This window comes from Nitratireductor sp. CH_MIT9313-5 (assembly GCF_037029545.1).
Lineage (GTDB): Bacteria > Pseudomonadota > Alphaproteobacteria > Rhizobiales > Rhizobiaceae > Chelativorans.
Genome location: NZ_JAYMER010000017.1, coordinates 190030 through 280304 on the forward strand (window position 1 = coordinate 190030; position 90275 = coordinate 280304).

At 59.9% G+C, this 90275-nt stretch carries 88 protein-coding genes and 1 pseudogene (1 of these 89 running past the window's edge); 37 read left to right on the top strand and 52 right to left on the bottom strand.

Annotated elements, in window-relative coordinates:
- Positions 1 to 314, bottom strand: the 5' portion of a protein-coding gene (locus WA367_RS14925; RefSeq protein WP_336057568.1) for an indolepyruvate ferredoxin oxidoreductase family protein. 3163 nt of this gene lie to the left of the window's left edge; the window shows 314 of its 3477 coding nt (coding positions 1-314); it begins with the start codon at positions 312 to 314; the stop codon falls past the left edge of the window.
- 446 nt (positions 315 to 760) lie between these two features.
- Between WA367_RS14925 and WA367_RS14930 the strand changes: the two genes are divergently transcribed.
- A complete protein-coding gene (locus WA367_RS14930; protein ID WP_336057569.1) occupies positions 761 to 1336 on the top strand; it encodes a TRAP transporter small permease subunit in 576 nt (191 codons plus the stop codon).
- A complete protein-coding gene (locus tag WA367_RS14935) occupies positions 1336 to 2727 on the top strand; it encodes a TRAP transporter large permease (protein ID WP_336057570.1) in 1392 nt (463 codons plus the stop codon). The genes WA367_RS14930 and WA367_RS14935 overlap by 1 nt, the downstream gene beginning before the upstream one ends.
- Before the next feature lie 74 nt (positions 2728 to 2801).
- On the opposite strand, the gene xylA is transcribed toward WA367_RS14935, so the two are convergent.
- Positions 2802 to 4112, bottom strand: a complete 1311-nt coding sequence (xylA, locus tag WA367_RS14940) for a xylose isomerase (RefSeq protein WP_336057571.1) — start codon at positions 4110 to 4112, stop codon at positions 2802 to 2804.
- Positions 4109 to 5563: a xylulokinase gene (xylB, locus tag WA367_RS14945; RefSeq protein ID WP_336057572.1), complete on the bottom strand. Its 1455-nt coding sequence runs from the start codon at positions 5561 to 5563 to the stop codon at positions 4109 to 4111. Before xylB ends, xylA begins: the two co-directional genes overlap by 4 nt.
- Positions 5564 to 5633: 70 nt before the next feature.
- On the opposite strand from xylB, the gene WA367_RS14950 reads away from it, so the two are divergent.
- The 3 genes from WA367_RS14950 to WA367_RS14960 all read left to right on the top strand — a co-directional run bounded on the left by WA367_RS14950 (position 5634) and on the right by WA367_RS14960 (position 7238).
- Positions 5634 to 5768: a hypothetical protein gene (locus tag WA367_RS14950; protein WP_336057573.1), complete on the top strand. Its 135-nt coding sequence runs from the start codon at positions 5634 to 5636 to the stop codon at positions 5766 to 5768.
- A gap of 11 nt (positions 5769 to 5779) precedes the next feature.
- Entirely contained in the window at positions 5780 to 6754 is a 975-nt protein-coding gene (locus tag WA367_RS14955) for a 2-hydroxyacid dehydrogenase (RefSeq protein ID WP_336057574.1), read from the top strand.
- Between the two features lie 100 nt (positions 6755 to 6854).
- Positions 6855 to 7238 carry a hypothetical protein gene (locus tag WA367_RS14960; protein WP_336057575.1) on the top strand — a complete coding sequence of 128 codons (384 nt, stop codon included), beginning with the start codon at positions 6855 to 6857 and terminating at the stop codon, positions 7236 to 7238.
- 3 nt (positions 7239 to 7241) lie between these two features.
- On the opposite strand, the gene WA367_RS14965 is transcribed toward WA367_RS14960, so the two are convergent.
- Positions 7242 to 8012: a gamma-glutamyl-gamma-aminobutyrate hydrolase family protein gene (locus tag WA367_RS14965; protein ID WP_336057576.1), complete on the bottom strand. Its 771-nt coding sequence runs from the start codon at positions 8010 to 8012 to the stop codon at positions 7242 to 7244.
- A gap of 252 nt (positions 8013 to 8264) precedes the next feature.
- On the opposite strand from WA367_RS14965, the gene WA367_RS14970 reads away from it, so the two are divergent.
- The 3 genes from WA367_RS14970 (at position 8265) to pcaF (ending at position 11371) form a co-directional block, all read left to right on the top strand.
- Positions 8265 to 9362 (top strand): TRAP transporter substrate-binding protein, encoded by a 1098-nt coding sequence (locus tag WA367_RS14970; protein WP_336057577.1) that lies wholly within the window; start codon positions 8265 to 8267, stop codon positions 9360 to 9362.
- Between the two features lie 181 nt (positions 9363 to 9543).
- Entirely contained in the window at positions 9544 to 9777 is a 234-nt protein-coding gene (locus WA367_RS14975) for a hypothetical protein (protein ID WP_336057578.1), read from the top strand.
- A gap of 388 nt (positions 9778 to 10165) precedes the next feature.
- Entirely contained in the window at positions 10166 to 11371 is a 1206-nt protein-coding gene (gene pcaF / locus WA367_RS14980) for a 3-oxoadipyl-CoA thiolase (RefSeq protein ID WP_336057579.1), read from the top strand.
- A gap of 15 nt (positions 11372 to 11386) precedes the next feature.
- Here the strand turns inward: pcaF and WA367_RS14985 are convergent, their stop codons facing one another.
- The 3 genes from WA367_RS14985 to puuE are packed head-to-tail and all read right to left on the bottom strand — an operon-like array spanning position 11387 to position 14135.
- On the bottom strand, positions 11387 to 11881 hold the full coding sequence (locus WA367_RS14985; RefSeq protein WP_336057580.1) for an ureidoglycolate lyase: 495 nt from the start codon (positions 11879 to 11881) through the stop codon (positions 11387 to 11389).
- Positions 11878 to 12711: a bifunctional allantoicase/(S)-ureidoglycine aminohydrolase gene (locus WA367_RS14990; RefSeq protein ID WP_336057581.1), complete on the bottom strand. Its 834-nt coding sequence runs from the start codon at positions 12709 to 12711 to the stop codon at positions 11878 to 11880. The genes WA367_RS14985 and WA367_RS14990 overlap by 4 nt, the downstream gene beginning before the upstream one ends.
- Before the next feature lie 11 nt (positions 12712 to 12722).
- A complete protein-coding gene (gene puuE / locus WA367_RS14995; protein WP_442935596.1) occupies positions 12723 to 14135 on the bottom strand; it encodes an allantoinase PuuE in 1413 nt (470 codons plus the stop codon).
- Between the two features lie 196 nt (positions 14136 to 14331).
- Between puuE and uraH the strand changes: the two genes are divergently transcribed.
- The 4 genes from uraH to xdhC are packed head-to-tail and all read left to right on the top strand — an operon-like array spanning position 14332 to position 19351.
- On the top strand, positions 14332 to 14700 hold the full coding sequence (gene uraH / locus WA367_RS15000; RefSeq protein WP_336057583.1) for a hydroxyisourate hydrolase: 369 nt from the start codon (positions 14332 to 14334) through the stop codon (positions 14698 to 14700).
- Positions 14701 to 16170, top strand: a complete 1470-nt coding sequence (gene xdhA / locus WA367_RS15005) for a xanthine dehydrogenase small subunit (RefSeq protein WP_336057584.1) — start codon at positions 14701 to 14703, stop codon at positions 16168 to 16170.
- Positions 16171 to 16172: 2 nt separating this feature from the next.
- Positions 16173 to 18515 carry a xanthine dehydrogenase molybdopterin binding subunit gene (gene xdhB, locus WA367_RS15010; RefSeq protein WP_336057585.1) on the top strand — a complete coding sequence of 781 codons (2343 nt, stop codon included), beginning with the start codon at positions 16173 to 16175 and terminating at the stop codon, positions 18513 to 18515.
- A gap of 32 nt (positions 18516 to 18547) precedes the next feature.
- Entirely contained in the window at positions 18548 to 19351 is an 804-nt protein-coding gene (gene xdhC, locus WA367_RS15015; protein WP_336057586.1) for a xanthine dehydrogenase accessory protein XdhC, read from the top strand.
- Here xdhC and WA367_RS15020 read toward each other — a convergent pair.
- Positions 19348 to 20268 carry a LysR family transcriptional regulator gene (locus WA367_RS15020; RefSeq protein WP_336057587.1) on the bottom strand — a complete coding sequence of 307 codons (921 nt, stop codon included), beginning with the start codon at positions 20266 to 20268 and terminating at the stop codon, positions 19348 to 19350. The genes xdhC and WA367_RS15020 overlap by 4 nt on opposite strands.
- 155 nt (positions 20269 to 20423) lie before the next feature.
- On the opposite strand from WA367_RS15020, the gene guaD reads away from it, so the two are divergent.
- Entirely contained in the window at positions 20424 to 21752 is a 1329-nt protein-coding gene (gene guaD, locus WA367_RS15025; RefSeq protein ID WP_336057588.1) for a guanine deaminase, read from the top strand.
- Complete coding sequence (locus WA367_RS15030) at positions 21727 to 23007, top strand: glycerate kinase type-2 family protein (protein ID WP_336057589.1); 1281 nt, start codon at positions 21727 to 21729, stop codon at positions 23005 to 23007. Before guaD ends, WA367_RS15030 begins: the two co-directional genes overlap by 26 nt.
- Positions 23008 to 23017: 10 nt before the next feature.
- On the opposite strand, the gene WA367_RS15035 is transcribed toward WA367_RS15030, so the two are convergent.
- From WA367_RS15035 to WA367_RS15045, 3 genes are all read right to left on the bottom strand, one after another.
- The gene (locus tag WA367_RS15035) at positions 23018 to 23992 is read right to left on the bottom strand and encodes a WD40 repeat domain-containing protein (protein ID WP_336057590.1); all 975 of its coding nucleotides are present in this window, start codon (positions 23990 to 23992) and stop codon (positions 23018 to 23020) included.
- A gap of 48 nt (positions 23993 to 24040) precedes the next feature.
- Positions 24041 to 25090, bottom strand: coding sequence for a CobW family GTP-binding protein (locus WA367_RS15040; RefSeq protein ID WP_336057591.1), 1050 nt, complete (start codon positions 25088 to 25090; stop codon positions 24041 to 24043).
- Positions 25091 to 25161: 71 nt separating this feature from the next.
- Positions 25162 to 25905, bottom strand: a complete 744-nt coding sequence (locus WA367_RS15045) for a creatininase family protein (protein WP_336057592.1) — start codon at positions 25903 to 25905, stop codon at positions 25162 to 25164.
- A gap of 190 nt (positions 25906 to 26095) precedes the next feature.
- On the opposite strand from WA367_RS15045, the gene WA367_RS15050 reads away from it, so the two are divergent.
- The 3 genes from WA367_RS15050 to WA367_RS15060 all read left to right on the top strand — a co-directional run bounded on the left by WA367_RS15050 (position 26096) and on the right by WA367_RS15060 (position 28777).
- Positions 26096 to 26563: a MarR family winged helix-turn-helix transcriptional regulator gene (locus tag WA367_RS15050; RefSeq protein WP_336057656.1), complete on the top strand. Its 468-nt coding sequence runs from the start codon at positions 26096 to 26098 to the stop codon at positions 26561 to 26563.
- 159 nt (positions 26564 to 26722) lie between these two features.
- Entirely contained in the window at positions 26723 to 27685 is a 963-nt protein-coding gene (locus WA367_RS15055) for a DMT family transporter (protein ID WP_336057593.1), read from the top strand.
- A 72-nt stretch (positions 27686 to 27757) separates the two neighbouring features.
- Positions 27758 to 28777 carry a LacI family DNA-binding transcriptional regulator gene (locus WA367_RS15060; RefSeq protein ID WP_336057657.1) on the top strand — a complete coding sequence of 340 codons (1020 nt, stop codon included), beginning with the start codon at positions 27758 to 27760 and terminating at the stop codon, positions 28775 to 28777.
- Between the two features lie 30 nt (positions 28778 to 28807).
- On the opposite strand, the gene WA367_RS15065 is transcribed toward WA367_RS15060, so the two are convergent.
- Both WA367_RS15065 and WA367_RS15070 read right to left on the bottom strand, forming a co-directional pair.
- On the bottom strand, positions 28808 to 29713 hold the full coding sequence (locus WA367_RS15065; RefSeq protein WP_336057594.1) for a LysR family transcriptional regulator: 906 nt from the start codon (positions 29711 to 29713) through the stop codon (positions 28808 to 28810).
- A gap of 517 nt (positions 29714 to 30230) precedes the next feature.
- Positions 30231 to 30650: a MerR family transcriptional regulator gene (locus tag WA367_RS15070; protein WP_442935597.1), complete on the bottom strand. Its 420-nt coding sequence runs from the start codon at positions 30648 to 30650 to the stop codon at positions 30231 to 30233.
- Between the two features lie 79 nt (positions 30651 to 30729).
- Between WA367_RS15070 and WA367_RS15075 the strand changes: the two genes are divergently transcribed.
- Positions 30730 to 32856, top strand: a complete 2127-nt coding sequence (locus WA367_RS15075; protein WP_336057596.1) for a heavy metal translocating P-type ATPase — start codon at positions 30730 to 30732, stop codon at positions 32854 to 32856.
- A 12-nt stretch (positions 32857 to 32868) separates the two neighbouring features.
- On the opposite strand, the gene WA367_RS15080 is transcribed toward WA367_RS15075, so the two are convergent.
- The 8 genes from WA367_RS15080 to WA367_RS15115 form a co-directional block, all read right to left on the bottom strand.
- Complete coding sequence (locus WA367_RS15080) at positions 32869 to 33795, bottom strand: metal ABC transporter permease (RefSeq protein ID WP_336057597.1); 927 nt, start codon at positions 33793 to 33795, stop codon at positions 32869 to 32871.
- The gene (locus WA367_RS15085; protein WP_336057598.1) at positions 33785 to 35011 is read right to left on the bottom strand and encodes a metal ABC transporter permease; all 1227 of its coding nucleotides are present in this window, start codon (positions 35009 to 35011) and stop codon (positions 33785 to 33787) included. The genes WA367_RS15080 and WA367_RS15085 overlap by 11 nt, the downstream gene beginning before the upstream one ends.
- A gap of 6 nt (positions 35012 to 35017) precedes the next feature.
- Complete coding sequence (locus WA367_RS15090; protein ID WP_336057599.1) at positions 35018 to 35824, bottom strand: metal ABC transporter ATP-binding protein; 807 nt, start codon at positions 35822 to 35824, stop codon at positions 35018 to 35020.
- Positions 35821 to 36807: a metal ABC transporter solute-binding protein, Zn/Mn family gene (locus WA367_RS15095; RefSeq protein ID WP_336057600.1), complete on the bottom strand. Its 987-nt coding sequence runs from the start codon at positions 36805 to 36807 to the stop codon at positions 35821 to 35823. Before WA367_RS15095 ends, WA367_RS15090 begins: the two co-directional genes overlap by 4 nt.
- A gap of 527 nt (positions 36808 to 37334) precedes the next feature.
- Entirely contained in the window at positions 37335 to 38753 is a 1419-nt protein-coding gene (locus WA367_RS15100) for a mannose-1-phosphate guanylyltransferase/mannose-6-phosphate isomerase (RefSeq protein ID WP_336057601.1), read from the bottom strand.
- 95 nt (positions 38754 to 38848) lie between these two features.
- Entirely contained in the window at positions 38849 to 39526 is a 678-nt protein-coding gene (locus WA367_RS15105) for a DUF599 domain-containing protein (protein ID WP_036478595.1), read from the bottom strand.
- A 37-nt stretch (positions 39527 to 39563) separates the two neighbouring features.
- Entirely contained in the window at positions 39564 to 40919 is a 1356-nt protein-coding gene (locus WA367_RS15110) for a GH1 family beta-glucosidase (protein ID WP_336057602.1), read from the bottom strand.
- Positions 40920 to 40958: 39 nt separating this feature from the next.
- Positions 40959 to 42008 (bottom strand): LacI family DNA-binding transcriptional regulator, encoded by a 1050-nt coding sequence (locus tag WA367_RS15115; RefSeq protein WP_336057603.1) that lies wholly within the window; start codon positions 42006 to 42008, stop codon positions 40959 to 40961.
- Positions 42009 to 42291: 283 nt separating this feature from the next.
- Here WA367_RS15115 and WA367_RS15120 point away from each other — a divergent pair, with 283 nt between their 5' ends.
- From WA367_RS15120 to rlmN, 6 genes are all read left to right on the top strand, one after another.
- Positions 42292 to 43653, top strand: a complete 1362-nt coding sequence (locus tag WA367_RS15120) for an ABC transporter substrate-binding protein (protein ID WP_336057604.1) — start codon at positions 42292 to 42294, stop codon at positions 43651 to 43653.
- 327 nt (positions 43654 to 43980) lie between these two features.
- Entirely contained in the window at positions 43981 to 44943 is a 963-nt protein-coding gene (locus WA367_RS15125) for a carbohydrate ABC transporter permease (protein ID WP_336057658.1), read from the top strand.
- Positions 44940 to 46076, top strand: a complete 1137-nt coding sequence (locus WA367_RS15130) for a carbohydrate ABC transporter permease (protein WP_336057605.1) — start codon at positions 44940 to 44942, stop codon at positions 46074 to 46076. The genes WA367_RS15125 and WA367_RS15130 overlap by 4 nt, the downstream gene beginning before the upstream one ends.
- 6 nt (positions 46077 to 46082) lie before the next feature.
- Entirely contained in the window at positions 46083 to 47765 is a 1683-nt protein-coding gene (bglA, locus tag WA367_RS15135; protein WP_336057606.1) for a beta-galactosidase BglA, read from the top strand.
- Complete coding sequence (locus WA367_RS15140) at positions 47766 to 48854, top strand: ABC transporter ATP-binding protein (protein ID WP_336057607.1); 1089 nt, start codon at positions 47766 to 47768, stop codon at positions 48852 to 48854.
- Between the two features lie 133 nt (positions 48855 to 48987).
- The gene (gene rlmN / locus WA367_RS15145; protein ID WP_336057608.1) at positions 48988 to 50211 is read left to right on the top strand and encodes a 23S rRNA (adenine(2503)-C(2))-methyltransferase RlmN; all 1224 of its coding nucleotides are present in this window, start codon (positions 48988 to 48990) and stop codon (positions 50209 to 50211) included.
- Positions 50212 to 50246: 35 nt separating this feature from the next.
- Here the strand turns inward: rlmN and WA367_RS15150 are convergent, their stop codons facing one another.
- Positions 50247 to 50888, bottom strand: coding sequence for a LysE family translocator (locus WA367_RS15150; protein WP_336057609.1), 642 nt, complete (start codon positions 50886 to 50888; stop codon positions 50247 to 50249).
- Between the two features lie 214 nt (positions 50889 to 51102).
- On the opposite strand from WA367_RS15150, the gene WA367_RS15155 reads away from it, so the two are divergent.
- From WA367_RS15155 to WA367_RS15170, 4 genes are all read left to right on the top strand, one after another.
- A complete protein-coding gene (locus WA367_RS15155) occupies positions 51103 to 52230 on the top strand; it encodes a TRAP transporter substrate-binding protein (protein WP_336057610.1) in 1128 nt (375 codons plus the stop codon).
- Between the two features lie 133 nt (positions 52231 to 52363).
- Positions 52364 to 52984, top strand: coding sequence for a TRAP transporter small permease subunit (locus tag WA367_RS15160; RefSeq protein WP_336057611.1), 621 nt, complete (start codon positions 52364 to 52366; stop codon positions 52982 to 52984).
- The gene (locus WA367_RS15165; protein WP_336057612.1) at positions 52981 to 54399 is read left to right on the top strand and encodes a TRAP transporter large permease; all 1419 of its coding nucleotides are present in this window, start codon (positions 52981 to 52983) and stop codon (positions 54397 to 54399) included. The genes WA367_RS15160 and WA367_RS15165 overlap by 4 nt, the downstream gene beginning before the upstream one ends.
- Positions 54400 to 54414: 15 nt before the next feature.
- Complete coding sequence (locus WA367_RS15170) at positions 54415 to 54585, top strand: hypothetical protein (RefSeq protein ID WP_336057613.1); 171 nt, start codon at positions 54415 to 54417, stop codon at positions 54583 to 54585.
- Here the strand turns inward: WA367_RS15170 and nagA are convergent, their stop codons facing one another.
- Positions 54586 to 55743 carry an N-acetylglucosamine-6-phosphate deacetylase gene (gene nagA, locus WA367_RS15175; protein WP_336057614.1) on the bottom strand — a complete coding sequence of 386 codons (1158 nt, stop codon included), beginning with the start codon at positions 55741 to 55743 and terminating at the stop codon, positions 54586 to 54588. It lies immediately after the preceding gene.
- Between the two features lie 109 nt (positions 55744 to 55852).
- Between nagA and WA367_RS15180 the strand changes: the two genes are divergently transcribed.
- Positions 55853 to 56803 carry a LysR family transcriptional regulator gene (locus WA367_RS15180; RefSeq protein WP_336057615.1) on the top strand — a complete coding sequence of 317 codons (951 nt, stop codon included), beginning with the start codon at positions 55853 to 55855 and terminating at the stop codon, positions 56801 to 56803.
- A gap of 1 nt (position 56804) precedes the next feature.
- On the opposite strand, the gene WA367_RS15185 is transcribed toward WA367_RS15180, so the two are convergent.
- The 15 genes from WA367_RS15185 to WA367_RS15255 all read right to left on the bottom strand — a co-directional run bounded on the left by WA367_RS15185 (position 56805) and on the right by WA367_RS15255 (position 71887).
- Positions 56805 to 57755, bottom strand: coding sequence for an ornithine cyclodeaminase family protein (locus WA367_RS15185; protein WP_336057616.1), 951 nt, complete (start codon positions 57753 to 57755; stop codon positions 56805 to 56807).
- Positions 57756 to 57758: 3 nt separating this feature from the next.
- A complete protein-coding gene (locus WA367_RS15190; RefSeq protein ID WP_336057617.1) occupies positions 57759 to 59003 on the bottom strand; it encodes a Zn-dependent hydrolase in 1245 nt (414 codons plus the stop codon).
- Positions 59004 to 59026: 23 nt separating this feature from the next.
- Positions 59027 to 60298 (bottom strand): TRAP transporter large permease, encoded by a 1272-nt coding sequence (locus WA367_RS15195; RefSeq protein WP_336057618.1) that lies wholly within the window; start codon positions 60296 to 60298, stop codon positions 59027 to 59029.
- On the bottom strand, positions 60295 to 60777 hold the full coding sequence (locus WA367_RS15200) for a TRAP transporter small permease (RefSeq protein WP_336057619.1): 483 nt from the start codon (positions 60775 to 60777) through the stop codon (positions 60295 to 60297). The genes WA367_RS15195 and WA367_RS15200 overlap by 4 nt, the downstream gene beginning before the upstream one ends.
- Entirely contained in the window at positions 60774 to 61169 is a 396-nt protein-coding gene (locus WA367_RS15205) for a cupin domain-containing protein (RefSeq protein ID WP_336057620.1), read from the bottom strand. Before WA367_RS15205 ends, WA367_RS15200 begins: the two co-directional genes overlap by 4 nt.
- Complete coding sequence (locus tag WA367_RS15210; RefSeq protein WP_336057621.1) at positions 61169 to 62143, bottom strand: TRAP transporter substrate-binding protein; 975 nt, start codon at positions 62141 to 62143, stop codon at positions 61169 to 61171. Before WA367_RS15210 ends, WA367_RS15205 begins: the two co-directional genes overlap by 1 nt.
- Positions 62144 to 62275: 132 nt before the next feature.
- The gene (locus tag WA367_RS15215) at positions 62276 to 63304 is read right to left on the bottom strand and encodes a trans-3-hydroxy-L-proline dehydratase (RefSeq protein ID WP_336057622.1); all 1029 of its coding nucleotides are present in this window, start codon (positions 63302 to 63304) and stop codon (positions 62276 to 62278) included.
- A 29-nt stretch (positions 63305 to 63333) separates the two neighbouring features.
- The gene (gene lhpI, locus WA367_RS15220) at positions 63334 to 65025 is read right to left on the bottom strand and encodes a cis-3-hydroxy-L-proline dehydratase (RefSeq protein ID WP_336057623.1); all 1692 of its coding nucleotides are present in this window, start codon (positions 65023 to 65025) and stop codon (positions 63334 to 63336) included.
- Positions 65022 to 66023, bottom strand: coding sequence for a 4-hydroxyproline epimerase (locus WA367_RS15225; RefSeq protein ID WP_336057624.1), 1002 nt, complete (start codon positions 66021 to 66023; stop codon positions 65022 to 65024). The genes lhpI and WA367_RS15225 overlap by 4 nt, the downstream gene beginning before the upstream one ends.
- Positions 66024 to 67256 (bottom strand): NAD(P)/FAD-dependent oxidoreductase, encoded by a 1233-nt coding sequence (locus WA367_RS15230; RefSeq protein ID WP_336057625.1) that lies wholly within the window; start codon positions 67254 to 67256, stop codon positions 66024 to 66026.
- Entirely contained in the window at positions 67257 to 67979 is a 723-nt protein-coding gene (locus WA367_RS15235; protein WP_336057626.1) for an amino acid ABC transporter ATP-binding protein, read from the bottom strand.
- Positions 67972 to 68625, bottom strand: a complete 654-nt coding sequence (locus WA367_RS15240) for an amino acid ABC transporter permease (protein ID WP_336057627.1) — start codon at positions 68623 to 68625, stop codon at positions 67972 to 67974. Before WA367_RS15240 ends, WA367_RS15235 begins: the two co-directional genes overlap by 8 nt.
- A gap of 13 nt (positions 68626 to 68638) precedes the next feature.
- On the bottom strand, positions 68639 to 69304 hold the full coding sequence (locus WA367_RS15245) for an amino acid ABC transporter permease (RefSeq protein ID WP_336057628.1): 666 nt from the start codon (positions 69302 to 69304) through the stop codon (positions 68639 to 68641).
- Positions 69305 to 69366: 62 nt separating this feature from the next.
- The gene (locus WA367_RS15250) at positions 69367 to 70176 is read right to left on the bottom strand and encodes an ABC transporter substrate-binding protein (protein ID WP_336057629.1); all 810 of its coding nucleotides are present in this window, start codon (positions 70174 to 70176) and stop codon (positions 69367 to 69369) included.
- Between the two features lie 193 nt (positions 70177 to 70369).
- Positions 70370 to 71887 (bottom strand): aldehyde dehydrogenase (NADP(+)), encoded by a 1518-nt coding sequence (locus tag WA367_RS15255; RefSeq protein WP_336057630.1) that lies wholly within the window; start codon positions 71885 to 71887, stop codon positions 70370 to 70372.
- Between the two features lie 142 nt (positions 71888 to 72029).
- Between WA367_RS15255 and WA367_RS15260 the strand changes: the two genes are divergently transcribed.
- Positions 72030 to 73058, top strand: a complete 1029-nt coding sequence (locus WA367_RS15260) for an Ldh family oxidoreductase (protein WP_336057631.1) — start codon at positions 72030 to 72032, stop codon at positions 73056 to 73058.
- A 47-nt stretch (positions 73059 to 73105) separates the two neighbouring features.
- On the opposite strand, the gene WA367_RS15265 is transcribed toward WA367_RS15260, so the two are convergent.
- From WA367_RS15265 to WA367_RS15315, 11 genes are all read right to left on the bottom strand, one after another.
- A complete protein-coding gene (locus tag WA367_RS15265) occupies positions 73106 to 74068 on the bottom strand; it encodes a dihydrodipicolinate synthase family protein (RefSeq protein ID WP_336057632.1) in 963 nt (320 codons plus the stop codon).
- Between the two features lie 154 nt (positions 74069 to 74222).
- Positions 74223 to 74933, bottom strand: a complete 711-nt coding sequence (locus WA367_RS15270) for a GntR family transcriptional regulator (RefSeq protein ID WP_336057633.1) — start codon at positions 74931 to 74933, stop codon at positions 74223 to 74225.
- 152 nt (positions 74934 to 75085) lie between these two features.
- Complete coding sequence (locus WA367_RS15275; protein WP_336057659.1) at positions 75086 to 75277, bottom strand: ABC transporter ATP-binding protein; 192 nt, start codon at positions 75275 to 75277, stop codon at positions 75086 to 75088.
- Between the two features lie 70 nt (positions 75278 to 75347).
- Positions 75348 to 76838, bottom strand: a complete 1491-nt coding sequence (locus WA367_RS15280; RefSeq protein ID WP_336057634.1) for a tripartite tricarboxylate transporter permease — start codon at positions 76836 to 76838, stop codon at positions 75348 to 75350.
- A gap of 24 nt (positions 76839 to 76862) precedes the next feature.
- On the bottom strand, positions 76863 to 77345 hold the full coding sequence (locus tag WA367_RS15285) for a tripartite tricarboxylate transporter TctB family protein (RefSeq protein ID WP_336057635.1): 483 nt from the start codon (positions 77343 to 77345) through the stop codon (positions 76863 to 76865).
- 59 nt (positions 77346 to 77404) lie between these two features.
- Positions 77405 to 78376: a tripartite tricarboxylate transporter substrate binding protein gene (locus WA367_RS15290; RefSeq protein ID WP_336057636.1), complete on the bottom strand. Its 972-nt coding sequence runs from the start codon at positions 78374 to 78376 to the stop codon at positions 77405 to 77407.
- Between the two features lie 69 nt (positions 78377 to 78445).
- Positions 78446 to 79198 (bottom strand): SDR family NAD(P)-dependent oxidoreductase, encoded by a 753-nt coding sequence (locus WA367_RS15295; RefSeq protein WP_336057637.1) that lies wholly within the window; start codon positions 79196 to 79198, stop codon positions 78446 to 78448.
- Positions 79199 to 79249: 51 nt separating this feature from the next.
- Positions 79250 to 79987 (bottom strand): SDR family oxidoreductase, encoded by a 738-nt coding sequence (locus tag WA367_RS15300; RefSeq protein ID WP_336057638.1) that lies wholly within the window; start codon positions 79985 to 79987, stop codon positions 79250 to 79252.
- 19 nt (positions 79988 to 80006) lie between these two features.
- The gene (locus tag WA367_RS15305; RefSeq protein ID WP_336057639.1) at positions 80007 to 80846 is read right to left on the bottom strand and encodes a fumarylacetoacetate hydrolase family protein; all 840 of its coding nucleotides are present in this window, start codon (positions 80844 to 80846) and stop codon (positions 80007 to 80009) included.
- Positions 80843 to 82159 (bottom strand): phosphopyruvate hydratase, encoded by a 1317-nt coding sequence (eno, locus tag WA367_RS15310; RefSeq protein ID WP_336057640.1) that lies wholly within the window; start codon positions 82157 to 82159, stop codon positions 80843 to 80845. The genes WA367_RS15305 and eno overlap by 4 nt, the downstream gene beginning before the upstream one ends.
- A complete protein-coding gene (locus WA367_RS15315; protein ID WP_336057641.1) occupies positions 82156 to 83169 on the bottom strand; it encodes a phosphotransferase family protein in 1014 nt (337 codons plus the stop codon). Before WA367_RS15315 ends, eno begins: the two co-directional genes overlap by 4 nt.
- A gap of 103 nt (positions 83170 to 83272) precedes the next feature.
- On the opposite strand from WA367_RS15315, the gene WA367_RS15320 reads away from it, so the two are divergent.
- Positions 83273 to 84271: a LacI family DNA-binding transcriptional regulator gene (locus tag WA367_RS15320; protein ID WP_336057642.1), complete on the top strand. Its 999-nt coding sequence runs from the start codon at positions 83273 to 83275 to the stop codon at positions 84269 to 84271.
- A gap of 62 nt (positions 84272 to 84333) precedes the next feature.
- On the opposite strand, the gene WA367_RS15325 is transcribed toward WA367_RS15320, so the two are convergent.
- Both WA367_RS15325 and WA367_RS15330 read right to left on the bottom strand, forming a co-directional pair.
- Positions 84334 to 84810: an SDR family NAD(P)-dependent oxidoreductase gene (locus tag WA367_RS15325; RefSeq protein WP_336057643.1), complete on the bottom strand. Its 477-nt coding sequence runs from the start codon at positions 84808 to 84810 to the stop codon at positions 84334 to 84336.
- Positions 84779 to 84961, bottom strand: coding sequence for a hypothetical protein (locus tag WA367_RS15330; RefSeq protein WP_336057644.1), 183 nt, complete (start codon positions 84959 to 84961; stop codon positions 84779 to 84781). The genes WA367_RS15325 and WA367_RS15330 overlap by 32 nt, the downstream gene beginning before the upstream one ends.
- Before the next feature lie 81 nt (positions 84962 to 85042).
- Here WA367_RS15330 and WA367_RS15335 point away from each other — a divergent pair, with 81 nt between their 5' ends.
- Entirely contained in the window at positions 85043 to 85936 is an 894-nt protein-coding gene (locus WA367_RS15335; protein ID WP_336057645.1) for an FAD-binding oxidoreductase, read from the top strand.
- Positions 85921 to 85983 (top strand): annotated as a pseudogene (locus WA367_RS18210) (hypothetical protein); the annotation flags it as partial. The gene WA367_RS15335 and the pseudogene WA367_RS18210, both read left to right, overlap by 16 nt.
- Positions 85984 to 86274: 291 nt before the next feature.
- Here WA367_RS18210 and WA367_RS15340 read toward each other — a convergent pair.
- On the bottom strand, positions 86275 to 86814 hold the full coding sequence (locus WA367_RS15340) for a TetR/AcrR family transcriptional regulator (protein ID WP_336057646.1): 540 nt from the start codon (positions 86812 to 86814) through the stop codon (positions 86275 to 86277).
- Positions 86815 to 86963: 149 nt separating this feature from the next.
- On the opposite strand from WA367_RS15340, the gene WA367_RS15345 reads away from it, so the two are divergent.
- From WA367_RS15345 to WA367_RS15360, 4 genes are all read left to right on the top strand, one after another.
- Entirely contained in the window at positions 86964 to 88148 is a 1185-nt protein-coding gene (locus WA367_RS15345) for an MFS transporter (RefSeq protein ID WP_336057647.1), read from the top strand.
- Between the two features lie 25 nt (positions 88149 to 88173).
- The gene (locus WA367_RS15350; RefSeq protein ID WP_336057648.1) at positions 88174 to 88362 is read left to right on the top strand and encodes a hypothetical protein; all 189 of its coding nucleotides are present in this window, start codon (positions 88174 to 88176) and stop codon (positions 88360 to 88362) included.
- Entirely contained in the window at positions 88349 to 89767 is a 1419-nt protein-coding gene (locus WA367_RS15355) for an amidase (protein WP_336057649.1), read from the top strand. Before WA367_RS15350 ends, WA367_RS15355 begins: the two co-directional genes overlap by 14 nt.
- A 124-nt stretch (positions 89768 to 89891) precedes the next feature.
- Positions 89892 to 90209, top strand: coding sequence for a hypothetical protein (locus WA367_RS15360; protein ID WP_336057650.1), 318 nt, complete (start codon positions 89892 to 89894; stop codon positions 90207 to 90209).
- The last annotated feature ends 66 nt before the right edge of the window (positions 90210 to 90275 follow it).

Genomic DNA, 90275 nt, shown 5'->3' on the forward strand with positions numbered 1-90275 from the left:
TATTTGCCCTCGCCCAGAAGCTCGGTCTGCTGTGAGCCCCAACACGCCGTTGCAGCGAGCTCTTCATTAAGACCCGGCTGAAAGACGACATCACGCTCGCCAAGTTCCTTGCGTGCTTTCCAAAGCTGCTGATCGAAGCCGCCGAGAGGAGAACCGCGATAGCCTGAGACGAAGCCGGCCGTATTCAGCCCTGCCTGGCGATCACGCTCGCGCTGCATGAGCAACATTCGGATGACCGCCTGCGACCCTGAAACGTAGATGCGTTCCTTGGTTAGATCATATTTGTCATCAAGCGACACGTCGTGCAGCGTCATGAATTCTATCCTCCTCTGCAGCCTCCCATGCTCCTCTTTAGAAGGCTGCAGGGTAAAGTTTTCTCCTGCATTCGTTGCAGGTCAAACCTTTTCGAACGCTTTGAAAAAACAGCAAGAGCATGCCTCGCACAGGCTATGTTACGGCAATATTATTAGCTTTAACCCAGCCAAGCGGAACGAATGTAACAGCAGGATCGAACGGGGTTTTCAGCCCTAGCCGACAGGTCACCCACTCTTTTTGGAACGCAATTGTGCCAACTCTCCCGGATTTTGTGATTCAGACAACTTTTGCCATCCTCTCAAAGCTGGTAAGTACGCCCGCCCGCTATCCGTTCAGAGGTGGATGGTGATGTGGCAAAAACCACCTGCTTTCCGGGAATCGGGGAGAATGATGATGATCGCAGACATGCCGCATAAAAGACGGCTGTGCGACGGGGGGAGTTGAAATGCGAATACTCGCATTGCTCGTCCGCTTGATAAGCGGATTGAATGCCTTGATCGGCAATATTTTCTCATGGCTGGCACTGGCCATCGTGCTCGTCTGCTTCACGGTCGTCGTGCAGCGATATGTCTTCTCCACCAGCTTCGTGTGGATGCAGGACCTCTATATCTGGCTGAACGGTGCCATGTTCACGGCGGTGGCAGGCTTCGCCCTGCTGCGCAATGACCATGTACGCGTCGACATCTTCTATCGGCCGGCCAGCAACCGGAACAAGGCGATTGTCGACCTGATCGGCGTTGTCTTCTTTCTCCTGCCATTCTGCTGGATTGTTGCCTATTATGGCTGGTCCTTCGTTTCCCGCTCCTGGCGCTTGAGCGAAGCGTCCGCCAATGTCGGTGGCATGCCAGGGCTGTTCATCCTGAAGAGCTTCATCATCGCCTTTGCCGTTCTTGTCGCCCTGCAGGGCATCGCCATGGCAATGCGCTCCATCCTGGTGCTTGCGGGGCAGGAAGAGCTTCTGCCCGAAAAGCTGCGCTATGAGCGTCAGGAAACTTTTGAAGAACACACGGCAGGTACGTGATGGATCCGATCATTCTGGGTGAATTCCTGTCGGGGATCATGTTCTTCGGCATTATTGGCATGCTGCTTCTGGGCTTTCCCGTGGCCTTCACGCTTGCTGGCGTATCGCTGATGTTCGGCGCGGTCGGCATGTGGTTCGGCGTCTTCGACCCGTCCAATTTCGGCAGCCTCGCCAACCGCTATATCGGCTTCATGACCAATGAAGTCCTGGTTGCGGTACCGCTCTTCATTTTCATGGGCGTGGTGCTGGAGCGCTCCAAGATCGCCGAGCAGCTCCTCCTGACCATGGGCAAGCTGTTTGGAAATCTGCGCGGTGGCCTCGGCATGTCCGTCATCATCGTGGGTGCGCTTTTGGCAGCATCCACGGGCGTTGTCGGCGCAACCGTGGTGACCATGGGCCTCATCTCCCTGCCTGCGATGCTGCGCGCCAATTACGATCCGCGGTTAGCATCCGGCGTTATCTGTGCATCCGGCACGCTTGGCCAGATCATCCCGCCCTCCACCGTCCTCATCTTCATGGGAGACATGCTGTCGGGCATCAATTCGCAGGTGCAGATGGCCAAGGGCAATTTCGCGCCCGTACCCGTTTCGGTAGGGGATCTCTTCGCCGGAGCCCTGTTGCCCGGCGTGCTCCTGGTCGGCCTCTATCTCGCCTGGACCATCTTCAAGGCCTTCACAGATCCCGAATCCTGCCCGGCAACACCGGTGCCGCCAGAAGAGGAAAAGGCACTGCTGGGAGAGGTCTTCACCGCTCTCCTGCCTCCGCTGCTTCTGATAATGGCGGTTCTCGGCTCGATCCTCGGCGGCATCGCAACGCCGACCGAAGCAGCCTCTGTCGGTGCCGTGGGCGCAATGGTGCTGGCCGCGCTGCGCTGGCGCCTCTCCTTCACCATGATGCGTGAGGCGGTGATCTCGACCGCCACCATCACCTGCATGGTCTTCATCATCCTGTTTGGCGCGTCGGTCTTCTCGATCGTCTTCCGCCTGATGGGTGGCGACAATCTCGTTCACGAGTTCCTGTCGAACCTGCCGGGTGGAACCCTGATGGCAGTGGCCGTGGTCATGGCAATCATGTTCCTGCTGGGCTTTATCCTGGACACCTTCGAGATCATCTTCATCGTGATCCCGATCACAGCTCCCATCCTGCTCGCACTCGATGTCGACCCCGTGTGGCTCGGCGTGTTGGTGGGCGTGAACCTGCAGACGAGCTTCCTCACCCCGCCGTTCGGATTTGCGCTCTTCTATCTGCGCGGCGTGGCGCCGAACTCGGTGTCAACGTCGATGATCTACAAGGGCGTCATCCCCTTCGTGTTCCTGCAGCTTACGGCCATAGCCATCATGTTCGCTTTCCCCGAAATCGCGACATGGCTACCGCGGGCGATCTACAACTAGGCAAACCGCCTGACGACCAAAGAAAAGCCCGGGATGGCCGCACCATCCCGGGCTTTTTTTTCAAGTTCAACCACTCACACGTAGCGATTGACGATGTTCTCCAGGCGCTCCTGGCGTCCGGAGCGGGGCTGCGGGTTGAGGTTCTCGCGTTCGACGCGCTCCGCGATCTCTTCCAAGCTGCGTTCGCCTTTAAGCATGGCCTTGCTTTCTGGCTCGTTCCAGCCGGCATAGCGCTCGTCGAGCGGGTTGGAGAGTGCGCCGTCCTCGATCATCTTGGCTGCCGCCTTCAACCCGCGCGCGCAGACATCCATACCGCCCACATGGGCCGCAATGAGGTCCACCGGATCAAGTGACTGGCGGCGCAGCTTGGCGTCGAAATTCGTGCCGCCCGTAGTGAAGCCGCCATGGGCAAGGATCTGGTAATAGGCGAGCGCAACTTCGGGCACATTGTTGGGGAACTGATCGGTGTCCCAACCGGATTGATAGTCGTTTCGGTTCACGTCGATGGAGCCGAGAATGCCGAGCGCGCCGGCAAGAGCCAGCTCATGCTCGAAGGAATGCCCGGCAAGAATGGCGTGCCCCTGCTCGATATTCACCTTCACCTCGTTCTCGAGGCCATAGCGCTTGAGGAAGCCATAAACCGTGGCGACGTCGAAGTCATACTGGTGCTTGGTCGGTTCCTGCGGCTTGGGCTCGACAAGGATCGCGCCTTCAAAGCCGATCTTGTGCTTGTAGTCGACAACCATGGAGAGGAAGCGGCCAAGCTGGTCGAGTTCGCGGCCCATATCGGTGTTGAGCAGCGTCTCGTAGCCTTCGCGACCGCCCCAGAGAACATAGTTCTCGCCGCCCAGCCGCTTGGTAACATCCATGCAGGCCTTCACCGTGGCCGCCGCATAGGCGAAAACATCCGGGTCTGGATTGGTGGCGGCACCCGCCATGTAGCGGCGGTTGGAGAAGAGGTTGGCGGTACCCCAGAGAAGCTTCGGCCCACCGGCTTCCATCTTGCCTTGGAAATGATCCGCGATCTCGTTGAGGCGCTTCACGCTTTCCGAATAGGTCTCGCCTTCCGGACGCACGTCGTGATCGTGGAAGGTGTAGAAGGGCGCACCCAGAATATCGAACATCTCGAAGGCCACATCGGCCTTGAGGCGCGCCAGATCCATCGTCTCGCCAAACCACGGGCGCTCGAAGGTCTGCCCACCGAAGGGATCGTTACCCGGCCACACGAAATTGTGCCAGTAGCAAACGGCAAAGCGCAGATGCTCTTCCATGCGCTTTCCCAGGACGATTTCGTCTGGATTGTAGTGGCGGAAGGCCAGCTCATTGTCGCTGTCGGGGCCTTCATATTTGATGGGCCCGATATCGCCGAAAAATCCGGTGCTCATTGTTCTACTCCTCGAAGGGCTGGATAAAGCGCGCGATAGCGCAGATAGGCATTTTCGAATGCATCGGTCAGAGCCTCATCAGGCTCGATGGTCTCCGTGATGACGGGCGGCTGGCAGACCGAAAGAGCATCACCACCATTCGCGGCAATCAGGCCCAATCTGGCCGCTCCGAATGCTGCACCGAAATCTCCTTCGGCCGGGATATCGAGCTCTATCTGCAGAGCGGTGGCGATTGCCTTCAGCCAGTAGCGTGAACGGGAGCCACCCCCGATGGCCGTAGCCCGCGTGAGCGTCGTGCCTGCCGCTTTGAGTGCTTCCAGATTGTCTCGGAATGCGAAGGCCACGCCTTCGAGCACCGCCTGCGTCAGTGCAGCGGCATCATCCTGATGGGAAAGGCCGCAGAAGCCGCCGCGGATGGCCGCATCGTTGTGGGGTGTGCGTTCGCCGGAGAGATAAGGAACGAATGTGGCCCTGCCCGGCGCCTTAAGGTTCTCGCCTAGCGCTGCCGTCAGTTCTCCAGCGGAGCGACCGGTGATGCCCGAGAGCCAGTTGAGCGAATCCGTCGCCGAGAGGATGACGCCCATCTGGTGCCAGGTACCAGGTAGTGCATGGCAGAATGTATGCACTGCACTTTCAGGATTGGGAAGATAGGCTTCATTGGCTGCAAATAGCACGCCCGACGTTCCAAGCGAAAGGAAGGCCGAGCCCGGCGCCACCGTTCCAGCACCGCAAGCAGATGCTGCATTATCGCCGGCTCCACCGGCGACAACCGGGGCATTGTCAAAACCGAAGCGTTCGCACAATTCGCGACGGAGGCTGCCCGACACTTCCGTCCCTTCGACCAGGCGTGGCATGTGGCTTTCGTCAAGAGCAGTCGCGGCAAGAAGAGAGGCGTCCCACCGACGCTTCTCAACATCAAGCCAGGCCGTTCCGGCTGCATCGGACATCTCCGAGACATGTTCGCCCGTGAGCCAAAGCCGCAGATAATCCTTCGGCAGAAGCACCTTTCGCGTGGCTGCGAAGATGTCTGGCTCATTGGATTTTACCCAGGCAAGCTTGGGAGCTGTGAAGCCGGGAAACACGATATTGCCGGTGAGCTTGCGGAACTTGGGGTCAGCGTCCAGCGCCGCTGCTTCGACGTGAGAACGCGTGTCGTTCCAAAGAATGCAGGGGCGCAACGGCTTGTCAGACGCATCAAGCAGAGTTGCACCGTGCATCTGACCGGAAAGGCCGATCCCGCTCACCTTGCCCATTTCGGCAGGATGAGACTTCTTCAGTTCGCTTAGTGCCTCCGCTGTCGCATCCAGCCAATCCTGCGGGTTCTGCTCCGACCAGCCGGAATGGGGACGCGAAACTTCAAGCGGGGCATTGGCCGAACCGACAATCTTCTGCGCGTCGTCGATCAGCAGCGCCTTTACCCCGGATGTGCCGAGGTCCAGCCCGATATACATATATTCCTCCCAGGCTCGCGACGATTGCGAGTTGAGGCCCGATTATTTTTTTCGAGTCTCGAAACAAATAATGCACAAGCTGAATGTATACGCAATGGCCAGGCGTGATTTCGTGATCTGGCAGCGTACCAATCGCCAGCTTGCAGCCCTTTCCATCCTCGGTGCGCCCGCCTATCGTAAGCGCCAGCTTTGCAATCACGGATGAGGGAGGGGCAGATGGCCGATATTCAGGATGTGCATGTTCTGGTAGTGGGCAATCTCCATGAGCACGCGGTGAAGCGGCTGGAGGAGAACTTCCAGGTCACTCGCCTTTCCAAGGCCGATGCTTCAGCGCTGCCCCCGGATGACGCACAGAATTTCCGGGCCATCGCCGCATCTGGCGCCGTTGACGCGGCCTTCATCGATGCCTTGCCTAATCTGGAAATCATCGCGAATTTCGGCGTGGGTTACGATGCAGTGGATGCGGGCCACGCGGGCAAGAAGGGCGTCATGGTCACCAACACCCCCGATGTGCTGACCGAGGAGGTCGCCGACACGGCCATCGGCCTGCTCATCAACGCGACGCGCGAATTGCCGAAGGCGGAGAACTACCTGCGCGCCGGAAAATGGAAGAGCGATGGCGCATATCCGCTCACGCGCGGCAGCCTGAGAGGGCGCAAGGTCGGCATATTCGGCATGGGGCGGATCGGCCTTGCCATTGCCCGCCGTATTGAGGCATTCGGTCTGCCGGTCAGCTATTTCAACCGTAGCAGGGTCGATGGCGTATCCTATGAATACCATGGCTCGCTGCTCGAGCTCGCCGGGGCAGTGGATACATTGATTTCAGTCGCACCGGGAACACCTCAGACGGCCAAGGCTGTCAACGCCGATGTGCTGAAGGCGCTCGGACCGGATGGCATTTTCGTCAATATCGGGCGCGGAAGCACGGTGGATGAGGAAGCTCTGGCTCAAGCCTTGAAGAGCGGGACCATCATGGCTGCCGGTCTGGACGTTTTCGCTGACGAACCAAATGTGCCGCAAGCACTTCTTGAATGCGAGAATGCTTCCCTGCTGCCCCATGTTGGCTCGGCTTCGCAGCACACCCGCCGCGCGATGGCGGACCTTGTGGCGCAGAATGTGATCAGCTGGTTTGGCGAAGGAAAGGCGGTTACACCCGTGTCCGAGACACGACATGTGACATCAGGCCGCTGAACTTGATTAAGAATTGGTTGCGGCTGCCAAGATTTCGTTAACTTTTCCTGCACCATAGTTGGAACTGATTTGGAAGCGAGGCCCAACTATGAAGATCTTGATGACCGGAATCCTCCTTGCCGGCCTTGTTGGTGCAGCGCCGCTTGTGCTTTCGGCCGCCGAGGACGACAGTGCTGCTGATATCGTAGCCGCAAAGGGCGAGGTCACGCAGTATCGGCTGAGCGTTGCCGGACATGACGAAACCTGCACCATCTCTGCCGGGAACCCTACACAGGATAGCCATGCCGTGAGCATGAACGGCAATTGCTCGTCCGCGGTTCCAGCCCTGAAGAAAGTGCGTTACTGGCGCAAGGACGGCGCCGGCGATCTGGTGCTTGCTGCCGACAGCGGCGAAGTGGTTGCCAAGTTTTTTGCGGCGGACGGTGTAGCCTATGAATCGCTCAAGCCGATGTCGCCCATGATGGCCCTGACTGCGGAGCAATAATCCTCAGGCAGCATTGCCACGGGCGTGCCGTGCCGCATGATGCGTCCGGACAGCATCGCCGAAACTTTCGAATATCTGTCGTGAAGCCGGATCCGTCTCGGCCCAGTATTCCGGGTGCCACTGCACGCCGACAGCGTAGGCATTGGTGCCACGAACCGAAACCGCCTCTACCGTGCCATCGGGCGCTTCGGCCTCGATGTCCAGCCCCTCGCCCAAGCGGTCAATTCCCTGGCGATGGATCGTATTCACCCGTACGGATTCACTCTTGAATATCCCGGCAAGGCAAGAGCCCGGCCTGATCCGCACATCCTGACGAATGGCAAACCGCTCGTCCTGGCTGACATTTTCCGGTGCTCGATGATCCATCCGCCCCGGCAGATTCTGGATTTCAGTTGCCAACGTGCCGCCAAGCGCGACATTCAGCTCCTGAATGCCGCGGCAGATGGCCAGAAGCGGCACCCCCCTTCTGATCGCCGCGCGGATAAGCGGGATTGTGGTGCCATCGCGACGGCGGTCATAGGGACCGTTTTCCTCGACAGCCACCTCGCCATAAAGCTCCGGCCAGACATTCGATTTCGAGCCGGTGAGCATCACGCCATCCACTCCCGCGAGCAGAGTCTCCAGGTCAAGCTCGTCCTCGAAAGAGGGAACGAGCAGCGGTGTCACACCGGCGGTGCGGATTGCAGCGCGCAGATACTGCTCAGGGGCAGCATGCCACTCATAGTTCTCGAAGGATTTCACATCGGTCGAAACGGCGATCAGCGGCTTGGACATGCTCGGCATCCACACAATTGGCATCTGCCACGCAATCTAGCCGAACATGTGCCCGCCACAAGGGCTACGATACAATTGCTTCACCTGTTAACCGTTGAAAAACAGAATGTTTCTGCGTCCCCGCCAAAGGCGCAACAAAACTGGACTTGGAAGCGCTCGCATGTATTTATACGCGCCGATATCGGCGCGGGCGTCCCTGCCTTGCGGTCCCGATCTCGTTCTTTTCGATCCACACTTTTGGGGAGGTAATCCATGGATCGCCGTTCGTTTATCAAGAAAGCCGGTCTTGCTGGCGCTGCAGGTGTTGGCGCTGCCACGCTCGCCGCTCCGGCCATCGCACAGGGCAACCAGACCTGGCGCATGGTCACGACCTGGCCGAAGAATTTCCCAGGCCTGGGCGTCGGTGCGCAGCGTCTTGCCGACCGCATCACCGCCGCTTCCGGCGGTCGCCTGACCATTCAGGTTTATTCCGCAGGCGAACTCGTGCCGCCGCTGCAGTCGCTTGACGCAGTCATCGACGGTTCGGCCGAGATGAGCCATGGCGCAGCCTACTACTGGCAGAACAAGAGCCCGGCGCTCGCATTCTTCACCGGCGTTCCCTATGGCATGACCTCCCGCGAGCTGACCGCCTGGGTTCGCTACATGGGCGGCCAGGAACTGTGGGACGAAATCTACGACCAGTTTGGCCTTCAGGGCTTCCTGTCGGGCGACACGGGCACCCAGGCCGGTGGCTGGTTCCGTGAAGAGCTGACCGGCGTTGATTCCGTCAAGGGCCTTCGCTTCCGTACACCCGGCCTTGGCGGCCGCGTCTGGGAGAAGCTTGGCGCCACGGTAACCAACATGGCAGCTGGCGAGATTTTCCAGGCTCTGCAGTCCGGCACGCTTGATGCTGCAGAATTCGTTGGCCCGTACAACGATCTGGCGCTCGGCTTCTATCAGGTTGCCAAGAACTACTACTTCCCGAGCTTCGTGGAGCCGGGTCTGGCAACCGAACTCGTGGTCGACAAGAAGAAGTATCAGGAACTGCCGGAAGACCTGCAGGCCATCATCAAGGATGTCTGCCAGGCCGAATACGACCAGGTTGCTTCCGACTTCTACGCAAACGATCCGCGTGCGCTTCAGACGCTCATCAATGAGCATGGCGTGACGGTTCGCCAGTTCCCCGACGAGATCATGGAAGCAGGCGGCAAGGCTGCAGCCGAGATCCTCGGCGAGCTGCGCGATTCCGATGACGCGCTGGTCAAGAAGACGACCGAGAGCTTCATCGAAGCCCTCAACGTGCTTCGCACCCGCTCGGAGGGCACCGACGGCGCCTTCATTCAGGCCCGCGAGAAGTTCTTCAAGATCTGATCGCCGCTGTGATGTTTTTCTAGAAAAAACATCAATTTAATCAGGAACTTTATGGACCGGGCTGCGTTCGCAGCCCGGTCTTATTTTTTCATAAGACCGTCGCCAAATATTCATCCAACCGCCTTCATCCAGTCAGGATTGCAGGCGCAATATCCGCGCAGTGAATCGAATGAGGCGTACCATGTCTGTTCACAGAACCGTAGAAGCTCAGATCGATGCCCTGCTCACCAAGGATGATTCCTCATCCATAATCGAAACCCTCTACTCGCTCGGCCAGGCTGCAGGTGATGCTGCCTCGATCGGGGACGAGTGGGACCGCGCTGTTCAGGCGCGGCTACAGGCCCGATTGGCCCGCAAGATGCGGGAGGCAATCGAGCCGTCAGGCCTGAGCAAGCCTGCCTCCTCGGCGGCCTGAGGCTGAAGCTTCTTCTTTAGAAACACTTTTTCATGAATGGATTTCCCTATGGCATTCGGCGATCAACCGAACAGGCGCAGGCTTTTCGCGCTCATACCGGTCGGTGCAAACCGAGAGACTGGCCCCCTGCACCGCCAGCGTTCCACAGGGCGGCGCATCAGCGAGTTTCTGTGTGATGACGGAATGGCTTGCCCACCGGGCCGCGGGCCCGGTCCGAGCCGACGCGTGGCACTTCGGCAAAAAATGAGTGCTGAGGACGGACGGCTTTACCGGCACACGGGCGAACTGGGATCAGTGCAAAGCTGATTTTCCCAACACCTTCTGCTGATTGACACCACTTCCTCCGGCGCCTACCGATCTGGCACTTGCCGGAGGAGGAAACCGCATCATGGCCGAGGCCTTTATCTGCGACTATATCCGCACCCCGATTGGCCGTTTCGGGGGTAGCCTGTCCCAGGTACGCTCGGACGACTTGGCGGCCATACCGCTGAAAGCGCTTATCGAGCGAAACCAGGGAGTTGACTGGGCGGCCATTGATGACGTCTATCTGGGCTGCGCAAATCAGGCAGGCGAAGACAATCGAAATGTCGCACGCATGGCCGTCCTGTTGGCCGGATTGCCAGTTGATGTGCCCGGCTCCACCATCAACAGGCTTTGCGGATCGGGGATGGATGCGGTCACGATTGCAGCCCGCGCGATCAAATCTGGCGAAGCCGACATCATGATCGCCGGCGGGGTGGAATCCATGAGCCGCGCCCCATTCGTCATGCCCAAGGCGGAAACCGCTTTTTCCCGAAACGCGGAAATCTACGACACCACCATCGGCTGGCGTTTCGTGAACCCGGTGCTGAAGAAGCAATATGGCGTCGATTCCATGCCTGAGACCGGGGAGAACGTCGCGGCGGAATTCGCGATCGGTCGTGCCGATCAGGACGCCTTCGCCGCACGCAGCCAGCACAAGGCTGTCGCCGCCCAGGAGAATGGGCGGCTGGCAAAGGAAATCACCCCTGTCCGCATACCGCAGCGCAAAGGCGAGGCGCTTGTTGTTGAACGGGATGAACATCCGCGCCCAGGCACCACTGCGGAGAAACTCTCCAAGCTGCCAACGCCCTTCCGGGAAGGCGGAACGGTGACGGCCGGCAATGCGTCCGGCGTGAATGACGGCGCCGCCGCTTTGATCATTGCCTCCGAAGAGGCCGCAAAGCGTCACGGCCTGACCCCGATCGCGCGCATTCTCGGCGGTGCAACTGCAGGTCTGAGCCCACATATCATGGGTTTTGGTCCGGCACCGGCCACGACGAAGCTCTGCGCGCGCCTTGGACTTAAAATTACAGACTTCGATGTGATTGAACTGAATGAAGCCTTCGCCTCGCAGGCACTGGCCGTCTTGCGCGATCTTGGCCTGCCCGATGATGCAGAGCATGTAAATCCGAACGGTGGCGCAATCGCGCTCGGTCACCCGCTCGGAATGTCGGGTGCTCGCATAACCGGAACGGCAGCCGTCGAATTGCATGAACGAGAAGCTAAACTGGCACTTGCCACCATGTGTATCGGCGTTGGTCAGGGCATAGCCATTGCGCTGGAGCGCGTTTGAACGTCAAAGGCGCTTTCAGACGGCGATGATCCAGGGTTCATCGAAGAAAAACTCTTCGAGATTGTTTCCCTCACCTCCGCGGTCGACCACCAGGAAATCCTGATCCTCGTCGATTGCGGTCAGAACGCCATGCCAGGTATTGGCGTGGTAGTTCACCCCCTGAGACCCCGCTGCGATGAAGGCATGAGGAGCACCGGGCATGCCATCTTCATCGTGGCAGACGATGGTCAGAAAGCGTCGCGCGCCCAAAGGGAAGAATGCCTGGCTTCCCAGCGGATGACGCTCAACCATCTTGAGCGTGAGCGGCAGCTCATAGGCTTCCCCCCGGAAGATGTTGATGAGCACGCGCGCATTCTCCCCGCGCGTATCCACCTTCGCCAGATCGTGGAAGCGCCGTGTCTTTCCGGAGTTGATAAGAAAGTTCTCCGCGCCGTCGGTCTCGATGACATCCCCGAAAGGCCTGAAGGCCTCCTTCGTCAGTGGCTGCGCCTTGATGATGCGCTCGCTCACCGAAATGGTCCCTTGAGCTTGGGGTGGCGGTTAACATCCTTGTAGAGCAGATAGCGGAACTTGCCTGGCCCGCCCGCATAACACGCCTGGGGACAGAAGGCGCGCAGCCACATGAAGTCGCCCGCTTCCACCTCCACCCAATCCTGGTTCAGCCGATAAACCGCCTTGCCCTCCAGAACATAAAGCCCGTGCTCCATGACATGGGTCTCGGCAAAGGGAATGATCGCACCCGGCTCGAAGGTGACGATGGTGACATGCATGTCATGGCGCAGGTCATCGGGATCTACGAAGCGCGTTGTGGCCCATTTGCCATCTGTATGCGCCATCGGTGTCGGCTCAATTTCGCGCTCGTTGAGGAACAGCGGCTCCGGCGCGTCCAGTCCATCTACCGCTTCATAGGCCTTGCGGATCCAGTGGAAGACGGCTTTTTTCTGGCTGTTGTTTTTCAAATTCCAGCCGCTTGCTGGCGGCAGGTAGGCGTAGCCGCCCTCGCCCATCTGATGGACCTCGCCGCCCACCGTAACCTCGACCTGCCCTTCAACCACGAAGAGCACACCTTCAGCCTGGCTTTCCGGCTCCGGCCGTTCGCTCCCGCCGCCCGGTTCCACTTCCATGATGTATTGCGAGAAGGTCTCGGCAAATCCCGAAAGCGGACGTGCGATGATCCAGGCGCGCGTTTTCTCCCAGAAAGGCAGTTTGCTTGTGACGATATCCGTCATCACGCCCTTGGGGATAACCGCATAGGCCTCGGTGAAAACCGCCCGGCCGGTCAGAAGCTGGTTCTGGTCCGGCAGACCGCCCGCGGGCGCGAAATAGTTTGCATTCTTCATGTTTGGCACCGTCACGGCAGCAGGTCTTTAAGGCGATGATACGCGATGCGCTCGACCTGGCGGCAGGCAGTCGCAAACTCTTCCTCACGGGTATTTGTCAGCCGCTTCACGAACGCATCCAGAATGGAAGCCTTGTCATGGTCGCGCACGGCAATGATGAAGGGGAAGCCGAAACGCTCCACATAGGCCTGATTGAGCACGGTGAAACGCGAACGCTCTTCATCGGTCAGCGCATCAAGGCCAGCTGACGCCTGTTCCTGCGTTGAATGTTCGGTCAATCTTCTCGCCGCCGCAAGCTTTCCCGCAAGATCCGGATGGGCAGTCAGAACACCAAGCCGCTCCTCCTCGCTTGCCGTCCGGAAACTGCGGCACAAGGCATTGTGCAACCCCGCCGCGCTATCATGAGCTGGCCCCAGTTCCAGCCCGTGCGCACGTTCCGCTATCCAGGGCGAATGCTCGAAGATTCCACCAAACGCCTCGACAAATTCGCCAAGCTTCATCCGGCTTGGGCGCAGCTTCGGAGCCACATAGGGGTGATGATCCTTCCAGTGACGCGCGATCTCGCCACGGGTGGCAAGCCATACCCGCTCATGCGATTGCACATGGTCGATGAAGCGCTGCAGCGCTGCAGCCCGTCCCGGCCTGCCCACCAGGCGGCAATGCAGGCCGATGCTCATCATGGCAGGCCGTCCGGCCAGCCCCTCGGCATAAAGCGTGTCGAACGTATCGCGCAGATAGGCGAAAAACTGATCGCCCGAATTGAACCCCTGCGGCGTCGCGAAGCGCATGTCGTTTACATCGAGCGTATAGGGAATGACGAGTTGCGGATCGGCAGGATTGCCTTGCCCGTCATGGTCGATCCAATAGGGCAGGTCATCGTCATAGGTATCGGAAATCCATTCGAAGCAGCCAGCCTTCAGCGCCAGCTTAATCGTGTTGACCGAGGTGCGGCCGAGATATAGGCCACTTGGCTTCTCGCCCACGACCTCTTCGTGAAGCGCAATTGCCGTCTCAAGCTCGCGCCGCTCATCCGCCTCCGAATGATCGCGATAGTCGATCCAGCGCAGGCCGTGAGTGGCAATTTCCCAACCGGCCTCCTTCATGGCGGCGACCTGTTCGGGACCGCGCGCCAGCGCGCTCGCGACGCCAAAAACCGTGGCGGGAACATTCGCCTCGGTAAGCATGCGATGAAGCCGCCAGAAACCGGCCCGCGCGCCATATTCGTAGATGGATTCCATGTTCCAATGGCGCTTGTCCGGCCACGGCTGGGCACCAACGATCTCGGAGAGGAATGCCTCGGAGGCTGCATCCCCGTGCAGCACGCAGTTCTCGCCACCTTCCTCATAATTGACGACGAACTGCACGGCTATTGCCGCATCACCCGGCCAGTGGGCATAAGGTGGATTGGGCCCGTAGCCGCGCATGTTTCTGGCGTATCGGTTCACGTGTTTCCTCGTTCTCCAGTCGGCTGCAGCATAGGGGAGCCGATATTCATGCGTCTCATCGAAAAATTTGAAAGAGTTTTTGGCGCTGTTAGCGATGCGCCCCCTTATGCTGCCACATCATTTGCCGCACAATCAGGCCAGATAACATGAAAACCCATTTTTGGGAGAAGGCTGCATGAGCAGCAATGCAGGCGGAAAGCTGACCACCCATGTGCTGGATACGGCAACAGGCAAACCCGCCTCGGGAATGACAATCTCGCTGTATCGGCTTGAAGGCGCCCTTGAGCGCCGCCTCATCAAGACTGTCCGCACCAATGACGATGGCCGCTGTGACGCGCCGGTGCTTCAGGGCGATGATTTTCGCACAGGCACCTACGAACTGGTATTCGAGGCTGGTGCCTATCTGCGCGCGCAGGGACAGACCCTGCCCGAACCGGCTTTCCTCGACACGATTCCCATTCGCTTCGGCATGTCCGAAGAGCGCCATTACCATGTCCCGCTCCTCATCTCGCCCTATGGCTATTCCACCTACAGGGGCAGCTGAATGACCTTGCGCCGCGAAATACGCTTTCTGCTGAATGAACAGGAAATCCGACTGGACCGCCTGCGTCCAGGCGAAACCCTTCTCGACTTCCTGCGCCTCAACCGCCGTCTCACCGGCACCAAGGAAGGCTGCGCGGAAGGCGATTGCGGTGCTTGCACCGTTCTGGTGGGGCGTTTGACTGCTGACGGCCTCGTCTATGAAGGCGTCAACGCGTGCATCCGCTTTCTGGCATCGCTCGATGGCTGCCATGTCGTCACGGTGGAGCATGTCCGCGGCAGCGAGGGAAAACTGCACCCGGTGCAGCAGGCACTGGTGGACCATCACGGCTCGCAATGCGGCTTCTGCACGCCGGGCATTGTCATGTCGCTCTATGCGCTTTGGATGGCCAATTCTTCTCCGTCCGAAGCCGACATTGAGAAGGCGCTGCAGGGCAATCTCTGCCGCTGCACCGGCTATGCACCGATCATCCGCGCAGCCCTTGCGGCCTCGCAGTCCGATCGCAATGGCGATCCGCTCTTGAGTGAACGCTCAAAGGTCATGGCTGCACTCCAGGCGATGCACGACGGTCAGACCGTCGACATGGGCGAAGGCGAAAACCGCATCATCGTGCCCGCGAATGTGGATGATTTTGCCAGCGCACTCGAAGCAAATCCCGATGCAACCATCGTTGCCGGATCCACGGATGTGGGGCTTTGGGTGACAAAGCAGTTCCGCGCAATACACCCGGCTATATTCCTCAACCGCCTTGATGAACTTCGCGACGCCTTGCTGGACGGTCAGGTCCTGAAGATCGGTGCCGGTGTCAGCTATACCGATGCCCGCCACATCTTCGCCGAACACATCCACGAGCTCGCGGAACTTCTGGACCGTATCGGCGGCGACCAGGTGCGCAATATGGGAACCATCGGCGGCAATATAGCAAATGGCTCGCCCATCGGTGACATGCCACCGTCGCTGATCGCGCTGGGCGCAACACTCGTCCTTCGCAAGGGTAGCGAACGACGCGAGATGCCACTGGAAGACTACTTCATCGACTACGGCAAGCAGGACCGCAAACCGGGCGAGTTCGTCGAGCGGGTCGATGTTCCGCTGCCTGCGGCACAAACACGTTTCCACGCCTGGAAGATCTCCAAGCGCCGCGAGGAGGACATTACCGCCGTGCTCGGTGCCTTCGCTGTCACGCTCAATGATGAGAATGTCGTGACCCAAGCGCGCATCGCCTATGGCGGCATGGCAGCCACGCCGAAGCGTGCGCGCGCCATGGAAGAAGCCCTGATCGGGCGCAAACTCGACGATGCGACGGTCGAACGGGCCATGGAGGTCTGTACCCGGGACTTCACCCCGATCAGCGACATGCGAGCGAGTGCTGACTACCGGATGATGGTGGCTCGAAATCTCATCAAGCGCTTCCAGCTCGCGGTCACAACCTCAGACCAGCCGGTCATGACCCGCAGACATCAGGCGGCCTGAAGATGAACAAGATCGACAAGGAACAGAGTTTCGCAAACGCCATCAAGGGCGGTGTGGCGACCAACCAGCCACATGATTCCGCGCACAAGCACGTTACCGGCGAAGCGGTTTATATCGACGACATGGCCGAACCGGCAGGCACGCTGCATGCCTATCTCGGCCTCTCCACCGTCGCGCACGGCGCCATCAAGCAGATGAACCTTGATGCGGTACGTGCCGCACCCGGCGTCGTGGCCGTCCTCACTTCCGAAGACGTGCCGGGCGTCAACGACATCAGCCCGACCGGCCTTCACGACGAGCCGATCTTTGCCGATGGATTGGTGCATTTCCTGGGGCAACCGGTATTCGCCGTCGTTGCCGAGACCCGGGAAGCCGCGCGCAAGGCCTGCCTGAAGGCTGAGATAATTTACGATGAAAAGCCGGCCCTGATCGACGTCGCTGATGCGGCACCGGATGCGAAACTCGTTGCCAAACCCCTGACCCTGCAACGCGAGGATGCCGCTGCCGCCATTGCTGCCGCACCACGCCAGGCGAAGGGGCAGATGCGCGTGGGTGGACAGGATCATTTCTATCTGGAAGGCCAGATCGCTTTCGCCCTTCCCGGTGAAGATCATGATGTGACCGTGTTTTCCTCCACCCAGCACCCGAGCGAAGTGCAGCACATGGTTGCGCATGCGCTGGGCGTTCCCTCACATGCGGTAACGGTGGAGATCCGGCGTATGGGCGGCGGCTTTGGCGGCAAGGAAACCCAAGCGAACATATTTGCGGCCGTAGCCGCCATCGCAGCGAAGAAAACCCGTCGCCCGGTCAAGATCAGGCCCGACCGCGATGACGACATGATCGCCACCGGCAAGCGCCACGATTTCCTGATCGACTACGAGGTAGGCTTTGATGATGAAGGCCGGATCCTGGGCGTGGCCTTTACCTACGCCGCGCGCTGCGGTTTCTCCGCAGACCTGTCGGGACCTGTGACAGATCGCGCGCTGTTCCATTGCGACAACGCCTACTTCTATCCGGCGGTGCATGCCGTCTCGCGTCCGCTCTACACCAACACCGTTTCCAACACCGCTTTCCGTGGGTTTGGCGGCCCACAGGGCATGGTGGGCGCCGAACGCATCATGGACGAGATCGCCTTTGCCCTCGGCAAGGATCCACTGGAGATCCGCAAGATCAATCTCTATGGCGATGATGACCGTAACCTCACACCCTATCATCAGAGGGTGGAGGACAATCTCGCTCACCGCGTGATCGCGGAGCTGGAAGAAGCCTGCGACTATACTGACCGACGAGCCGAGATCGCAGCCTTCAACGACAAGAGCCCTGTCATCAAGCGCGGCATCGCGCTGACGCCAGTGAAGTTCGGCATCTCCTTCACCGCCACCCATTTCAACCAGGCCGGCGCCTTGGTGCATGTCTATACGGATGGTTCGGTTCACCTGAACCATGGTGGCACCGAGATGGGCCAGGGTCTCTACGTGAAGGTCGCGCAGATCGTCGCGGAAGAATTCCAGATCGACATCGACCAGGTAAAGATCACGGCAACCACCACCGGCAAGGTGCCCAACACTTCCGCCACCGCGGCATCATCCGGCACCGACCTCAACGGCATGGCTGCACAGAATGCCGCGCGGCAGATCAAGCAGCGGCTGATCGATTTCGCCATCGACAACTACGAGGTACCGGAATCGCAGGTCGAGTTCCTGCCCGGTCGCGTGCGCGTGGGCAATCAGGAGATCCCCTTCGCCGACCTTGTGCGCCAAGCCTATATGGCACGTGTGCAGCTCTCGGCCGCTGGTTTCTACAAGACGCCAAAGATCCATTGGGACCGTGACAAAGGCCAGGGCCGACCCTTCTACTATTTCGCCTATGGTGCGGCGTGCACGGAGGTCTCCATCGACACCCTCACCGGCGAATATGTGATCGAGCGTACCGACATTCTTCACGAGACGGGCCGCTCGCTCAACCGCGCCATCGATATCGGTCAGATCGAAGGCGGCTTCGTGCAAGGCATGGGTTGGCTGACTACGGAAGAGCTTGTCTGGGACGAGAAGGGGCGGCTTCGCACCCACGCGCCCTCCACCTACAAGATCCCGCTTGCCTCCGACCGCCCGAAAATCTTCAACGTGACGCTTGCGGACTGGGCGGAGAACCGCGAGGCGACCGTTCATCGCTCCAAGGCTGTCGGCGAGCCGCCATTCATGCTTGCCATCTCGGTTCTGCACGCCCTGTCGGACGCTGTGGCCAGTGTTGCCGACCACCGCATATGCCCAAGGCTTGATGCTCCGGCCACGCCTGAGCGCGTGCTGATGGCGGTGGAACGCCTGCGCGCAGAGGCTGCCGGCTAGATCGTGGTTCACGCTCCGGCTAGTCTCAGGCCATGACCAAGCTCACCGCCAGACTTCGCACTTGGCTGGACGCCAATCCACGCGCGGCAGTCATCCGCGTCACAAGCGCGAAAGGCTCCACGCCGCGCGAGGAAGGCGCATGGATGCTGGTTTCGCCGGCCGCGATCTTCAATACTATCGGCGGCGGGCAGCTGGAGTTTCTGGCTATCGCAAAGGCGCGCGAGCTGATTGAGCAGAACCTTGCCAATGGCACGATGGACGTACCGCTTGGTCCGGAAATCGGCCAGTGCTGCGGCGGTCGCGTCGGTCTGGAGATCAAACTAGCCGCACCCTCCATCCGAAACCAACTTCTTGAAGATGCGGCCATTCGAGATCGCGCCCGTCCGCACGTCTATCTCTTCGGCGGCGGCCATGTCGGCCAGGCTTTGAGTGAGGCGCTGAGCCTCCTGCCCCTCCACACGGTCCTTGTCGAAACGCGGCCCGAGGCTTTGGAAGAGATCACGGCTGATGTCGAAAAACGCCTGACCCCGGTTCCCGAAGACGCGGTTCGCTCAGCACCGGAAGGCTCCGCCTTCGTGATCCTGACCCACGACCACGCGCTCGATTTCCTGATCGCTTCCGAAGCACTCGCCCGCAAGGACGCGCTCTATGTCGGCATGATCGGATCAAAAACCAAACGCGCCACCTTCAAGAGCTGGTACGGCAAGAACGACGGCAAGGAGAGTGACCTCGCCCGCCTCACCTGCCCCATAGGCGGCACCACCAGCGACAAACGCCCTGCCGTCATCGCCGCGCTCGCAGCCGCAGAGGTAATGCGGGCATTGATGTCGACCTAACGCCCCGCCAGTGCCTCGCTGATCATGCGTTGGCAGCGTTCGGCCATGAAGTCGACGAGCAGGCGCAGCTTGGGGTCCTGGTATTTTTTGTGCGGATAGAGAGCTGCGAGCTTGACCGGAACCGGCGGATTTTCCGGCAGCACGACCTTTAGCCTGCCATCGCGCAAAAAGCCTTCGATCTCGAAGCGCGGCTTGTTGATAATCCCTCGGCCTTCGATCGCCCAAGAGGTCAGCACATCACCGTCATCGGTGTCAAAAGGCCCGGCGACCTGATATTTCTGAGGGCCTTCCGGAGTCTGGAGCGTCCAGAAATACTCCCGTGCACCAGGAAACCTCAAAAGCAGGCAGTCATGCGGGGCTTCCACGAGGTCTTCCGGCTTTTCCGGCATGCCGCGGCGCTCAATATAGCCGGGTGCAGCTGCAAGAACACGTTCGCAATCGGCGATACCGCGCATGCGCAGACTGGAATCTTCCAGAACACCCAGCCGGAAGGCCACATCGATGCCTTCCTTCATCATGTCCACTTCGCGGTCGGACAGGCGAAGCCTGACCTCGATTTCGGGATACTGGTCGTGAAAAGAGGGAATGCCGCTGGCAATCATTCGGCGTCCCAACCCCAGAGGAGCCATGACGCGGATCACGCCGCGCGGCTGGCCTGACAATGCGGCTATGGCGGCCTCCGCCTCATCCACCGCGGCGAGGATCTTCTTCGCGCCCTCGTAGAACACCGTGCCCTGTTCGGTGGGAACAAGCTGCCGCGTGGTGCGGTTGAAAAGCCGCACGCCGAGATGCTTTTCGAGTTCCTTTATGCGGTTGGACGCAACAGCGGGAGACAGCCTCATGTCCCGACCCGCGGCCGAAAGGCCACCGAGTTCCACGACACGAACGAATACTGAGATATTATCCAGATAAGCCATTTCGGGATAGAACGATGATCCCGCCCTATTTTCAAGAAAATCTTGAAAGTTATCCGGAGGCGGAATCGTTTCCCGCTGTGAATTGATCTTTAGAGTCGCGTGGCTTACCGACCATTCGCATGGAGCGGTCGACATTATCGGGATAGACAGGGCGCATGACCAAGAAACTGATCCGCGGCAGGACGCTGACATTCCTCGCCCGCCCGCATGGCATCGATGACCATGCTTCCTTCCGCTATGAGGAAGATGGCGCCTTGCTTATCGACGAGGGCCGCATCCTGCGTGCCGCCAGCTTCGAGGATCTGAAGGAGGCCGCAGCCGACTGCGAGATCGTGGATCACCGCCCCCACCTGATCCTTCCGGGCTTCATCGACACGCATGCGCATTTCCCGCAGATGCAGGTGATCGCAAGCTACGGCGCCGAGCTGCTCGACTGGCTCAACAATTACACCTTCCCCGAAGAGATGCGCTTTGCCGATTCAGACCATGCGGCGCGCATCGCAAGCTTCTTCCTGGACGAACTTTTGCGCCAAGGCACGACCACCGTGGCCGCCTATTGCTCCGTGCATCCCGAGAGTGCCGACGCACTGTTCGCCGCAGCCTGCGAGCGGGACATGTGCGTCATCGCCGGCAAGGTGATGATGGATCGCAACGCGCCCGAAGCGCTGACAGACACGCCGCAAACATCCTATGACGACACGAAGGAACTGATCCGCCGCTGGCATGGCCAAAGCCGCTGCCTGTATGCCATCACCCCCCGCTTTGCGATCACCTCCACGCCTGAACAGCTCGAAGCGGCCGGCGCGCTGGTGCGTGAGCACCCGGACCTGCATGTGCAGACGCATCTGAGCGAAAACCATGCGGAAATCGACTTCACAATGTCGCTCTATCCGCAGGCGAAAGACTACACCGGTATCTATGAAGACTATGGGCTGCTGACGCCCAGGACGCTGCTTGGCCACTGCATCCATCTGTCCGAGCGCGAGGCAGACATTATTTCCGAAACCGGGTCGGTAGCGGTTTTCTGTCCCACATCCAACCTGTTTCTGGGTTCTGGTCTCTTCGACTATCAGCGCTATCGTCGTCGCGAAAAGCCACTGCGCATGGCGACCGCCACCGATGTGGGCGGTGGCACCAACTATTCCATGCTGCGGACCATGGACGAAGCCTACAAGGTGATTGCACTCAATGGCGAGAAACTCGATCCGCTCGGCTCCTTCTGGCAGATGACCCGCGGGAATGCGGAGGCACTCTCGCTTGCCGACGAGATCGGCACATTGGAAGAAGGAACAACAGCCGACCTAGTCGTGCTTGATTCCTCGGCAGTTCCGGCCATGAGCGTACGGATGGAGCGGGTTTCGACCCTTGCCGAAGAGCTTTTTGTGCTGCAAACCCTCGGTGACGATCGCGCAGTGGTGGAAACCTATGTCGCGGGAAAACCGGTCAAGGGGGAGTTGAATGGACAATCAGGTTTGGGCGCGTGATCCGAAACAGTTTTTCATATCGCTGTTCGAAGCCGCAGTAGCCGCTGCCGATCCTGAAAGGACCATTCGCGCTTTCCTTCCCCAAAAGCCGAAGGGCCGCACCATTGTCATCGGAGCGGGCAAGGGCGCGGCGCAGATGGCAGCAGCTTTCGAGAAGGCATGGGATGGCCCGCTCGAAGGCGCAGTGGTGACCCGCTACGGCTATGCCGCACCGACCGAGCGGATCGAGGTTCTGGAAGCCTCCCACCCGGTGCCCGACCAGCCGGGCCTCGAAGCAAGCGCCCGCATGATGAGCCTTGTGGAAAATCTGAGCGAAGATGACCTCGTCGTCGCCCTTGTCTGCGGGGGCGGCTCTGCCCTGCTCCCTGCTCCCGCAGGCAGTCTAACACTGGAAGATGAGATCGCGGTCAACGAAGCATTGTTGGCTTCCGGCGCGCCGATTTCTGCGATGAACACGGTTCGCAAGCACATCTCGCGCATCAAGGGTGGTCGTTTGGCCGCTGCAGCCCATCCCGCACGCGTGGTTTCTCTGGTCGTTTCGGACATTCCCGGAGACGATCCCGCACTCGTGTCGTCAGGGCCGACCGTTCCCAACAATGCGACGCGTCAGGATGCGCTGGCGATCATCGAAGCCTATGGTATGAAGCTTCCCGAGCGCGTGATGCAGCATCTACAGAGCGATGAGGCGAATGCCCCCCTGCCCGATGACAGCTGTTTCTCGCGCAACGAGGTGCACGTAATCGCCTCTGCCGCCCGCTCGCTGGAAGCTGCGGCAAAGCTTGCCGCTGAACAGGGGCTGAAGGCGCATATCCTTTCGGATTCCATCGAGGGAGAGGCCCGCGAGGTCGCGCGCGTTCACGGCGCCATTGCCCGCGAAGTGGCCGCGAATGACCGCCCGTTCCAGCGGCCCGCCCTCATTCTTTCAGGCGGTGAGACCACCGTCACCATCACGGGCAAGGGCGGACGCGGCGGTCGAAACAGCGAATTTCTGCTTGGGCTTTCGCTGGAGATCGAGGGGCATGACGGCGTCAACGCCTTTGCGGCAGATACCGACGGCATTGACGGTTCGGAAGACAATGCCGGTGCGTTTGCTGACGGCACGACGGTAGCGCGTCTGCGTGCCGCAGGCCACGACCCGAAGGTGCTTCTGGCCCGCCACGATTCCTGGGGCGCGTTCGACGCCGTCGGCGACATCTACGCTCCCGGCCCAACCGGTACCAATGTGAACGATTTGCGCGCGATCCTGATCACCTGATCGGGATCGTTCAGCCGGAAATGTCCACCACTCCGCACTGGCCGCTTTCGCTGCCAAAGGCGAGCCTGCGCCCGGCCTTGTCCCAGGCAAGTGCCGAGATTGCGCTGTCGCCAGGCCGGCGCAGCAGAACTTCCTTCGCATCGGCGAACCGGGCTGCCAGCACCATGCCGTCGGCATAGCCAATCGCCACCACCTCCTCTGCCGGATGGCAGGCAACCTGCGTGACCATGGCATCACCGCGCGTTCCAAGCTCCAACGGTGCCTTGCCCATCGGGCCATCCTTTGCCTGGAACGGCCAGACCACCGCGGCAGGCGCGCCTGAAGTCGCGAGCCAGCGGCCGCGCGCACTCCACGACCAGCTTTTCACCTTGGCGGGATAACCGGCCATGCGCATATGCTTGCCATCGGCCAGTTTCCACCCATGCAGCGCGTTCTCCTGCATGGTCGTGACGAGAAACTTGCCATCGGGCGAAAAGCTGATGCCGGTATGCGCACCTGCCCATTCCAGTTCGGTCGGCTTACCCTCGGTTGCGGGAAAATGCAGCGTCGCGCCATTGTACCGCGCCACACCGAGGCGCATGCCTTTCGGCGCGAAGGAAAGTCCCTCCACCGTGCGCGGATGCTCGAGACTGCGATGTTTGCCATCGGCAAAGACGACTTCGGCAACGCGACCCGCCGCGAACGCGACCGCCTTTTGCGGACCGGCCGCCACCACGGAAATCCATTTGCGTCCCATGCGGGCAAGCTCTTCCACGCGCCCGCCCGAACGCACCGCGACCACGCGGCCGTCTTCGCCACCCGTGATCAGACGCTGGTTCTCCGCGTCATAGGCAGCAGACAGAAGCCCGTCATGGGCCTCCGCCTTTTCATGACCGTTCTCCAGCCGGTGAACCATGCCATCGGCGAGCGCGAAATGGGGCACGTCGTCGAGCCACGCAACGGCAATGCAATGCGCATCAAGATCAAGCGGAGCAACGGTTGGCATGAAGCGGAAATTCCTGGTTGGAGGCAGATGAAGTCCCGACTTCGACAGTCAGGCCTGGCAGGCTTCGAATTCACGCTTCAGACGCTCGCCGTCAAGTTCCCGCCCGATAAAGACAAGGCGGCTCTCCCGCTTTTCGCCGTCTTTCCAGGCGCGCTGATGATCGCCTTCGACGATCATGTGCACGCCCTGCAAAACGTAACGTTCCGGATCATCGGCAAAGGCGATTATGCCCTTCATGCGCAGGATATTCGGCCCGTCCTGCTGCGTGGTCCGCTCCATCCAGGGGAAGAACTTCTTCGGGTCCATCTCGCCCGCACGAAACGAGAAAGACTTTACGCCCGCATCATGGATGGGTGAGACCTCGCCATGATGGTGATGGCCGTGATGCTCGTGATCATGGTCATGATCGCAATCCGGCCCGCAGACATGATCCTCATGCCCGTGCTCCAGAAAATGCGGATCATTGTCGAGCGCGCGCTTCAGGTCGAAGGCGCCGCGGTCCAGCACCTCATTCAATGCCACGCCGGCACGCTCTGCACGGTGAATGCGCGCTGAAGGGTTGATGACACGGATTGTGGCTTCAAGCGCTGCCAGATCGGCATCATCCACCAGGTCGGTCTTGTTGAGAATGACCACATCGGCGAAGGCGATCTGGTCTTCCGCTTCATTGGAATCCTTCAGGCGAAGCGGCAGATGCTTGGCATCCACAAGGGCGACGACGGCGTCCAGCCTGGTCTTCGACCGCACATCGTCGTCCATGAAGAAGGTCTGCGCGACGGGAGCCGGATCGGCAAGTCCCGTGGTCTCGACGATGATCGCATCGAAGCGGCCGGGACGACGTGTCAGCCCCTCGACCACGCGCACGAGATCGCCGCGCACCGTGCAGCATACGCAGCCATTGTTCATCTCGTAGATCTCTTCGTCGGATTCCACGATGAGGTCATTGTCGATGCCGATTTCGCCAAATTCGTTGACGATCACCGCGTAGCGCCTGCCGTGATCCTCGGTCAGGATGCGGTTGAGCAAAGTGGTCTTGCCCGAACCGAGATAGCCGGTGAGCACGGTGACGGGAATCTGGGCATTGGTGGTCTCGGACATGGATCAGCTCGCCTGTCGCTGGAAGGTTTTGCGCCGCATATAGGTGCGCGTCTGGCGTAATGCACGGGGGCTCAATCGTCAAAGATCGATAGATCGAAACGTGCAACGTCATCGATCAATTCTGCAAGGCCTTTGAGCGAATGCTCAATAATGGCCTCGCCGGCTTCCCGCGTTGCTGCAGCGGAGTTCCCGGCCACGCCCGCTTTGGATAGATCGCGCATCATCCAGCCGAACGCATGGGGCCCATAGGCCCGCAAATGGCGGAAGTTTTGAACAAACTCTGTCTGGCGCGAGGCGAAATCTTCTGCGGCTTCCATCCGCACGAGGTCCGGTCGAAGCGCGAGCATGACCGACGTCTCGATGAAGCCGCCATGGATGCCGATGGCTTTTTCCTCCGGTGAGACATGTTCGGCCGGATAGCCGAACCGCGTCCAGCTGGTGGCAGCAGCCAGCATCTTGCGGCGCACGCGCAACTCCGTGGTGACAACGGTCATCAACGGAGAGTTGCCGCCATGGGCATTGAGCAGAACAAGGCGGCGGCAGCCTTCATCGGCCAGTCGCTCGCCGATAGCGATCCAGCGCTTGACCGCCTCGTCATGGCGGAGCGTTTTCGTGCCCGGCGCATCCCCGTGTTCGATGGAATACCCGACTTTCTCCACCGGCAGCACTTGCAAATCGATGCCTGCCGAAACCTTCGACTGGAGCCTTTCAGCCATTGCCTCCGCGATGATCCAGTCCGTCTCCGGCGGCAGATGCGGCCCGTGCTGCTCCGTTGCGCCAAGCGGCAGCACGGCAATTCGCGAGGCCTGCGGCATGGAAGTTCCTCATTGTCATATGAATGATACGCCGGTTTGGCATTAGCCTGGAAAGCAATCGGCCTGCCGCCATGCTAACCGCGCCGGTCTGGCGCCGCAAGCTGGCCGCCGTTTGCCAATAGTCGTAACACGGCTATTGTTTCCATTGGGGCGTGCATTCGGCTTCCGCCGAAGCAGAAGGGAAATGGCTATGGCGAAATCTTCCAAGGGAATGGTTATCGGGCGCTTGCAGGCTGCAGCACGGCTCTCGCGGACTTCACTGGCGCAGAAGCTTCTGGATCAGGGGCTGTATGCTGGGCAGGACAAGATCATGCTCGCGCTCTATCAGGAGAACGGGCAGACACCGAGCCAGCTTGCCGAAAAGCTCGGCGTGCGCCCGCCAACCATCACCAAGACCATCAACCGGCTGGCTGCCCAGGGCTTCCTGGAAAAGCGGGCGTCTCAGGAAGATGCACGTCGCGCCCATGTCTTCCTCACCGAGAACGGCGAACAGGCAATCCGCGCGATCGAGAAATCGGTGCGAAAGACGGAAAAGCAGGCACTCAAGAGCCTCGACAAGAAAGAGCAGAAGCAGCTGATGAAGATGCTCGCCCGCATCGAGGCCAATCTTTTGGACCGCGAAGTGGCTCTGGACGAGGACGTTGAAGAAGATGCTTGAGTCTTCTGGACCAACAACGCCCTGAGGTTGCGTCACCCAAAGCGAACCTTAATCAAGATCCGTGGCCTTGCACGCCCGTGGGAAACAGGCCTAACAGAGATGAAGCATCTTTGACGCCGGGGCACTCATCTCCGGTTCATAAAAGGCTTGAACCCGCCCATGACCGAGACGACCGACGACCGTGCGAAAGCTTCTGCCGCTGATGACACGGCGACGCCACTCTCATCCATCGGGCTGATTTTCGCCTGCGGCTTCATCTTTTCCTGTCTCGATTCCAGCGGAAAATATCTCGTCACGCAGGGGCTGGCTGCCCCATTCGTCGCCTGGATGCGCTTTGCCGTGCACCTCGTTCTGGTGCTCATCCTGTTTCGCTCCTGGCGCAATCGCAGCATGTTCAAGGTGGACAATCTGCCATGGCAGATGATCCGCGGCCTGTTCCTGTTCGGCTCGACGCTGTTCAATTTCTTCGCGCTGCGCACGCTTCAGCTCGCCGAAAGCGTATCGATCTTCTTCTTTGCTCCGATGCTGATTACCGCACTTGCCGGTCCCTTTTTGGGGGAATGGGCCGGGTGGCGGCGCTGGGCGGCCGTTTGCGTGGGTTTCATCGGCGTTCTGGTCATCACGCGCCCGGGCCTTGGCACATTCTCCACCGGTCACGTCTTCGCCCTCGGCGCCATGACCTGTTACTCCTGCTACGTCATCCTGACGCGCAGGCTCAATGCGACGGAATCACCGGAAAGCCTGATCTTCTATTCGGCGCTCACGCCGGTAATCCTGATGTTCCCTGCGGTGCCGCTCTATGGCTCGATGCCCGCAGACAGCTTTCAGTGGCTCATTCTCCTGTCGATGGGCTTCTACGGCGCTTTCGGCCATTACATGCTGATCCTCGCCTACAAGAAGGCGACCACCTATGCACTTGCGCCCTATCCATATCTCCAGATGGTCTGGATGATCGGCTTCGGCTACTTCCTTTTTGACGATCTTCCAGATGTTTGGACACTTCTGGGCGCAGCGATCATCGTCTCCAGCGGCCTCTATATCGTTCACCGCGAGCACCGGCTGCGGCTTGCCAGTCGGTCGATCCCACATGCGGAATCTGCCGCACTTGGAAAAAAACTTTGATCTTCTAGACTTCAATGGGATAACCGCCGCTGAACGGTTCGGGCAGTCGCCCGGAATGGATGGGAGGGGCCGCTGGCGCAGAAGATCAAACTGTCGACGATCGCCGATGCTTTGGGCGTGTCGACCGCAACGGTTTCGCTTGCATTGCGCGACAGCCCGCTGGTGGCCGATGCGACGCGCACGCGCATCAAGGAACATGCACGCGCAATCGGCTATATCTACAATCGCCGCGCTGCGAGCCTGCGCACGTCCCGATCCGGCATTATCGGTGTCGTTGTCCACGACATCATGAACCCGTTCTTTGCCGAGATCCTGCGCTCGATCGAGACCGAGCTAGACCGCTCACGCCAGACCTTTCTGCTGTCCAACCACTATGACCAGCTGGAAAAGCAGCGAACCTTCATCGATACATTGCTGCAGCTTGGCGCGGATGGCGTGATCATGTCGCCGGCCATCGGCACACCTGCCGAAGACATTCGTATGGCCGAGGACAACGGCCTACCGACCGTCCTGATCGCACGTGATGTGGAAGGTGCCGGAGTGCCGGTTTTTCGCGGCCATGATTCTTATGGAATCGGCCTTGCGACCAACCACCTGATCAGCCTTGGCCATACCCGCATCGCGATGATTGGAGGCACCGACCAGACCTCCACCGGCCGCGATCGCTATCACGGCTATGTCGCCGCCATGGAAAAAGCAGGCCTTGAGGTGAAGCCCGAATGGCGCTTTCCCGGCCCGCGCACCAAACAGGGCGGCTTCGAGATGACCGGTGCGTTCCTGTCACTGAAGGACCGCCCAACCGCAGCGGTCTGCTGGAACGACCTCGTCGCAATCGGCCTGATGAACGGTATTGCGCGCGCAGGTCTGCAGCCTGGCATAGACATCTCGGTCACCGGCTATGATGACCTGGAAGAAGCAGCCATTGCCACCCCTGCCCTGACGACCGTCTGGAACGGCCAGCGAGAAGTCGGTCGCCGCGCAGCGCGTGTCCTGCTCGATCGCCTGAATGGCGCGGAGGTCGACCCCTCTCAGGAACTCATCAAACCCGAACTGCACGTGCGCCAGTCGACATCAAAGCCGGTGGAGCGATAAACCCCACCGGCTTTGCGCTAGTGGCTCCCGCTATTGATGGGCGAGATTGGCGCGCGGCATATCCATACCGACTGGCAGGGTTTCAAGCTCATCTTTCAGGATCTCGAAGATGTCCATGGCCGCGCGCAGATGGAAGCGACGCTCGTCGAAGAACATCCCGTAACGTGTTTCCAGCTGACCCGGCAGGATCTGACGGCAACCATTGAGGTTCACTGTCGGATTGTTGAGCACATAGGAGGGGATGGGTGAGAGCGCCACATTGCTGGAAACCAGCCTCAGCGCAGTCATGATGTCGTCCACGACACTGACCACATCATAGCGCACCTCATGCTGGCGCAGCCATTCCCGCGCGACCGCACCCAGCGGCGAATTGCGGGAGGGAAGCACCACAGGAATGCCGTGCCCGTCCGTTTTCATGAAATCGAGCAACTGTTTGTCGCCGACCCAGCGCATGGTGAATTCGGTCGAAAGGTCGGGTGCGATTTCGGACGGGTAGAGCGCGCGGAACAGCGCATCCAGCTCACCCTGCTCATACATCTCCTCCAGACGCCGTGAATCCGCGATGCGCCAGGTGAGATTATCCTTCATCTTGCCCATTGCCTTGGTCCGCTCCAGCAGCAACGGGGCGCAATAGGTGCACACCCCGACCTTGAGCTTCGAGAAATTTTTCTCGTAACCAACCGTCTTGAGCTTGCGCTCCAATTCGAGCATCTGGCGGATCAGCTTGGAAATTTCTTCCTTCACGATAATCTTGTTGCCGACCTTCTTGATAAGTGACGTGCCTATTGCGCGCTCCAGTCGACCGAGATGCATGCTGATGGCAGGTTGACTAATGCCGAGCTTGAGCGCAGCGCCGGTCAGGCTCTTGGTTTCGACAACCGCTTCCGCGGCTCTCAAAGTCGCAAATGACAGACCTTCTTGTCTTTGCGTGGACATGTTTCGCACCTCTTCCCGAGTAAAATGAAAGCAATTGCCTTCTGTGAAAATTGGGTTGCTGATCCCCAGAAACAGGGACGGTACGCTACTGACTTCCGGCATGGACGGGTCAGGCTTCAGGCAAGACTTCCCTGTCCTCCGCCCTTGGCAGAAGCGTGAATGCCTGCTGAAATTCTGAAAACGCGACCCGCGGCGCTAAGACCTATCAGTGATTGTAGTCACTCCCGCCCCTCTGCCTTTCCGCCATTCCGTTACCGATGTGAAGATTGATAACGCAAAGGTTGTATTTTCACAACCTGTAATGGAAAACCGACACCTTATAAAGAGTGCAGCGCCTGTTGATAATAGAAATTTGTTACTTATTTTCAATAACTTATGCTGCATCAAAACTGACACGACCAGACATAGAGCGACCAAAAGGCGGAATCGGCGCAAAGAATACAACCCTCTCGCGCACCTTATGCAATACAACCTGAAGTTAATTTTGGCGCCTTGTTACAAGGTGATTCGCCAGACCTCAATGCTGTTCGTGGGCGCACTCTTGATGGTCACCGAGCACCTGCAGGACCCGGCATTCACAAACGCGACCATGGCCGCATTCAAGGATCATGCGTTGAAGCTCCTCTCGCAGTGACTGCAAACGCTGGATGCGCTCCTCAACTCCCGCAAGGTGGCGACTGGCTATGCTGTCGACATGATGGCATGAGTCCTGCGGCTGTGCAGACATCGCCAGGAGTTCACGGATGTCTTCAAGCTCGAAGCCCAGCTCACGCGCATGCCGGATAAACCGCAGGCGACGGATGTCGCTTTCACCATAAAGACGCCGCCCTCCCTCGCTGCGCGGCGGAGCGTCGATCAGCCCGCTTTTCTCGTAGAACCGTATCGTCGGCACCTTCACTCCACTCGCTCGCGAGACCTCGCCAATGGTGAAATCCATGTCCTTCATTTTCCGCTTGCTCCTATAGTCGCTATAGGAATTAGAGAGGGAGCCGAACCCAAACAAGGAGCGGCACATCATGGCACAGCTACAAACCGAACGGTATCGTATCGAAGGAATGGATTGTGCCGGCTGCGCACGCAAGATTGACACAGCCATTCGTCGCCTGCCGGGCATTGCCGATGTCAGCGTATCATCCACCGCCGGCACCATGACGGTATCCTACAGCTCGGGTCGCAATCTCGATGCGCAGGTCATGGAGCGAACCCGCTGGCTTGGCTACGGCATCGAACATGCCGAGGACGCGCCTGCGCATAAACCGGCCCACACGGGCAAAGAGCAGCCCTGGTGGCGGCAAAAGCGCAACCGGCTGACCATCGCCAGCGGCCTGGCACTCGCACTGGCCTTCGTGACAGGCCAACTGGCGCCGCAGTTCGGAACGGCAATTTATGCACTGGCCATGTCCATCGGCCTTGTGCCGGTGGCAAAACGTGCACTGACCGGCGCACTTGCGGGCTCTCCCTTCACTATCGAAATGTTAATGAGCATTGCCGCAATCGGCGCGCTCATCATCGGTGCCGCCGAGGAAGCGGCTGTGGTCGTTTTCCTGTTTCTGGTCGGCGAACTTCTGGAAGGCGTTGCGGCCGGCCGCGCCCGCGCTTCCATCCGGGGTCTCGCAAAGCTCGTCCCCGACACGGCCCAGCGCGAGCAAAGCGATGGTCGAACCGGGATCGTAGCTGCCGAAGAGCTGGCACGGGGCGATACGATCCAGGTGCGCCCCGGCGATCGTATTGCAGCCGACGGCGAGATCATCTCCGGCAACAGCTCCATCAACGAAGCGCCGGTGACCGGTGAGAGCGTACCGAAAAACAGGAAGGCGGGAGACCATGTCTATGCGGGCACAGTCAATGGCGAAGGATTGCTGCGCGTCCGCGTCACCAATACAGCCGAAGACAACACCATCTCGCGCATTATCCGTTTGGTGGAAGAAGCCCAGGAGCGCAAAGCCCCGACCGAGCGCTTCATCGACCGCTTCTCGCGCTACTACACGCCCTTCATCCTGCTCCTTGCACTTCTGGTGGCCGTGTTGCCGCCTCTCGTCGCGGGCGCAGGCTGGAGTGAGTGGATCTACAAGGGGCTGGCAATCCTGTTGATCGGCTGCCCCTGTGCCCTTGTCATCTCGACACCAGCTGCCATTGCAGCCAGCCTTTCCGCCGGTGCGCGAAGAGGCCTTCTCCTCAAGGGAGGAGCGGCACTGGAGGTGGCAGGCTCGCTCGACCTGATTGCCTTTGACAAGACAGGCACCCTTACCCAGGGCCGCCCGGTCGTCACGGATGTTTTATCCGTCGGCGCACCGGAAGCCGAGATCATGCGTTTGGCTGCCGCACTCGAACAGGGTTCGTCTCACCCGCTCGCCCTTGCGATCATGGAACGTTTTGACACTCCCGACGATCTGCCCGCAGTCGATGGCAGTCGGGCTGTCTCCGGAAAGGGTGTGGCCGGCCGGGTGGATGGTCAGGACGTGTTTTTCGGCTCACGAAGTGCGGCTCTTTCGGACGGCACGAGTTTGCCGGATGATCTCGCGCAAAAGGTCGAGCATCTCTACGAACAAGGCAAGACCGTATCCCTTCTTCGCCGCAACGATGAGATCCTGGGTGCCATCGCAATGCGCGATGAGCCGCGCAGCGATGCGGCCAGGGGGATTGCGCTTCTGCGTGCGGCAGGCATTCACCCGGTCATGCTGACAGGCGACAACACAGCCACCGCCGCCGCCATCGCCGGGGCTTTGGGGATGGATTTCCGCGCCGAACTTCTACCGCAAGACAAAAGCCGCATCGTCAGCGAATTGCAGCGCGAAGGGCGTGTGGGAAAGGTCGGCGACGGCATCAATGATGCGCCAGCGCTCGCAACCGCCGATCTCGGCATTGCCATGGGCGGCGGCACAGATGTCGCGCTGGAGACCGCCGACGCAGCCATTCTTCACGGAAGGGTTGGCGATGTGGCCGCGCTGGTCGATCTTTCAAGAAAGACCATGCGCAATATTTGGCAGAATATCGCTATTGCGCTGGGCCTGAAGGTTCTCTTCTTCGCAACCACCATTCTCGGCATCACCGGGCTTTGGCCCGCAATCCTTGCCGACACCGGGGCGACCGTATTCGTGACGCTGAACGCGATGCGGCTTCTTGCCTGGCGGCAAACTGCCTGAGCGCGCGCAGGGTCAGGCGTTCGACGGAGCGCCTGACCGATGGCGATGCGGGCCGAAAATACATGCCAGTGCGAGGATCATGCCCGAGACTGCAGCAATCATTCCGGCAGCGCTGACTGCATTTTCAAAGCCGAGCCACAAGGGGCCGTAACCAGCCAATACATAACCAAGCACCGCAGAGATGATCGCAAATAGAACGCTCCACGCAACCTGCTTTTCAAGTTGATTGGTCATCAGGCGCGCTGCCGCCGGCGGGCAGATGAACATTGCGATGACGATGATGGACCCCACCGCATCGAATGCGGCAACCGCGGCAACCGCCGCCGATATCACCAGCCCCAACCCAACTGCAGTGGTAGGAATGCCGATCGCATCCGCAAAACCTTCGTCAAAGGTCGAAATCTTGAGAGGGCGCCAGAAGATCAACATTAGGACAAAGATTAGAGTTGCCGCGATTGCCATGCGGAAGAGCTCTGGCGGCAGTTCTGCCAATGCCAACGGGTCCAACAGTGACGACCACCCGCTTGGCGCCAGCCAGATGAGGCTTTCGAGGCTGCCATAAAGGGCATGCTCCACATCGAGATGCACGGCGCTCGTGTCGGTTTGCTCCAGAAGGAGAACCCCTCCTGCGAACATTGCGGTGAAGGCAACGCCCGTCGCGGCACCCGGCTCGATGCGACCCAGGCGCTTGATCATCTCGATCAGGATCACCGCCACAATGGCAGCGGCAGCCGCGCCCAGAAGCATCGGCCAGGTCGATACCTTTCCAGAGACGAGGAACCCGACCACGATGCCCGGCAAGACGACGTGGCTGATGGCATCGCCGATCAGGGCCTGCCGCCGCAAGATGAGGAAGTTTCCCGGAAGCGCGCAGGCAATGGAGGCAAATATGCCAATGAGAATGGGCGCAAAACTTAGCGTGAGGAATTCAAGCGCCATTGGAATTCCTCTCCTTTGCGGCCGTGCCTGTCAGTTGATCCAGATGCGCAATCTCGTCGGGCGTCAGCACCTCGCCAATGGGTGTCAGGCCGTCGTAACGGCTGATAACGGCCTCGTCCTGATAGACTTCGCGGGCGCGCGTCCAGCGCCGCTCGTCCTCAAGAGCCGCACGTGCCATCCGAGCGCCCTTGGGCGTTGCAACCTGGTCCTGCCGAATAAGCTTTTCGCGCAGGAGAACCGAAAGTGTCAGCGGGTCAAATATGCGCTCGGTGCGTGCAAGTGCCAGCAATCCCTGACGCCGGTGAACACGCAGCTGAAACTGGCGACGGCGCCACAGCGACGCCAGCACCCCGCGCCCCGGCGCCAGAAGCAGGGACACGGCAAACAGACCGAAGCTGACCAGCACTATGATCGGACCCGTGGGCAGATTGGGTGCCACAGTCGAAAGTGCGGCCCCAAAATAACCGGCCATACCGCCCAGCAGCCCCCCCGCCCAGATCACCCTGTCGGTGCGATCGGTCCAGAAGCGGGCGGTGACTGGTGGAATGATAAGCATGGCGACGATGAGGATCAGGCCAACCAGCTTCAGGCCGATGATCGTCACGGCTGTTACGAGGCCCATCATGGCGAGGTCCATGCGATTGACATTGATACCGCTCGCCGCCGCAAATTCCGCATCGAAGGCAACCATCGTCATGGGTCGCCGTAACCAGATGATTGAGAGAACGATCAGCGCCCCACCGACGACGATTACGACAGCGTCGGAGAAGAGCATTCCGGCTGTAGAGCCAAGGAGAAATCCTTCCAACCCAGCCTGATTGCCCCGCGTCATGGTCTGGATCACCGTCAGCAGAACAACACCGACACCGAAAAAGACCGAGAGCACGGCACCGATGGCGGCATCTTCAGCCAGACGGGTGTGCCGCGTCATCCATTGAACGCACAGCAGTCCCAGCGCCGCAGTGACAGCCGAACCGGCCAGAAGGCCCACAAGATTGCGCCCGTCGCCACCCATTGCGACCATGATCATGAAGGCAACACCGATGCCCGGCAGTGTCGCATGTGCAACGGCATCCGAAACCAGCGCGCGCTTGCGCAGGAACAGGAATGTTCCCCCGCTCCCGGCCGCAGCACCGAGCAGACCCGCACCTATTGCAACAAGGGCGGCATTGTAGCCACCGCGCAGCAACAGGGCCTGCAGGAAGATATCAAACATGCAGCTTCATCCGGTCGGCAGCTTGAGCTGGTCAATATGCGTTGCAGCCAGCCTTCCGCCATAGGTCATCTGGAGATTTTCGGCGGTGAAGGTTTCCGGGATCGGTCCTTCGGCCATCTTGCGGATGTTTACTAGCAGAACATCGTCGAAATAATCGGCCACGGTTGCAAGGTCATGATGCACACACACAACCGTGCGCCCTTCTGCGCGTAGATCCTTCAGCACATGAATGATGGCCCGTTCTGTCGCCGCATCAACACCGGCGAAGGGTTCATCAAGCAGGTAAAGTTCAGCCTTCTGCGCCAACGCACGTGCGAGAAACACGCGCTGTTGCTGGCCGCCGGAAAGCTGTCCGATCTGCCTCTCGGCGAAATCGACCATGCCAACCCGCTCCAGACATTCGGACGCAAATTGCCGGTGCTCCTTCCTGACAAGCGACAGTAGACCAAGCTCCCGATAGAGCCCCATCAGCACCACATCAACGACGCGCGTAGGAAAATCCCAGTCGACGGAGGCCCGCTGCGGAACATAGGCAATCTTCGCCATTGCCTTTCCAAGCGGCTCGCCAAATGCCGAAACTTCACCGGACACCCTGGGAACGATACCCAACGAAGCCTTGAGCAAGGTGGATTTCCCCGCTCCATTGGGCCCCACGATCGCGGTCATGCGGCCTGTAAGGAATGTGGCATCGACGGAGAAAACCGCCGGCTTTTCGGCATAGGAAACGGTCAGTCCGCGCACTGCAAGCGCAGCCTTCTCAGTGACACGCTCGCGTTTTTCGGCAGCATGTTCCACGAGCGCATCCATAATCATGAACCTGCCGCTAGCCGACCATTCATGCCGCGCTCGGGCGCTGATCCACCCAGCGCGCGCGTTATCGTGGTCACATTGTGATCAATCATGCCAACATATGTGCCTTCATAGCTGTCGGCCTGCCCCATCGCATCGGAGAAAAGCTGCCCGCCAATTTTCACCCTATGCCCCTTTGCAGCAGCACCCTCGATGAGCGCGCGCATATTGCGGTCGGAGACCGAGGATTCGACGAAGACTGCGGAAATCTGTCGCTCGACAAGAATGTCCACAAGCTCCGTAATGCGGTTCAAGCCCGCTTCGCTCTGGGTCGAGATACCCTGGATCCCGAGCACTTCCACGCCATAGGCTTCGCCGAAATATTTGAAGGCATCATGCGCGGTGACGAGCACCCGGCGGCTTTGCGGAATAGTTTCAAGCGCATCGCGAGCATAGGCTTCGAGCGCCTTCAGCTCCTCCAGATGCACATCAAGATTGCTGTCGAAAACAGCCTTGCCGTCCGGATGCCGCTCGATCAGCACCTCGTGAACGGCTCGCACCACGCCTTCCCAAAGTGTCGGCACCATCCAGACATGGGGATCAAACTTGTCCTCATAGTCGTCGTGACCGAGCAGCACATCCCTTGGCAGGGATTCCGCAACAGGAATGACCGGCTTGCGGCGGCCGAGATTGTGCATGAACTCTTCCATCTGCGCTTCCAGATAGAGCCCGTGCCACAGCACGACATCGGCTTTTGTCATGGCGAGGATATCAGTGCGCGTCGGCCTGTAGGAATGAGGATCAACGCCCGGGCCCATCAGTCCGCGCACCTCCACCAGATCACCGCCCACCTGCCGCGCGGCATCGGCGATCATGCTGGTAGTGGCAACCACCGAAAGCTTTTCGGCACTCAATGCCGATACCGGCAATGCAGCGACCCCAAGAGCCCCTGCCCCAATCAGCAAAAGCTTGCGCCGGTTAATGATGGAACCAGAACTGCCACACATACGGATAACCCTCTTGACGCTCCCACGGGAGGCCAGCGCTCCATCACGAAGACGCCAAACAGCCTCGAACCGTTCCAGGAGGAACGGCATGATGCTTTCTATTGCAATTGCGAATGATTTGCAACAAGCAGATTTGGAGCGTCCTATGACGACATAAGCAGGTGCGACAACGTTTACCCTATACTTGCGGGCGCAAAGAGGAAAAGATGCATAAACACGGAAGCAGCCACCATATATAGATTAATATCGGCTGCTTCATGTAAATTCTATTTATTATTTGAATTGTTATTACGAATTACATTTTAAAGACGAAGCTCACCGTGACGCTCAGGCGGCACGGAAGGACGGCAGACCCGAAAGCTCCGCAACAATACTGATCGTACTCGATACACGCCCCCAAGCGTACCGATGTGCAACATAGTCATCTGGGATACTGTTTCAGTACCAGAACATACTTCCTCCCAGGCGGGGGTCGCCATCAGCCAAGGCTGTCGCGGCCCCCGTTGGTTTTCGGGAAGCAGTCGACTTCAGCCTCGGCCATAGACATCGTCGAAGCGAACAATGTCGTCCTCGCCGAGATAGTCTCCGGTCTGAACCTCGATCAACACCAGCTTCAACACGCCGGGATTCTCCAAGCGGTGCATGGCGCCGCAGGGTATGTAGGTTGACTGATCGGTGGTCAGCATCAGCTCACGTTCGCCATTCACGACCTTCGCGGTGCCAGACACCACGACCCAGTGTTCGGCACGGTGGTGATGCATCTGGAGCGACAGACTGGCGCCCGGCTTCACCTCGATGCGCTTGATCTTGAAACGCGGCCCTTCCTCCAGAACCGTATAGGAGCCCCAGGGACGATGCGCGGTGCTGTGAATGCGGTGCGTTTCGTCGCCGGCTTCCTTGAGCCGATTGTAAAGCAGCTTCACGTCCTGCGCGCTCTCGCGGCTGGCAACCAGAAGCGCATCCGGCGTGTCGGCAATGATGAGATCCTCGACGCCCACAAGACCGACCAGGCGACCACTGCCGCTGACGACATTGTTGCTCGAATTCACCGCACTCACATTGCCATCGATCAGATTGCCGCTCTCATCACGATCGAACTGCTCACCAAGGGCCGACCAGGAACCGATATCGTTCCAGCCGATATCGCAGGCAACCACGGCGACATTGGGCGCCTTTTCCAGAACAGCATAGTCGATGGAGTCCGAGCGGACTTCTCCGAATTTTTCCGGATCGACCGTCACCTGCGCCAGCCCCTCACCCTCGGCCGTACGGCCAGCAGCCAGTGCCGCACGCGTTCCGTCGAGAATGTCGGGGCAGAACTGCTCCATGAGCGAGATCATCACGCTCGCCTTGAAGCAGAACATGCCGGCATTCCAAAGGAAGCGACCGGACTTGAGATAAGCCTCCGCCGTTTCCGCATCCGGCTTTTCCACGAACTGTTTCACATCCTCGCCATCAGCCTCGATATAGCCGTAGCCCGTCTCGGCGCGGTCGGGGCGGATACCGAACGTGACAAGCCGGCCCTCAGCGGCGAGCTGCTGCGCTCGCTCAACGGCCTTGCCGAAGGCCGCTGTGTCAGCGACAACGTGGTCTGCCGGCAAAACGCAAAGAATGACGTCGTCGCCGAATGCCTGCACCGCATCAAGGCTCGCAAGTGCGATCGCCGCAGCGGTGTTGCGCCCTTCCGATTCCAGAAGATAGCGCGCAAGACGCGGCTTGCAGTCCATCTGCCGGTACTCGTCCTCCATCGCGAAGAAGAGGTCGCGATTGGTCACTGTGATCAGATCCTGCGCGCCCGGCAGCCCCATTGCCCGCTTGAGCGCGTGCTGGACCAGCGAGAGCCCGTCCCCCAGCTTGATGAGCGGCTTGGGATGGTTTTCCCGCGAGAGCGGCCACAGCCTCGAGCCTGCGCCACCACAAATGATCACCGGTACGAAATTAGTCATTGTCTCTGCCTGTTGGTGCTGCCCCGCCCAAAGCGCGCGACCTTCTGCAACCGGAACTACACGATCCGGTTTGCGATAGAATTAACGCGCGCGTCTCAACTCTTCTGATCGAGTTTCCTGATCTTCAGGTTCTGCACCAATGTGCGCGCAGAAGAGAAAAATTCGCGATAGAGGATCGAGCCGAAAATGAGCGCCGTGGTGGCAATGGCTGCAAGCGGCGAGATGAACCAAGCGACCATGCCGAGCGCGAAATAATAGGCGCGTATGCCCTGATTGAAATTGCGTGCGCCCAGCGTGTTGAGGGCCGTGATAACGAAGATCTCTTCCGGATCGCTTGCCTGCGAGTGATCGGCGGCCCCAAGCATGATGCAGAAATGGTTGAACTGGCGCAGCGAGAGCGTGAATGCCAGAAAGGCCAGCACGAACATGATCAGAACAAGGATCAGGTGCCGCTCGACATCCGCCTTCCCTATCCCGCTTTCCGGCTGGATGATGTTGACCGCCTCCACCACGGAGGAGACCTGCCCCAGCACCGCAAACAGCGCCAAAATGATGAGTACCGTCGTCGACGCGAAGAACGACACCGAACTCATCAGATTGCCCGACAGGATCGCGTCCAATGGAGTCTCGCGATGGATCGCGTTCTCCACCCACCGCCGCCGATGGCGGCTCATGATCATGGAGAGCGAGGGCCGCACCGTCTCCAGAAGGCTGGCAAGCATCACATAGAGAAGCCAGCACAAAAGGGGAAAGACTGATGCGAACAGAACCATGATCGAAGCTTCCCCTGCTTTTGGCTATCTCCTTCTTCTACTCCGCCTTCAACGCTTCTTTCAACGCATGCCAGGAGGCTTTCGGCCTGCGCGACAATGTGTCGAAATCCACATGGACAAGACCGAAGCGCTTCTCGTAACCCAGCGCCCATTCGTAATTGTCGAGCAGCGACCAGATGAAGTAGCCCTTGATCGGCAGCCCATCTTCAACAGCTTTGTGCACCTTCGCCAAATGGCCATTGAGGAACTGGATTCGGTCAGGATCAGGAACAGCGCCATCCTTGACCACATCCGGTGAGGCCATGCCGTTTTCGGTTATGTAGATTGGCAGACCCTGCGCGTAGTCCTCGTGTACGCGGCGCATGAAGAAGTCGAGGCCTTCGGGATAGATTTCCCAGTCCATCAGCGTCTTGGGCAGCGGGCCTTCCACTTCCTTCAATGCAGGAAACTGATCAGTGCCATCGGGCGCGATCAGCTTGCGCGTATAGTAGTTGATGCCCACCCAGTCGACAGGTTCGGCGATGATGTCGAAATCCTGCTCGTAGTTTTCCGGCAAATGCGGACCAAGCCCGGCCAGAACCTCCTGCGGATAGGACTTCTTGAAGACGCCGTCGAGGAACCAACGATTATAGATGCCGTCATAGAGATGTGCTGATGCCTTGGCTTCGGCGCTTTCATCGGCAGGCTCGGCATACTCGAAATTGGTCACGAGACCGAGGTTCTTCATACCCAGTGCCCGCATGGCCTGCGTCGCCCGCCCATGCGCGAGGAGCACATGATGCATGGCCCGCGCGGTGGCGCGGATATCGCGTAGACCCGGTGCGTGGTGGCCCATGAAGTGGCTGAGCCAGGCAACGCACCACGGCTCGTTTATCGGCGCGGTCGCGTGCACACGGTCACCGATGCGCCGCATGATCACTTCGGTGTAATCGGCAAACCAGGAGGCGATATCACGATTGCGCCACCCACCGAGATCAGCCAGCGGAGAGGGAAGATCCCAGTGATAAAGTGTGGCAAACGGTTTGACGCCACGCTCAAGCATCCCGTCGACAAGGCGTTCGTAAAAGTCGATGCCTTCCTGATTGGCCTGCCCGCGCCCTTCAGGCAGAACGCGTGCCCAGGAAATCGAGAAGCGGTAGCAGTCAAGGCCCGCATCACGCACAAGATCGAGATCTTCGGCCCAGCGATGATAATGATCGCAGGCAAGCGACCCATCCTCGCCGCGAGCAGTATTGCCCGGTGTGGCGGCGAAATCGTCCCAATGGGAGCGACCGCAGCCGCCGAATTTCGATCCCTCGATCTGATAGCTCGACGCGGCCACGCCGAACTGGAAATCCTCAGGCATGCTGGCGCGTGTGAAGTCGAGCCTGTCCCTGCTGAATGTGCTGGTCATGTCCGGTCCTGAAATTGTTTTGGAATGGGGGAGCTTTGATCAGTTCGGTGCCGGGCCTGTGGAACGACCGACAACAAACTCGGCCTCCCAAAGCTCGGCAGCCGGCTCGCCCCCCGGCGCGTTGATCTGGTCCATCAGCATTTCCGCCACCCGGCGCCCAGCCGCACGTATGGACGAGCGCATGGCAGTGAAAAAGGGCACACCCCGCATGCCGTCACCGGATTGCTGCAGGAAGGAAAGCTGGTCATCGAAGACGATTATGGAAACATCCTCACCGGCCTTCAGGCCCAGCTCCCCCATGGCGCGCACAAGGCCGATGGCGGGCAGCACACTCGACAGCAGCACCGCAGTCGGCCGGTTCGGCTTCGCGAAAATCTGACGTCCGACGTCGTAACCGTAGGGCTCCACCATATCGCGACTGAATATGAGCGACGGATCGGCCTCCAGCCCCCGCGCGCGATGTGCTTCCTCAAAGCCGACGCGGCGGCGGCTGGCAAAATTCATTGTTTCAAGCCCGTTCACGAGCGCCATGCGCTGATGACCCAGGTCGAGAAGAAAATCGGTTGCGCGGCGAAAGGCCTCGCGATTGTTGACATCCATCCATGAAAATTCGGTGCTGCTGTGGTGACAGCGCCCATGCACGACGAAGGGCACCCCAAGAGACGCCAGAAGCGGGATGCGCGGATCCTCGTTCATCGGGCCATGCACCACGAACCCGTCTACCCGTCCGGTGCGGGCAAGATCGCGATAGATGCTCAATTCGTCATCCTGCGAGACGACGCGGATCAGCATTTCGTAGCCCGACCGCGCATAGACCTCGCCCGCCCCGGCCAGGAAGTCCGAGAAATGCGGATTGATCATCATGTGCTCGGCCAACGGCACCACATGCCCGATGGTGCGCGCCTTGCCGGTGGCCAGACTGGCAGCACTGGCGCTGGGGCGGTAGTTCAACCGGTCTGCCGCTGCCACCACCCGCTCGCGCGTCCGCTCGCTGACTTCGGGAAAGCCGTTGAGCGCGCGCGACACCGTTGTCTGGGAAAGACCCAGCTCCTGCGCGAGCTGCTTCAGATTGACCTTTTCTCTGCTCAACGACCCATTCCTCAAAGCGCTTTGGGAACTATCGACCAGCCCCGCCAGTAAATCAAGCCCACCATTCACTACTGCCACAGAAGAAGGCATCTCATGTTTTCCGGCTAATTCTTAAGCACTCAGCCAAAGCGTGCGAAGCCGTCTTGACTCTCGGAAGAGGAGAACCCATGCTCAAGGTTCCAAAGCGCTTTGAAGCCTTGGCACAAACCTGATCGCAGCAATAGCGGTCGTAACGTTTCGTCTGGCTGCACGACGCGGCCGCTCGCGGAGGAGACCCATGAGCATGTCGAAAATTCGAGGATCATTGGCAACTGCGCTGGCACTGGCGCTATGCAGCAGTGCAGCATTTGCCCAGGAACTGAAATTTCCCGTGGGAGAGGGAGAGCAGTTCAATTGGGAAAGTTTCGAAGAGTTCAAGTCTGCTCATGACCTGTCCGGTCAGAAGCTGACGATCTTCGGCCCGTGGCTTTCCGCCGACGAGGAACTGTTCGAATCCATCGTTGCCTATTTCGAGGAAGCCACCGGCGTTGATGTCGATTACACCGGTTCCGACTCCTTCGAACAGCAGATCGTGATCGATACACAGGCCGGCAGTGCGCCCAATATCGCCGTGTTCCCGCAGCCGGGTCTGGCGGCCAATCTGGCGGAACAGGGTCACCTCGTCCCACTTGGTGAAGAGACTGCGAGTTGGCTTGCCGAGAACTATGCTGCAGGTGAATCCTGGGTGAAGCTTGGCACCTATGCCGACAAGGACGGCAATGACGCCTTCTTCGCATTCCCCTACAAGGCCGACGTGAAATCTCTGGTCTGGTACGTGCCGGAGAATTTCGAGGACGCGGGCTATGAAGTTCCCACCACGCTTGAAGAGCTGAAGGAACTGACCCAGAAAATCGTGGAAGATGGCGAGACACCATGGTGCATCGGCCTCGGCTCCGGCGGCGCGACCGGCTGGCCGGCAACCGACTGGGTTGAAGACCTCATGCTGCGCATGGAATCGCCCGAAGTCTACGATCAGTGGGTTTCGAACGAAATTCCGTTCAACGACGAGCGGATCGTGAAGGTAATCGACGAGTTCGGCTGGTTCGCCAAGAATGACGACTATGTCGATGGCGGTACCGAGGGCGTTGTCTCCACCGACTTCCGCGACAGCCCGAAAGGTCTCTTCGCTGTTCCGCCGAAATGCTACATGCACCATCAGGCAAGCTTCATTCCGGGCTTCTTCCCCGACGGCACGGAACTGGGCGTGGACGCCGACTTCTTCTACATGCCTGAATCCTCCGAGAAGGATCTCGGCAAGCCGGTTCTTGGTGCAGGCACCGTATTCGCCATAACCGAGGAATCAGAAGCGGCCCGCGCATTCATCGAGTTCCTGAAGACCCCGATCGCACATGAACTCTGGATGGCGCAGTCGAGCTTCCTCACGGCCCATACTGGCGTAAATACCGATGCCTACGCCAATGATGCCATGAAGAAGCAGGGCGAGATCCTGCTCGAAGCAACCACCTTCCGCTTCGATGCGTCCGACCTGATGCCCGGCAAGATCGGCGCCGGCGCCTTCTGGACCGGCATGATCGACTATGTCGGTGGCAAGTCTGCCGAAGATGTCGCCTCTGACATCCAGAAGGAATGGGACTCCATCAAGTAAGGTCCTCCCCGAAGGCGGGGGCGCATTGTCGCCCCTGCCCTTTGGGCCGGAGATTTTCTTTTTCTCGGCAACTGATAGTGGCACACTGTCTCATGCTCCCCGGGAGGAGCATGTAGGGACGGAGGGAGTATCGTGGCATCCACCGATGCGAGCTCGGCGCCGGCTGGAAACGCAGTCCATGACCTTGGCGCGCTTCTGAAAACCGGCCTCCTTGCAATCGTGATCATGCTGGCAGGCATCATCACCAGCGCTGCAGCCGCAGCCGGCGTATTCTTTGCGGTCAGCGCACTTCTGCCCGACTCCAACCTCCTGAACGCCATCCTCGTCATGGTGCTGGGCGTGGCCGCCTGCTTCGGCTATTTCTGGGGATCAAATACGATCCTCGACATGATCTATCCCGCGCGGGGCGAGAATATCGCGACTAATCTCACCCGCGCCAATGCCATCCGCCCATGGCTTTTCCTTGGGCCTGCGGTGGTCATTCTGGGCATCTATCTCGTCTATCCCGTGATCAACTCGCTAATCCTCAGCTTTCACGGGCCGCGCGGCGAGAACTGGGTGGGCACAGCCAATTACAGCTGGCTGATGGGCGATCAGGCCTTTCGCGAAAGCGTGCGCAACAACTTCCTGTGGCTGCTCGTGGTGCCTGCGGCCTCGACCTTCTTCGGGCTGATTGCAGCAACGCTGACCGACCGCATCTCCTGGGGCAATGTGGCCAAGAGCCTGATCTTCATGCCCATGGCGATATCGTTCATCGGCGCCAGCGTCATCTGGAAATTCATCTATGACTACCGGGCAGAAGGCTCGGAGCAGATCGGTCTCCTGAATGCCATTGTCACAGGACTTGGCTTCGAGCCTCAGGCCTGGATCACCGTACCTTTCTGGAACAACTTCTTCCTGATGATCGTGCTGATCTGGATCCAGACCGGCTTTGCCATGGTCATCCTGTCCGCCGCCCTGCGCGGTATTCCCGAAGAGACCATCGAGGCCGCAATCATAGACGGGGCTTCGCCCTTCCAGATCTTCTACAAGATCAAGGTCCCGCAGATATGGGGCACCATCGCTGTGGTCTGGACCACGATCACGATCCTCGTTCTCAAGGTTTTCGACATCGTGCTTGCCATGACCAACGGCCAATGGGGCACGCAGGTGCTTGCCAACTACATGTTTGACTGGATGTTCCGCGGACTGGACTTTGGCCGCGCCTCGGTTATCGCACTGGTCATCATGGCGATGGTCATACCCATCATGATCTGGAACATTCGCGAAGCACGGAAGGACATGCGATGAGCGGCGTGGTTGGAAAACGCCCGGCGCTGAGCTGGGCCGTCAATCTCAGCGTCCTTTTCCTCGTGGCACTCTGGACCCTGCCAACCTTCGGTATTCTGGTCTCCTCCTTCCGCGACAAGGATCAGCTTGCCGTCAGCGGCTGGTGGACCTCGCTTACCGGTTCCGAACGCAACATCGTAGCGCGCACCGATGCGCCCGATGATGCCGTTGAAGAGAACGGCCAATGGGTTCTTTCCGGCAATGTCTTCGAAAGCGGCAGCGGTAAGGCAACGGCATTTGGCATTTCCTCGCGCGAGCCGAACGCATTCGAGGCTGGCACGGAAGCGGAGCTGCGCGATGGCGGCATCCTGACCGTTCAGGAAAATGGCGACTACCGTCTCGTCTATGATGAGCAGCCTGAAGGCCGACGCGGCCAGCGCATATTCGTGGCGAGTGTCGAGCCGCCGAAATTCACGCTCGAAAACTATGACCGCGTGTTGTTTTCCGAAGGTATCGGCAAGAGCTTCCTCAACACGCTCACCGTAACCATTCCCGCGACCGTCATACCCATCCTGATCGCAGCCTATGCGGCCTATGCCTTGTCATGGATGCAGTTCCCCGGCCGCGCGCTTCTTCTGGCAACAATCGTCGGCCTGTTGGTCGTGCCGCTGCAGGTTTCGCTCATTCCGCTATTGCGGCTTTACAACGACATCGGCGTCGGCAAGTCCTTCATCGGCATCTGGCTCGCCCATACGGCCTTCGGCCTTCCGCTCGCGGTCTATCTCTTACGCAACTACATCGCCGGTCTTCCGCGCGAGATCATAGAGAGTGCGCGGGTGGATGGCGCTTCCGACTTCGAAATCTTCGGCAAGATCATCCTGCCGCTCTCCTTCCCGGCTCTTGCCTCCTTCGCAATCTTCCAGTTCCTGTGGGTCTGGAATGACCTTCTGGTCGCCACCGTTTTTCTCGGCAACAACGAGGAACAGCTCGTGCTGACCGGGCGCCTGCGCGAACTTCTGGGTTCTCGCGGCGGCAACTGGGAAATCCTCACGGCATCGGCCTTTGTGGCCATTGTGGTGCCGATCATCGTCTTCTTCGCACTCCAACGCTATCTGGTGCGCGGCCTTCTCGCCGGCTCCGTCAAAGGCGGCTGACATTTAATGAACATGATCCAGAAAATTCCCCACAGCGCCAAGGCTCATCAGCTTGACCCTGACCATGACTGGTGGCGCGGTGCCGTCATCTATCAGATCTATCCGCGCTCCTTCCAGGACTCCAATGGCGACGGTATTGGCGATCTGCCCGGCATCACGCGCCGCCTGCCCTATGTTGCCTCGCTCGGAGTGGACGCGGTCTGGATCTCACCCTTCTTCAAGTCGCCGCAAAAGGACTTCGGCTACGATATTTCAGACTATCGCGACATCGACCCGATGTTCGGAACCCTTGCGGACTTCGATGCGATGATCGCAGAAGCTCACCGGCTTGGCCTGAAGATCATCATCGATCAGGTCTACTCCCACACTTCCGACCAGCATCCCTGGTTTGCCGAAAGCCGCTCCAGCCGCGACAACGCCAAGGCCGACTGGTATGTCTGGGCGGACCCGAAGCCGGATGGCACGCCGCCCAACAACTGGCTTTCCGTCTTCGGCGGCTCGTCATGGGCATGGGACACGACGCGCCAGCAATATTACCTGCACAACTTCCTCGCCAGTCAGCCGGACCTGAACTTCCATAACGAGGAGGTGCAGCAAGCGGTTCTGGACACCGCCCGCTTCTGGCTGGACCGTGGCGTGGACGGCTTCCGTCTCGACACGCTCAACTTCTTCTTTCACAGCCAGGGGCTTGAGGATAACCCCGCACTTGCACCCCACGAGCGTAACGCCGTCAGCGCGCCGACGGTCAATCCCTACAGCTATCAGCGGCATGTCTATGACAAGAACCGTCCCGAGAATGTCGAGTTCCTGCGCCGCTTCCGGAAGCTTCTGAACGAATATCCTGGCGCCATGGCCGTTGGCGAAGTGGGCGAAAGCCATCGCGGAATGGAGCTGATCTGTGAATATACGAGCGGCGGCGACAAGGTGCACATGTGCTACTCGTTTGACTTCCTCGCACCCGAACCGCTGACGCCTGGAAGCATTCGCCACACGCTCACCCATTTCGACGGCTGTGCTGTAGACGGCTGGTCGTGCTGGAGCTTCTCCAACCACGATGTGGAACGGCACGCGACGCGCTGGGCCGACAGGGTTGAGGACCGCGACGCCTATCTGCGCATGGTCGCTACCGTCTTGATGACCATTCGCGGATCGGCCTGTATCTATCAGGGCGAGGAGCTCGGCTTGACCGAAGCCGTGCTCTCCTTCGAAGACCTGCAGGACCCCTACGGCATCACTTTCTGGCCGGAGTTCAAGGGTCGCGATGGCTGCCGCACGCCCATGGTCTGGGAGGCGAGTGAGGCAAATGCCGGGTTTAGCACCGGCAAGCCTTGGTTGCCTGTTCCCGCAGAACATCTGCACCTTGCCGTGTCGGAACTTGACCGCGAAGGCACCCTGCTCGACCACTACCGCGCGCTGATCGCGCTGCGCCGGGACCACGCGGTGCTGCGCAAGGGCAGTCTGCGCTTTTGCGATGACAATGACGGCATTCTTGCCTTCGAACGCAATTTCGGCGACGCGACAATGGCTGTTGTCATAAACATGACGGAAGAAACCGCCATCTACGACCGGCCTGCAGGCAATCTTTCGCCTGTGAAAGGCTTCACGGTCGGCACGAGCGAAGAAGATGGGCGGCTGAGACTGGAGCCCTTTGGCTACTGGATCGCGGTTTCACAGAATGGGGGAGCGTAAATGACGGGCGTCGTTCTGAAGGATATCAAGAAGAGCTATGGTTCGACCGAAGTCATCCACGGCATCGATCTCGACATCAAGCCGGGCGAGTTTGTGGTTTTCGTCGGCCCATCGGGCTGCGGAAAATCCACGCTTCTGCGCATGATCGCAGGCCTGGAGGCCATCAGTTCGGGCGACATGTATATCGACGACCAGCGCGTCAACGACATACCGCCCTCCCAGCGCGGCATCGCGATGGTCTTCCAGTCCTATGCGCTCTATCCGCACATGACCGTCTACGACAACATGGCTTTCGGCATGAAGATTGCCAAGGCGCCAAAGGCGGAGATCGAAAAGCGCGTGAAGGCGGCGGCCGAAATACTACAGCTCACGCCCTATCTCGGACGTCTGCCAAAAGCTCTGTCGGGCGGCCAGCGCCAGCGTGTGGCTATTGGTCGGGCCATCGTTCGTGATCCGAAAGTCTTCCTCTTCGACGAGCCGCTTTCCAATCTCGATGCCGCGCTGCGCGTTGCCACCCGCATCGAGATCGCCAAGCTCAAGGAATCGCTGCCGGACTCGACCATGATCTACGTGACCCACGATCAGGTTGAGGCCATGACGCTGGCTGATCGCATAGTGGTGCTATCCGCTGGATATATCGAGCAGGTCGGCGCGCCGATCGAGCTATACGAGCGTCCGGCGAACCTGTTCGTGGCGCAGTTCATCGGCTCCCCGGCCATGAACATCCTGCCGGCAAGGATCGAAGAGACAGGGCCGGAAACGTTGGTGCGCGTCGGTGGCCGCACGGTGAGCGTCCCGATCGCATCCACACCGGACTTGAAGGGTGCAGCGATCAGCTTCGGCGTACGCCCTGAAGATCTCACCATTGCCAGCGACGGAAACGGCCTCATCGACGGCGAAGTCAATATCGTGGAGTCGCTTGGTGAAGTCACCAATGTGTATATCGACGTCGAGGGCAGCGAAGAACAGATGGTGCTGAAGCTGCAGGGCGTGCAGAAGATCGATCGCCACGCGCCTATCTCGGTAACCGCCGATCCCGCCAAGATGCACCTCTTCAACGAAAAGGGCCGCTCGCTGCTTTATCTCTAGGCATTGCGCCTACGCGTTACTACATGGCTGCCATGAGGTGACGCGCTGGCCAAGTCGTGCTATGTGCCGCCCAAACGTTTTATAACCGGTGGCGAAGACCTGTTCCGCCACCCGCTGACGCATAGCGTGACACATGGCCCTGACACTCGACATCACCACGCCGGAAGCGCGTGACCGGCTGCGCCCGACTGCAGCACTTGAAAAGAAATCGCTGATCGGTCTTTCCCGCGAGGAAATGGCCGAGGCGCTGGCCGAAATCGGCGTGCCCGAGCGCCAGACGCGCATGCGCGTGCGCCAGCTTTGGCATTGGCTTTATGTCCGCGGTGTCTCCGATTTTTCGCAGATGTTCAACATCTCCAAGGAACTGCGCGCAAAGCTCGACGAGCATTTCACAGTTGCCCGCCCGGAGATCGTGGAAGAGCAGATTTCGCAGGATGGCACCCGCAAATGGCTCCTGCGCTTTCCTGCCCGTGGCGCGGGGCGTCCGGTGGATGTCGAGACGGTCTACATTCCCGAGGAAGGCCGCGGCACGCTGTGCATCTCCTCTCAGGTTGGCTGCACGCTCACCTGCACCTTCTGCCACACCGGCACCCAGAAGCTGGTGCGCAACCTTACACCTGGCGAAATCCTTGACCAGCTCCTGATAGCGCGCGACCGGCTGGGCGACTTCCCCGACGCCGATACGCCCGATGGCGCCATCGTGCCCGCCGAAGGCCGCAAGGTGACGAATATCGTTATGATGGGCATGGGCGAGCCGCTCTATAATTTCGAGAACGTGAAGCAGGCGCTGCTGATTGCCTCCGATGGCGAAGGTCTGTCGCTCTCCAAGCGCCGCATCACGCTCTCCACCTCCGGCGTGGTGCCGGAAATCTACCGCACCGGCGAGGAGATCGGCGTCATGCTGGCGATCTCCCTGCACGCCGTGCGCGATGATCTGCGCAATGTGCTGGTGCCGATCAACAAGAAGTATCCGCTGGAAAAGCTGATGCAGGCCTGCCGCGATTATCCCGGCCTCTCCAACGCCCGCCGCATCACCTTCGAATATGTGATGCTCAAGGGCGTCAATGACAGCATGGAAGATGCGCGCGCGCTTGTGCAGATGCTCAAGGGCATTCCGGCCAAGATCAACCTCATCCCGTTCAACCCCTGGCCCGGCACCGATTACGAATGCTCGGACTGGGAGCAGATCGAGAAATTTGCGGACTATGTGAACCGCGCCGGTTACGCCTCCCCGATCCGCACCCCGCGCGGCCGCGACATTCTCGCCGCCTGCGGCCAGCTCAAATCCGCCTCGGAGCGGATGAAGAAGGCCGAGCGCATGAAGCTGGAAGAAGCGGCCGTCGCCGGTGAAGGATAAGGCGGAGGCGGCTTGCCCGCCTCGTCGCCCGATCCTTATCGCGCCTGTGCGGTGAGGATCTTCAGTGCGAAAGCCGAGAAGACACCTGCAAACAGCCAGTCGATCATGCGGGCAACGCGCGGGCTCTTGCGCAACAGCTTCGAAAATCCGTCCGCGGCCAACACCATGGGTGCTGTCACCGGCAGCGCCAGCGGTATGAACATGAGGCCGAGAAAGAAGAGCTTGCCCGGAGCATGCGGATCACTGGCCGAGACGAACTGCGGCAGGAAGGTCATGAAGAACAGGATGATCTTCGGGTTGAGCAAATTTATGCCAAGCCCTGTCGCCCAGTTCTTGAAGAGCGAGCGTTCCGCCTTCCCTTCGGCTTCCGGCTTGAAGGCGGAGCCATGGCGAATGGCTTGAAAGGCCAGCCAAAGCAGATAGCCCGCGCCGAAGATCTTCAGCGCGAAGAATGCTTCCGGCGAAGCGACGATCAGGGCCGAAAGGCCCAAGGCCACCAGCGCGGTGTGAATGACAATACCCGTCATCGCTCCGAACATGCAGGCAAATCCTGCCGCGCGCCCTTGAGAGAGTGCGCGACCGACAAAGAGCGTCATGTCCGGGCCTGGCGTAATCGACAGGATGAAGGTGGCAATGGCGAACTGGATGATGGTCGCGCTATCGGGAACAAAATTCATGAAAGTGTCTCGCAGGTGTTGAAGCCCAGCTTGTAACGCAACATCTGGGACGCGGGAATACCACCCGAAATGCGACAATCCCTAATACTTTAGTATTAGAAAACACTCTTCCACTTCCTCTCTTGCAATTTTTTCTTGCATGATTGTTTCAGCGGAGATCATCCGCATGCTCGAAAAGCAATAAAAAGACGAGCGGCAACGGGAGGAGAAGTGCATGACAGAGAAATCCTATTCACGCCGTAAGTTTCTCGGCACAGCCACCACTGCAGCCGGTGCTGCAGCTGCTGGATCATTGGCGGCACCCGCCGTGCTGGCCCAGGCCCCGGTAACCCTGAAAATGCAGTCCGCATGGCCGGCATCCGACATCTTTCAGGACATGGCCAAGCAATATGTCGAACGCGTCGACGCGATGTCCGGCGGTCGTCTGAAGATCGACCTTCTGCCCGCCGGCGCGGTTGTGGGTGCCTTCCAGGTGCAGGACGCCTGTCATGACGGCATTCTGGATGCAGCACATGACGTGCCTGTCTACTGGTACGGCAAGCACAAGGCCGCCTCACTCTTCGGTACGGGCCCCGTTTTCGGCGCGGACGCCACGCAGATGATCGCCTGGATGTATCACGGCGGCGGTTATGAACTTTATCGTGAACTCACCCAGGACATTCTCGGCTTGAACGTGGTCGGCTTCTTCGCCTTCGGCATGCCAGCCCAGCCCTTCGGCTGGTTCAAGGAGCCAATCCAGAGCGCTGACCAGCTGCAGGGCCTGAAATACCGCACGGTGGGTCTCGCTGCCGACCTGTTCCAGTCAATGGGCGCAAGTGTAGCCCAGTTGCCGGGTGGTGAAATCGTGCCCGCCATGGAGCGTGGGGTCATTGACGCCTTCGAGTTCAACAACCCGACCTCGGACAAACGCTTTGGCGCACAGGACGTGGCCAAGAACTACATGCTCTCTTCCTACCATCAGGCCAGTGAAAGCTTCGAGTTCATCTTCAACCGCGATCGCTATGAAAGCCTCGATCCGGATCTGCAGGCGATCCTGAAATACGCCGTTGAAGCCACACATCTGGCCAACACGGCCCTGGCTATGGATCAGTATTCTGCCGACCTGAAGGTTCTTCAGGAAGAGTCTGGTGTCAATGTACAGCGCACGCCGGACGATGTGCTCAAGGTACAGCTTGATGCATGGGACAAGATCCTGCCGGACCTGATGCAGGACGAGTTCTTTGCCAAGGTCGTGGACAGCCAGAAGGCATGGTGCGAGCGCGTGGTCTACTACACGCTCATGAATGCGCCGGACTACAAGCTGGCCTACAATCACTACTTCCCCGGCAAGATCGACTTCTAGGCACACGGGAGGGCGGCGCTGTGGTTGGGGGGCTGCAGCGCCAGCGGGAACGGGCCGTCACCACATTGGTTGACGGCCCGCCTGCCACAAGCGGCTGAGCGGGAACGCAGCCGATCGGGAGCAGATTTTCACGATGCAGCGCTATATCCATTTCGCCGACACCGTCTCCGCATGGTTCGGCAAGGCCTTTGCCTGGTGCGTGGTCCTGATGACTTTGGCCGTCAGCTACGAGGTCGTCGTCCGCTACGCCTTCCGCGCACCCACCGTCTGGGCCTTCGACCTGACCTATATCATGTATGGCACGCTCTTCATGATGGCCGGTGCCTATACATTGTCGCGCGACGGCCATGTGCGCGGCGATTTTCTCTATCGCCTGTGGTCGGAGCGTACGCAGGCCAAAGTAGAGCTGGTGCTCTACTTCCTCTTCTTCTTCCCCGGTGTTCTGGCTCTCATATTCGCCGGCTGGAAATATGCCAGTCGCTCATGGCGCTATCTGGAAGTCTCCAATATGAGCCCGGCCAACGTGCCGATCTACCAGTTCAAGACCGTCATCATCGCGGCTGGCATCCTCCTCGTCATGCAGGGCATCGCCCAGGTCTTCCGCTGCATCATAACGATCCGCACCGGTGAATGGCCGCCTCATGCCCAGGATGTTCAGGAGCTTGAGGAAATTCTTCAGAAGGAAGGTGCCGAAGCACTGCGCCACGGCAGCGAAGCTGTTGACATTGTCGAGCCCAAGGAGCCACGTCGATGACTGACCCACAAGTCGCCGTGGCGATGCTCGGCATCTTCATCTTCATCATTTTGCTGGGCTTCCCCATTGCTTTCACCCTGATGGCGATGGGCATCATCTTTGGCTACTATGCCTATTTCGACGCTGACCGGATGTGGATGCCCTACACGCGTGCGCTCCAGCAGGACGCTGACACATTCACGCTGATCCAGAACTATATCGGCGGTTTCTTCAACAATCGGGTCTTCGACCTTTTCGTCAACCAGACCTATTCGGTCATGGCCAACGATGTCCTGACCGCGGTGCCGCTGTTCCTGTTCATGGGCTATGTGGTGGAGCGGGCAAATATCGTGGATCGCCTGTTCCAGACGCTGAGCGTCACCACCCGCAGGCTGCCGGGCTCCATGGCCGTGGCAGCGCTTATCACCTGCGCGCTCTTCGCCACTGCAACCGGCATCGTCGGCGCGGTCGTCACGCTCATGGGCCTGCTCGCCTTTCCTGCAATGCTCAAGGCGCGTTACGATACTTCGCTTGCAGCAGGTGTAATCTGCGCAGGCGGCACGCTCGGCATCCTCATCCCACCCTCGATCATGTTGATCGTTTATGCCGCGACCTCCGGCGTTTCGATTGTCAGGCTGTACGCAGGCGCTTTGCTGCCGGGCTTCCTGTTGGCAGGCATGTATCTTGTCTATGTCGTCATACGCGCCATGTTGCAGCCGCAACTGGCGCCAAAGCCGGAAAAGCTTGGCGATGACGTAACCGTCTTCCAGGTCATCTGGATGCTTCTGACGTCCTTTTTCCCGCTCGCATTCCTGATCGTCGCGGTGTTGGGCGCAATCCTTTTCGGCTTCGCCACCCCGTCGGAAGCTGCCGCAATCGGCGCGCTGGGCGGCCTGCTGCTCGCTATGGCGTATCGTGCGCTGACGTGGAAGCGCCTGCAGGAATCCGTCTATCTGACGGTGAAGACAACGGCCATGGTCTGCTGGCTATTCGTCGGCTCGTGGGTCTTTGCCTCGGTGTTTTCCTATCTCGGCGGCGAACATCTCGTCAGCGAGTTCGTGCAGGGTCTGGACCTGACGCCGCTGCAGTTCCTGCTTCTGGCCCAGCTCATCATCTTCCTGCTCGGCTGGCCACTCGAATGGTCGGAGATCATCATCATCTTCGTGCCGATCTTCCTGCCGCTCCTGCCGATGTTCGACATCGACCCGCTGTTCTTCGGCATCCTGATAGCGCTAAACCTGCAGACATCATTCCTGACGCCGCCGATGGCCATGTCTGCCTACTATCTGAAAGGTATTGCTCCGCCCCATGTTCGCCTCACGCAGATCTTTGCAGGCTCCCTGCCCTATGTCGGCATGGTCTTCCTTGCGATGATCATTCTCTACAACGTGCCGGCGATCATCTACTACCTGCCACAGCTCGTTTACGGGCGATGACGGAGGAGAAGAACCATGCTGCTAGACCGCATCACCGCCCTCATCGCCTTTGCTGCCCTGGCGGGCTATCTGGGAATATTCGTCTTCTCGGTCCCCCGCCCCGCGCTCTTCGTTGTCGTCGGCTTCGTGCTTCTGCTCGTGGCCTACGATTTCTGGAGCCAGCTTTTCCCGCGAAGACGCCGCTGATCAGGCTCTCCTGCCGCTAATCCAGGTGGCACGAGCATGCAGTGCGTCATCCAGCCAGACCATATCCGCGCGCGCGCCCGGCTTTATTAGCCCGTGATGCTCTTCCAAGCCGAGATAGCGCGCCGGGTAGGAAGTCGCCATGGCAAGCGACTCTTCCAGAGACAGGTCCAGCTTCTGAACGCCGAAACGTACAGCGCTTGCCATGTCCAGATCCGAGCCCGCCAGCGTGCCATCCTCGAGAACCAGTCGAGAGCAGACCTCACCCGGCTCACGGCGAACTGCGCGCCCATTAAGCGAAAATTCCGTCTCCTGCGAACCGACCAGCGCCATGGCGTCTGTCACGTGGAAGAGACGACCCGGCCCCCTTTTCGCACGCAGCGCCACGCGCAAGGCGGTGGGATCGACATGGTGGCCATCCGCGATCACGCCGCACCAGACCTGCCCCTCGTCGAGAGCAGCGCCAACAAGGCCGGGAGCACGATGGGAGAAGCCGCTCATCGCGTTGAAGAGATGCGTCACGCCCCTTGCCCCAGCATCGAACAGGATGCGCGCCTCTTCCGCAGTGCAGTTGGTATGTCCGATTGAAACGACAACGCCCGCAGCCGCAAGCAGCTCAACCTGCAGCGGCTGCACCTGCTCTGCGGCCAGTGTCAGGTGCAGTACAGGCAGTTCGAAGGCCAGCCTACGCATCATCGCAATGTCCGCCTCCTCGAGGGGACGCATCAGCTCCGCCAGATGCGCGCCGCGGCGACCGGGCGCCAGATGCGGCCCCTCCAGATGCAGGCCAGTGACACCTGGTACGTTCAGGGTCGCTTCGAGGACTGCATCAACGGCACGTTCGGAGATCTCCCGCGTATCGGTGATGAGGGTGGGTAGCATCGCGGTGGTGCCGAACCGGCGATGGGCCTTCGCCATCACATCCACGGTTTCCACCGTGGGTGCGTTGTTGAGCATGCGCCCGCCGCCGCCATTGACCTGTACGTCGATGAAGCCAGGCGCAAGCACGCCATCGGGCAGCACCTCGGCAATCGCCTCCTGCGCAAGCTGCGAACGCGGCACAATATCCACTATGAAGCCATCGCGGATGACAAGCGCGACGTCCTCCCGCATCGCCTCGCCGTCAAAAAGGCGATGCGCGACCAATATCGTCTCGCTCATGAAATCCGCTCCGTGAGGCTTTGCAGCTGTCTGGCTACATCTACGCGTTGATGGCGCTCCACTGCAATAAGCTGTACTAGGCTAGCCTCATCTTCATCTGCGGGGCGCTATGGAATCGGCATTCACCGGCTCAGGCCAGCTCAACTGGAACCTCTTGCGCACCTTCTGGGTGATTGCGCAGGAGAAAAGCATCACCAAGGCTGCGAAGCGCCTCGACATGCGCCAGCCATCGGTAAGCTTCGCGCTCCAGCGCCTCGAGGAGCAGCTTGGCTGCCAGCTCGTCCACCGCGACAGCCGCCGCTTCGAGCTGACTGTGCAGGGCGAGAAGATCTACCGGGAATGCGATGAAATTCTGCGCAGTGTCACCCGCATCTCGGAGCTGACACGCGATGCGAGCGAGGGCCTGTCGGGGCAGGTGCGCTTGCTTATCGTCAGCCATCTGCAATCCGAACTCGTCGACGAGGCAATCCGGCTCTTCCACCAGCGCCATCCCGCCATCACCTGGCGCATAGAGGTGGCGAGCAGCCAGTCCATCGTGCGGGCCGTGGCGCAGGAACAGGCCGCACTTGGCATCTGCCTCCTGTCAAAGCCCATGATCAATCTCGATTGCCGCAAGCTCTTCCGCGAAGAGTTCAGCGTGTTCTGCGGTGCAGAGCATCCGCTCTATGGTGTCAGCGAAGTTGATATTCGCGCCTTGCAGCAGGAGGCTTTTGTCTCCTTCACCTGCGCCAGCGAAGGTCTGGGGCTGGAGCCGATGGTGGCGCTGCGTGAAGGCGTCGGCCTTGGTTCACGCACCATCGCATCAAGCCCCAATCTGGAAGAGGTACGCCGCATGATCATCTGCGGGCTCGGCATCGGTATATTGCCTGATACCGCCGTACGTTCCCAGGTCGAGCGCGGGCTTCTATGGCCGCTGAAAATCACCGACAAGCCACTCGGCGCGGACGTCTTCTTGCTCAGCAATCCGAATGTCGACCTTTCACCGGCAGAGCGCACCTTTATCGACACGGTGGAAGAGCTGATGCGTCTGTCCGGTACTGCCGATGCCGCGCAGCACTAGATCAGGCCTGGTCGATCCCGCTCCATTCATCAGCCAACCGCGCAGCAGCCAGATCTTCAAGCGCAAAGCCCGCAGACTTGAACAGGGTGATCTCAGAAGGTGACACTCGCCCCTGGTGCTCTCCGCGCGTGAGGGCAGCAAGGTCTGCCTTGATGTCATCCGGCTGGATTATCCCCGCCTCGAGCGGCTGGGAAAGATCGCCGGCAAGTGTCGCGCCCTTGGCCGTGTCAACGAAGATACTGGCGCGGCGAACCACCTCATCATCGGTCTCTCGCATGTCTGGACGGAACGATCCTATGAGGTCGATATGCGTACCCTCGCCCAGCCATTCGCCCTTGATGATGGGTGTCGTGACACTCGTCACGCAGGAGATCGTTGAAGCCGAACGGCAAGCCGCTTCCAGATCCTCGGCCACCTTGACCGGGAGACCCTTGGCTTCCAGCCCACAGGCGATGCTGCTGGCTTTGGCCGGATTGCGGCCCCAGATCATGATTTCGGAATAGTCGCGCACCGCGGCATGGGCTTCGACAACAGCCGCAGAGAGCTGCCCGGTGCCAACCACCAGAAGACGCTGCGCATCGTCCCTGACGAGATAACGCGCAGCCAATGCCGACGCTGCCGCCGTGCGCCGCGCGGTCAGCGTGTCGCCCTCGCTGACGGATTTCAGCGTGCCGTCTTCCCCGTCGAAGAGGAGATAGCTTGCATTGATCGTTGCCTTGCCCTTGGCCGCATTTCCCGGAAAGAAGGTGACCGCTTTTACCCCTATGGATTCGCCGGCAATCCAGGCTGGCATCAGAAGCAGGCTGGCAGTCTCTCCGCTCGGCAGCTCGATCGGATAGACCTGCCGCTCCGGCGAGACCACCGTTCCAGCCCGAACGGTCTCACCGATCGCATCAATCAGCGCCGGCCATTCGAGCCGCTTTTCCAGCTCTGCCTCATCCAGAAAATTCATGCCTCACCTGTCCGCCCGTTCGACAACCGCATGCAGAAGAATGTTCAAGCCCGGCTCGAAATCTTCCGGCTCACAATGTTCATTGTTGTTGTGGGTAATGCCATCCTTGCATGGGGTAAAGACCATTGCCGTGGGGTAACGGGTCGCCATGAAATATGCGTCATGCCCGGCCTGGGACTGGATGTCCCGCCAGTCATAGCCCATTCGCTTGGCGTGGTTGCGCAATCCATCAACCATCTTCGCGTCAAAGATGTCGCCGCCCCACTTCCATTCGTCGTGGATGACTGCTTCACAGCCTGCCCGCGCCGCAGCCTCGAAGGCTGCCCTGCGCATTTTTTCCGCCATTACGCGAGCGGTTATGGGGTCGGGATGGCGCACATCGCACACGGCTTCAGAGGTATCGGAGAGGATACCGGCCTTGTTCGGCCATGCCACGAGACGCGCGGCCGTTGCCTTGCCGTCGTGGATGGCGAACTCCCAGCCGATATCGTCCACTGCGGTTGCCCAGCGCGCTGCTGCAACCAATGCATTGTGGCGCAGATCCATCGGCGTGGGGCCCGTATGGGCGGTCTGCCCCGTAAAGCCAACGCGCATGCCGTGGCTTGGATAGCCGCCTGTCACGATGCCGACCTGCTTGTTTTCGGCATCCAAAAGCGGGCCCTGCTCGATATGCAGCTCGAAATAGGCGTCCACCGCGTGGCCGGTTGCCTTGCGTGAGCCGCGATAGCCTATGCGCTCCAGCTCCTCGCCGAACTTCTTGCCCTCGTCATCGGTCAGGTCATAGATCCAGTCGCGCTCGTATCGCCCGACAAATCCACCGGAAGCCACCATTGGCGGGGAAAAGCGCGCGCCTTCCTCATTGGTCCAGTCCACCACGACGATCGAACGCTTCGTCTGGTGGCCAAGCTGATCCAGCGTGCGACAAAGCTCCAGCCCCGCAAGAACGCCCGCGATCCCGTCATAACGCCCGCCATTGATCTGGGTGTCGAGATGGCTGCCCACCAGAACCGGCGGAAGATCAGGCTCACTGCCCTTGCGACAGGCGAAGATCGAGCCAAGTTCGTCGACCTCCACATCCATACCGGCCTGCTTGCACCAGGTGACGAACTGGTCGCGCATCTGGCGGTCCGCATCAGTAAGGGTAAGCCGGGCAAGACCACCCGGCCGCCCCTCGCCGATCTGCGCAGAGGTCTGGATGGTCTCCCAGAACCTGCCGAGATCAACCCGTGCGTCAGCATCAAAAGCCATGAACTACTCCCGGAACTTCGTATTCAGATTGCAAAAAGAACGAGCTGTGGCGCAAGCACCAGAAGGACGAGCACCCCGACCATGACCCCAAGAAATGGCACCAGGTACCCGAAGGAATCGGAAAGGGGTATGCCCCCGGTCCGGCAGGCGGCCATCAGATCAATGCCGAGCGGCGGGGTGTTCGCGCCGATTGCCAGATTGATGGTCAGGAGCACGCCGAAATAGACCGGATCGATGCCATAGGTCGCCAGCACCGGCATGAAGACCGGGGCAAGGATCAGGATGATGGCAATCGATTCCATGAAGGTGCCAAGCACGAGGACAACGCTCATCAACGCGAAGAGTGCTATGGTGGCGCTTTCCGTAGCGCCGGAGATTAGCGACACCGCCAGCTGCGGCACCTGCTCCGCCGCCAGGATCCAGCCGAAGACGGATGCAGCCGCAATCACCAGCAGGATTGCACCGGTCATCTCCGCCGTCTCGCGCAGAAGCCTGAAGACAATTGCCAGCGTCAGTTCGCGATAGACGAAGAAGCCGATGAACAGCGCATAGACCACGGCGATACTTGCAGCCTCGGTCGGCGTGAAGAAGCCGCTACGAATGCCGCCAACAACCAGTACCGGTGCCAGAAGGGCAAGCGCGGCACCACGGAAGGCTGTGGCAAGATTGGCAAAGCTGAACGGTTCGCCACCGCCCCAGCCCTTCCGGCGCGCGATCAGCCAGGCCACAACCATCAGCCCGAGTCCGAGAAGAATGCCCGGCACGATGGAGGCAACGAAGAGCTTGCCGATGGAGGTGTTTGTCGTCGCGCCATAGACGATCAGCACGATGGAGGGCGGGATGACCGTGCCGAGAGAACCGGCGCAGCCAAGGGCGGCGGCAGAATATCCCGGCGCGTAGCCCTTATCCTTCAGTGCCGGCATCATCATCGTGCCGATGGCGACCACATCGGCCACGCCTGAACCCGAAAGGGAACCGAACAGCATGCAGGCCGCAATCATGACCACCGCAAGCCCGCCCTTGCGCTGTCCCACCAGCGCGGAGAACAGCGCGACGATCCGTGGTGCAAGCCCCCCATGGACCATGAGGAGCCCGGCAAACAGGAACAGTGGAATGGCAAGCAGCGTGAAACTGTCGATGCCCGCGACCGAGCGCTGGGCCACCACAATCAGCGGTGCCAGATCCGTGATCGTCAGATAGAGGATCGAGGCCAGCCCGAGTGCGACCGCGATCGGGGCATCAAGCAGAACCAGCACGCCGAAGCCCGCCAGAAGAACGAGAAGCGAAGAACTCATTTGAATGCACCACCTGCGGCAAGGGCGATCAGCGCGGGAACCGCGGAGACGGGGAGCGCGAGATAAAAGAGGCCGACGGGAAGATCGAGCGCCGTCGTGCCGTTGCTCCAGGTCAGCATCGCAAGCTGCCAGCCGGTATAGCCAATCACCGCCAGAAAGATTGCAGAGCACAGCGCCATTGCCAGGCGAACCCAGCTCTGCACTCGCTCCGAACGCGCGAAGAGCGGAAGGAGCCCGGCGCGGAAATGACTGCCTCGGGCGAAGCCGGATACGGCACCCAGGAATGTGGTCCAGACGAGCAGGATGCGCGGCAGTTCCTCCGCCCAGCCAGGCGTCGAGGAAAGCACCCAGCGCGCAAAGACGACATAAAAGATGATCGCCGTGAAGGCCGCGATGCCCAGCGCACAGGCCCAACGCGCACTGGCGTCAACCGCTTTCAGAACCGGATTGGGCTGCCCGGAAGATTGAACATGTGTCATGGCTTCAAACCATCAGCTGGAAAGGGGCTGTCCGGGCCACGGCAAAGGCTGCACTCGTCGCAATAGGCGGCGACCACGACCCATTCGTCGGAGATGACTTCGACCGTGTGATCCAGCCCCGGCGGCAGGCGCACTGCACTGCCCTCACGCAGATGGTAGGTTTCACCACCGGCTCTAAGCAACGCTTCGCCCTTCAATGTCAGGGTTACCTCGTCACGCGGATGGCTGTGGGCCACGCTTTTTGCGCCCTTGCGCCCGGTTGTCACCGCCAGCTTGATGAAGCCCTCTCCCCGCTGCGCCGGGGAGAAGAGCACCTGCTGCTGGAAGTCGAAGAGCTGCACCGGTTCGACCGATGCAAGCTCCAGAACCTCAAGACCCTTCGGCTTCGCCATCAGCGATAGGCTTCCAGCGTCTTCATCAGCTCAGGCCCGAAGACCTCCGCCTGCGATTCCCAGATCGGTGCAACAGCCTCTATGAAGGCGGCCTTGTCGACCGTGTTGAAGCTCATGCCTTTTTCTTCGAGCTTCGCCTGAAGATCGGCTTCCGCCTCGGCCGTCATCTCGCGCTGCTTGACCGCCCAGCTCTGTGCGGCCTCGCGCAAGACCGCCTGGTCTTCCTCGGAAATCTTGTCCCATACGGCCTTGGAGACGACGAGGCTCGCCGCGCCCCAGATATGACCGGTCATGGACACATATTTCTGCACTTCGAAGAAGGACGAGGAATAGATGATCGAAAGCGGATTTTCCTGTGCGTCGAACACGCCCTGCTGCAGCGCGGAATAAAGCTCGCCAAAGGCCAGAGGTGCAGGCTCTGCGCCAAGCATCTCGAATGTTGCCAGACGGACCTTGTCCGGCGTGACGCGGATCTTCAGACCGTCAAGGTCTTCCGGCTTTGCGATGGGCCGCACATTGTTGGTGATGTTGCGGAAGCCCGTCTCCCACCAGGCGAGAACCACGACACCCTTGTCGTCGAGAAGATCGGCCAGCGCACCACCCAGATCACCGTCGAGGGCCGTAAAAGCCTGCTCGCGGCTTTCCCAGGCATAGGGCATTTCGATGATGCCGATCTTCGGTTCCAGGAACTGGAACGAGCCGCTGCCAATTACGCCTGCCTGTACAGCACCGAACTGCAGACCTTCAATCACTTCCTTCTCATTGCCCAGCTGGCCGGAAGGAAAGACCTCGACCGTCACGCGGCCATCCGTCTTCTCGGCGACTTCTTCCGCAAAGCCGGTCGCAGCTACATGCCAGCTATGGGTTTCAGGCAGCACATGGCCAAGACGGATCGTCGTCTCTGCGTGAGCGGCAATGGTGGAGGCGGCAAGTGCGGCCGCGCAGGTGGTAAGAACGCGCTTCAGAATGCTCATTTCGGTTCCCCTTGTTCTTGAGCCTGTTTCCGGTCGCGGCAAAAGGACCATGACCGAACCGTGGCGGCAAATAGGGGGAGCCGATGGGTGATATAGACGCTGCCTATGCATGACGGCACGGGCAGGAAGAAGTTACCTCGCACCCCAGGTATCGCTGAGGCGATAGCCTTCCGGCCAGGGATCATCCGGGTCCAGCATGTGCTGGTGAATGCCGGTGATCCAGCCGCGTCCCGAAAGCTCGGGAACGATGGCCGGCTTCCCGCCAACCTCGGTCTCTCTGACGATGCGCCCCGTGAAGGTGGACCCGATGAGCGAGACTGCGGTCAGCCGGTCTTGCGTTGTCATCTGCCCGCGCGCATGCAGTACGGCCATGCGGGCGCTGAGTGCGGTGCCTGTCGGTGAACGGTCGATCTTGCCGGGGCGGATTGCAACAGCCGCATTGGCGCGCAATTCGTTGCCCTCGCGCGTGACAGGCCCGGCAAAGAGGCAGAAAGAGATATGCTTCCAGTCCGGATTGTCCGGATGATCGAAGCCCAGCGCCTCATTGGCAGCGGCGGTGATCTTCACGCCAAGCTTTGCCATGTCATGCGCTTCGTCGGGAGAATGGGTAAAGCCCAGCGCTTGCGCATCGACGAAGACGAAGCTGTCACCGCCATAGGCTGTGTCCACCTTCAGCGTGCCGATGCCCTCCACTTCAAGATCGACATCAAGGCGCGCTGCAAAACTCGGCAGGTTCTGCACGAAGATGCGTTCCGCCTTCCCGTTTTTGCACTCCGCGCGCACCTTCACCAACCCGCCCGGTGCTTCCAGTGTCAGCTCCGTCACCGGCTCGCTCATCGGCAGGATACCGCCATCCAGAAGCACGGTGGAAACGCAGATTGAGTTCGAGCCGGACATGGGCGGCGTGTCTTCCGGCTCCATGATGATGAAGGCAGCATCGGCACGCGGGTCCTTTGGCGGCACCAGAAGGTTCACGTGGCGAAAGACACCGCCACGCGGCTCGTTCAACACGAAATTGCGCAATGTCTCGTCGCGGGCAATGAAGCGACTCTGCTCCCAGAGAGTATCGCCGGGCGGTGGGGTTACCCCGCCGACGATTACATCACCGACTTCACCCTCGGCGTGAGCGGAAATCACATGGATTGTCTTCGAACTGCGCATCGCGCTTTCTCCCCGGGGCGAATGGATAATCAGGCAAGCCAGGTCGGCGGTGTCTTGGGGGCAAGCCCCGTGACCGCCGCCTCGGCACATTCCGCAAGGCTGCCGAAACGCACGGTTCGGCCCGAAAGGCCCGGCGCGTAATGGGCGTATTTGCCCGAATTGGTCATGAGATTGCGCGCCTCGGGCGGGAAGACCGGCTCGGAGATCGAGCACCAGCAGATATCGGCCACCACCTTCACGCCCGCCCGCTTCAGGCGCTCGACCGTCCCGTCGGCTTGCACGGCGGCAAGCGCATCACGTCCAAGTGTCACAATGGCAGTCGTACCGGTCTTGCACTGGCGGCCATCGAGAAGCTCCGCCAGCTTGCCGCATTCCGCGATTGAAAAGTGAGGACTGCCGAATGCGACAAGCTCCACCTGTTCCCCGCCCTGATTGAAGGCGGTCCAGGCTTCCAGCAAGTCCGCGGGTCCGACCGTAACTTCCCGGGCATCCGGCAGTGCTACATTGTCGGCTTCCGGTGTTACACCCGCAACATGAAGCATGGGCGCGGCCGATGTCGTGCCAAAGGCCGCGCAAAGCGCCTTGAGATCGTCCTCATTGGGCGCAGCCGCCTCCAGCCCCCGGATAAGAGGGATGCAGTCGGGTGCAAGGCGTCCTGCCACCCAGCCCATCATTGGCCAGAAGGCGTCATTATGCCCTGAAGGCAGCTCGACATTGATGATCAGTCTTGCCCGCCGTGCGTCGTCGGAATAGACGCCCGACATGGGCGCCCGGCCCGTCATCGCAATGCAGAGATCCAGAAAATCCGGATGCTTGACCGTGCGCGCGCCGAGCACGCTGTTGGCATAGATCACCGCATTGGATTCAGCCCAGGCAATGGCCTCGCCCTTGGTCGGAGCATCGTCCAGAAGATAGGGTGCGCAGGTGAAGCTGGCGCGTGCGCCCATATCCACATAGGCCTGAGCCAGGCGCGATGCTGGCTGGCCGAAAGCGGGATCGACACCCTGCGCCTGCCAGTTGCCGAAATCGACGGAGATCGCGTTCATCGTGGTCGGGATGCGCACACGTGCACCCAGGTCCAGCATCGCTTCGGCAAAGCGCAGATTGGCGTGACTGGCATAGATGCAGCCGTCGATATGACCGCGCGTTACATCAACCAGCGCGGTCGCACCTTGAGAGGCGGCCATGGTGCAGATCATCTCCATGGCAAGCTGCACGGCTTCGCCCTCCTGCCCGTCCAGCATGGCACGATCCGCCGCGGTGAGTTCAAGCGCGGAGGCATCGACACGCTCCAGCGGGATGCTCAGATCCTCTGCCTCGACGCGATCATCATGGATCGCAGCCTCGCTACAGGCAGCCAGCGCCTCATAGCTTTCTGCAGGCAGGCGCAGCACCGCAAGATGCCGGTCGAACATCCGCCCTGCAATCAGCGCGCCCAGGGTCAGAATATCTTCGCTCTCGCGGAAGATGAGAGCGGCAGGCGCTTTACCGTTGAGCGCCAGCTCCAGAAGAACGCCGCTGCCGGTGCACGAGCCGCGACTGGTCGGCATCATGACGATGCGGCCCGCCATGCTCTCGCCGCATGCCGGGTGATAGGCGTCGCGGATATGCCCGGTGTCCGGATCAACCCCGCCCCAGAAGCTCAGGCCCTCCGAGAGCGCCAGCACCGGCCCCTGCACCTTGGCGGGTGCGATGAGTTTGCCGCTGGCAAGCGCGCTCATGTGACGACAAATCCGTGCGCGAAGGGATCACGCTCATCGATGAAGATCGTGTTTATGCCCGTCACCCGCGCCCAACCGGCAATTGACGGGATGATCGCAGACCTGCCGGCCACTTCCGTCATCTTCTCAACGCGTCCCTTGAAGAGGGAACCGATGATGCTCTCATGCACGAAATCGTCTCCCTCTTTCAGCTTGCCCTTGGCCGCAAGCTGCGCCATGCGCGCGGAGGTGCCGGTGCCACAGGGCGACCGGTCAATCGCCTTGTCGCCATAGAACACGGCATTGCGTGCATGAGCTTCGGGATCGCGTGGTTTGCCCGTCCAGAGGATGTGGCTCAAGCCATTGATGGCGGGATGTTCGGGATGAACGAACTCGTATTTCTCATTGAGCGCGCGGCGCAGTTTCGGGCTGAGACCGATCAATTCCGACGCGGTGAAATCCTCCATGTCGCGGAAATTTTTCTGGGGCTCGACGATGGCGTAGAAATTGCCGCCATAGGCAACATCAACGACGATCTCGCCGACACCTTCCAACTCCGCTGTCAGGCCTTCCGAATGCAGGAAGCCGGGTACATTGGTCAGCCGAACCTCTTCGACGAACCGGCCTTCCTGGCGGTAGCTCACGTCGACGCGGCCTGCAGGCGTTTCAAGCCGCAACTGGCCCGGCACCTGCGGACGCACGAGGCCGTTTTCAAGCGCGATTGTCACCGTGCCAATCGTGCCATGCCCGCACATGGGCAGGCAGCCGGAGGTCTCGATGAACAGCACCGCGATATCGCAATCCTCCCGCGTTGGCGGATAGAGAATGGCGCCTGACATCTGGTCGTGCCCGCGCGGCTCGAACATCAGGCCGGTGCGGATCCAGTCATATTCGGCCAGAAAATGGGCGCGCTTTTCCAGCATGTTCGCGCCTTTGAGCAGCGGTGCTCCGCCGGTGACAAGACGCACCGGATTGCCGCAGGTGTGACCATCAATGCAGGGGAATGTGTAGGTACTCATTCAAAACCTCGAAAAACGAGCTGGCGAAAAGGCTTGAAGGTCGATCTTCGGCCCCGCCCCTTCCAGAAGGTCGGCGACGATCTCCGCCGTCGCGGTTGATTGTGTCAGGCCCAGATGACCATGTCCAAAGGCGCATAGTATTTCGGGATAGCTTGGCAGAGGACCAATGGCTGGAAGACTGTCGGGCAGCGAGGGCCTAAAGCCCATCCACTGCTTGCCACCGCAGGTTTTCAGCCCAGGCAGGAACGACTTGGCCTTGTTCAGCATGGCGTCCGCGCGGGCATAATTCGGTGGCAGGTCCAGCCCGCCCAGTTCCACGGCACCACCGACACGCAGCCCTGAGCGCAGGCGTGAAATGACAAAGCCATGGCCGCCAAAGGTGATGTGCATGCGCAGATCGAAGGCGTCGTCCGGCAGCGTGGTGTTGTAGCCGCGCTCCGTCTCCAGCGGGATTTTCACGCCCACCGTGCGGGCAAGATGATGCGAGAATGCGCCCGCCGCGAGCACCACCCGCCCCTTGCGGATGCCCGCAGAGGTCTTCACGCCTCCGGGGACCAGCGCTTCGACAATTGCGATCTCGATCTCGCCGCCATCCGCCTTGAAGCGTTCGGCCAGTGCCAGAACATAGTCCTTTGGATCGTCGATCGTCGCCCAGCCTGGCGTGAAGGTGGCATGGGTGAAGCGCGGTGCGAGACCCGGCTGATATTCCGCGATCTCTTCCCCCTTCAGATGCTTGAAGGGGATGCCCGCTTCGTCCCGCGCCTTCCAGCCTTCAAGCGAGGCTTTGAACTCCCGCTCGCCCTCATAGACCTGAAGCTGCCCTTCCCGGCGCAGCATGTGGGTAAGCCCGACGCGCTCGAGAAAGGGCTCGAGCGTTTCCTGCGCAAGCTGCATCATTGCGGCCTGCGCCACCGTCGATGAGCGCAGGCGATCCGGCCAGCTTGCCCGCCAGAACCGCAGCATCCAGGGCGCGATGCGGTGAGCGTAGCGCGGCGGCACGCTGAGTGGACCCAAGGGATCAAGCAGCCATTTCGGCGCCTGTCGGATGATGCGCGGCGAGGCAAGCGGCAGAATGTCGGGAAAGGCGAACGCACCGGCATTGCCGGCGGAGGCACCGGCTGCCGGCGCCTCGCGCTCGATCACACGAACCTTCATGCCCCGGGCCTGAGCCGCTAGAGCGATCGAAAGCCCGATCACCCCGGCCCCGACGACCACCACCTCATCCTCGCTCATCTATCGCACACTCGACAGGAACTTGCGGGTCTCTTCACTCTTGGCCTCGCCGAATATCTGCTCCGGCGGTCCGATCTCTTCCATGACACCCTTGTGAAAGAAGGCGACGCGGTTGGAGACGTCGCGGGCGAAGCTCATCTCATGGGTTACGCAGATCATGGTCATGCCGTCTTCGGCAAGCATTTTCAGCGTATCGAGAACTTCACCGACAAGCTGCGGATCAAGCGCAGATGTGACCTCGTCGAAGAGCATGTAGTCCGGTGACATGGCAAGCGCGCGGGCAATGGCCATGCGCTGCTGCTGACCACCGGACAGACGGCCCGGATAAACCTTAAGCTTGTCGCCTAGCCCCACATGCTCCAGATGCTTCACCGCGATCTCTTCGGCTTCGGCCTTGCCAAGCCCCTTCACCTTGCGTGGTGCGAGCGTGACATTCTCTAGAACGGTCAGATGCGGGAAGGCGTTGAACTGCTGGAAGACGATGCCGATCTTGCGGCGCAGGCGGTTGAGGTCCGTCGACTTGGCGTGAACCTCGGTACCGTCCACGAGAATGCGGCCGCTGTCGATCTTCTCAAGCCCGTTGATGCAGGTCAGAAGCGTCGACTTGCCGGAGCCGGAACCACCGATCACCGACACCACCTCACCCTTGTCGACGGTCAGGTTGATGCCCTTGAGGACCTTCAGCGAGCCGAAGGATTTGTGAACATTCTCAATTTCAATCATTCTCTTGCCACCTTTTCTCCAGGCGACCGCCAAGTCGGGCAATCGGGAAGCTGAGCGCGAAATAGATCGCGCCGGTGATGAGCAGGATGGTCATTGGTTCCTGCAGTCGCGTTACGAGTATCTGGCTAGAGCGCAGCAGCTCGATGATGCCGAGCCACAGCACCAGCGCGCTGTCTTTCAGGACACTCAAGGTCAGACCGATCCAGCTTGGCAGCGCCACGCGCAGGGCCATGGGGAAGACGACCTGCGTCATGTCCTGCCCCCAGGTCAGTCCCAGCGAGCGTGCAGCACGGCGTGTGACCGTCGGCACGGCATCGATCGCGCCACGCACGATCTCGGTGCAATAGGCAGAGGTGTAGAGCGCGAGCACCACGCAAGAGGTGACGAAGGGCGATAGCTGGAGACCGGCAATCGCCTGGAATGCATTCGCGAGAATGAGCTGTATGAGCAGCGGCACCGAGCGGAAGATGTCCAGGATGAAAGTCAGCGGCAGCGCCATCCACGGGCGGATATGACTGCGGATCACGCCAAAGGTCAGCCCAAGCACGGTTCCGCCGATAACGGCGAAGAATGTGATGGCAAGCGTTACCCCCGCTCCCTTTGCGAGGAACAGCATATCGTTGAGGGTTAGTGCGGTATCGAACATGGCTTGTTCCTCCTCAGTACCTGAACAGGCGCCAGGCGAGGAGACGCGCGCCAAGCATCACCGCTTTCGCGATGGCATAATAAAGAACCGCAGCAAGCGCGAAGAGCTCGAATGTGCGGAAGGTCCGCGAATTGAGATCCTGCGTCACGCCGGTCAGATCCGTGCTCATGCCGACCGTCACGCCTAGTGACGTCATGAGAATGGCCCAGACCATCTGGTTCGTGGTGGGCAGAAACGCGATGCGCAGCATTTGCGGCAGCACGATCAGGCGAAATGTCTTTGCCGGCCCCATGCCGAGCGAGCGACCAGCACGCACCTGCGTATCAGGTATGGCTCTGAGTGCACCGCGGAAGGTCTCACAGAGATAACCGGCATTGTTGAAGGTGATGCCAGCCAGAAGCGCAACAAAGGGGCTGAGATAGATCCCGAAGGAGCCCAGACCGAAATGCGCCATATAGATCTGGAAAAGGGCCGGCGTGTTGCGGGCAACTTCAACCCAGGCGGTGGCAGGCCAATAAAGCCAACGCGATTTCGAGTTGCGGGCTACGGCCAGGATAACGGCGATGGTCACACCAATAACCATCGACAGGACGGCGATCTGCAAGGTTACAAGCGCGCCGTCCAGCATTTGCGGCAAGGCGCGATAGGCCTGCCGCCATTGAAACGTGTAGTCAAACATACTGCGCTCCGCATGCTACCCGGAAATGAAAGGGGAGCGCTTAGATGCGCTCCCCTTCGGGATCAGCGGTAGACTTTGTTGATGGTGAGGTCTGGTGCTTCGCCACCAACCCACTTCTCGTAAAGCTCCTGATAGCGGCCGCTGCGAACCTGCTGGTTCACGAACAGATCGAGATAGTTCAGAAGGCCATATTCGTTACGCAGCGTGATGAGCGATACATAATCGGGGATATAAGGCGCATCGCCACCGATGGTCAGGCCCTCATACTTGCCGCTCTCGACAATGGAGGATGCAACGGTGGAGGTAACGACGGTCGCTTCGATCTGGCCCTGCGAAAGCGCCAGGAACACATCGGCCTGCGACTGGTACGGACGGAAGCTGCCGCCCTCGCCCCACTTCTTGATGTCCTCTTCAAGAGCGATCGCCTCATAGGTACCGGCAACCGAACCGACCGTCTTGCCCTTGAGGGACTCGTAGCTGTCGATTTCGGTCCCGTCCCGGGTCAGCACCACATTGGTGAAGGCGAAGTAGGGAATGGTGAAGCCCACGGTCTTTGCACGCTCAAGCGTGTCGGAAGTGGAGGCTACACCAACATCCGCACGGCCCGAAACAAGTGCGGGGATGCGATCGGGGAATGGCGTCTCGACGATCTCCGCCTCGACACCCAGCGCCTTGGCCAGGTCGTTGCAGTAGTCGACGTCGAAACCAATCGGCTCGTTGTTCTCGTCGCGTGAACCCATGGGCGGGAAGTCGAGCACGACGGCGCAGCGCAGCGTGCCGGAAGCGATGATGTCATCAAGCTTGTCTGCTTTGGCCGGGCCGGCAAACACGGCTGCGGCGATTAGACCACTGGCGATGATCTTGGCGTTCATGGATGGAGGTCTCCCATTCTTGTGTTGTCCCTGCACAGCCGCTCGCGCTGACCGCACGACATCAAAAAGCACATCCACAAATAAAATACAATTTGTATACTAAAGGTCGACGGAAAAAATTTTCTCTCCCGGCTCATAAAAAAAGCGGGAACCTCGCGGCTCCCGCTCTATGATCTACCGCTGGTAGCGAGATTTACGCGCGCGCATCCTCAGGAAGAAGTGCCTCCGGCATGTTCTGGTAGCAGACCGGCCGCAGGAAGCGACGTATGGCAAGCGTTCCGACACTCGTGGCACCGAAATTGGTGCTCGCTGGATAAGGTCCACCGTGAACCATGGAATCGACGACCTCGACACCGGTTGGGAAGCCGTTCACCAGCAAGCGGCCCGCCTTGCGCTCGAGGATCGGACGTAGCGCTACCGCTTCATCCAGATCCGCATCATCCATGTGGAGGGTAATCGTCAGCTGGCCTTCCAGATTGCGGGCGATGCTCTCGATCTCCTCCGAAGTCTTTGCACGAACAACCAGTCCGAGCGGTCCGAACACTTCGTGATGCAGAAGCTCGTTCTCCGAGAATTCCGCAGCCGTCGTTTCGAAGAGAACCGGTGAGGCATTGCGCCCCTCCGACTCGCTGGAAAATACGGGCCGAGCGGCATTGCTCTGTGCGATCTGATCGCGGCCCGAGCAGAATGCCTGGGCAATGCCGTCGGTCAGCATGACCTGGGCCTCGACCGCACCAAGCGCTTCGGCTGCAGCGGAAACGAAACGGTCCGCGGCCTCACCTTCGCGCACGATAGCGATGCCCGGATTCGTGCAGAACTGACCCGCGCCCATGGTAAGCGATCCTGCCCAACCCTTACCGATCTCCTCGCCACGCGCTTCGGCTGCATTTGAAAGCAGGAACATCGGATTGACAGAACCCAGCTCGCCAAAGAACGGGATCGGCTCCGGACGTGCTGCACAAAGGTCGAACAGCGCACGGCCACCAGCAAGGCTTCCGGTAAAGCCGACAGCCTTGATGAGCGGATGCTGCACAAGCGCCTGGCCGACCTGACGGTTGCCACCCTGGATGAGAGAGAACACGCCTGCCGGCATGCCGCAGCGCTCCTGCGCAGCCTTTACGGCTTCTGCCACGATCTCGCCCGTACCGGGATGCGCCGAATGGCCCTTCACGACAACCGGGCAACCGGCTGCAAGGGCCGACGCCGTGTCGCCGCCGGCAGTGGAGAATGCGAGCGGGAAGTTCGACGCACCGAAGACGGCAACCGGGCCGATGGGGCGCTGGACCATGACCAGCTCGGGGCGGGGTGCGGGCTTGCGGTCAGGCAATGCCGCATCCTTGCGACGATCGAGATATTCGCCCTTGCGGATATGCTCGGCAAAGAGACGAAGCTGCCCGACCGTACGCCCGCGCTCGCCTTCAAGGCGCGCATTGGGAAGACCGGTTTCCTGTGTGCCGATCTCGGTAATTGCGTCGCCGCGCTTTTCCATCTCCTCGGCAATTGCATCAAGAAAGGCCGCACGCTCTTCGCGGGACTTGCGCGAATAGACTTCAAAAGCCTCTTCTGCAGCTTTGACCGCCTGATCGACAAGTGCAACCGTGCCTACGGAGAAGGAGTGGGCGTCACCATGTGCAGGTGATGACTGGAAGGTTTCATTTCCGGCAACCCATTCGCCGGCGATCAGATGTTTTCCGTGAGGTGTGAACGACATGTATTCCTCCTTGCTCGGGATCGAAAGCCTGTCTCAGGCTCAATTACTGGTCCGCCGTGCCTGCTGGTCAGCGGCTCTCACCTCGCGTATACAAAAAGTATGCAAGGCTAGATAGCCCCGGATGGGGCAGAAAGGATGATTGGTGCATCGACAAGCTGTTTCCGTAGACGCGCTCGCAGAACTGGTTGACGAGATCCTCCAGAAGGCGGGTTTGTCGGCACTCCATGCAGGGGCGCTCATGCGGGTCATCGTGGCCGGCGAGCGCGATGCGTGTAAGTCCCATGGGGTTTACAGATTGGAAGGATGCCTGCGCACCATCAAGGCTGGCAAGGTCAGAACACACGCCAATCCTGTATTTTCTTCCGACGAAGGCGCAATTTTACGCGTGAATGCGGATGGCGGGTTTGCCAATGCCGCTTTCGAGCTTGGCGCGCCGCGTCTCGTGGAGCGAGCGAAGGAGCTGGGGCTGGCCGCCCTCGTCATCAATAACTGCACCCATTTCTCGGCGCTTTGGCCAGAGATCGAGGCGCTGACGGATCAGGGCGTTGCTGCCATGGCCATGTGCCCCAGCTACGCCAGCGTTGCACCTTCCGGCGGCACCGCCCCTCTGCTCGGCACGAATCCTTTTGCCTTCGGATGGCCACGCAAGGACCAGCCGCCCTATGTCTTCGATTTCGCGACCAGTGTCGCTGCACGAGGTGAGATCGAACTGCATCGGCAGGCCGGAAAGCCGCTGCCGGAAGGATGGGCGATCGACGCCGATGGTCAACCCACGACCGACCCGGTTGCCGCCCTCGATGGCGCGATGCTCCCCTTCGGCGAACACAAGGGTTCGGCCATTTCCACCATGATCGAGCTCTTGGCAGGCGTGATGATCGGAGACCTGACCAGCCCTGAAGCGTTGGAGGCACTTGGCACCACAACGCTTGCCCCAGCCCATGGGGAACTGCTCCTTGCCTTCGACCCCAAACGCTTTGCGAAGGGCCGCTCCGGCGATCCGTTCGCACGCGCTGAAACGCTCTTCGAAGCCATAGCCGGTCAGGGTGCACGTCTGCCCTCACAGCGGCGTTTTGCAGCCCGCAGGAAGTCGCTTGAAGAGGGCATCGAGCTGTCCGGCGAGGAATGGTCCATGCTGGAACGGCTGCGCCGTGAAGGGCTCGAAGCCGTTTGACCTGCTAAAAGGCCCTCCGGATGGGAGGGCCTGTCCATTTTGCAGCCTCACGCCGCGTATTTGGTCACCGCACCCGGCTGCTTGCTCCATTCCGCATACCAGCTGCGGAAGAGCTCGTATTGACGTTCGGCATAGCCGCGCTGGCTTTCCGTAAGGGTGTCATCTTCATTGAAGTGAAGCGCATATTCTTCCTCGCCGTTCAGCACGAGCAGATATTTGAAGTAGAGCACCAGGTCTGGCCCCTCATCGAAGGTGGACAGGACATGGAGTGCAGCATCCAGCTCCTGCGCCCGCACACGCGCATCCGCGTCACCTGCAGCCGCGGCCTCCGACAGTGCGACAAGGTGCAGAACCTCCTTCGGGAACACATTGCCGATGCCCGTGATCGCACCCGATGCGCCGCAATTCACGTAGCCGTGGAAGACGGTCGTATCGACACCGATCATCAGCTTGATGTCCGGGTCACCGCTGGTGATGTGCTCGGCCGCATAGGTCAGATCCTTCGCACCTCCGAATTCCTTGAAGCCGACAAGGTTCGGGTGCTCCGCGCGCAAGGCGAAGAAGAGATCAGCACGCGTGGCAAAGCCGTAATAGGGGCTGTTGTAGATCACCGCCGGAAGCTCGGGTGCTGCCGAAAGGATGGCCTTGAAGTGGTTCTTCTGGGCCGTGGCGGAGCTGCCGCGCGACAGGACGCGTGGAATAACCATAAGCCCCTGCGCGCCGACCTCGGCCGCATGTGCCGCATGTGCAACCGCACTTTTGGTGTTCACCGCACCCGTTCCCACGATAACCGGCACGCCGGCTTCGACAAGACGTTTCACGCCTTCCATGCGCTGCTCGTCAGTCAGCAGCGGCCAGTCGCCCATGGAACCGCAATAGACAACCGCCCGCATTCCCGCCTCGATCAGCGACTTGCCCTTGCGCACCATTGCGTCGAAATCCGGCTGACGATCAGCCGTGCAGGGCGTCATCAACGCCGGGATGCAGCCAGAGAAAATGTGGTTGGTCATGCGGGTCTCCTTCATTGCCGTGCGCATGTTCCCGGCACCAGACGCGCCGGTTCCAGCAGTATGAACCAAAGCCAAAATACCACTTGTATTTTATTTGTCGACATAAAATTCTGGCAACAAGAACAGCCTCTGCGCCTCCCCAGGAAATGAAATGTCAGAGGTCGATTGTCTGCCGATCGTCGCGGGCGATCAAGGTGCGGATTTGGGCAACGATCTGGTCCGCATGTTCTTTCGCCAACCGGTCTGCCAGTTCCACGTCCCGCGCCTCGATTGCGGCGATGATGTCCTCATGCTCAACCACATAGCGGTTTGGAAGGCGGTCATTGAAGGACGAGTAATAGAGCCTGAGCAGGCGCCGACCTTCATCAAGCAGGCGCTGGAACAGGCTTTCATAATAGGGATTGCGCCCTGCCGCTGCGATGGCCGCATGAAATTCGCGGTTGGTCGCGATCATGGAAAGCGCATCTTGCGCCTCGACCGCCTGGGCAAATTCGGCCTGACGCTCGCGGATAATATCCAGATCACCGTCCCGATGATGCTGTGCGGCAAGCCGTGTAGTCACCCGGTACATTAGCGTGATCGCATCGAAAAAGGCATGCAGATTCAGAAAATCGATATTCGAAACCACGGTGGAGCGGTTGGGCAGTGTCGTGACAAGCCCCTCCCCCGCAAGCCGCACAAGAGCCTCGCGAATGGGTGTGCGCGACATGGAAAGCCGCTTGGAAAGCTGGATCTCGTCAATCGGAGACCCCGGCGCCAACGCCAGATCAAGGATTTCGTCACGCAGCACATCATAGACATATTGTACGCCCGAGCCCCGCTTGCGCTCTCTTTGTGCAGGCGATGCAGTCGTTTCAGCCACCATGTCGAACCCCAAACAGTATCGGTCAGTTCTGAATTGCTCAGACGCCACCTCAACGTCAAGCGCTTCTCGAGCAACAACAGTCGACCCAAGGTTCTTATGGCAACTACGATGCCGCTTCGCTACCTGTGCAACGACTCACGGAGAGACTATCGTCACCCTGGAGCCTGCCGTGTCCCTTGCCTGCGCAGCCTCGGATCCGGAATCGGTACCGCGTCCAGCAGCGAGCGGGTATATTCGTGTTGCGGATTGTGGAACAGGGTCCGCTTTTCTGCCAGTTCCAAGATCCGTCCTCGTTTGATCGCCGCCCCCCTGGTCAGCCAGAGCCTTGCCCTAAAGCCCCTCACTCGTGCGCAGCGCTTGACCGATAAGTTCAAGCACTGGCATGCGAGGGACCGGCTGCGGAGGGTACTTAAGCTAAGCGGATTTGCGCTGCCCAAGCCCTCTCCGCCTCAACCAGCCGACCAGCGGTATGAGGCAGAGCAGGATCGTGGCGATACCCAGGCCTGCGGAAATGGGGCGGCTGAAAAAGGCGAGAAAGTCACCGTCGGCCTTGATCATAGAGGTGATGAAATACTTCTCCAACATCGGCCCCAGAACAAGGCCGAGTATGGCCGGCGCCAAGGGTATGCCGTTTTCCTCCATCAGGAAGCCGATTACGCCGAAGGCAAGCATGATGATGACGCCTGCCATGGAATTGTTGATGGCAAAGGCGCCTACTGCGCAGAACACAAGGATCACCGGCATCAGGATGCGCTGCGGCGCGCCGAGCAGCTTGCCTGCCACATGGATTGCGACCCATCCGATCGGCAGCATGAACAGATTGGCGAGCACGAAGATCATGAAGATCGCATAGATCATCTCCGGCTGTTGGATGAATACCATCGGACCGGGATTGAGACCCTTGATGAACATCACGCCGATGACGATGGCCGTGATCGTGTCGCCGGGAATGCCGAAGACGAGTGCAGGTATCCACGCACCCGAAACGGCTGCATTGTTGGAGGCGCCTGCCTCGACCAGACCTTCCACATGGCCTGTACCGAATTTCTTCTGCTCACGTGAGAATTTCTTGGAGATGGCGAAGGATATCCAGGCGGCAATGTCTGCTCCGGCGCCGGGCAATGCGCCAATCAGGGTACCAACGCTCGAGCCACGCAGCACCTGCTTCGGATAGCGCAGGAGATTGGTCAACTGTGGTGCGAAAATGGGTCCCTTGACCGGCGGGATACGCGCCTCGGTGGAGCGCTTGGTGTAGGAGCGCAAGATTTCCGAAACCGCGAAAAGTCCGATCATCGCCGGGATGAACTGGATACCCGCCAGAAGCTCGACAGAGCCATAGGTATAGCGCGACGCGCCCGTCGGGTTTTCCTGTCCAACCAGAGAAGCAGACAGCCCGATGAAGAGCGAGATCAGGCCAAGTGCGGGCGCGCCCGAAGAGACAAATACCGCACAGGAAAGGCCAAGCAGAACCAGCCAGAAATATTCGAAGGAGGAGAATTTGAGCGCAAGCTCGGCAAGCTGTGGCGCAACAAGGCTCAGCACGAGCGTGCCCAGTATGCCGCCGATGGCCGAGAAGAACAGGCAGGCACCCAGTGCCACATTGGCCTTGCCCGCCTGGCTCATGCGGTGGGCATCTTCCACATAGGCTGCAGACGCGGGCGTGCCGGGCATGCGCATCAATGTACCCGCGATGTCGCCGGCGAAAATTGCCATGCCAGTCGCCGCGACGATGGAGGCAATCGCCGGGATCGGGTCCATGAAAAAGGTTATTGGCACCAGAAGCGCGGTTGCCATAGTGGCCGTCAGTCCCGGAATGGCTCCGACGAACATGCCGAAACATCCGGCCAGGAAAACCGTCAGAAGAACGTCGGGCTGCAGGACGATCTGTAGGGCTTGAGCGAGCATTTCAGGCTCCAGACTGGAAGCAGGCTACCACAACAGGCTCTCGATCGGTCCGCGCGGCAGGGGGACGAGAAGCAGGCGGCTGAAGCCGTAATAGACGACAAGGGCAGTGATGAGGGAAACGCCCAGCGCATTGATCGGATGGGCGCCGCCAAGCAGCATAAGCGCAATCATGATGATCAGCACGGTAGGAATAAAGCCGATCAGGGGCGATGCCAACATGAAGAAAATGACCGAGGCAAGGACTGCGAGAACCGCAATCATCCGCCGGTCGCGCATCCAGGCATTATCCTCTGGCGACGCTTCGACGCTGGCGGGTCCTGTTCTCCTGCGCAAGCCGCCGATTAACAGAAAAAGGCCGAGCAACAGACCGCCACCACCGATCAACCGGGGCATGGTTCCCGCCCCATAGGCCTGACCGGGAAGCGGCGCATAGTCGAAGGATGTCACCAGCAGGAAAAGCGCGGCCATCAAGACCAGCCCGCCCAGAACCGTGTCATTCGCTTTCAACAGACATCCTCCCCGCACAGCAGGGGCGGAACATTTCCATGCCCCGCCCGCTGCATGTCCTACTTCGTCAGACCAGCAGCTTTCAGAACCTCACCGAAGCTTGCATCGGACTTGGCAACGAATTCCTTCGCTTCCTCGCCGCCAAGCCAGACGGCACCAAGACCACGGCCTTCCATAAACTCTTGATACTCACTGCTGTTGAATGCCTTTTCCACGGCAGCTTCCAGCTTCTGGCGGACATCATCCGGCAGGCCCTTGGGAGCGAAGACACCGCGCCATGCAGCAAGCGTCCAGTCAGCGCCGGTTGCCTCCTTCAGCGTCGGAACGTCGGGGTAAAGCGGATGACGTTCGTCGCTCATCGTGGCGATGGGCACGATGCGGCCGGCATCGATCATGGAGCGGCCTTCAGGCAGCGATGCCGTAACGATGTCAACGCCACCTGCCACCATGTCGGTGATTGCAGAAGCCGAACCTTCGCTTGGCACCCACTTCACGTGGTCGGCAGCCTTGCCCGCTGCAACCATCCAGCCGGCCTGAGCGACGTGCCAGATACCGCCCTGCGCAGTACCGGATGCCGAGAAGGTGCCGGCCGGCTCTGCCATGATTGCCTCATGCAGCGCCTTGATGTCCTGGTACTCGCTGTCGCTCGACACCATGACACCGGCGGCATCCTGGTTCACGATGCCGATGATGTCGTAATCCTCGTAGGTAAGCTCCGTCAGGCCCTGCCAATGCATCATCGTGATCTCGACGGTGGCAAGACCGATCGTGTAGCCATCCGGCTGCGCGGTGGCTATTGCCGAATGGCCGACCACGCCCGAACCACCAGTCCGATTGACCACATTGACCGGCTGGCCAAGATCTTCCTGGAGAACGGAGGCGAGAATGCGCGCAACGGCATCCGTGCCACCGCCCGCACCCCATGGCACCACCATCTGGATGGGACGCTCGGGATACTCAGCGCTCTGGGCAGCAGTTGCTGCCAGGGTCACGGCGGCGATCATGCCGGCCACCAGTTTCTTGGAAATCATCATTTCACTCCCTGTTTTTGGATCCGTCAGGATCTCTTGAACCGAGGCCGTCCGGCACCGGCTTTCCTCCTAATAGGTCGCACGTCCACCGGTCATATCGAACACCGCGCCCGTCGAGTAGGAACACTCGGGCGAAGACAACCATGCCACCATTGATGAAATTTCTTCCACGCTGCCCATGCGTCCCATGGGGATCTTGGACAGCATGTATTCGATATGCTCGGGCTTAACGTCGTCAAGCATCTCTGTCTTGATAACGGCAGGCGTGACCACGTTCACACAGATATTTGTGCGCGCCAGTTCCTTGCCGAGGCTCTTTGTCAGGGCGATTACCCCTGCCTTGGAAACCGAATAGGCCGAGGCATTGGGATTGCCTTCCTTGCCTGCCACAGAGGCAATATTGACGATGCGCCCGAAGTCTCCCTCCAGCATGTGCGGAACCACCGCCCGGCAGGTGTGGAAGCAGCCGTCAAGATTGACACGCTGCACTTGGCGCCACGTGTCCAGCGGATAATCGGTGACAGTCGCGTTCAAACCTGCAATTCCAGCCGCATTGACAAGGATATCGATGCGACCGAACCTGGCTTTTGCTTCGGCAACACCCGCCGAAACAGCGTCATAGTCCGTGACATCAACACCCGCAGCCAGAACGCGCTCACCACAGCCAAGCGCTTCACCAGCCTCGCGGACGCGAACGGCATCGATATCCCACAAAACGACAGAGGCACCGGAGGCGAGAAAGCGTTCTGCGATTGCGAAGCCCATGCCACGCGCGCCACCTGTTATGATGGCGGTGCGTCCCGCCAGATCAATCTGGTTCATGTTCTGGAATGCCTTTCAAAAACTCTTTTCGTGCTGACGGCCTGAGAGCGGTCAGATCGTGATCCCGCCATCGACATTGATGGTCTGGCCCGTGATGAATGAAGCGCGGTCGGAGGCAAGGAAGGTGCAAACCGCAGCAATCTCGTCAGGAGTACCCAGTCGACCAGAGGGCTGGCGGCTCATGAAAAAGTCCGTCGCTTTTTCCAGGCTCCCCATCTGCTCTGCCAGTTCGTTAATGCGTTCGCGCAGACTTGGACTGTCTACCGTTCCCGGACAGACAGCGTTGCAGCGGATGCCTGCACTCAGATAATCGGCGGCTACCGCCTTGGTGAGACCGATCACGCCACCCTTGGCCGCACCATAGGCCGCGCGCCTGGGGAAACCCTTCAACGAACTTGCCACCGAAGCGATGGTGATAATGCTGCCGCCTGCTTTCTTCATCCGCGGGACGGCGGCACCGATGACATTATAGGCGCTGTCGAGCGTGATGCTGCAGCTCTTGCGCCAATCCTGTGGCGTGGTTTCCTCTATCGTGCCCTGATGCACGTAGCCGACTGCGTGAACCAGCACGTCGATCTTGTCGAACTGCTCGAAATAGCGATGCACGGCCTCGTGATCCGTCGCATCAAGCTGCGCGGTCGATGCATCAAAATCCTCCAGCAGACGGGCATTTATGTCCGACGCATGAACTTCGGCGCCTTCCGCTCGCAGTGCTTCGGCGACCGCTCGGCCGATGCCCTGACCGGCAGCAGTGACCACCGCGATCCGACCATTCAGTTCATCCCCCATATTCTCCTCCCCCAGATCCTCAAAGCGCCACAACGCGCTGGCTTTGCCGGCCCAACCCACTGATACCGAGCTCGACCCGATCACCTATTTTCAGCCAGACGGGCGGCTTCATGCCCGCACCCACGCCGGGTGGCGTTCCCGTGCAGATGAGATCGCCGGGTTCCAATCGCGTGAATTCGCTCATGTAACTGACGATCGTCTCCGCATCGAAAATCATGGTGTCCGTATTGCCCGACTGCATCCGCCTGCCATTCACATCAAGCCACATGTCCAGTCCGCGCCCGCCATTCACCTCGTCTGGCGTCACGATCCAGGGGCCGGTGGGGCAGAAATTCGGGAATGCTTTGCCTTTCGACCACTGCCCGCCCCGTTCCAGCTGCCATGCACGCTCCGAGACATCGTGGACGAGGGTGAAGCCCAGAATGTGCTGGGACGCCTCATCGCGTGAAATGTTCAGCGCAGGCTTGCCGATCACGATGCCCAGTTCGACTTCCCAGTCGAGCTTGGTCATCTTCGGCGAGTAGAGAATATCGTCATCAGGGCCGCAATAGCTGCCCGACGACTTGGTGAAGATGATCGGCTCTTCGGGAATATCCATGCCGGCTTCAGCTGCATGGTCCGAGTAGTTGAGGCCGATACAGTAGATGTTTCGTGGCTGACTGATCGGCGCACCAATGCGCGCGTTGTCATCGACTAGGGGCAGCGTGTCGATATCAGCTCCGGTCAACTTCTCAACGAGGCTTGGAGTCGTTTCCGGAGTGATATCGGAGACAAGTGACACAAGGCTGCGGGCCCGTCCTTCAGCATCAAGGATGCAGGGCTGTTCCGCACCCTTCTCGCCTACACGCAAGAACTTCATGCTGCCACCTCACCCTTTTGTTTACCGTGCCACCACGTCTTTGCGAGCGGCGCACCTCCTACAAACTTGCCAGTGCCGAGCTCATCCGCGATGCGCAGACACTCATTCCACTTCGCCATGCGTTCAGAGCGCGTGAAGGAACCCACTTTCAACTGGCCGCAGCCAAGCCCCGTGGCCAGGTGGCTGATTGAGATATCCTCCGTTTCGCCCGAGCGAGCTGAAACGATCGCGCCCCAGCCCGCTTCGCGCGCGGCGTCATAAGTGTCAAAGGACTCGCTGACCGTGCCCGCCTGGTTCACCTTCACCAAGACGGCGTTGCAAGCTCCAGCCGCATCCGCTTCGCGCACCAGTCCGGCATTGGTGACAAGATAATCGTCGCCTATGATCTGCACATCCGATCCGAAGCGGCGGGTGAATTCGATCATGCCGCCTGCGTCGTCTTCGGCAAGCGGGTCCTCGATCGATACTATCGGATAAGCCGACAGCCAGTTACCAAGGAGGTCAATCATCTCACCACTGTCGAGTTCACGATCCTCAAGCGCGAGACGATATCGGCCGTTCTTCCCGAACTCGGACGCGGCGATGTCGAGGGAAATCACCACGCGATCACCGGGTTTTTCACCAGCAAGCGAGATTGCCTCGACAAGTGTCTCGAGCGCTTCTTCATTACTGGCGAAATTTGGCCACCAACCGCCCTCATCGGCCACACCCGCCAATGCCGAGCGACGCTTCATGATGTCGCCCGCCGCAAAATAGACCTCGCTCGTGACCTCCATCACCTCGTCGAAGGAGGATGCGCCGGGCACCATGATCATGAAGTCCTGAATGTCCACGCGGCGGCCCGCATGGGCGCCACCGCCGAAAATCTGGATTTCGGGCAACGGGAGCGAAGGCGAATAACCAAATCTATCGGCGACATGGCGCCACAGCGGCTTGCCGGCCTCGGCAGCCGCCGCATGCAAAACTGCAAGCGAGGTTGCGACGCTGGCATTGCCGCCGATTTTCGCCTTGAGCAGAGTATCGTCAAGCGCATTGATCGCAGCATCGATACCGCTCTGGTCGCCAGCCTCCATACCTGCCAGGGCTGGCGTGATGCGGTCGCGAACGCTTGCAAGAGCCAGCCCCACATCCTTGCCGCGCAGCTTGTCGCCACCATCACGCAGGTCAAGAGCCTCACGCGAGCCACGTGATGCGCCAGCTGGCGCAATCGCGCGTCCACGGGCGCCGCTCTCAAGGCAGACTTCCACTTCGACGGTCGGATTTCCGCGCGAGTCCCAGACCCGCCTGCAATTGATATCGGTGATGGCGCTCACGCCTGCACCTCCTTAACTTGTGATTGAAGATGATCGAAAAGCGCGGAAAGCGTCTCGCGTGGCTTCACGATGAATGCTGTTGCGACTCGGCGCACGTGATCTTGGGTGGGTTCGGAGAGATATTCGACGGGGGACTTGCCATCGACACGTGCCAGCATGAGCGCGGGCAGAAGTGCCGCGACCCGTATCTCCAGCATATACTTGTTTTCCCAACTCACATGCTGCGCGTAAGCCTTCCAGAGGGCCCGCGCTTCATTCATCAGTGCATCGGCGCGCTGCGGCAAATGCATGGCCTTGAGCACAAGATGATTGAGGCAAAAGCCGACATCGAATGCAGGATCACCCATGGTCGCACATTCCGCATCCAGCAGTATCGGGCGGTCGTCCCGAAACAGGATATTCTTGGGACTGACATCCCCATGCACAAGCACCAGGCGCGCCTGATATAGCTCAGCACCCATGGCGCGCAGCCGGTCAGCTAGATCGGGATGCTTCTTTGCGGTGAAGTAGAGGTAGGGCTCGATCCGCAGCGCCTCGAAATCGTCGCGGTTCTGAAACGCGCTGGCATTGAAGCTCTTCGAAGTGCTCGCCGCATGGATGCATCCCAGAACATCCCCGACCGCTGACGCGCGACCGGAATTGACTTCGCCTGCCAGCAACTCGCTCTTCCAGAGCGTGACACTGTTGCCCGCGAGATATTCCATCACGAAGCCATGCTCGCTTTGCGAGCGGCCATGAAGCTGCAACGCGCATTCCGGCGCCACCGCGGCGGCAACTTCAAGCCAGGCATATTCGGCACGATTGCGATGAACGGGCGCCCGCCAGTCGGCCTCAACCTTCAGGCGCGGCAGCGCGAATTTCACGCAATAGCTGGTCGAGCCGCAATCCACACGGGCGATATCCGACGCCACGCCCCCAGTCAGCGGCTTCACCCGAATAGGCGTCGTGGCTTCACACAGACCAAGCTCCATGAGGAGGGCTCGGCAGCGGGTTTCCAGTGCTGTTTCCATTACGACCTTATCAAACAATGTTCACGTGAACAATTATTGACTTGCCGACTCAAGTGTCAAGTCTGCTAAAAGGCCTATGCGACACTTTCGCGGGGAATTTTTGTTGGCACAACGCGTTACGATCAAGTCCATTGCCCACGACCTCGGCATTTCACACATGACGGTATCACGGGCATTATCGGGGCATCCCAACGTCAATGAAGAAACGCGCGAGGCCGTGCTTCAGCATGCGCAGAAGCTTGGCTATGTCAGAAGCGCTGCGGCCGCCGCCATGCGCGGCGAAGGCACACGCATCATCGGATTGTTGCTGCCTAACATTGTCAACGAATTTTACGCACGGTACGCCAATGCGCTGGCATTGGCCTGTGATGCGCGTGACCACCAGCTGATCATTCACCTGACGAATGACGACCATGTGCTTGAACATCGAGCGCTGCTGCGTCTGCAGCAGGTTCAGGCCGATGCGGTGGTTTATGTTCCCGCCCCGCGCCCCGGCGGGAGCGAGGAGATCCGCGGCTCGGGCATGCGGCTCATCCAGCTCCTGCGCCATCGACAAGAAACACGCAGCACGCAGTTTGTCAGCCTGAACGACGCGGTGGCAATAGGAGATGCCGTGCGCCATCTCGCGCATGGGGGACACCGCAATATTGGTTATATCGGCGGCAGCGAAGATCTATCCTCCGGACGTGAGCGCCTGCACGCCTTCCGCAAAGGGCTGATCCAAGCTGGCCTGGAAGAACGGACAGACGCAGTGCACACAGGCAGCCCGACCTTCGAGACCGGCCGTCGCGCAGTGGGCGCCCTCCTCGCCGATGAAGCGATTGATGCCGTGATCTGCGGCGGATTCGAGATTTCGAACGGCGCGCTTTCGGGTTGCATGGAAAGCACCCGCTATCGGGGCGGACATTTCAGCCTTATCGGCTACGGCAATCCGTCCTACTACCGCTGGATAGGTGATGGTATCGCAACGGTAGACATTCCCGTTGAAGAGCTCGTCAATGGCGCAATGGAGCTTCTGGCCGATCAACACCCCGATGCCCCAACACACAACAAGGTGGTTCAAGCACGTTTTGTTGTGCCAGGCCGCAATACCGGGCACTAGCCGGCACTGACCGAAAACCAAAGGCCTCGCTGCCGGGCAGTGCCGTCGGCTGCTCCTGCCCTTCAAACCACTCCGCCGTCGACCACGATGCACTGCCCCGTCACCATGCGCGCCGCGTCCGATGCCAGCCACATGGCGCAATCAGCAATATCCGACGGCCGGATCAGATCAGGGATGCACTGCAGCGCATGGGTCTCACGGATCCAATCCTCGCTCACTTGGCCCGTCACCCGCTCGGTCACCACCCGTCCAGGAGCAATGGCATTGGCGCGGATGCCTCTTGGCCCGAGATCCCGCGCCAACCCGCAGGTCAGGCCGACGATCCCTGCCTTTGCCGTGTGATAGGCGGTCAGGTTCCCTGCCAGCTTCATCCAGGCGGTGGAGGACAGGTTGACGATCGCTCCGCCACCGGCCTCGGCCATTCCGGGCGCGATCAGACGCGAAAGGATCGCATGGTGATCAAGGTTGACGGAGAGCATCCAGCGCCATTGCTCTTCGGTCTGCTCCTCAAAGGGAATACGCCGGTCGACCCCGGGCATTGTTGACCAGCACTGTCGCGGGACCTTGCGCGGCAGTGGCGGCATCGACCATCGAGTGAATGGCACTGCTGTCAGTCAGGTCGCAGGTCCGAATTTCGATCCGGTCGGCCTGCGCGGCGATCTCGGCCAGACCGTTTGTGTTCAAATCCACCGCGGTTACCCGCGCGCCTGCGGACGGCGCAACCGCGTCAATGGCCGATTGCGGCAGAATGGAAGTGGCTGTGTTCTGGAAGTGACGCAAAGCTTTGGCAACTGCCCGCAATATATTCACCAGCGCGATTGGCATCATGTCGGCAACACCGACGCCGCTCCGGCCAGGACTTCCAATCAACTGACGGAGGCGCAGGCGCGATGGATTGCCTCATGGGACACGTTCTTTATTGGCTCCGGCATAGCTGAAGCCGCAGACGGAAGCGCTTCGGGTTTCGACGCGTCGCATCGCGGAGGTTCGCCCGGCTTCGTTGAGGTCATGCGTGATAACAAATTGCGCTTTCCCGATTACGCTGGGAACAATTTCTTCAACACGATCGGAAATCTGCTATGCGATCCGCGTGTCGGCCTGCTCTTCGTGGACTTCGAGAACGGTGGACTGCTGCATGTGACAGGTCGCGCCGAAATCGTGTGGGACGGCAAGCACAGCCGTGACCCGCAGGCACGCCGCGAGGTGATCGTAACCATCGATAAGGTGGTGGAGCGGCAAGGCGCTCTTTCATTGCGCTGGCACACCAGCCAATTGAATGTCCGGCGACTGCGCGTCGTGGAAAAACGCTGTGAGAGTCGGGACATTACCTCTTTCCATCTGGCGCCTTTAGACGGCGCTCCCCTTCCCCCTTTCCTGCCGGGTCAACATCTGCCCATCGAACTTCACATCCCCGGTCAGGCAACACCCACAAAACGCAGCTACTCATCATCCGGTGCGCCGGCAGCGCAGACCTACCGCATCAGCGTCAAGCGCGAGGACCGGGGTCTTGCCTCGGCCTTTATGCATGACCAGCTCGAAGTTGGGGATGTAGTGCAGGCTCGCGAGCCTTCGGGCGACTTCGTTCTCCCCTCGGGCGACACACCTCTTGTTTGGCAAGTGCCGGTGTGGGCGTCACACCCATGGTCGCCATGCTTCATGAACTGATCGAGACAAAGACCTCCCGCCCGGTCTTCTTCGTGCAAGGCGTGCGCGACGGCGCGTCCTATCCCTTCCAGAAGGAAGTGGCGAAACTGGCTTCTGGCAAAACAAGCGTCAGCTTGCGCACATGCTTTTCCGCCCCCAGGCCCGAGGATTTCCCCCTACCTTTCCATGCGAAAAAGGGGGCGGGTGACGGCACAGGATCTGCTCTCGCTAAACGCAGGGCCGGACGCGGCCGGCGGGTTTCATCTCGTCGCTTGCAAGCGGGCTGGAAAAGGGCGGCATACAGGACGAGCATATTCACTACGAGACTTTCGGCCCGGCAAGTTGAAAACCGCCTGTCTTCAACGCTCCAGTGTCCGTTGCAGCAGTGCGATCGCGTAGTCATCATCGGGTGCAGCGCGCGTGAACAGGATGCGATACATGACCGGTGCGATGACACCGTCCAAAAGCTCGTCCGTAGATGGCGGTTCATCGGAAGCATCACGGGCCCGATCAAGGATGGCGTCCAGCTGTTGGCGGGTATAGGCGGAACACTGCCCCGCATTTTCCGCGCGCTCGCCGCCCAGAACCTCGCGCAGCATCGCGCGCCCAGGGTCGGAGGACATTTCCTCCACGAACTGACGCAGCCAGATCTCGAGATCCCTGCGCCAATCACCGGTAGCTTCCGGTGGTGCGTCAGGACGCAGATTCTGCGCTGCGACCTGCGCGAGCAGCTCGTTCAATGTACCCCAGCGCCGATAGATCGTGGACGGCGTCACACCTGCACGCGCGGCAATCGCGGGTACCGTCAGATCAGGACCATCCGGCTCCTCACGCAACTCTTCGACGGCCTTGAAGATCGCAGCCTGTATGCGCGCGGACCGTCCGCCGGGGCGCGCCATCGCGCGACCTCCCCCGTCCGTTTCTCGCGTGTTTTCAACCATTTCGAAGTTTCCAATTCAATATCCAACCTCCTTAACGCAAAATATTTGCATTAGTGCCCTCATTTCACTATAACGCAAATTCTTAGCTTTTACACGAGGCAACCTCAATGACCTTGCTTTCCGATCGACCGATTGCCCGCACCTGCAGAAGTCGTGATCTGGGACTTCACGCGGTAACGCTGATCGCTTTCCTGGCCGCGTCCAGTGTGCCCGCACCGCTCTACCCGCTTTACCAGGCGCAATGGGGTTTTTCGGCCTTCACCATCACGCTGGTGTTTGCGGTTTACGCACTCGCACTTCTTGTAGGTCTCCTGTTCTTTGGAACCATGTCCAATCGCTTCGGCCGACGCTTCGTCATATTGCTGGCGCTGGGCATTCAACTTGGCGCCATGGCGCTTTTCCTTTCGGCGCGCGACAGCACATGGCTGATCGTCGCCCGTATCGTACAAGGATTTGCCACAGGCCTTGCCACGACCGCACTGGCAGCAGCACTCCTCGATGTCGATCAGAAAACGGGAGCAACGATCAACAGCATTTCGCCGATGATCGGAATGGCTGTTGGCGCATTGGGTTCAGGTCTGCTCGCGCAACTGGCGCCCGCACCGCTTCATCTGGTCTTTGTCGTATTGGTAGTCCTTTTCGCAGTTCAAGCGCTGCGCACCGCTGGAAGCCCCGAAACATCCTCTTCTCTGACTGATGAGCCATGGAGACCAAGCCTGCGCATGGACATCCCAGCAAATGCCCGGCGCACATTCCTGCTCGTATCTCCAATCAACATTGCCGTATGGGCACTTGGTGGTTTCTTCCTGTCCCTGATGCCCTCGATCATCACCGAGATTGCGACTGAGCAGGTGCAGATGCTTGGCGGCGGAGCAGTGGCCGGACTGACATTGGCTGGTGCAGTTGCTGTTATGACACTTCGCGGCAGCACCCCCAGAACAGCGCTTCTGGCAGGCAGCGTGGCGATGATCCTTGGCCCCGCGATCATCCTGGCCGGCATGCATCTGACCAGCACGATGATCCTGATGGCAGGAGCAGTTGTCTCGGGCCTTGGCTTCGGTGCCGGATTCCTCGGCGCGATGCGAAGCCTTGCGGCCCTTGCAATGCCCGAGAAGCGCGCTGGCCTCCTCGCCGCCTTCTACACCGAAAGCTACGTCGCGAATGCCGTACCTGCGCTGATCGCCGGCTTCATGGCCCGGCATGGCGGGCTGTTTGAAACGGCAACGATATTCGGCGCAGCCATCATCGCACTCGCAACACTTTCTCTCCTGCTGAACCTCTCGAAGAAATGAAACCCGACCTCATGGAGCAATCCGCATGATCCCTCCATACAACCCGCAACTGGTAGCCGACCTGGCGCGCCAGCAGCATCTTCCGCTTCCGCAAGAGCGATTGGAAATGGTGGCTGCCACCCTGACCCATGTCCGCAACTTCATCATGAAGCTTGAGACCCCCTCCCCGAATTCCAGTCTGAACGCGAAAGGTTCTACCGATGAAACCGCATGAACTGTCTCTGACCGGCGCTGCTGAGTTGATAGCGCAGAAAGCGCTGTCGCCAGTCGAGCTCGTGAATGCTGTCATCGACCGCATCCTTGAAATGGACGACGCTGTGGGTGCCTATTCCCTGCGCCTCTTTGAGGAGGCCCGCAAGGACGCAAAGCGTGCCGAACAGAAGCTGATGGCGGGCGACCCGATCACGTCGCTACACGGCATACCTATCGCGTTGAAGGACCTCATCGATGTTGAGGGGCTGCCCACAAGTGCAAGCTCGCGGGTTCAGGACGGACATATCGCCCGAAGTGATGCCGAAGTAACCGCCAGCCTGCGCAAGGCAGGTGCCATTATCATCGGAAAGACACACACGCACGAATTTGCATTTGGGCTGACCACTCCGCAGACAGCCAATCCCTGGAACCTCGACCACACTCCAGGCGGATCAAGTGGAGGCTCTGCTGCAGCAGTGGCTTATGGTGGCGCAGTTGCTGCGATCGGGACGGACACAGGCGGCTCGATACGGGTACCCGCAGCACTGTGTGGTGTGGTTGGCTTGAAGCCGACGCGCGACAGTATCTCGCTCAAAGGTGTCTATCCGCTCTCGGCATCACTCGACCATGTCGGCCCCATCACACGGACGGTAGGAGATGCCGGCTTGATGTTCGATCTGCTTTCATCGGAGAGCGGCGCACGTGCGGGCGCGGCCGGAAACGATCGTGCCAGGCCCGACCTCGCCGGAGTGAAACTTGGGGTGACTGCAAATTACTTCTATGAGAGATTGGACCCGGAAATAAATTCCACTCTGCAGAAGCTGTGCACGTTGCTCAAGGATGCCGGCGCAGAACTGGTCGAAATCTCCATCCCCGAAACCGAAACGATCATGCCGGCCCAATGGGGCATCATGCTGGCTGAAGCTGCATTCGTACATCGGGAAAACATTCGATCAAAACCGCATCTCTACGGCGATGACGTGCGCATTCTCTTGGAAACCGGCTGCCTGTTGCCTGCGCAGGACTACCTCACGGCAAAACGCGCGCAAGCCAGACTGAGCGAGATCTGGTCCGCCTTGTTCACGCAGGTCGATGCTCTGATCGTGCCAAGCGTTCCCCAGATTGCTGCAAGGCGAAATCAGGAGACATTCACCTGGCCCGATGAGACGAGTGAAACAGTGGTCGAAGCCTATGTCCGCCTGAATGCCGTAGCAAATCTGACAGGGATTCCCGCTCTGACTGTTCCCGCTGGTCTGCATTCCTCTGGCCTACCCTTCGGAGTGCAGCTCATGGGGCCACACCACTCTGAGCCGCTGCTGTTCCAGTTAGGAGAGGTCGTCGAAAGTGCTGATCCAATAGGCAAATGCCGCAAAAGCCTGCCTGTTTCTCTTCCGGTCATCGCTCAAGGTATCGCTGCCATACGATAGGAACGGCAAACCGCTGATAAGCCGGTGCCATAGGCGCAGTCATACTGGTATTGTTTTCTGTGTCCCGCGTCTGGCAAACAGCTTGCAGCAGTGAACTCAGTCACCGTTGATCCCCTCACCTTCCATGTTCAAGACAAGCTTGCAGGTTCTGTGTAGCTCCGAAGCGGTCAATACGAGTGATGAGGTCAAACAGGCTTTCATTCAGCTGGCACGCAGTCTCATCCAGAAGATCATCGTCGCGCCCAGAGATAAGAAGGGCGTTGACCTCACCATCCATGGGCATCTTGCGACCGTGCTTGCCACGCTGGAAGCCTGGCGTGAGGAGGAGCGCCGCCTGAAGGAGGGCTTTCACCAAGAGTTTGTGGCGAAGCGAGAAGCTGGCGCATTTCAGACGGTCGATGACCGTATTCGCTTAATGGAGCGTTTTGATGGCTGCGCTTGAATCAAAAAAAGCGCTCGTTTGAGCGCTTTTGGAATGATTTGGTTGCGGGGGCAGGATTTGAACCTG

What these genes read in the sequence shown, in the direction of transcription:
- WA367_RS15125 (WP_336057658.1), top strand. Translation starts at nt 43,981, where the DNA reads ATGGTGCTGGGCGTGGCCGCCTGCTTCGGCTATTTCTGGGGATCAAAT.
- WA367_RS14930 (WP_336057569.1), top strand. Translation starts at nt 761, where the DNA reads ATGCGAATACTCGCATTGCTCGTCCGCTTGATAAGCGGATTGAATGCC.
- WA367_RS15110 (WP_336057602.1), bottom strand. Translation starts at nt 40,919, where the DNA reads ATGACCAGCACATTCAGCAGGGACAGGCTCGACTTCACACGCGCCAGC.
- WA367_RS15090 (WP_336057599.1), bottom strand. Translation starts at nt 35,824, where the DNA reads ATGATTATGGATGCGCTCGTGGAACATGCTGCCGAAAAACGCGAGCGT.
- WA367_RS15065 (WP_336057594.1), bottom strand. Translation starts at nt 29,713, where the DNA reads ATGTCCACGCAAAGACAAGAAGGTCTGTCATTTGCGACTTTGAGAGCC.
- WA367_RS14970 (WP_336057577.1), top strand. Translation starts at nt 8,265, where the DNA reads ATGGATCGCCGTTCGTTTATCAAGAAAGCCGGTCTTGCTGGCGCTGCA.
- xdhC (WP_336057586.1), top strand. Translation starts at nt 18,548, where the DNA reads ATGACCAAGCTCACCGCCAGACTTCGCACTTGGCTGGACGCCAATCCA.
- WA367_RS15030 (WP_336057589.1), top strand. Translation starts at nt 21,727, where the DNA reads ATGGACAATCAGGTTTGGGCGCGTGATCCGAAACAGTTTTTCATATCG.
- WA367_RS15230 (WP_336057625.1), bottom strand. Translation starts at nt 67,256, where the DNA reads ATGAGCGAGGATGAGGTGGTGGTCGTCGGGGCCGGGGTGATCGGGCTT.
- WA367_RS14965 (WP_336057576.1), bottom strand. Translation starts at nt 8,012, where the DNA reads ATGTCCAAGCCGCTGATCGCCGTTTCGACCGATGTGAAATCCTTCGAG.
- WA367_RS15085 (WP_336057598.1), bottom strand. Translation starts at nt 35,011, where the DNA reads ATGTTTGATATCTTCCTGCAGGCCCTGTTGCTGCGCGGTGGCTACAAT.
- lhpI (WP_336057623.1), bottom strand. Translation starts at nt 65,025, where the DNA reads ATGAGCGCGCTTGCCAGCGGCAAACTCATCGCACCCGCCAAGGTGCAG.
- WA367_RS15360 (WP_336057650.1), top strand. Translation starts at nt 89,892, where the DNA reads ATGTTCAAGACAAGCTTGCAGGTTCTGTGTAGCTCCGAAGCGGTCAAT.
- WA367_RS14975 (WP_336057578.1), top strand. Translation starts at nt 9,544, where the DNA reads ATGTCTGTTCACAGAACCGTAGAAGCTCAGATCGATGCCCTGCTCACC.
- WA367_RS15050 (WP_336057656.1), top strand. Translation starts at nt 26,096, where the DNA reads ATGGCGAAATCTTCCAAGGGAATGGTTATCGGGCGCTTGCAGGCTGCA.
- WA367_RS15215 (WP_336057622.1), bottom strand. Translation starts at nt 63,304, where the DNA reads ATGCGCAGTTCGAAGACAATCCATGTGATTTCCGCTCACGCCGAGGGT.
- WA367_RS15265 (WP_336057632.1), bottom strand. Translation starts at nt 74,068, where the DNA reads ATGACCAACCACATTTTCTCTGGCTGCATCCCGGCGTTGATGACGCCC.
- WA367_RS15070 (WP_442935597.1), bottom strand. Translation starts at nt 30,650, where the DNA reads ATGGATTTCACCATTGGCGAGGTCTCGCGAGCGAGTGGAGTGAAGGTG.
- WA367_RS14955 (WP_336057574.1), top strand. Translation starts at nt 5,780, where the DNA reads ATGGCCGATATTCAGGATGTGCATGTTCTGGTAGTGGGCAATCTCCAT.
- WA367_RS15250 (WP_336057629.1), bottom strand. Translation starts at nt 70,176, where the DNA reads ATGAACGCCAAGATCATCGCCAGTGGTCTAATCGCCGCAGCCGTGTTT.
- WA367_RS15185 (WP_336057616.1), bottom strand. Translation starts at nt 57,755, where the DNA reads ATGAATTTTCTGGATGAGGCAGAGCTGGAAAAGCGGCTCGAATGGCCG.
- WA367_RS15100 (WP_336057601.1), bottom strand. Translation starts at nt 38,753, where the DNA reads ATGACTAATTTCGTACCGGTGATCATTTGTGGTGGCGCAGGCTCGAGG.
- WA367_RS15280 (WP_336057634.1), bottom strand. Translation starts at nt 76,838, where the DNA reads ATGCTCGCTCAAGCCCTACAGATCGTCCTGCAGCCCGACGTTCTTCTG.
- WA367_RS15165 (WP_336057612.1), top strand. Translation starts at nt 52,981, where the DNA reads ATGACTGACCCACAAGTCGCCGTGGCGATGCTCGGCATCTTCATCTTC.
- WA367_RS15235 (WP_336057626.1), bottom strand. Translation starts at nt 67,979, where the DNA reads ATGATTGAAATTGAGAATGTTCACAAATCCTTCGGCTCGCTGAAGGTC.
- WA367_RS15080 (WP_336057597.1), bottom strand. Translation starts at nt 33,795, where the DNA reads ATGGCGCTTGAATTCCTCACGCTAAGTTTTGCGCCCATTCTCATTGGC.
- WA367_RS15180 (WP_336057615.1), top strand. Translation starts at nt 55,853, where the DNA reads ATGGAATCGGCATTCACCGGCTCAGGCCAGCTCAACTGGAACCTCTTG.
- WA367_RS15055 (WP_336057593.1), top strand. Translation starts at nt 26,723, where the DNA reads ATGACCGAGACGACCGACGACCGTGCGAAAGCTTCTGCCGCTGATGAC.
- WA367_RS15245 (WP_336057628.1), bottom strand. Translation starts at nt 69,304, where the DNA reads ATGTTTGACTACACGTTTCAATGGCGGCAGGCCTATCGCGCCTTGCCG.
- WA367_RS15155 (WP_336057610.1), top strand. Translation starts at nt 51,103, where the DNA reads ATGACAGAGAAATCCTATTCACGCCGTAAGTTTCTCGGCACAGCCACC.
- WA367_RS15210 (WP_336057621.1), bottom strand. Translation starts at nt 62,143, where the DNA reads ATGAGCATTCTGAAGCGCGTTCTTACCACCTGCGCGGCCGCACTTGCC.
- WA367_RS15120 (WP_336057604.1), top strand. Translation starts at nt 42,292, where the DNA reads ATGTCGAAAATTCGAGGATCATTGGCAACTGCGCTGGCACTGGCGCTA.
- xylB (WP_336057572.1), bottom strand. Translation starts at nt 5,563, where the DNA reads ATGTATATCGGGCTGGACCTCGGCACATCCGGGGTAAAGGCGCTGCTG.
- WA367_RS15140 (WP_336057607.1), top strand. Translation starts at nt 47,766, where the DNA reads ATGACGGGCGTCGTTCTGAAGGATATCAAGAAGAGCTATGGTTCGACC.
- WA367_RS15225 (WP_336057624.1), bottom strand. Translation starts at nt 66,023, where the DNA reads ATGAGTACCTACACATTCCCCTGCATTGATGGTCACACCTGCGGCAAT.
- WA367_RS15240 (WP_336057627.1), bottom strand. Translation starts at nt 68,625, where the DNA reads ATGTTCGATACCGCACTAACCCTCAACGATATGCTGTTCCTCGCAAAG.
- xdhB (WP_336057585.1), top strand. Translation starts at nt 16,173, where the DNA reads ATGAACAAGATCGACAAGGAACAGAGTTTCGCAAACGCCATCAAGGGC.
- WA367_RS15195 (WP_336057618.1), bottom strand. Translation starts at nt 60,298, where the DNA reads ATGAGTTCTTCGCTTCTCGTTCTTCTGGCGGGCTTCGGCGTGCTGGTT.
- WA367_RS15075 (WP_336057596.1), top strand. Translation starts at nt 30,730, where the DNA reads ATGGCACAGCTACAAACCGAACGGTATCGTATCGAAGGAATGGATTGT.
- WA367_RS15035 (WP_336057590.1), bottom strand. Translation starts at nt 23,992, where the DNA reads ATGCCAACCGTTGCTCCGCTTGATCTTGATGCGCATTGCATTGCCGTT.
- WA367_RS15105 (WP_036478595.1), bottom strand. Translation starts at nt 39,526, where the DNA reads ATGGTTCTGTTCGCATCAGTCTTTCCCCTTTTGTGCTGGCTTCTCTAT.
- WA367_RS15325 (WP_336057643.1), bottom strand. Translation starts at nt 84,810, where the DNA reads ATGCCCGGGGTCGACCGGCGTATTCCCTTTGAGGAGCAGACCGAAGAG.
- WA367_RS15200 (WP_336057619.1), bottom strand. Translation starts at nt 60,777, where the DNA reads ATGACACATGTTCAATCTTCCGGGCAGCCCAATCCGGTTCTGAAAGCG.
- bglA (WP_336057606.1), top strand. Translation starts at nt 46,083, where the DNA reads ATGAACATGATCCAGAAAATTCCCCACAGCGCCAAGGCTCATCAGCTT.
- WA367_RS14950 (WP_336057573.1), top strand. Translation starts at nt 5,634, where the DNA reads ATGCACAAGCTGAATGTATACGCAATGGCCAGGCGTGATTTCGTGATC.
- WA367_RS15150 (WP_336057609.1), bottom strand. Translation starts at nt 50,888, where the DNA reads ATGAATTTTGTTCCCGATAGCGCGACCATCATCCAGTTCGCCATTGCC.
- WA367_RS15045 (WP_336057592.1), bottom strand. Translation starts at nt 25,905, where the DNA reads ATGCCGCAGGCCTCGCGAATTGCCGTGCTGCCGCTTGGCGCAACGGAG.
- guaD (WP_336057588.1), top strand. Translation starts at nt 20,424, where the DNA reads ATGACCAAGAAACTGATCCGCGGCAGGACGCTGACATTCCTCGCCCGC.
- WA367_RS15355 (WP_336057649.1), top strand. Translation starts at nt 88,349, where the DNA reads ATGAAACCGCATGAACTGTCTCTGACCGGCGCTGCTGAGTTGATAGCG.
- WA367_RS14935 (WP_336057570.1), top strand. Translation starts at nt 1,336, where the DNA reads ATGGATCCGATCATTCTGGGTGAATTCCTGTCGGGGATCATGTTCTTC.
- xdhA (WP_336057584.1), top strand. Translation starts at nt 14,701, where the DNA reads ATGACCTTGCGCCGCGAAATACGCTTTCTGCTGAATGAACAGGAAATC.
- WA367_RS15020 (WP_336057587.1), bottom strand. Translation starts at nt 20,268, where the DNA reads ATGGCTTATCTGGATAATATCTCAGTATTCGTTCGTGTCGTGGAACTC.
- WA367_RS15305 (WP_336057639.1), bottom strand. Translation starts at nt 80,846, where the DNA reads ATGAAGTTCTTGCGTGTAGGCGAGAAGGGTGCGGAACAGCCCTGCATC.
- WA367_RS15290 (WP_336057636.1), bottom strand. Translation starts at nt 78,376, where the DNA reads ATGATTTCCAAGAAACTGGTGGCCGGCATGATCGCCGCCGTGACCCTG.
- WA367_RS15295 (WP_336057637.1), bottom strand. Translation starts at nt 79,198, where the DNA reads ATGAACCAGATTGATCTGGCGGGACGCACCGCCATCATAACAGGTGGC.
- WA367_RS15350 (WP_336057648.1), top strand. Translation starts at nt 88,174, where the DNA reads ATGATCCCTCCATACAACCCGCAACTGGTAGCCGACCTGGCGCGCCAG.
- nagA (WP_336057614.1), bottom strand. Translation starts at nt 55,743, where the DNA reads ATGAGCGAGACGATATTGGTCGCGCATCGCCTTTTTGACGGCGAGGCG.
- WA367_RS15095 (WP_336057600.1), bottom strand. Translation starts at nt 36,807, where the DNA reads ATGTGTGGCAGTTCTGGTTCCATCATTAACCGGCGCAAGCTTTTGCTG.
- uraH (WP_336057583.1), top strand. Translation starts at nt 14,332, where the DNA reads ATGAGCAGCAATGCAGGCGGAAAGCTGACCACCCATGTGCTGGATACG.
- WA367_RS15270 (WP_336057633.1), bottom strand. Translation starts at nt 74,933, where the DNA reads ATGGTGGCTGAAACGACTGCATCGCCTGCACAAAGAGAGCGCAAGCGG.
- WA367_RS14990 (WP_336057581.1), bottom strand. Translation starts at nt 12,711, where the DNA reads ATGAAGAATGCAAACTATTTCGCGCCCGCGGGCGGTCTGCCGGACCAG.
- WA367_RS15160 (WP_336057611.1), top strand. Translation starts at nt 52,364, where the DNA reads ATGCAGCGCTATATCCATTTCGCCGACACCGTCTCCGCATGGTTCGGC.
- WA367_RS14960 (WP_336057575.1), top strand. Translation starts at nt 6,855, where the DNA reads ATGACCGGAATCCTCCTTGCCGGCCTTGTTGGTGCAGCGCCGCTTGTG.
- WA367_RS15345 (WP_336057647.1), top strand. Translation starts at nt 86,964, where the DNA reads ATGACCTTGCTTTCCGATCGACCGATTGCCCGCACCTGCAGAAGTCGT.
- WA367_RS15315 (WP_336057641.1), bottom strand. Translation starts at nt 83,169, where the DNA reads ATGGAAACAGCACTGGAAACCCGCTGCCGAGCCCTCCTCATGGAGCTT.
- xylA (WP_336057571.1), bottom strand. Translation starts at nt 4,112, where the DNA reads ATGAGCACCGGATTTTTCGGCGATATCGGGCCCATCAAATATGAAGGC.
- WA367_RS15255 (WP_336057630.1), bottom strand. Translation starts at nt 71,887, where the DNA reads ATGTCGTTCACACCTCACGGAAAACATCTGATCGCCGGCGAATGGGTT.
- WA367_RS15040 (WP_336057591.1), bottom strand. Translation starts at nt 25,090, where the DNA reads ATGTCCGAGACCACCAATGCCCAGATTCCCGTCACCGTGCTCACCGGC.
- WA367_RS15130 (WP_336057605.1), top strand. Translation starts at nt 44,940, where the DNA reads ATGAGCGGCGTGGTTGGAAAACGCCCGGCGCTGAGCTGGGCCGTCAAT.
- WA367_RS15205 (WP_336057620.1), bottom strand. Translation starts at nt 61,169, where the DNA reads ATGGCGAAGCCGAAGGGTCTTGAGGTTCTGGAGCTTGCATCGGTCGAA.
- puuE (WP_442935596.1), bottom strand. Translation starts at nt 14,135, where the DNA reads ATGCGCGGCTACGGGCCCAATCCACCTTATGCCCACTGGCCGGGTGAT.
- rlmN (WP_336057608.1), top strand. Translation starts at nt 48,988, where the DNA reads ATGGCCCTGACACTCGACATCACCACGCCGGAAGCGCGTGACCGGCTG.
- WA367_RS15170 (WP_336057613.1), top strand. Translation starts at nt 54,415, where the DNA reads ATGCTGCTAGACCGCATCACCGCCCTCATCGCCTTTGCTGCCCTGGCG.
- WA367_RS15340 (WP_336057646.1), bottom strand. Translation starts at nt 86,814, where the DNA reads ATGGCGCGCCCCGGCGGACGGTCCGCGCGCATACAGGCTGCGATCTTC.
- pcaF (WP_336057579.1), top strand. Translation starts at nt 10,166, where the DNA reads ATGGCCGAGGCCTTTATCTGCGACTATATCCGCACCCCGATTGGCCGT.
- WA367_RS15300 (WP_336057638.1), bottom strand. Translation starts at nt 79,987, where the DNA reads ATGGGGGATGAACTGAATGGTCGGATCGCGGTGGTCACTGCTGCCGGT.
- WA367_RS15190 (WP_336057617.1), bottom strand. Translation starts at nt 59,003, where the DNA reads ATGGCTTTTGATGCTGACGCACGGGTTGATCTCGGCAGGTTCTGGGAG.